The following is a 115,343-nucleotide window of genomic DNA, read 5'->3' on the forward strand; positions in this document are numbered from 1 at the left end:
AACTATGGCTCACCATCTAATCAGCTGAAAACCTTGAGAAAATGGTGTGATATTTAATCCTTATCTACTACAGCCCCTTAATATATTATTAATTTATAGCAATAACTCAACCAATGCTAGTTTTTTATTCTAAAAAATATCTAAGTTAATCAATAGTTAACCAATGCTAAATAGTTTATGAAAATTTGGTTTCTCTGTATAAATAGAATGACGATACTGTCAATTTGAATAGAGTTAATAATGACATGGTGACTATGAGGTAATGACAAAAATCTGTAGTCTGTATTTATTTAATTAGAGTCTGTTGAACATTCATGGCTATTTTCTATTTTTGTTTTATTTATGAGATGTTCGAGAAGTTCATAGTTGAAAAGTATAGTATTGAGTTTAGAAAGAAGTTTTTTTAAAAAAGCTCGTAATCCATTATTTTATGTCAAAAAAACCTCGCCATAGCGAGGTTTCACGACCTTATCGAGTATGATTGGTTATATCTGCACCAGCATTGATAACTTGTCTATGATTATTTAGCCGACTTGTAATAGTCAACGAGCATCGTGCCTAAAGTACCGTTGTCATCGATAGTGACTATTCTGACCGTACCTGACTGTGACGCGGTACTAGACTGCACTTGACCAGCGCTACCTAAGACGACTTGGTTGTTTTTAGCCGCCATTGCTTCGTTACCGATAGCGATACTGTTCATACCGCCTGCCATAGATTTATTGCCTACGGCGACCGAATTTGCCCCTTGTGCTGCTGCTGCCTCACCCACTGCAGTAGAGCGTACGCCGCTCGCATTGGCTATGTGCCCAAAAGCTTGCGCACGTTCGGCGGTAGCTTTTGATTGCCAACCGATAGACGTTGAGCCGAGACCAGCAGCGTTGGCTTCACCGCCGACGGCCGTTGCTGAGTTGAGACCTGCATTGGCTTTATTACCGATGGCAACGGTATCATTAGTACCGCCAGCGGATGCCGCTTCACCCACCGCGGTAGAACGTACGCCACTCGCATTGGCTAGATGACCAAAAGCTTGCGCACGTTCAGCAGTGGCTTTAGACTGCCAGCCAATAGACGTTGAGCCGAGACCAGCGGCATTGGCTTGACCGCCGACGGCCGTTGCTGAATTCAGACCTGCTTTGGCTTGACTACCGATAGCGACGGTATCGTTAGTGCCACCAGCCATAGCAGTATTGCCAAGAGCGAGGGCAGTACTGCTAGTTGCATTTGTATTCATTGATTGAGACTCAGCGCTTGACGCCATAGTTGTGCATGAAGCGACGCCTGCGACCGCTAAAGTAAGCATGCTTATTTTGAATGCTAAGTTTGGTAGAAAGTCCATTTTCATTATAAATTATCCTATTTTAAAAAAGCCGTCTTGGCTAAGTATTGGTTTGAGTAGGTAGTAATAGAATTTATATTGCTTGCAGTGTTGGATCCCTCCCATGATAAAAATATGAACATATATTTATAAATGCAAACATACTATTAACTTATATTAATAACTCAACTAATGCTAGTATTTTATTTCAAATGTTATTTAGGTTGATAAACTGCCAATCAACGCCTAATAGTTTTAGTCTGCGTATCGTCATCTCATTGCATATCTATGTAATTTGTATAAAGCGATTGGCGATGAGGCCATTCCTGTTGTACCCTAAACCTTTGTTTTTTTAATGAAGGAAAATGCCTGTGCTATATAACTTTGATGAGATAATTGACAGACGCGGTACAGGGTCCCTTAAATGGCATTATAACGATGACACTATTGCGCTTTGGGTAGCAGATATGGATTTTAAAGCTGCGCCGCCTATCCTAAACACGATTGAACGCGTACTGCAGCATGGCGTATTGGGCTATACCAAACCCACTGATGCGCTATATCAAGCGATTATTGACTGGCATGGTAGCCGTTATGGTTTAGCATTGAACAAAAAACACATCCTCTTTTCTCACGGTGTCATACCAAGTTTGGCATTGATGCTGAGAATGTTTACTGAGGCAGAAGATGCGGTCATGGTTAATGATCCCATTTATGCCCCTTTTATGACTAAGGTTGAGCAAAATAGTCGTACGCTCGTGACTTCTGCTTTAAAAGAGGTTGAGGGTAAATATCAGCTAGATTTGGCCGATATAGAAGCTAAGATAGTCGAGCATGAGGTCAAGCTGTATTTGTTATGCAATCCGCATAATCCAGGCGGGCGCGTGTGGACGAGGGATGAGCTTCAAGCGTTGCTGTCGATTTGCAAAAAGCATGATGTAGCGATTGTCAGCGATGAGATTCATCAAGATTTAACTTTGAACGGTCATACGTTTACCCCTTTTTTAACGCTAGCAGAAGGTTATGAGCATAAAGTAGTGAGCCTAACTTCGATGACCAAAACCTTTAACGTCGCTGGTATTAAAAGCTCAATCATCTTTGCTAAAGATGAGGCGTTAATCAATAAAATTAACTGGCAGCAGCGCTTAAGTGATGAGCACGATCTTAATTTGTTTGCTTATGAAGTGACTTATAGTGCTTATAAAGAAGGTAGGGAGTGGTTGGCGCAGGCGTTAACGTATATCGAAACCAATATAGAGTTCGCTGTGCAGTTTTTGAATCAGCATTTGCCTGATATTAAGGTCATGCGCCCAGAGGCGTCGTATTTGATATGGCTTGATTGTTCAGCATATGGTCAAGACGATAAGACACTTTATGACGCGCTTAGAGACGCTAAAGTTGAGCTCAGTGCCGGTATTCAATACGGTGACGCTGGTCATCTTAAAATGCGCCTGAACGTAGCATGTCCTAAAGCGCTGCTAATAGAAGGGTTAAATCGTATACATACGGCTTTTAATAGTGTGAATGATCATAAATAAAAAAATAAAAAGGCTGGGAGACCAATATCACCCAGCCTGTTGACTTGTTATTTTAATCAAAGCATAAGTATGTTACTTCCCGTTTGTATCGTTCTCAGATTGTCCAAGATTGATACGCATCTGCTTCCATTCATCTTGCTGAGCCAATATCGAGCCTTCGAGTGCCTCTGATGTCAACCCCTCTTGCCACGGTGAATTATCAGGCAGCTCTTCAATATGAATGGTTTTTACCCCGTAATCAGGCTGATAAGCCAGATCATAGCGCGCCGCTTTAATCACCGAGATGATCATCATTGATAGGATAATAATGAGCGGCGCACCCGCGATGATAGACGCAGTCTGTAAGGTTTGCAGGTCTCCCAAAAACATCAAAATAGCAGGCAACAAGCACAATGTGAATGCCCAAAATAGACGGTTCCAACGATGCGGTTCGTCATCGACTTCTTTTTGTACCACGGACGCCAAGATATAAGAGATAGAATCAAAAGTCGTGGCAGTAAAGATAGTGGCCAAAAAGGTAAAGATAGCGATGACGACATAAGACATCGGCAAGCTATTTAAGATGGCAAAGATGGCCGCAGTGGGCGACTCATTATTTAGGACAGCAACCACATCTACTGTGCCAGTCAATTGTAGATAGAGACCATAATTACCCAAGATAATCATAAACATCGCACAGCCCATCGAGCCATAGAACATCGAGCCTAAGACCATATTACGTATCGTACGTCCTCTCGAGATTTTGGCGATGAATAAGCCAATAGTCGGTGCAAATACCAACCACCATGCCCAATAGAAAACGGTCCAATCTTGCGGGAAGGTGGTGTGCTCAAAGCCGAACTGTTGGAAGTCTTTAAAGGGTTCAACATAGGTCATCATGCGCGGCATTTCGGTGATAGAACGCCCGATGGCTTCTAAGCCCGTATTTAAGATAAAGACGGTTGGCCCAACGACTAAGATGAACAGCAGAAATATCACAGCCAAATAAAAATTGATGTTAGAGAGTTTTTGAATGCCGCCTTTTAACCCCTGATACGCACTATAGGCAAAAATCATGGTAGTCACTAATAACACCACAATTTGCATAGTTATGTTACGCGGTAAACCAAATAAATTGTATAAACCTTCGTTGATAAGCGGAGAGGCAAGACCCAGTGTCGTCGCACCGCCCCCCACCATACCAAAGACAAACAGCACGTCGAGCATCTTAGCCCAATTGCTACCAGCCAGCTTTTCGCCTAGTAATGGCATAAGCGTTTGGCTGACCTTAAGTACTGGGGTCTGACGCACATAATAAAAATAAGCAATCGGAACCGCTGGTACTAAATAGATGGCCCAAGCGACAGGTCCCCAATGAAAGATGCCATAGGTGGTGGCCCAGCGAATGGCGTCTGGTGAGCCGCTTGCTAAGTTAAAAGGCGGGCCTTGATAATAATACGCCCACTCAATCAAACCCCAGTAAAGAATACTGGCGCCAATACCCCCGCAGAACAGCATCGATGCCCAAGAGACATCGGAGAATTCAGCGGTTTCTTCTGGTCGGCCCAGTTTGATCTTGCCAATATCCGAAAGTACAATGTAAATGACGAACAATAAAGCAATGACACCAAAGGCCAGATAAGCAAAGCCAAAGTTAGCACTGACAAAGCTGCGAGCGATCCCAACCCATTCTTTGCCTTGCTCAGGAAACAGTATCAAAGGCACAGCAATACTAAAAAGTATGACAAGCACCATAAAAAAAGTAAATTTGTCAATACGGGTATCGGGTACATGATCAGGTCGCCACTGCGGAATAGACATACCCACATCGAAGGTACCTAGATGCGGCGGTTTATGATGTTTGGATCGTGCTTTTACATAGTCTGGAAGATATTCTTTTGATAGCCCGAGACCTGACGTAGATTTATCAGGTTTTTTAATGCCCTTACTGTTATCAGTGTTGCCCATGTTGTTTTCTCTTTGTATTGGATGTTAAATTTTATACCTCGCCTAAATTTTCTAAGTCTACAAATTCCTTTTTTCCGTGAATAGTATACATTTTTCGATTGATCCCTGGGTAATGGCAAATATCAAACGGTGGTCTGTTGCCGCCCATCAGATAGACTGCGTCCGTATCGCTATCATTAATCATAGAATGCGCAGCACCATGCGCGGGGAAACCTACAAAATCACCAGCAGCTAACTGATAGCACTCTTCTCCATAATGCAATAAAAGCTGTCCTGATAATACATAGACAAATTCGTCTGACTCTTCATGATAATGATGCTGTGTGGTCTCATCACCCGGCTCAACGCGCACAAGATGCAAACCAAATTTGGTCAGACCAGTGATATCACTCAACGAAACTGTATGCCGAATAGCGCGCTCATTAAACTGATGAACATGCTTGGTCTCAGGCGTATCTTCGATATCAGACTTAGTTAGGATGTAATCTTGGGTACTTTTGAGCGTCTCTTGCGGTAGCTCTAGGGATAACCCTTCCAATGGCTTAGTCATGGTTTGTCTCCGTTACTTTTATTTTGTGCATAATCTTATAGTAGCTATAAATGCGTGGTTTTGTTTGCTTAATTACGTATAAAATGCGGTTAGTAAGCGTCCAGCTTTCTTATTATCGATATTGCTGCCTGTTCTTTTCTCACATTCAATACTGTCAAATTCAAATAACTGCGAATAATTGGCAAAACGGCTAATAATCGTCAATAACTGCGAATAATTCATCATCTAATAGCCATTAATGGGCGCAAACTTGTTAAAATAGGGCACTAATTTTTTCTTGATGGACATCGATTTATGACCACTGCCGCTGCCACTACTGCATTACCTACTATCAAGCAAGACCGCATTCTTATTCTCGATTTTGGCTCGCAGTACAGCCAGCTCATCGCTCGCCGTGTGCGCGACTCTGGCGTTTTTTGTGAGATGTTTCCTTATGATATCGACACTCAGCGCATCCATGACTTTGGTGCCAAAGGTGTCATCCTATCGGGCGGCCCTGAGAGTGTGCATGCGGAAAACAGCCCACGTATCAATGACGCTGTGTTTGAGCTTGGTGTACCAGTACTTGGCATTTGCTACGGTATGCAGGCGATGGCAGATCGTTTCGGCGGTAAGGTACATGCCAGTGATATCCATGAGTTTGGCGCAGCGACCATCAATGTCAATGGCCATTCAAAGCTTACTGATGGCATCGAAGACAGCGTCAATGAAGACAAATCGACCACGCTAAACGTCTGGATGAGCCATGGCGACAAGGTCATCGAAGCGCCGCAAGGCTTTGATATTATCGCTAGTACGCCTAGCTGTCCGATTGCCATTATGGCCAATGATGATAAGCAATACTATGGTCTCCAGTTTCATCCCGAAGTCACTCATACCCTACAAGGTCAGGCGCTGCTAGGCCGCTTTGTCCATCAAATCTGCGACTGTGCTGGTGAGTGGACACCGGACAATATCGTCGATATGCGGGTGGCACAGCTCAAAGAGCAAATCGGTGACAAGCAAGTATTGCTCGGCCTGTCAGGCGGCGTCGACAGCTCAGTGGTTGCCGCGCTATTGCACAAGGCGATCGGCGATCAGCTCACCTGTGTATTCGTCGATAATGGCCTGCTGCGTCTGCACGAAGGCGATCAAGTGATGCAAGTGTTTGCCGAAAACATGGGCGTCAAGGTCATCCGTGTCGATGCCGAAGATTTGTTCCTAGACGCTCTAGCAGGCGAGTCTGACCCTGAAGCCAAACGTAAAATCATCGGTAAAACCTTTATCGACGTGTTTGCCAATAGTGCCCGCGAAATCAGCGCGCAAAGCGATGGCAAAACCATTGAGTTCTTAGCACAGGGGACGATTTATCCTGACGTCATCGAATCAGCGAAATCACATCAAGGTAAAGCGCATGTGATTAAGAGCCACCATAACGTTGGTGGTCTACCAGATGACTTGGCGTTTGAATTGGTCGAGCCGTTACGCGATCTATTTAAAGATGAAGTGCGTAAACTTGGTATCACCCTTGGCTTACCAGAGAAGATGATTTACCGTCATCCGTTCCCAGGCCCAGGTCTAGGCGTGCGAATCCTTGGCGAAGTCAAAAAAGAATATGCTGATATCCTGCGTCTTGCCGATGCGATCTTTATGCAAGAGCTGGAGCGTTCAGGTTGGTACGACAAGACCGCGCAAGCGTTTGCGGTATTCCAACCGATCAAGTCAGTTGGCGTGGTCGGTGATGGTCGCCGCTATGCGTGGGTGATTGCGCTACGTGCGGTCGAGACGGTGGACTTTATGACCGCGCGCTTTGCCCATCTGCCGTATGATTTGATTGAGACAGTATCGAATCGCATCATGAATGAAATCGCTGATGTCTCACGCGTGACTTATGATGTGTCGAGCAAGCCGCCGGCGACGATTGAGTGGGAATAACTTTCTAGTCTTAAGCGCATAAAAAAAGCCCATCGTTGTATGGGCTTTTTTGTGGGTGGCATTCCTATACTTCGCTCTACTGATTGCTGTAATAAAAATATAAAAACGGCCACCGTTACCCAACCGATTAATAATACTTATCAAGGTTATCAGCTATTAAAATCGGTCATCACGTTCATAAGGCGTATCATAGTGGCACGTAATAAGGCGGTATGGATTGCCCAACAGCGAATGATAAACAGGCAATGACCAACGCTATCGCCGCCATAACACAAAACAAGCATAAGGATTTTATAATGAACGTACTTGCCTTTGGCACCAGCAACAGCAGAAATTCTATCAACCAAAAACTGGCACGCTATAGCGCCACACAGATTGATGATGCCAATGTGACCTTGCTCGATATTCATGATCTTGAGATGCCGATCTATAGTGAAGAGCGCGAAAAAGAGAGCGGTATCCCGCAATTTGCCCATGATTTTTATCAAGCGATTGGCGAGGCGGATGCTATCGTCATCTCGTTTGCGGAATACAACGGCTCGTACACTTCTGCTTATAAAAATCTGTTTGACTGGGCATCGCGTATCGATATGAAGGTCTATCAAGACAAGCCAATGATTATGTTGGCCACTTCACCAGGGCCGAGCGGCGCGCAAAGCGTCCTTGCTGCGGCCGAAGGCTCAGCGCCATTCTTTGCCGCTGATGTTAAAGGCGCGCTGTCATTGCCTAACTTCTTTGATAACTTTGATGTCGAGAAAGGCGAAGTGACGGATGAATCGTTTAATCAGCAATTGAATGAGATTATCAGTAAGCTGTAAGCTTTGGACGATTGATAGGCAATAGAAAAACACTCAACTTGGTTGGGTGTTTTTTTTTGAGCGCGGAGTACTCCATAGAGTTCCAGATAAGCTAAAATAACAAAATATAATCTGAAGGAAGGTTGAAGATGGATTTTCGCAGTGAGACAAAAGAACAGCACTTTTTATCTCAAGTAGAGCAAAGATTTAACAGTATAAATCGGAACGCTAACAAGGAAAATCAAAGGATATATTCATTTAGCTTAAAAAATCGTGACTCATACATAGTTAGCATGGATTCTAAAAAAGGGATAAATATATCAAATAATCTGCAAATTTTGCATTTATTTAGCTTTGATGTTTTAGAAGAATGTGCTTATAGATATAATTTTGAAAATTTATTTGAAAGTTATGAAAGTAGGATAAGGGATAATACTAATAGTCTAATAGTTAAGTTGAAAAATAACGAAGATGATATTAAATCAGAAGTAATTAATATCTTTAGATCTAAAATTCTAAACTCTATTAGAAATCCTTATTCTATAGAGAAAAATCTGAATACCTTTTCTGATATTAAAGGTTTGCATCCAACTGATGACGTGCATTTTAAAAATTTTAACCGTGTGTTAAAAGGTAAAAATCCTCAGCAAAATTATATATGTAAAATACTAGGCATAACAGAAAAGAATTATAGAGACTGGTTAGCGACTCTTTTTATGTTGTTGAATCTTATGGAGGAAGAAAAAGTTAGCTTTTTAGATCAAGTTATCACAAGAATTTTTGAGAATAAAATTTTGGATACTAGAGTATATATATATACCTATGATGAAAAATCATGTCTGCTTTCTGATAGAGGGTTTAATTTATACGAAGAAGGTAATAAAATGATATGGGATTTTAATTTATGCTCCAATATATTTGTAACTTATTGTTTTATAGATATAGAGAGTTCAGATTTAAATATCGAGGAAGATATATTGAATTACTTAAAAACAAAGCCTAAAGAAATAATTATAGATATCCGAAATAATGACCTAAGGGCGTTAGAACAATATAATAAACGCACAGTAAGCTTTTGCCATAAACAAGTATTTGGCGCAAGCAAAGAGTACCAAGGTGTGAAAGTCTCTTCGTAAGCCGCCTATGCTTGATAAAAAAGCAGCCCTCCAAACGAGCGCTGCTTTTTTTATAGCAAATGTTAAAACCTAACCCTTCACATTCACCACATAACGTCCCACAGCCTTACCATCAATAAAGCGCTCTAGGTATTCAGGGGTTTGCTCTAAGGTGATTTCTTCAGCATAACTTTCAAGATTTGGCAGTTTCATATCGGTTGAAACACGCTCCCAAATGGCCTTTTTATCATCCAGTGGAATATAGACCGAATCAATACCGAGTAGAGACACCGCGCGGGTGATAAACGGCAATACCGTCATCGAGAACTCAGCACCGCCCGCTAGACCACAAGAAGTGACTGCGCCGCCCGCTTTGGTTTGTTTAAGTAAGTTGGCTAGATAATCACCGCCAATCGTATCGATGGCGTTGGCCCATAGCTCGCGCCCGACAGGTTTATTGCCGATCTCATTGATAGTATCGCGATGACGGACTTCACTCGCGCCAAGCTCTTTTAGATAATCGCTTTGTTCAGGCTTACCTGAGAAGGCGATAGTCTCGTAGCCCAATTGACTTAATATCGCAATGCTAATACTACCGACACCGCCTGTTGCGCCCGTGACGGCGACGGCACCATCTTCAGGCTTTGCGCCCATTTTCTCAAGCTTTTGCACACTTAAGGCTGCGGTGAGGCCGCCAGTACCATAAATCATGGCTTCTTTTAGCGATAAAGACTCTGGACAAGCTACCGCCCAATCGGCAGGGATAGAAATCATTTGGGCGAGGCCACCATCCGTATCCATGCCCAAATCATAGCCAAAGACTACGACTTCTTGACCTTCTTTAAAAGAGCCAGACTTGTCACTGACTACGACGCCTGCCGCGTCAATACCAGGGGTGTGCGGATAGTTTCTAGTGATTCTTTTATTGCCTGATGCTGACATGGCGTCTTTGAAGTTTAATGATGAATAGTGTACTTCGATTAATAAATCGTTCTCAGGTAAATCGCTGACATTACGCTGTTGAATGCTTTTTTCAAACTTACCGTCGCTGGTTTCTTCGACCACTAAGGCTTTAAAGGTTTTATTATCAGAGTTTGTTTGATTGGACATAATATTGTTCCTTTTTTATTACTTTTGGATTAAATAGGTTTTAAACACATATATTAAGGCTTAATCAATATCTTACCTTTTTTGTCTGACTGTACCTCATCAGAGACTGCTTTTTGGATATCATCTAAAGAATAAATGCCGCCAGTAGGGAGTTTTAATACACCGCTTGCCGCGCTCTCGATCAGCTCACGAGTCAAGCGCTGCATATCATCGTGGCTCATCTCTTGCATCATATCGCTCGCCCAAAAGCCTTTTACCTGCGCCAAATTAAAAATCAAATTGCTAGGATTAAGTGTGAGCGGTTTGCCAGACATGGCACCTAAAGATGCTAGCGCACCGTGTTTACCCAGCAGTGTTACTAGCTCGCCACCAGACTTGCCGCCGACCGCATCGACCGCGCCGCTAATTTTGGCGTCACCAACGATATTTTTTACTTGCTCTTTCCAGTCATCATTATCAGTCACGACATTGTTATCAACGATACCCAAATCGATAAGCTCTTGTTCCGATTCTGTACTACGCACCAAATTAATCGTATTGATATGACGCTCGGGAGCGAGCATTGCCATAGATTCACCAACCGCGCCATTGGCAGCGTTTTGGATGATCCATTGACCCGGCTTGATGTTTAAAAACTCAATGAGCAGCAGCGCACTCATCGGCATGGCGATTAATTGAGCGGCCATCTCATCATCGATAGCGTCTGGTATAGGGATGATGCTTTGAGCTGGCGCGATAAAATACTCCGCCCACGTGCCTTGTACGCCTGATACGACGACGCGCTGACCTTTTTCAGAGCCTTTTACGTCTTCTCCCAAAGCATCGATTTTTCCTACCGCCTCACTACCGCCTGTCGCAGGCAGTTTAGGTTTATTACCGTACTCGCCTTTGATGGTAACAAGGTCGTGATTATGAATGGAAGATAAGATAGTCTTGATACGGACTTCGTTGTTATTAGGTTCTGGAGTAGGGCTTTCGGTTACGCTAAGCACGTCCGATGGTTTGCCAAATTCATTGTAAGTTGCAGTGCGCATCGTCATTTCCTTTATTTATTTTTTAGGTGGATTTTAGAGTATGAAACTATTTAATTAACAGTAACAGTGTTTATTAATAATAGTGTTTATCAGTCATTATGAATAACAACATTCACCTTAACAATATGGCTTAAGCTCTCACAATATTACTTTGGTTACCTAACGTTGTTACTTGCTTATCATTGTAAAGTCGATGAATGGGTTGGTATTGTTAAAAAAAATCACAAAAAAATGGCAGAATTCTAAGAAGAACACTGCCATCACTGATAGTTTTAGTATTGCCTAAAAGCTAAGGCTTTAATAACACCTTACCGTTTTTGCTGGCCTGCAATTTACCGTCGACCGCTTTGGTAATATCGGCTAAATCAAAAGTCGCTTCAACAGGTAGTTTTAACTTGCCATCAACCGCGCGCTCAATCAGCTCATCAACCAAACGCTGCTTGTTTTCGACACTCATTTCTTGACTGATCTTACTACCCCAAAAGCCTTTAATAGTGGCTTGTTTAAAGATAATATGTGTGGGGTTAAGCGTCATTGGCTGACCTGACATAATACCAAAAGATGCTAAGGTGCCATAATGACCTAGCAACGACAATAAATCACCACTGGCCTCACCGCCGACAGAGTCAACTGCCGCGCTGATGCTGTCATCGCCTACGATGTTACGGACTTGATCTTTCCAGTCTTCGTCTGAATTATTGATATTATTTTTTATACCAAGGGCTTCTAACTCTTCTAACGCATCGCTACTGCGTACGACGTTGATTGTATTGACACCGCGCGCCGCAGCAAGCATCGCAAGCGATTTACCAACCGCGCCATTAGCAGCGTTATGAATAATCCATTGACCGCTCTCTACTTCTAAGAACTCAAGCAGCATCAAGGCACTAAGCGGCATGGCGATTAATTGTGCAGCCAACTCATCATCTAAGCTATCAGGTATAGCGAATACCATGTCCTCAGATGCTGTAAAGTATTCAGCCCACGTCGCTTGGACGCTGGCTGCCGCAACACGCTGACCGACTTTTAGGTCTTTAACGTCGCTACCTACGGCATCGATGATACCTAAGGCTTCAGAACCACCGATCGCTGGCAGTTCAGGTTTAAAGCCGTATTTACCGCGAATGGTCAATAAGTCATGGTTGTGAATAGAGGCGAGTATGGTTTTGACTCGCACTTCATCGGCTTTTGGCTCCGGAATAGGTCTATCACCAAGGCTAAGTACCTCAGTCGGTTTTCCAAAAGTGTCATAGGTTGCGCTACGCATAATAAATCCTTTTTTGTTTTTTGATTAATTCGGGGGAGTGGTAGATAACGAACGCTTGTAAGAGGGGCGTTTAATCAGTCATCAACAGTAACAAGTCTGGCCCATCAATCGCAATATTACTTTCGTTACCTAACGTTGTCGTGGTCTCTTCATTGTGAAGTCTTAGCTGTCTAGTTTGAGGGTTTCAATAATATTCAAACTTTATACAGTTTTTCAAATTCTTCAGACTTCGTATTTAGCGCAAAAATAGTAGCACTATGGTGTTATTGTTTAAGTTGAATCAGGCAAATCATTACTTATGAACACCATAATAATATTAAATAGAAATAAGCTACAATTCGTAACAATAAAACAAGGTTTTGACCAATGGTGTGGTTTACGAGACAAAAGGCGATGAATTAATGCAAAAAGTTAAGAATTAGCAGAATTTTTATCTATTTTTAACTATTAATATTATCAAAGCTAAAAACCGATCTTATCTAATATTCTTTTTAAAGGATTGAGAGCTGTTGACATTATAAAAATTTTCTACTATTAATATTACTAATAGTTTTCTACATTGTGTCAGTAATAGCAGTTGCTGATTTAAGTGACAGACGGTCCAATCATAGCAATTGCAAGATTAGTAGTCGGACTCTGACCTCTAACGACATAAATATGGATATTGAAATAATAGATATTAAACTTAAATGGATTTACTAAACGTTAGTCGATCTTTCTGCTAGGATATTATATGACGCGCAATTCTGTTACCTTCCGTACTACTGTGTTTTTACCCACTTCTCTTGTACTTGCTATGTTTATGACAGGCTGTAGCGACAATACTGCCAACACCAGCAATGCCAATGCTGCAGCTGACATCGACCCTAATGTCTTGGCTGAAACGCAAGAGCTGACCATCAATAACGGCACCGAGCCTGAGTCGCTAGATCCGCATAAAGTATCGGGCGTACCCGAATCTAATATTGGTCGTCAAATATTTGAGGGCCTGACCAATACCGATGCTAATGGCAAAACTATCCCAGCAATGGCAACCAGTTGGGAGAGCGACGATAACAAGGTATGGACGTTTAAACTGCGTGATGCCAAATGGTCAAATGGTGATCCAGTTACCGCAGAGGATTTCGCTTATAGTATGCGTCGTTTGGTCGATCCAAACACAGCGTCCCCTTATTCAAGCTATTTGGTCGATGCCAAAGTAAAAGGCGCTGATCAAATCGTCGCGGGCGCTGCTGGTACTGAGACGCTAGGCGTAGAAGCCATCGACGATAAGACGCTACAAGTGACACTAACAGAACCAGTACCGTACTTCCCCGATATGCTGATTCATAACTCAGTCAAACCAGTACATCAAAAGACCGTCGAAGAATTTGGCGATAAGTGGACAGACCCTACGAATATTGTAGTCAATGGTCCCTATACAGTCAGTAAGTGGCAGATCAATGACGAGCTGGTGCTGTCGCGTAATTCTAAGTATTACGATGACGCCAATACTACGCTTGATACGATCACCATGTTACCGATTCCCTCTAGCGTGACTGATGTATCGCGCTATCAGGCAGGTGAGGTTGATGTAACCTATAACGAGATTCCAACCGAGCAGTTTAACTCTTTGCAGGCAGATTATGGAAAAGAGCTGAGAGTATCGCCTTACCTTTGTACTTACTATTATGAATTTAATACCGTAAAACCGCCTTTTGATGATCCTAAAGTACGCCGCGCTTTGGCGTTAGCCTTAGATCGTGACACTATCGTTGATAAGGTAATCGGTCAAGGCCAAACGGCCGCTTATCAGCTGACGCCTACTGTGACCAATGGTGATGTGGCAAACACGCCAGAGTGGTCCAGTTGGGATCAGGACAAACGTATCGCTGAGGCCAAAAAACTACTCAACGAAGCAGGGTATGATGAGAATAATCCGCTTCGCTTTGAGCTACTCTACAATACCAATGACAATCATAAAAAGGTCGCGGTTGCTGCCACTTCACTGTGGAAACAAGCAATTGGGTTTGTCGATGTCAATTTAGTCAATAAAGAATGGAAAACCTACCTTGATACGCGCCGTAACGGTAATTATGAAATTGCGCGTGCTGGCTGGTGTGCGGATTACAATGAGCCTTCAGCCTTTTTAAATATCACAAAATCCGACAATAGCGGCAACTACGGTAAATACAATAGTCCCAAATTTGACAGTCTGATGGCGCAAACCCTAAAACCTGGGGTCACCGATGCGCAGCGTGCAGATTTGTATCAGCAAGCAGAGGCTCAGTTGGATGACGATATGGGGCTGTTAAACATCTATCACTACGTCAGTCCGCGAATGGTTAAGCCTTATGTTATCGGATTTTCGGAGAATGATCCTTTGGGCAATTGGCAGGGCAAAAATATCTCTATTGCCAAACACTAGTCATTAAATCACCTTTATAAGTGAGCGCTATAAAAAAGATTTGTTCTGATTTATAGCGCTTGTCTGTTTGGACTTATAAATCTTGAAGGTCATTGTTTCAAGAAAAATTTTAGAGATAGGAGCCTTTATACAAAGGTTCTATAAAGAGGTTCTATGCTAAAGCTCATCTTTCGGCGTATCTTAGAAGCCATTCCGACTATGTTTGTTTTGATTACCGTGTCCTTTTTTATGATGCGCCTAGCGCCTGGTAGTCCTTTTACAACAGAGCGCAACTTATCACCTGCGGTATTGGCAAATATTGAAGCCAAATATAATCTTAACGACCCAATGTGGCTACAATATGTCAACTACTTAAAGCAGTTGGCAGTAGGCGACTTTGGGCCGTCTTTTAAGTACAAAGACTATACGGTCAATGAGCTGTTGTCCCAGTCTCTACCCGTCTCGTTAGAGCTTGGATTTTATGCCTTTGTAGTAGCAGTGGTACTGGGTTTGGCACTTGGTATTATCGCTGCACTCAAGCAAAACTCATGGCTTGATTACGTGCTCATGGCTTTTGCGATGACCGGCGTTGTGATTCCAAGCTTTGTCAAAGCGCCGTTACTCGTGCTTATTTTTGCCATCATTTTGCAGTGGTTACCGGCAGGCGGCTGGAATGATGGGGCCGTGCAAAACCTCATTTTACCTGTTACCGCTTTAGCGCTGGCTTATGTGGCAAGTATCGCGCGGATCATGCGTGGCTCGATGATCGAGGTGATGAATAGCCAATATATACGCACCGCCAAATCTAAAGGGTTACCGATGCGTCAAATTGTGTTAAAGCATGCTTTGCGTCCAGCGTCACTACCTGTTATTTCTTATCTAGGCCCTGCTTTTGTGGGTATTATCACAGGCTCTATTGTTATTGAAACCATCTTTGGTCTACCGGGTATCGGTCAGTTATTTGTCAATGGAGCGCTTAATCGCGATTATGGTGTGGTGCTGAGTCTGACCATTTTGGTTGGCGTATTGACCATTGCCTTTAACGCTATTGTCGATATTTTATACGCCGTTATTGATCCCAAAGTTCAGTATTGATTGTGATCAAAAACGAGCCGTTATCTAGAGCGCACTGCCGCTTAACACTTTAAATGACAGATTATTAAAAGGACGACTATGAGCCTTATCGCAGACCAACCTACTGGCATGGCTGATTTGCCTACCAAAGAGATTAAAGGCCGTAGCCTTTGGCAAGATGCGTGGCGACGCTTTTATCAAAACAAAGCCGCAGTGGCCAGCTTTTTTATTTTATTGCTGGTCGGTGCTTTTGTGATATTTGTACCGATGCTAGCGCCTTATGGATATGCTGAGACCGATTGGAGCTTTATGCAAGCAGCGCCATCGATTGAAAACCAGCATTATTTTGGTACCGACTCGCTCGGTCGCGACTTGCTCGTACGTACCGCAATGGGCGGACGAATATCTTTACTAGTCGGTATCGCAGGCGCAACGGTGGCGGTATTGGTTGGTACCGTGTATGGCGCAACATCGGGCTATCTTGGTGGTAAAGTCGATATGATCATGATGCGCTTTTTGGAGATTTTGAGCGCCTTTCCATTTATGTTCTTTGTGATTTTGCTAGTGACAATATTTGGTCGTAATCTTATTTTAATTTTCGTCGCTATAGGTTTGGTTTCTTGGCTTGATGTAGCGCGTATTGTGCGTGGTCAGACATTGAGCCTAAAGAGTAAAGAGTTCATTGAGGCAGCACACGTCGGTGGGGTGTCAGGTTTTAACATTATCCTTCGTCATATCGTGCCAAACGTACTTGGCGTGGTGGTGGTTTACGCCTCCTTACTAGTGCCGACGATGATTTTATTTGAGTCGTTTTTGAGTTTCTTAGGACTGGGTGTGCAAGAGCCGATGACCAGTTGGGGTGCACTGCTACAAGAAGGCTCACAAACCATGCAGGTGGCACCATGGCAGATTTTGATTCCGTCTGCATTTTTGGTCATTACTCTATTTTGCTTTAACTTTATCGGCGATGGTCTGCGTGATGCGTTTGATCCCAAAGACCGTTAGGTCAAATATCGCTAGGAGAATAACATCATGACAACTCAAGACATCAATAACGTCCCTATGAAAATAGACTCTACTGTCCATAAAGTAGGCGCTGACTCAACTATTAATAAACAAACTAATAAAGAGAAGAGTTTACTAGCAGTCAAAGATTTATCCGTACAATTCACTACCGAAGATGGTCTGGTAACTGCAGTTAATGGTTTAAACTTCGACCTTCATAAGGGCGAGACTTTAGGCATCGTCGGTGAGTCCGGCTCCGGCAAGTCACAGACTGCATTTGCTATCATGGGTCTGCTTGCAAAAAACGGTCGTACCCAAGGTTCAGTACGTTTCGAAGATCAGGAGCTATTGGGCTTACCGCAAAAAACTCTGAATAAAATTCGCGCTGAGCAAATCGCTATGATCTTTCAAGATCCGATGACCTCGCTCAATCCCTATATGAAAATAGGCGATCAGCTCGCCGAGGTATTGATTCTCCATAAAGGTATGAGTAAAAAAGAAGCTTGGAATGAGTCGGTAAAGATGCTCGATGCGGTAAAAATACCGGAGGCCAAAAAACGTATCGGTATGTATCCGCATGAGTTCTCAGGTGGTATGCGCCAGCGCGTGATGATTGCGATGGCGCTATTGTGTCGCCCCAAGCTGTTGATCGCTGATGAACCTACCACAGCGCTTGATGTCACTGTACAGGCACAGATTATGGTGCTACTTAACGAGCTCAAACGCGACTTTGGTACCACTATTGTTATGATTACTCATGATTTGGGTGTGGTCGCGGGCATTTGTGATCGGGTGCTAGTGATGTATGCAGGTCGTACTATGGCGTACGGAGAGACGGAAGAGATTTTTTATACGCCAACGCATCCTTATACTATCGGTCTGCTCAAAGCCATTCCACGTCTCGATGATGACGGTGGTCAGCTTGCCACTATTCCAGGTAGTCCGCCCAACCTGCTTAACTTACCGACTGGTTGTCCGTTTCATGAGCGCTGTCCTCACGCGATGGATATTTGCCGCGATGTACCACCGCCTCTTGAATTTTTGCCGCATGATCGTCAACGTGCCTGCCATTGGCAGCCTGAGATACAAGTAGATGAAATATCAGGTTTAACAGAGATGGAGGGCTAGGATATGTCAACATTAAATGTAGAAATGATTAAATCCGATAGCCAAACACCGCTATTACAAGTACAAGATGTGCATACAAGCTTCGATATTAAGCGTAAAGGCTCATACTTTTGGCAAAAGCCTGACACCCTAAAAGCGGTCGATGGGGTATCGTTTGAGCTGTTTGCAGGTGAAACCTTGGGGGTGGTTGGTGAGTCTGGCTGCGGCAAATCAACGCTGGCTCGAACCATCGTTGGTTTGGTACGTGCCAAATCTGGCAGTATTAAGTTTAATAATGCTGAGATGGTTGGTGCTTCCAAAAAGACTATGCGCCTAAAACGTAAAGATATTCAAATGATCTTCCAAGATCCACTGGCCTCGCTCAACCCGCGTATGACCGTAGGTGATATCATTGCCGAGCCGCTACGTACTTATTATCCAAAAATAAAAAAACCGGAAGTACAAGACGAGGTGCGCGCTATTATGAAAAAGGTTGGGTTATTGCCCAACCAAATCAACCGCTATCCGCATGAGTTCTCCGGTGGTCAGTGTCAGCGTATTGGCATTGCTCGTGCCCTGATATTAAAACCTAAAATCATTATCTGTGATGAGCCAGTCTCCGCACTTGACGTCTCAATTCAAGCCCAGGTCATTAATTTGTTGCAAGATATCCAACAAGAAATGGGTTTGGCACTTATTTTTATCGCTCATGATTTATCGGTAGTAAAACACATTGCCGATCGGGTGCTGGTGATGTATTTGGGTCACGCAGTTGAGCTTGGGGTGGATAAAGCCGTGTATAGCAATCCAACACATCCTTATACGCAAGCGCTGATGTCTGCTGTGCCGTTACCTGATCCTATCGCTGAGCGTAACAAAACCATTCAACTATTAGAAGGTGACTTGCCTAGTCCAATCAACCCACCGTCAGGCTGTGTGTTTCGAACCCGCTGTCCGTTGGCTGATGAAGAGTGTGCTCGGATTGAGCCAATACTGGAAGGAACGTTAAATCATAGGGTGGCTTGTTTAAAAAATAAGGTGGACACAGCTCAATAAAACTCAATCCGGCTAAGTACATGCTCCTGCACAAAATACGCGCAGACATACGCGCTTGGCCACGCAAATACAAACGCCAGCCCCCACGACCCTAACAAATCGGCAAAAAAATGATCGCTGTACCCAGCTTTGACCAATATCAACGCAGTGGAGATAATGAGTGACATCATCAGCGCCATAAGACCTGTAAAGATAAGCCGATAGTATTTGCGGCGAGTACGTATTTTAATAGTAGGTAGTTTTGCCATAATATTATCTAGTCCTACATAAAAGAGTCACGCTCGCATAATAATATCAGCATGACTTTATAATTCGGTAAACAGTTGAGTAAAGCACTATTCTTAATTTTTTGGCGTCTATGATATAGCGTGTAGAGCTATTGATAAAACAACTATTATCAATGATAAGCTTTGCTATATCTTAATGACAATAGTTAACTTTTTGAAATTGTCTTACTTGAGACAGTCAGTTTTGCTACGATGGACAAGCTCACAACAAATTAATAAGGCCATAACATAGCAAATCAGCAGCAGCAAGATTCTCTACAAAAAACTCAAGTATCGTAGTAATAGGTAAGTATCATGAAAAATTGCCCGCCATACTAATGAGCAAAAGCCGCAAAGCCAAGTTAAGTCAAGATTGTATATATAAACCAAGCTATGAGCGTTTATTCTTTCTTATCATACGATGCCTATGAAGTCGTCTCTGTAGTCGTCGATGCAATCTTGTGATACGGCGTAGAGGCGATAGTTTCCATACAGTGGTCGGTAAAATATCACGAAACGACGCACTGGTGCCTGTATGCGCGCGAAACTCCTCAGACCTCTGTGCAGCCTCTTCTACGTTTAGGTGTTTGCCTTTACGCCACCCACCATGTAGATATAGTCCTGCCCCCATCACAGCGGTTGCTATCATGCCTGCTGGAAACGACAGCCAAAGCGCATCGGTTCCAAGTAATGGATAAAGCCCAAAAGCAAAGCCAAGACGCACTGGGTACATCGAAATCACCATGACGATCAGCGGCCAAATCACATAGCCGTTCGCACGCATAGTGCCGAACAGCACTTGCGCTATCCCAAAAAACACAAAGCCCCATGTCGCCATCAACTGAATATGTCGCCCAATCGGCACCGCTTCGCTGTCACTACCAAGGAACAGGCCCAAAATAGTTTCATCAAAAATGGTCAGCACCCCAATCATAGCCCCTGTCAACATCACATTAAAGATAAGTCCCCAGCGTGTAATTCCTGCAACTCGGCTCCATTGATTGGCACCAATATTCTGTGCGACCATCGCACTGGCAGCGGCACTTAACGCCATTGCAGGCATTTGCACGTAGGTCCAAAGCTGCTGTGTGGCACTATAAGCGGCTGTCGTCTGTACCCCCTCACGATTGATAAGCGACAGCATGGTTAATGCAGCTGAAGAGATAACGATCATCTGAGTGCCCATCGGCAACCCCTTTGAGAACATCGACTTTAGTATTTCACGGTCTGCACGCAAAAAGCGCAGCTCTGGTAACCTAAGGGTCAACACAGAACCACGCCAGTACAAGGTGACAACCATGCCAATAAGCGCTAGCGTGTTTGCGACGGCGGTTGCAAAGGCTGAGCCAAATATACCCCATTCGGGAAATGGTCCTAGCCCCAAAATCAGCGTCGGCGTCAAAATCAGATCAATAACCACCGATATAATGATAAACCAAAGCGGCGTCGTAGAATCGCCCGTTCCGCGCAGTGCCATCATTAGCAGTGTAAAGGTCAGTGTGATGGGCATCGCAACGAAAATCATCCGCAGATAAGTCAGGGCAAGGTTTAACGCACCTGCCGGTGTGCCAAGCAAATCAAGTAACGTCGGGGCAAATATCCACCCTATTGCTGATACCAATACACTTATCGGAATAATGCTACCCAGCGCTGTGCCCATGGTTTTCTTAACCATAGCGTCGTCACGGCGGCCCATTGATTGACCAATCAAAATAGTAGCAGCCATACCAAAACCAAAAACGAAGGATATCAGGATAAACATCAAGATGTTGCCGTTCGCCGTCGCTGCCAACGCCTCTTCACCTAAAAACCGACCCACCCAGATAGCATTGATTGAGCCGTTTAACGACTGTAGGGCAGATGATCCAAGGGTTGGTAATGCAAACAGGAGCATCGTTTTGGCAATTGATCCTTGGGTGAGGTCACGCTGTTTACCAGTGGCGGTATTTGTTTTACTCAATGTTTGTCCTTTTGCGCTAGACCTTTAATGTGAGGCTGATTAAACGAAAACGCTCATCATAAACCAGAAAGCTTGTACCGTCTTTATTAGAGCTGTAAACCCTCGGCATGCTTTATGATCGTTTGACTGTTATCTTTTATGTGATTGTCATACAGTTTGGAGAGGAAGATAATGACTATGTTCGACACAAATTTAACTCGCTTTTATCATCATTATCAGAATATGGCTGGTCGATAAGCCTGAAACTGCCGAACTAATGCTTGATATCATGCCGCAAGCGCAGGTTATCATGATGCCAGCAGTCGGTCATGTGCCAATGATCGAAGCGGTAAAAGAAACGGCGAAGGATTATAAGGCGTTTAGGGAAAGGTTGAAGAAATAATTATTTAAGTTAAAAGGTTTGTTTAAAACTAAAAAAAGAAACATCAGCTGGTCTGGTGTTTCTTTTTTTTGGCTATAGCAATTACAAATCCTTTACCAGTCGCTCTAGTAACTCAGTCGTGCTTTCTTGTCTGGCCAAAGCGACTCCTTGTCCTGCCCATAAAGACTGGTGTTCTGCATCAAGGTTCTTTTTCGCATGCGCACGCAGGTCTTTGGTCATGGCATTTAATTGTGGGTAAGGTGGTAGCTCATGTGCGCTCTCAAATTGGCCAAAATTACGCAGATAATCATTTAATAAGCCGCGTGCCTGCTTACCTGAAAACAGTCTTGTTAAGCGGGTCTCAGAACTGCGTTTATCTTGACTGACATCGAGTAGCGCCTGTTTATAAATATCATTAATGCCGCATTTATCTGTGGTCAAAAATGCCGTTCCTATTTGCGCCAGCTCAGCACCTGCCGTTTGAATCGCCTTGATAGCTTGCCCGGTCATAATACCGCCGGCCGCGATTAACGGAATATCGGTACAAGCATGTGTTTGACTAATCAATGTCAACAGTCCCATGGGATCTTTTGCACTTTCTTGCAACCAACCACCGCGATGGCCACCAGCTTCTACCCCCTGCACGCATACTGCATCTGCGCTAATATCCGCCCAAGCTTTTGCTTCCAATGGATGATTGGCGGTACCGATGACGCGTGTGCCTAGACTTTGCAGGCGCTGCACTTGTTCGGCGCTAATAATACCAAAGGTAAAACTAGCGACAGGAACAGGATTGTCATAGAGCACTTGTAGCTGGTCTGCGAACCTAAGCGCTGGGCGTGCAGGTAACTCTATTTCAATATTTTGCTGTTTATAATACTGGCTTAGCCAAGCAGGAATCTCGCTGTCCAACGTACTAGAATCATGCTCAGACAACACCATCAGATTGATCATAAAAGGGCGATCGGTGAGCGATTTAATAGTGTCAATTTGCTTATCCAAAACATCTGGCGCCGTCGTGCCGGACCCTAATGACCCCAATCCACCAAAGTTACTGACTGTCGCCGCCAGCTCAGGCGTGGTTGCTCCTGCCATAGGTGCTTGCACGATAGGGTAGGTTAAATCAAAGGTGTTAAGTAAGGTCATGACGGGCTTCCTGTTTATTTTATTAGGCGTTTTACATGACTTACTTTAGCAAAGCTGGACGGCTTGCATGTTAGATAATGTGTATTTAGTTTCTAAATAGAAAAGGTGAGTTTTTACTACAAGATTGTAGTTAAGACATTTGACTACGGTTTTGTAGTTAAATAATAGCATCAAAAAAAGGTCAGCCTCCAAACCATCAAAAAGATGACTAAGAAAACTGACCTATTTTTATAAACTACTTACTTAGCTTAAACGCTTAGTTCAACTGCAAAGATCCCTTCGCATTCATCAACAGCTCAACCACATCATCACCACTAATTTTTGTAAAGCGTTTATCAATGGCGGATTCTTCTACACCGTTATGTTCCATGCAGGCGCCGCAGACTAAAACTTGTCCGCCTTTTTCGATAAAGTTTTCTAGCAAATCCTTAGCAGGATCAAACGGTGCGCCGATATCGACGTTATCCAAAGCATTAGGCAATGCTAGGTGTACCGCATCTACCATCAATATCACTGATGCAGAGTGACCTTTTTTAAGCGCGACACCTGCCATCGTAAAGACTAAAGTAATTTTGCTCGGGTTTGATTCACTATTATCAAACAGCGTACCTACATAATCCGTATTATTAACCATTTTATTTTCCTTATTAGACTGTGTTTACTTAGACATTAATTAATATCCAATTGGATATTCTACTCACTAATATCCTAACATTTATTATATTTATTTATATAATGTAATGTTATAGAACAGTAGTCTTAAGGTTAACTGGCTGTGACAGATTATCAAAAATAAATTTACAGTTAGCCTAACCTAAAGGCGGCCACGGACGGTCATCATCACTCTCAATCCACTCGGCTACATAGCCAGTCGGCGGCATATCCCAATCAGATTTGCCCATCGCATCCAGTACTTCTTGAGTTTCAATCACACGACCTTTACTAGTGACACCCGTTCGTAGAAGGGCAGATGAGCAGGGCTGGCCTTTGACCCACATTGATTGTTCCACGTAGATCCAGCGCTCATCGATAGCAGCGACGTGCGTCTTAATAGTGACCTTATCAAAAGCGCGAATACGTTTGCGATATTGTACGGTGCTGCCAGCTACGACCAGCCCCCAACGCTTATGCAATAATTGTTTGCCAAGACCAGTACGAATGGCAAAGTCAGTACGTCCCAAATCAAACAAGGTCAGCACGCGACCATTATTCATCTCTAAAAAATTATCAATATCTGTCAAGCTACAACGAATCTCAATCTCGCTGGTATCTGCTAAGTCTAGTTGAGCGCCTTTTTGGTGAGCGATGACAGCCTTAGTGATAGATTTAGCATAACGAAAAAATGGATACATGACAGATTCTCAGTAGTTTAAGGATTAGGATTATGACTTATTAAATTATTATTCATTAGAAGCATTGTTAGGTGAAGTATTTTTATTTGAAGTGTTATCAAGTGAAATATCGTTAGACGAAATGCCAATCGAGTGAAAAAAGGCGCTAACGGTCTCAGGGATCCAATTGATATCGAATTTTGAAGTCTTGGTTTTTTTACCATTCTTTTTTGATTGTTTAGCGTTTAATCTTACCGTATCACTCTGCTTGCTTGTTGAGCGATAACGCAAATAACCAATATGTCCACCGTGCTCAGTCTCCAAAATAGTGACGCTATCAGACACATCGTTTGGTGTGGCGGTAAAGCCAAGGAACGGATCGTCTTTGGCGCTAATCAGCAGTAGCGGATGAGTAACGTTGATAAGGTGCGGCAGTGCGGAGGCAGTATAATAATAGTGATTGTTGGAACGGTAGCCATGACGCGGCGCGGTAAAGATATCATCAAAATCGCTGATACGATTGACGGCCTTAATAGAGGCGATTTCCTCTTCGCTTATGTCATTCGATAAGGCTTTTTTGATAATTGGATTGAGCAGATACGGCGTATAAATACGATGACTCAAAAAGCTATGCATACTGAGTGCAGCCGACGACATATCGACAGGAGCTGAGACTACCACAGCACCCTCACATAGCGCATCATCGCCATATTCGCCCATGTATTTTGCCAGTGCATTTCCGCCTAGTGAGACGCCTACCGCATAGATATGTGCATACTGCTCACGTAAATTCTGGAGCATATGATGCACCTCTTCGGTGTCGCCAGCATTATAAAAGACGCGACCATTAGCCGGAATACCGCCACAACTGCGAAAGTGTGCTACTACAAAGTGCCAGCCCTCGCTATGCATCTGATACGCCAAGGCGCGTGCATAATGACTGTCACTGCTGCCTTCCATGCCGTGGAATAGCACCACTAAAGGGGTTTGCTCAAGCGTACCGTCGTCAGTTGCCTCTATGGGATGCGCATCGTAGAAGTCATAAGCAATGTCTGTCTCACATAACGAGTCTTGCTTGACTGCGCGCCGATACTTTGGCACCTCTGGCGCTAAAAACTTAGGTAAGATACTTTGCAGATGTGGATTGGTCAGCCAAAATGGCGGCTTAAAAGGAGTGGGTGCAAACGGTTTTGCGGTATTTGAAGACTTTGCAGTGTTTGAAAGTTTTGAAGTTGGCATAAGTTAATCTTATCAAGTCGTTATTAAACAGTGTTTTATCATAACGTTCGGCCATGTTAAATCCAATGATTTATCGTGAACGCATGATTACTAAAAATTGTTCTTATTTTATGGTTTTTAATCTGTCGTCTCTATTGTGCAATGTATTAAATTTAAATAAAACACAGTACTGCCGAGATGGATTTTATGAAGCCTTTGGAGTGCAAAGCGCACAGCACGCGAGGAAAATTTATACCAGCAGAACGCTTTTATGAACGAACCTTTTTCGTTGAGAATTGATTATGTTGTCCATTTTCTATGTTTTATCCAGTACTCGTCCATCCATTGCCAGCCGCTCTTTTAACGTCTCAATATCTTGTTCAGCGATAGTCACGGTTAACGTAACCTGCTTGCTATAAGAGACATCATCAATACTACCGTTTAGGCTTTCTACTACATAACGGCATTGCGCCTCAGTAGCGAACTCTGCCAGTATTTGTACTTGAGCCATTGGTACATAAGGGCGCAGTAACATTTCATCAACGGCCGCTTGCGCAGAGCCTGCATAAGCGCGAGTCAGGCCGCCAGCACCGAGCTTGATACCACCAAAATAACGCACTACGATAATAATAACGTTACCGATAGACTTGTGCTGTAGGACGTTTAATATTGGTCGTCCAGCAGTACCGTTTGGCTCGCCATCATCATCAAAGCCGGCACTGGTGGTGTTCTCGGGATCACCAATAATATAAGCCCAGCACCAATGACGCGCATCAGGATATTTTACGCGTAGTTGTTCCACGTGAAACATTGCTTGTTCTCGCGTGGTGGCAGGATAAGCATAAGTGATGAATTCAGACTTTTTAATTTCAAGCCTGGCAGTGACAGCACGTTGTAAGGTTTGATAACTCATATTATTTTAATGTACGCCTTTTTATGAACAGACTTAGTTTAGATAGGATATGTTAAACTTGCTTCACTATAACAAAACTAATGGTAGCAAATAGCATGCGTTTAGATAAATTTATTAGTAAAGCCACTGAGCTGTCGCGTAAAGAGTCCAAAAAGATTTTGCACGCAGGCGAAGTCACCGTCAATGACGAAGTTATCAAAGATCCTGGTGTACATGTCGATATCATTAATGATGATGTCATGTGGGTAGGCGAACCGCTGTCAGTGGCGACAGGCAATCGTTATATTTTATTGTATAAGCCAGAAGGCTTTGAATGTACGTTAAAAGCCAAAGAATACCCTATCGTCACCGAGTTGATCGCAGTGCCAGAACTGGGTAGTTTACGTATCGCCGGACGCCTAGATGTGGATACCACTGGCGCGTTACTGATGAGTGATGATGGCGGCTGGCTACATCGGGTGACCAGTCCTAAACACGAGCACGCAAAAGTCTACGAGCTGACCTTAGCGGATCCAATGGACAGCGATGCACAAGAAAAAGCCATCAAAAAGGTCGCTGAAGGTATTTTGCTAGAAGGGGATTACGAGCCGACCAAACCTGCGACGCTTGAGTTTAGCGACGAGACTCATGCCCGTCTGACACTAGAGCAGGGTAAGTACCATCAGGTTAAACGCATGATGGGTTATTTTGGTAATAAGGTCGTTGAGCTACACCGCGCCAGTATCGGTCATATCACGCTAGAAGGTTTGGATAAAGGGGATAGCCGCTTTTTGACAGCAGAAGAAGTCGCAAAATTCTAGACTTTATGCAGTAGAAAAGTTGCGTCATACTCTTTCCAACATCCACTCGTAAAAAGCCAGTTACCCAAAACAACTATCAGCAGCAGACACCATATCGGTAGTCTGCCTGCTGATGTTGCCTGTCTCTTAAAGCTGGGTAGCAATTTTGCAAAATAAAACGCTAAGCGCTTATCAAGCTCTTATAAAAATCTACCAATGTGCTACAGTCTCAACTTCATTAATCTACTTTTTTACATAGTGTCGCTGTTTTCAATATAGTCTTCTAAATTTTCTTTAATTAAGGCCCTTTAATTAAAGAAAATTTAGAAGTTTTGATTCAGTAATCTACTACGAATTTGATAGGACAACGCTTGTGAAACGACCTGTATTAAAATTTGCTAGTCTTATTAGTGCCATGTTATTAGTAACGACTGCCTGTGCTGATCCAACCATTACGAACCCTACAAGCAAAAGTGCTAGCCAAAACATGAGCCAAAACGTACAAAATACGCCCGTAGATGGAGAGGTTGGTGCTGCTATTGATAGTCAGCTACGTCAAGTATTGACCCAAGCTGGTATTAAAACGAAAATTACTTCTATTTCGCCATCCAACCTGCCCAACATGTATCAAGTTGATCTTGCTGGTCAACCGCCACTACATATTACTGCTGATGGCAAATACGTCATCCAAGGCGAGCTACAAAAGAACCCAAGCAAGCGTGTCGTGTCCAAAACCCCAGCGCGTAGCAATAGTGCGCAAGTAGGCATGCCTGTGAGCGCTGCGGTTAAATCAGCTGTGCTTGCTAATATGAGCGAGCTTAAAAACATGAGCGCCAAAACACCGTTCTTTTATACAGCGGTGCCGGGCGTGCTTTGGGGCGCGACGTTAGAGGGCGTGCCGTTTTTACTATCCGATGACGCGCAATATATTACAGATGGCGAGATATCAGTCATTGAGAATGGACAGTTTACAGGACTCGATGAGGAGTTTGAAAAACGTAAAAACCAATCCGTATTTAAAACCTTAGATGACAAACAACTAATAACCTATCCGGCAACTAGCGCTGAGAGAGCCGTTATCTATGTTGCTGACGATGTCAACTGTCCTTATTGCCGCAGACTGCATCAACAACTACCAACGCTCAATGCAAAAGGCGTGACCGTAAAAGTCATCGGCTATCCGATATATGAGCAGTCACCGGTGCAGATGCGCGGTATCTGGTGTCAGGCAGATGATAACAGCCGTCGCAAGGCGTTTGATAAAGCGATGTTAGCGGGTGAGATGACGCCTGCGCCAGCCAGTTGCAGTACAGATTATGTGACACCGAATCGTGAAAAGGCAGCTGGCTTGGCGGTTATGGCTACGCCTGCTATTTACCGTGAAGATGGGGTACTCTATCAGGCCAGCTTTGAGAGTCCTGAATTTTTAGAGTTCTTAGGCGTCAAATAGATAGTTCAGACATTTTTCTTAAAGACAATCAGCCATATAAAGTTGATTGGTATAGATTTATTAGCAATAAAAACCGCCCTATAAACAGAGTCTATAGGGCGGTTTTATATGGTTTGTATCAGCGTTTATGATAGAACTGAATTACTTACGGGAGCACGATATCTACGATCTTCCAGTCAATAAAGCCTTCACGCTGCATGTTTACAGTAATCGGGTAACCTTTGATTTGACCACTAATGTTAAAGCAATTAAGACCGCAATAGCTTAATGTTGGCTTGTCACTGTCTGTCCCTTGAGCCGCTTGCTGCTCTAACTGCGCGGCTTGCTGACTCATCATTTGCTGCACTTGTTGTTTGACTACGATATCGACATCACCGCGATGAATAATCAAATCTTGGATAAGGTTTTTAAGATCGATTTGATTGCTAGAGATTGCCCAAGCAGCGGCAAGCTCTTTGGTCGCCGTATTGGCTTGGCCTTGAGTATTGATAAGTCTCTCAACGTTTTGCGGTGTGATTGCGCTATCTACTGCCTGCACAATAAAACTATTGGCAGCTTTTGCCAGAGGCTCACCGCCAAGCTCTGCAACCAATGGATACTGATTCATTGTATTGGCAAACCTATTAGTCAGTTGCGTCTTTATACTGGGCCGTACTTGTTCATAATTGATGGCAGCAGCAATAGTCGCTCCGTCTTTGTCGTCATAGGCATTTTTGAGCTGATAGGCGCTGTAATAAGGCGAACCTGCATAAATGGCTACTACAATGACTACTAATAATAACAGCAGTGTCATGAGCTTTTTCATAAAGTGGGCTACCTTTTCGCGGACTTAATACAATCATCAATATGGCGATAAATACTAGCATGACTTAGGCCAATAAAAGTATGAAAATGTTACGTAGGTTTGCTGCCTGAGTAATGATTAGATAAACGTCGATACAGCAATCAAGAATTTAATAGTTCGCAACTTGATAAATCCACTTAGGGTCTCCATTAATAGCGCAAACTTATATTAATTGATTTGGTTAAAGCAGCATATCGCCGTTTTGACTCGCAATTTCCATATACTTCCTACACTTTTATTATACAGCTTATGTTTCATGTGAAACATTTGCAGATGCCTAGTTGTAAAAATTAATATGTTGGTTGATGAATTTGCCAGTTGGCGTGACTGTAATGACGAGAGGAGAGCCCATGAGTAAGCGTGATTTTTATGAAGTATTAGGCGTTAGTAAGACTGCAGACAGTAAAGAGATCAAACGTGCATATCGTAAGCTGGCGATGAAGTATCATCCCGACCGTAATTCTGATGATCCTAAAGCAGAAGAAAAGTTCAAAGAAGCGTCGATGGCTTATGAAGTCCTAAGCGATGCAGACAAACGCTCTGCCTACGATCGTATGGGTCATGCAGCCTTTGAAAATGGTATGGGCGGTGGCGGCTTTGGCGGTGCAGGGGCAGGTAACTTCCAAGATATCTTCGGTGATATCTTTGGGAACTTTGGTGATATCTTTGGTCAGTCGCGCGGTGGCGGCGGTGGTCGTTCGCGTCGTGGCTCTGATCTGCGTTATGTCATTGAGCTGACGTTAGAAGAAGCGGTACGCGGCTGCAAAAAAGAGATCAGCTTTACTGCCCCAGCACCTTGCGATACTTGTGATGGTAAAGGCGCAAAAGATGCTTCTGATGTCGTGACTTGTCAGACTTGCCATGGTCAAGGTCAGATTCGTATGCAGCAAGGTTTCTTTGCTGTGCAACAAACTTGTCCGCATTGTGGTGGTACGGGTAAACAGATCAAAAATTCATGCCCTGATTGTCATGGTGATGGTGTCAAAGAAAAGTCACGTACGCTAGAAGTTTCTATTCCAGCAGGGGTCGATGACGGTGATCGCGTACGTCTGGCTGGTGAAGGTGAAGCGGGCGGCGCAGGTGTGCAAAATGGCGACTTGTATGTTGAAGTACGCGTCAAACCGCACAATGTCTTTACTCGTCAGGGGGCAGATCTGTATATGGATGTGCCTGTTAGCATCACCGATGCAGCACTTGGTAAAGAAGTCGAAATTCCAACTTTAGACGGTAAGGTAAAAATTAAAGTTGCTGAAGGTACGCAAAGTGGTAAGTTGTTACGTGTACGCGGTAAAGGTGTCACACCTGTACGCACCACAATGCAAGGAGATTTGATCTGCCGTGTCGTTATTGAGACGCCAGTGAACTTAACTCATGAGCAAAAAGACTTACTACGTCAGTTCCAAGATACACTTGATGGTGATAGCAAACATCAACAGTCACCGCATAAAAAGTCGTTTTTTAAAAAAATCGGTGAATTGTTCGACTGATAAATTGTTCGACCGGTAGGTTGATCTGCGCAGCTGACTTCATTACTTTGAGCCTGATAGTTTCACGTGAAACTATCAGGTTTTTTTATGTAGGTAGAAAGAACCACGCAGGTAAGGATATTTGCTAAACTTACGATAAATATCATCTAAAAACTTCTTTACTAAAAACAAAGCATTCAGGATAAAGGTATGAGTCAACAAGTAAAAGAGCAAATTATTAAAGTCGGCGTGATTGGCGCTGGCGGCCGTATGGGGCGTATGCTTATAGAAGCTGTGCAGGACAATCCACAAACGACATTAAGCGCAGCTATTGAACGTCAAGGCTCAAGCTTAGTTGGTGCCGATGCAGGAGAAGTGGCTGCTATAGGTCGTTTAGAGATACAGATCGTCGATGACCTAACGGCTGTGATCAATGACATAGACGTCTTAATCGATTTTAGCTTGCCAGATGCCACCGAACAAAACATGCAAATTTGTGCTGAGCATCAGGTAGCGATGGTCATTGGTACGACTGGATTTAATACACAGCAAGAGCAAGTATTGACTGAAGCCAGCAAACATACAGCTATTGTCTATGCTGGCAATTATTCTACTGGTGTCAACTTATCATTGAAGCTATTGAACATGGCAGCAAAAGCATTCGGTACAGATGCTGATGTCGAAATCATTGAAGCGCACCATAAGCATAAAATTGATGCACCTTCAGGTACCGCTTATATGATGGCAGAGGCCGTCGCAGAAGCACGTGGACAGAACCTAAAAGACGTCGCTATCTATGGCCGCGAAGGTCAGACGGGTGCGCGTGAAACAGGCACAATTGGCATTCACGCTATTCGTGGTGGTGAGATAGTCGGCGATCATACGGTAATGTTTATCGCGGATGGTGAGGTCGTTGAGATTACGCATCGAGCTCGCGCACGCATGACCTTTGCTGCAGGCGCCGTACGCGCAGCGACTTGGGTCATTCAGCAAAACGCTGGTCAATATAATATGCAGAATGTGTTGGGTTTAAGTGAGTAGCTGTCATCTATGATCTAAACATGACTTAAAGCAGTAGCTAGCCATAAGCCTTACAAATAGCCACTGCACATTAATAGTCTCTGCGTAGATCATGATGCTAAAACTTTTAGGGCTGATAGACAAGCATATAAAAAGCGCGGTACTGCTCATCACAGTACCGCGCTTTTTTATCGATAATACCGACGAAATCTTAATCGATATAGACCACCTCTAATGGTGGAAAGCCATTAAACTCAACAGATGAGTAAGAGTTAGTATAAGCACCAGTCGTTAGCCAATAGATTTTATCACCGACTTCTAGCTCCTCTGGCAATTGATAACCTGCTTCTTCATACATGATATCAGTCGAATCACATGTTGGGCCTGCCAGTACAACTGTCCCTTCGTTAGTCGACGTTTCCATTTTTGGCGTATATACTGGATATTTAATCGCCTCACCCAAGGTTTCGATCAAACCTTGAAACAAGCCCACATCGGTATATACCCAGCGGGTCAAATCAGTATGTGACTTACGTGAAATGAGTACCACGTCACTCACTAAGACACCTGAACCACCAACCAATGAGCGTCCAGGCTCAAGAATAATCTCAGGCATGTCCTCAGCACTATAATCATCACTTAAGTAGCGTGTAATCTCTTCAGCATAGACTTTTACAGGATTGACTTCGCTAATGTAATTGGCTGGGAAACCGCCACCCAAATTGATCATTTTTAGCTTAATATCTTCTTCGTTTTTCATCCAGTCAAACATATATTTGACCTTGGCAAGTGCATCATCCCAAGCTGCTACATCTTTTTGCTGGCTACCTACATGGAATGAGATACCATAAGGTACCAAGCCCAAATCACGTGCCTGTACCAGTAGCTCGAGCGCCATATTAGGGTGGCAACCGAACTTACGCGATAATGGCCATTCAGCGGTATCTGAACCTTGCACCAAAATGCGCACAAACACTTTGGACCCAGGTGCATATTTAGCAATGTTTTTTAAGTCAGCTTCTGAGTCGGTTGCATATAAATCAATACCTTTTTCAAAAGCATATTTAACATGAGCCGCTTTTTTAATCGTATTACCATAAGAGATACGAGAAGCATCGACTCCGCAATCAAGAACGCGATCAAGCTCATAGATAGAAGCACAGTCAAAGTTTGAGCCAAGATCCGCTAACAAGTTGATAACTTCCACAGCAGGACTGGCTTTCATTGCATAATGAATCTTAGCAGTCGGGAACAAATCTGCCATCTCAGCGTATTTAGTTTTAATACGACTCAAATCAACTACCAGTAAAGGCGTCTCACGACCTTCAGCAGCTTTAGTAAATTTTTCCCAGCCGGTAGGGTCAAAATATTGGTCAATTTTAATCATGGTCATGATAAGAAGCCTTTAAAAAAGTCACATAAAAAAGAAAGAATCAATTAAGCGTTAGTCGTCTGCGCCTCTTTACTTACTTGTTTTTCACCTTGCTTCTCACGTATCTTGAGTACTTTACGGACTTTGTCACGGGCGCGAGTCTGCTTTAATCTTGATAAATAATCCACAAAAATGACACCATTTAAATGATCCATCTCGTGTTGAATACAAACAGCTAGTAGTCCTTCTACTTCTTTATCAATGACTTGACCGTTTTCATCTATCGCCTCGATACGTACTTTAGTAGGGCGTTCAACTTTATCATAGACATCGGGGACAGAAAGGCACCCCTCTTCATAAGGCTGTTTTTCTTCTACTAGTGGCGTTACCTTTGGATTGATAAAAACCATGGGTGAGTCTTTATTTTCAGACAAATCCATGACGATCAACTGAACATGCTGATCAACTTGAGACGCGGCCAAACCAATGCCTTCTGCATCATACATAGTCTCGATCATATCAGCGATTAGGGTCTTGATCTTATCATCAACTTCTTTAACTGGCTTGGCGACAGTGCGCAAGCGCGGATCAGGATAGCTTAAGATAGGGAGTAATGCCATGACGGAGCACCTCAATAATAGCGGATTGAATAGGCGATGTATTATAAGTTAAATAAGGGCAAAAGTGATAATAATCAACGGCTGAGCATATAAAAGGATGTACTACAGTGTCACATAACGCAAGTTAACGACATTTATGAAAGAACAGTAATACCAACCATAAAAAAAGACCTTACATAATGTAAAGTCTTTTTATGCCAATCAATAAGCTACGTTGTCTAAACTCATTATGTGCGGCGCTTGTTTACGATCATCTCATATAAGAACAATAATATAATAGCACCAATGACTGAGAATACTAGACCAGTAAAGCCACCATCAGCGTCAATACCGATAAGACCGGCAATAAAACCACCTAACATCGCACCGACGATACCTAATACAATGGTCATAATCCAACCCATAGGATCGCTCCCAGGTTTGATAGCACGGGCCAATAAACCTGCAACAAGACCTACAATAATCATCCAAATAAAGCTCATTATTCTTCTCCTAATGTATTACAAATGGTAAAAATTTTATATTAATTTTTTCTTAAGTCTTTTCTAATGTTGATAGCAGCATTGTAAACATTTAACGTCAAAATAAATAAGCGTAAAGTGTTACCAGTGTAAGCACTATGTGAGAAAAAACCACCATTTGCTATTTTGCAGATGAAATAAGTAAATGAAAGGTTACAAAAGTAATTACAGTAATACGGCAGTTACTAATATAGATTGCACTTTTGTCTATAAATTATAGAATAAAAGTCGAGTATATGGTGAGATAAAAAAAGCGCTATTCTTATGGTTAAGAATAACGCTTTTAAATTTAGCTAAACCACTTATGTAATGCTGTTTAATTACAATGAGTTAAAAATAAAATAGGAAGCTCTAAGTTTGAACATTTAGCTCAGATAACGATGTTAATAGGCGCTGATGAATACCTTCAAAGCCCCCATTTGACATAATAACAATCGCATCACCTGTTTGTGCATGCGTCGTAATATGCTCGATAATATCTTCTATACTATTTATAACCTGCTGATTATCATTATGTGCAGCACGCTCAATGACTTCTTGTAGCCCCCATTCAAGACCAGCAGGCTCATACCAAATTGTGTGATCCGCTAACGCTGCTGATTGTGCCAGACTGTCCTTATGAATACCCATCTTCATGGTATTGCTACGTGGTTCGATAATCGCCCATAGCCGTCTGTTAGTGAGTTTCTTTTTGGCACCATCTAAGGTCGTCGTAATCGCTGTCGGATGATGAGCAAAGTCATCAAATACTAAAATATCGTTAACATCTCCGATTAACTCCATGCGACGTTTAATACCTGCGAACGCTGATAGAGCGGCACATGCTGTCGTCACATCTACCCCGACGTCATAAGCTGCAGCTACTGCAACTAGCGCATTATTAACGTTATGCATACCGCTCATCGACCAATCAACAGTAGCACTCGCTGATAGATCAGCGTTAAAGCTTACTTTGAACTGACTACCATCTTCTGCTAACAGAGCTGCTTGCCAGTCACTTGCCCTAACTTCGTTCGTAGTGCTTTTTTTGTCGACTGCTGCAATATTTGTAAGCCTCTCGTCCGTCACTGCGGTGCGCCAGACTGGTGTCCATACACCTTTAGCCAATGTATCTTCTAAACTGGTGGTCGCTGCTGGCATGATAATCTTGCCAGAACTTGGGATCATACGTACCATGTGATGGAATTGAGTCTGGATAGCATTTAAATCAGCAAAAATATCGGCATGGTCGAATTCTAGGTTATTTAAAATAGCAGTCCGAGGTCGATAATGGACGAATTTTGAGCGTTTATCAAAAAACGCAGAATCATATTCATCTGCTTCTATGACAAAATAGCCCGATGTTGCAGAAGTTGTACTATTACTTTCGATAGAGTTTGCAGCTTCATTGGATTTGCTATCTGCACCTAAGTAACTGCTATGCGCAAATACGTTTTGCAGGCGCGCATCTGTCGTATCTACTAATGGCACACCGCCAATCAAAAACCCAGTGTCGATGCCAGCATAGTGTAGTATCCATGCCAGCATAGTAGTCGTGGTCGTCTTACCATGCGTACCCGCCACTGCCAATACATGCCGTGATTGCAATACTTGCTCAGAGAGGAACTGCGGGCCTGAAGTATATCTCATGCCTTGATCAAGCACATACTCAACGACATCCATACCGCGCTTCATCGCATTACCAATGACCACCAAATCAGGCGTTGGTTGCAAATGCTCTATAAGATAGCCTTCTTGGATAGTCACGCCAGCGTTTTGAAGCTGAGTCGACATAGGAGGATAGACACTAGCATCTGAACCTGTGACCTTGTGTCCAAGCTCTCGCGCCAATAAGGCCAATGAACCCATAAAAGTGCCACAAATACCAAGAATATGAATATGCATAGATGGTCCACGCTATGATGAAAAATTAAATGAAGTCATACTGACAAGAATAAACAGTCAATAAATTAATTAAAAAAGATTCAGTATTTAACGGCTACTAACTTGTGCAAGAATGTTAGCAGCGCTTATTGTAAAGTAAACACCAATAGATAACCAATGAAAAACGCCCAACAAGTAGGCGTAAATAGTCGTTGAGACAGTTTTAATAAAGTTGCGTCTATATTGATACATATAGAGTTATATCCAACCCTATAAACGTCTGCTTATTTGAGTGACAAGGTGTAATCGGTGTTCAAAGTGTCATCATCATTTAACATAACAAGATGATTGTTTTCAATACGATAGCTCTCGATTTGATCGTTTTCATAAACGATAGTAATAGTGTCATTGTCTTGACGATAGATACCATATTCAGTAAGGGGTACTTTGGGGGTAGTTGGGTTTTCATAGATGCTTGTCTTGGTGATTGAACCATCAGCGAACAAATTTAGGGTTACTGTAATACCAGAACAAAAAGAACATGGCAAAATACCTACATAATCACCAATCAAAGTCGCCTGTAACTCACTATCCATACTAGCATTTGAAATCATCGGAGTACGATGACTTTGTACATCGTTATCAAGGCTATTAGGTTCGGCTACTGCTAGTAAAGAGTCACCTTCATCAACGCTTACTATATCATCTGCTACAGCAACACTTTCACTATCACCATCTACCTGCACAGAATTATGCTTATTATCATGGCGGACTTTACTATCAGTTAAAGACTGTTTTATCGATGCATTGTGAGCAGCTGCGGTCGTAGATGACTGACTATCACAGCCAATCAAAATCATACAAAGCGGCAGTGGCAATAAAAGGCTACCAAAGCGTTTGATTGAGGAGACCACCACAAGCGGGGTAGGGATAAATTGTTTCATCATATAAAAAAGAAAATAAAAGTTTATTTTATAATAAAAAAGCAAATTAGATATCTATCAATGTTTATCTCAATAGTAGCGTCAATAAGTCACGGCAACGTTGTAAAAACGTCACTGGTTTCAATTAGTTAAATGTATCTCTTTTTGTATTTTAATACTTATTAAACGACCGCTTATCTGCCTTAAATACCACTTCTAAGATAAGTTAGGTTGAAAGTAGTCAAATTTGACCGATAGACGACTATATAAGAGGAATAAACGCTAGGTACCTTAACAAACCGATATTACTCTTATGTAGATGTTTTGTTAGGAGTAAGTAAAGTTAAACGAGATGAATTCTTGGTTGAACGCCTAAGGTGTTTTACCATGATTACGTTACGAGAAAGGATAAAAAACAAGACACGAAAAAAGCACAACAATATTCAGGTTGCTATTATTAAGCTAGTGTCTTCACTGGGCGAAAAATACGCCACAATATCAATATATGTACCAACAACAAGATACTAAAAAATATTAATGATTGTTCAGGAATACTAAGTCCCATAAATGTCCAGTCGATAGTTGCGCACTCGCCTGAACCTGCGAACACTTCTTTTAGTACCTGCTGCATAGGCAAGGTATCGAGCCAGTAATCTAAACCTGGCCCACATGAAGGGACTTGGTCAGCGGGTAAGTGCTGTAGCCAAACATGACGCGCTGCTACGGTTGTAGCCCAGCCGATACCAGCTAAGCTACCAAGCCATAATATCAATCGTAGTCCTAGCGTTTTAGGGTTAAATAAAGCAGCTATTAACGCAAAAGCACCCATTACCATTAGACCAATACGCTGGAAAATACAGAGTGGACAAGGAGATAACCCCATATAACGCTGTAAAAAAAACAACGCATAACTCATACCAATCACGGTCATAAAAACCAAAAATACTTGTAAACTGCGATAATTGGTCAGTTTTTGCATTAGCGAGGTACTCTTATAGAATGATGTATTAATCAATATTATATATCAGTAGTAGTTAGTCATTTATTAACGATACTGCTGTAAAAAATCCATAAAACTTTCAGTCTCAGCTGTTTCAAGTTCCGCTTGCTGCAAGATAGACTTTTCAGCCAGTACTTCATATTTAGCTTGGGTATTTGGATTAAGCGTCTGCTGTAACAACGAATCACGATGTTGCTGCGCTAAGGTAAAACCAAGCTGCCATAGGCTCCCTAGACGTTTACTATCAGAATTTACTTGTGCAGAAATGGTTGACTCAGGATGTCCAGCCTTGCCTTGCATCAAAGCCACAGCCGTACGGTAGTCGTTGCCGCCATAATGTGAGTCGAGCAAAGCTGCAAGTGGCTGCATACGATCCAAATGTACAAGCATCCAGCTCTCAAGTAACTGCTCTTCACCATTATTTATAATATGTAAGCCTTCACGACGACCTTCGTTGACCACGCGCTCAAGATTGATGGCTAGCGCTTCTTCTTCATCAGGGAGCAGATCAGGTGAGTCGCTTAGTAGACAGTACAGGGCCATGACTTCTAAGAAACAGGCGCTAGAAAGACGAATACCAACATCGCTATAAGGATCGAGATCGATGGCGCGAAACTCAACGTAAGCTATACCGCGACGCTCAAGCGCTTCTGTTGGCGTCTCACCGCTCATCGCGATTTGTTTTGGACGAATAGGGCTGTAGTATTCGTTTTCTATTTGCAGTATGTGATTATTAATCTGGATAGGGTTGCCATCAGCATCGTCTAAGCCAAGCTTTTCAAAGCTCTCGTGCGGTGTCTGAATTGCACGGCGTAATCCTTTTATATACTCAGGCAAGTTGTTATAACGGATATCTAGCTGCTCTTGCACACTGTTGGTATAGCCAAGCTTGCCCATACGTAGGCTAGTGGCGGCAGGTCTATAGTAAGTTGAGTCATTTAGTAGCTCTAAATCATGCTCACGTCCCGCCACAAAGCAAGGACAAACGCTTGGACTGGCTCCTAATAAATACAGCACCAAGCTGGTCAAGCGCTTAAAGTTACGGATAAGGCCCAGATACTTTTCGTTCTTAAACTCTGTTAGCGTCTGGCTTTGTGCAGTGGGCGTCTTAGCCTGCCAAGCTTCAAATAAGTTATCGCCAAAAGATAAGTTATAATGTAAGCCTGCAATAGCCTGCATACGGCGACCATAACGAATACCAAGTCCACTACGATATAGTGTTTTAAGCTTACCAGTATTAGAGCTGCCATAATCGGCTAGTGGGATGTCCTCATCTTTAGAAGACAGCATGCATGGCATTGATAATGGCCACATCAGCTCACCTTCAGGCATGCCTTGATAGACCAACAAGTGCAGTTGGCGTAGCATATTTAAGGTTTCTTTGGGGGAGGTTTTGGGATCGGTGATGAGCTCAAGCAGGCTTTCTGAATAATCCGTGGTGATAAACGGATGGGTAAGCTTTGACCCAAGTTTGGTTGGGTGCGGTGTTTGTGCCAAAAAGCCATCTGGCTTAACGCGCAAACCTTCTTTTTCGATACCGCGGAGCATACCCGCTAAATGCTGACTGTCGAACCAATTTGGGATTTTAAAGCTCTCAAAGCTACTCGCAAAATTACTCATAATAGTCATCTATTGTTATTTATTATGGCGGATCAAAGCGCAACTGATGTTTGACCATAAAAGAGGTAGATATTAGGGTGAAGAATTCCGTCAGTTTAGCTCAAAGCTACTCTGAAAACCACGAACAATTACAAATACAATAAGCTTTATCCAAGGTTAACTTGACCAATTCTGACGAAAAAATTGGTTAGGAAATAATAGCAAAAAACTAAACTAATGGGTGCTAATTATATTCATTTATCTGCATTTATCTACATTTTTTCATTAAATGTGCAGTACTATATCAGTTGCTTATTCGATTCAATCATACTAAAACACATAAGTTAAAACTTTAGACTAAAAAGCACCTAACAATAAGATAGGTGCCTAAGCAAAAAAATTTAAATAATAGCTACACTAAATCTTTAACATCAAAGCAATCATTTATATAGAGAACGATGAACCGCAGCCACAAGTAGTGGTCGCGTTTGGATTCGTCACGATAAAACGCGCGCCCTCTAAGCCCTCGGTGTAGTCAACTGTAGAGCCTTGCAGGTATTGATAGCTCATTGAGTCGACAACCAACGTCACATCACCATTATCAAAGTTGGCATCGTCTTCGTTTAGTTCATTGGCAAAGTTAAAACCATAGGAAAACCCTGAGCAGCCGCCACCAGTTACATAGACACGTAACATCAGATTGCTGTCACCTTCTTCTTCACGCAGGCGACGTACTTTTTGAGCGGCGCTATCTGTTAAGTTCAAAACAGTAGGATCTACGGGCTGGCTTGAGCTTGGACTAAATTGGGTGGCTGATTCGTTCATATCTACCTCAGTTGCTAGGATCAAATGCTATCGTCGTCCTGTTTGGGTTTGCAATCAAAAGTTTGCAAAAAAAGATACGCACGGCGTTTGATTCGATTGGGTGCTGTCATTATGGCAAAACTATTAAAGCATCATAAATATTATATTTGTACCATCACAACACTTTGGTTGCTGCTGGCATTTATCTTATTGCAGTATATCATAATGGGGGTGACGTTGGATTTGTCAAGCGTAACGTTGGTTACCTTACTCTAACTTCTTAAGAATAATGATTCATCGTTCAAACGAGCCTCTATATTTAAGCCGATCGTTATAAATAAGCTTGTCTCTATAAATCCGCTTAAATTTGAAATAGTTATTTAATCGTTTGCCTATCGGCTAGGCGTTTGAAATAATAGCCGCCAGTAAACATGCTAGTCGTGTATTTTTTATTGCCTTATGTTTTATATTATTATTGAGATGAAGAAACTATATGATCGAATTTAAAGACGTGAGCGTGCGCCGCGATGGGCGCGAGTTGTTTGCAGGGGCAAGCTTTCAGCTCCATCCGGGCCAAAAAGTAGGTCTAACGGGCAACAACGGCACAGGCAAATCTACTTTGTTTGCCTTGTTACTCACGCAGATGGGCGCTGGTGATACCGAAGTCACGCTTGATAAGGGCGAGGTGAGTATTCCTGACAGCTGGCAAGTTGCCCACATGGCGCAAGAGGTCGGTGCCAGTAGCCAGACAGCGATTGATTACGTCTTGAGCGGCGATGAGCAATGGTATGAGATTAACGCGGCTTTGAATGATTTAAGCGCTGTCAGTTATGAACAAATTGGGGTATTGCATCAGCAGTTCGATGAAATCGATGGCTATCGTACACCGACCAAAGCGGCACAAATCATGGCAGGTCTTGGCTTTAAGACAAGCCAGCATGAGCTGCCAGTTGAAGGGTTTTCGGGCGGTTGGCGTATGCGCTTAAACCTTGCCAAAACTTTGATGAGCCGCGCCGATTTAATGCTGCTCGATGAGCCGACCAACCATTTGGACTTAGACGCTATTTTATGGCTCGAAACTTGGATCAATGCCTTTACAGGTTTGGTTATAGTCATCTCACATGACCAAGCGTTTTTAGATGCGACAGTCGGTCATATCTTGCATGTCGAACAACAAAAAATCACCCTTTATACAGGGAACTATCAGCAGTTTATTCGTACCCGTCATGAGCGGATGGCGCAGCAGCAGCAAGCGTTTGAAAAACAGCAAGCCACCCGCGCCCATCTGGATGACTTTATACGCCGCTTTCGTGCCAAAGCCAGCAAGGCTAAGCAAGCACAAAGCCGTATCAAGCAGCTTGAGCGTATGGCAGAGCTGTCACCGATGATGGCGGACAATCCTTTCTCTTTTCGCTTCTATGAGCCAGCCAATATGAGCTCGCCGCTAATTGAGATGACGCAAGCGGACATCGGCTATAGCGATACGCCACTTTTGTATAACGCAAGCGTACAAGTAACGCCTGATACCCGCCTTGGTCTGCTGGGGATGAATGGCGCTGGTAAATCAACGCTAATCAAAGCCTTGGTCGGCGAGCTGAAAATCTTGTCAGGTACTTACCGCGTGTCTGATACCTTAAAGCTTGGCTATTTTAATCAGCATCAAATGGACGCTTTAGATGCGACGGCCACCCCGCTACAGATGCTGCGCCGCCTAGCAGGCAAGACCTCTGACGCTGATTTGCGCTCGTTCCTTGGCAGCTTTGATTTTCGCGGGGATCGTATTGATACGCCAAGTAAGCTTTTTTCGGGCGGAGAACGCGCACGTTTGACGCTGGCTTTGATTGTCTGGCAACGTCCAAACGTGCTGGTCCTTGATGAACCAACCAACCATCTAGACTTACAAATGCGTCAAGCCTTAACTATCGCGCTACAAGGGTTTCAAGGAGCAGTGGTGCTGGTCTCGCATGATCGTGAGCTAATCGCAAATGTCTGTGATGAGCTATATCTGGTCCACGATGGTCGAATCGATGAGTTCAAGGGTGATATCAGCGATTATGGCAAATGGCTAAGCGATAAACGCAAACAAGAAAATTCTGCAGACAGAAATACTAATAAAAAGAAAAACAAAAAAGAGAATAAAAATATAGTTTCACGTGAAACAGATGACAGTCTAATAAATAACGAAGCATCTACTGCTCCAATAAAAAACAAAACCACTCAGCCTGCACTTAGCAAAGATGAACAGCGCAAACTGGCTGCTGAACAACGTAAACTGACAGCACCAATTCGCCGTGAGATTGAAAATACAGAAAAGGCTTTAGCTAAGATTGATAAGCAGTTAATAATGTTAGAAGAAAAGTTGGCTGACACTGATCTTTATGAAGAGAGCCGCAAAGCTGACTTACTAAAATTGTTAGATGAGCAAAGTGCGCTACAGCAGCAGCATAGCGATAATGAAGAGAAGTTATTGTCATCGATGACAACATTAGAAGAGATGGAAGCAGGATTTGACTAGATGACTTTGACAAGCTGGCAAGCGATTATTCGCTTATAATAGTCGTTATAGTGGCTACAAAACAGTAGTAGTGAAGTAGTAGTAGCCATAAAAAAGGGAGAGCGTCGGCTCTCCCTTTTCACTACATCATTGTTTACGGTATTTACCATCACCATAAGATAAGATCTTCATAGTAGTGGTACAAAGTTGACAGTTTATTTTACTAGCAGCGCCCTTAGACAAATCAAGGATTCGTCCCGGAGTAAACGGTCCTCTATCCGTAATTTTCACTATTACGCTTTGCTTCGTCTTTTTATTAGTCACTTCTACTTCTGTACCAAATGGCAACGTTTTATGAGCCGCAGTCATCGCATTCATATTAAAAATACTACCACTAGCGGTACGTTTGCCATGGAACTTACTACCATAATAACTGGTATTACCAGCAAATGCGGTGGTAGTCAGTAGTAGTGATAACGTGACTATCAAAGACTTGATCAAATAAGACATTTAATACCTATATGCAGTTTATAAAATAGACAGATACTTTTGCCTATGTTATTCATAGTCCCTATGAGTATGAATAATATAGGTATTTTACTATAAAAAGCTTTCTTTGTCCTTACCGCACTGTAAAAAACGCTTGAGTTCACATTTTGTCCAGTTCATATATGTTTATTTTTATAGTTATACTATTAATAGCAATATTATTCGTAATATTTATATAACGGTCTTTATTTCTTTTATTGTTATCATCATTAAGTTACCTAAAAATTTCATACCATATTGTTTAAAATTGGCATATCAATATCAATATCATAAACATGCTTTTGTTTTAAGGAAATACCACATGGCAGAAAAAAATTACTATGACATTTTAGGGGTCAAAAAAGACGCCTCAGACGCTGATATCAAAAAAAAATACCGTAAGCTTGTGCGTCAATATCATCCTGATGTGAGTGACGACCCAAACGCGGATAATAAAATCGCTGAGATTAACAACGCTTATGAAACCTTAAGAGACAAAGACAAGCGCGCGCAATATGACGCCATGCTAGACAATCCATTCGCTGGTCAAGGCGGTGCTGGAGGCTTTGGCGGGTTTGGTAGTCAGTCGGCGGGCGGACAGGGTGGTTTTCGCTGGGAAGACATCAAAGATCAGTTTGGTGATGGTGAAGCCTTTGGCGGTGGCGGCTTTCGCTTCGACGATATATTCTCAGCTTTTGGTCGCGGAGCACGTGGACAGACAGGGGGCCGCACGCAAAGTAGCGGCTTTGACCAGTTTGGCAGTGGTTTTGGCGCACAAGATAATAAAGGTCAAGACCAACATGCAGAGATTACGGTGGATTTGGCCTCGGTATATAGCGGTGATGACTATAGTATTAAACTAAATGTGCCGGTTCGTCAGCCTAATGGCAGCGTGGATTATGAAAATAAAACCCTTAAAATCAAAATTCCTAAAGGCATCACAGATGGCAAGCAAATCCGCCTAGCAGGACAAGGCGCTGCTGGCATGGGTGGCGGTAAAAATGGTGATTTGTTTTTAAAGGTTAAAATCAGTCACGCATCTAATATTCGTATCGAAGGCGCAGATGTTTATCAGACGGTAAATATCGCACCATGGGAAGCGGCATTGGGAGACAAAATCAATGTTAGTACGCCAGCAGGTACACTTGGTGTCACGATTCCTAAAAACAGCAAATCAGGTAGTAACTTGCGTCTAAAAGGTAAAGGTATCCCTGCTAAACAAGCGGGCGACTTATACTTGACCTTAAACATCGTTAATCCTGATATCAGTAGCGAGACTGCCACTAAGGCTTATGAGCAGCTAAAGCAAGCTTTTGCCGATACCAGTATTAATCGTTAACGACGAAATAAAGAGCAAACGAGGATAATAATTATGAAACACTCGCCTGAATTTACCGACATTATTATGAGTTTAGATGAGCTAGTGACTGCCTGTGGTCAAGAGCGTCAATGGGTCATCGAGCTGATAGAAGAAAACATTATTGAGTATGACGTACCAGAGCGCGAGCAGTTCACAGGTTATCAGCTAACGACTGTGCGCCGTGCTTCACGTCTAAGCCGTGACTTTGACGCCAGTGTGCCGGCGATCGGTTTGATAATCGAGCTGTTAGATGAAGTCGAGCAATTACGTCAGCTCAAACGCCAGCTAGATAGGCAAGCACCAATCATCGAAGTAGATATTGAGCAGCTAGATTAGCTATACAAATAAGTCGTAAATGATAGACCATAAAAAAGGGCTTTTAGAAGCCCTTTTGCTATATTAGTGTTATCGCTAATAATTAACGTGCGTACCTAGGATCAGCGGCAGCAGTAAATAGAACATCTGTGGAAGAGTTCAGCGCAGTTTCTGCTGAGTCTTGGATGACACCAATGATAAAGCCAATCGCAACCACTTGCATGGCTATGTCATTTGGAATACTAAACAAACTGGCAGCTAATGGAATCAGCAGTAGCGAACCACCAGCGACCCCAGAAGCACCGCAAGCACTAACTGTAGCAACCAAGCTTAATAAAAGCGCTGAAGCAAAGCTGACTTCGATACCTAGTGTATGAGCCGCCGCAAGCGTTAAGACATTAATCGTAATTGCTGCACCTGCCATATTAATGGTCGCACCCAGTGGAATGGTGACAGAATACGTATCTTCGTGTAGACCCAGTTTGCCTGCAAGGTTCATGTTGACTGGAATGTTGGCCGCCGAACTACGCGTAAAGAATGCCGTAATTCCTGATTCGCGCAGGCAAGTAAATACGAGGGGGTAAGGGTTTTTGCCAGTCTTAACCAGCACAATAAGTGGATTAGCAACTAACGCAATAAACAGCATACAACCAACCAGTACCATCAAGATACGGGCATAACCTGCTAAAGAGGCAAAGCCGGTTTCAGCGACTGTATTGGCGACCAAGCCTAAGATACCAAATGGCGCCAGGGCAATGACCCATTTTACAACCTGCGAGATGGCTTCGGCAAAATCACCAACGATGGTACGAGCAGTGTCACTGGCTTGACGCAGCGCAAAACCAATAATGATTGCCCATGCCAAAATACCGATATAGTTGGCTTCAGCGATCGCATTGATAGGGTTTGCGACTAGATTCATGAGTAGGTTAGTCAATACCTCTTTGAGATTAGCCGGCGGTACTTGCTCAATATCAGCATTTATGAGAACTAAATCAGTCGGAAATAAAAAGCTCGCTCCTACGGCGGTTAGTGCTGCCAAAAAAGTGCCAAACATATACATGATAAGTACAGGTTTGACATAGACTTCATTACCGCTGCGATGCTGGCTGATCGCTGCCATTACCAAGACAAATACCAATATTGGAGCCACTGCTTTTAGTGCACCGACGAATAGCGTACCCAATAATCCCAAAGCAATACCGACACTTGGTGCCAGCCAGCCGATTAACACTCCCAATATTAAACCAATAACAATAAGCGGCACCAGCCCTATACGCTGGTACATCGCAATCAATGAACGCATTTGTACACCCTCGAGTAGTCAGTCAAAAGTAAATTAATTATAAAAATAGAAAAACAATCGGAGGATGGTAGCATTTTTTCAGATATTCGCCTACCAGTCATAATGAAGGTAAATGATAGTTGACTATAGAAGCGGTAGCAGCGGCGATAAAAAAGCAAAGACAGAACGATCAAAATAGAATAAGCAGGCAAGTCCAGCACATAAGTATAAACAAACCAGTTTTATTGATTGGCTTGTCTATAAAGTTTGTTAAATAAAAAAGAATACGATAAAAGAGGAGGCTTTAGAACTTTAAGGTAGGCAAGTTATACAACAATAGGCATGTTATACCTTGAAGTGCGTCAACTCATAGCCTAACTGTTTATAGCGCTTATATTTGTGACGACCTTCTTGTACGCTAGTCGCATCAGGTTTGATAAGCTCAAGAACACGAGTAGGCTTAGCGTTATTGGTCGCTGCCATAAAGTCATTAACTGGATGTAGCGTGGTATTGAGCACGATACCGTTGAAATCGGCAGGCATATAGCTGCCTAGTAAGACAGGGACTAACATCTCACTATTTATTTTTGTTTTATTCGGATTATCATCAGCTGTGTCATTGGTTGAAGTCGCAAGGCATTGATGTGGAATAAAGCTTGTCGCCTCTTGTGCCCACAATGCCTCATCAAGTGTCGACAGTAACGTCTCATCTTGAGTAAGAATCAATAGCGACTGAGTACTCTTATTGAGCGCTGTTTGAGTCAACTGACAAATAAAGCCCAAGAAATCTTGGGCTTTACTCTCACTTAAAACATAAAAACTGATTTTCATAAATCGATTAGGCCATGTTTGCGCTGTTTTTTAAGTATTGCATAAATAATGGCACAGGGCGACCCGTTGCCGCTTTATCTTTGCCTGAGCTCCATGCAGTGCCAGCAATATCTAAATGCGCCCATGCTTGCCCTTCTTCGACAAAGCGTGACAAAAAGCAAGCAGCAGTCACAGCGCCTGCACCTTTACCACCGATGTTTTGCATATCAGCGATAGGCGAGTCAAGCTGTGCTTGATAAGCATCATCCATTGGCATATGCCAGATAAGATCACCTGTTTGGTTACTGGCGTTCTCTAATTCAAATAACACATCTTCATCATTACTAAAGACCGCTGAACGTACATGACCTAATGCGACTACGCAGGCACCAGTCAATGTCGCGACATCGATGATGGCTTTTGGCTGATAACGTTGTACGTAGCATAAGGTATCTGCCAATACTAAACGGCCTTCGGCATCGGTATTTAAGATTTCAACCGATTTGCCGTTCATGGCTTTGACGATATCACCTGGGCGAGTTGCATCACCTGATGGCATGTTTTCAGCGCAGGCGAGAGCGCCCACGACGTTGATCGGTAGGCGTGCTTCACATAAGGCTTTAATTGTACCAAGTACAGACGCTGAGCCGCCCATATCAAATTTCATCTCATCCATGGCTGCCCCAGGCTTGATTGAGATACCACCTGAGTCAAAGGTTATGCCTTTACCGACCAACACAATAGGCGCATCAGCGTTTACAGCTTGCGTATTATCATCGCTATTTTTAACTGAATTTTTAGCAGTTTTCTTATTAGAAGTTTTGGTCGGTAATTTATCAGCCAATGCTTTTAGACCACCAGAAACTTTAGCGCTGCTAGTCGCTTCTTTGCTAGCGTCAGCATTGGCACTAAAATTGGATTTGCCGCGATACTCCATAAGTACCAGCTTACCTTCTTTAGTAGAGCCTTTAGCCACTGCTAAGAAGCACTCCATACCTAGCGCTGACATCTCATCTTCACCAAGTACGCTCACTTTCAATAGGTCAGGATAGGTCTTGGCAAGCGCTTCAGCTTGTTCTGCCATATACGCTGGGAAGCAAATATTGCCTGGCTCATTGGCCACATCACGAGTCAAACTTTGACCTACAAATACCGATTGGGCAAAATCTAGCGCAGACTGTAGTGACTCATCAGCAACCAAATAAACGTCCGTTAGTACTGGTGTGGTTTGCTCTGACTTATATTTATCAAAACGATAGCTCGCTGCTAATAGATTAAGAGCAAATTGACCGAAGTGGTTTTCTTCTAGAGTATTGCCCAACGCGACAGTAATCGATGCCACACGTTTTTGAGTGCTGCTATAGATGGTCTTAGCAATCTTCTGCAGTACGGTTTCATTGAGTTTATCAACATTGCCCACACCGACTAATAATAATTGTACTGGGTTTTGCTTGGTGGTTTTTTTGTCACCTGCCAAGGCGTAATCTGCAACTGTCTCGCAAGCTTTACCGTTGAAGTGTGAAACTTCAATCAATTGCTCAATACGTGCTGTATAGTCGGTTAAAGCCGACTCGGCAAGGATGTTCTTTTCGTCGTCAACCAAGACCACAAGGCAAGCTTCATCTTTACTCTTTGCTTCTTTTTTAAGTATTTTTTGCGTATGAGTTTTTGGCAGATGCTGAGATAATTTGATATTCATATAGTTATCCTTATTAGAGTAGTAACATAAATTAGAGTAGTAGCATAAAAAGTGTCGATACATGATGCAGTTATTTACATCGGAATTCTAAAATAAAAAGTAAAGCAGGACTGGATATTACTCAGTCATTAATCGATGAATTCTGTACCGAGGATGGTTGAAACATGAGTCCTATATTTTATAGTGACTGCTTTAACAGCGATCGATTTTTGGTACATTTGACTACTGCTGTAGTGTAGCATATCGAATAATTTGTGCGCAGAGTGCAAGGGTTAGTGAATGTTTCCGTATGGTCATCTATATTATTTCACTCAGCTTATCATCTGCAAGTGATTAATCATTAACCAACTTGTCAGTCGTTACTAATGCGGCAAACCTATCTTGTAGAGCTGCCATAGCTGTGTCGTGCATGAGATCAGATCTTTAAGGACAGTGATACGAATGACAAACAAACTTTTCCAGCTTTCCAAACCAAATAAACCAAATAAACCAAATAAACCAAAGACTTTATATGATTAAACCTATCTACCTATCGCTTTATTAAGCTATATTGTTTTTTATCGTCTCGAACTATTCTTTGTTATAAACACAAACAAATAGGCCATTAGCAAGGGTTAGGTAATGTTTTCAAACACATTTCACCGCTATTTTTTACCAAAACATGCTAGCATTAGCGGTTATCTTGACCGCTAATAGTTGCTAATTTTTATATGACGTGGCTAATCAGTGGCTCAGCTATGTTTATATTTATTTAAGTATTTTTCTGAGTAAGACTGTCTTTATAATACCCAATCGACACATGAAAAACCGTCATTAAGTTTGCGATGAATCGCGCCAATACCAACTGTTTAAGAGTACCTATTGTGATATTACGCCGCTACATGACCCGTCAGGTTGCCTCAACCACTGCTTTGGTATTGGGTTTTTTGGTGGTAATGATGCTCGGTGGCCGCTTGATACGTTATTTCGGAATTGCTGCTGAAGGGAATCTCGATATTGGCTTGTTATTTGTCATTATCGGTTACAATTTGCCGTATTTTTTAGAGCTTATTCTACCGTTGGCGTTTTTTATTGCTTTGATGCTGGTGTTTGGGCGTCTGTATGTCGATCAAGAAATGGCGGTTATCAATGCCAGCGGGGTCTCTCGCGGTAAGCTTGCACGATTAATGACGCCATTAATCTTGGCGTTATTTGTCGGAGAGGCAGCACTATCGGTTGTCGGAAAACCTTGGGGTGTGCGCTCATCAGAGGCAGTTTGGCAGCAGCAAGCACTGTCTAGTGCTTTTGACTTGATTCGTCCCAATGAGTTTATTAGTAGCGGTAATTATCATTTGTATGTAGGCAGTCTTAGCGATGACAAAAAACAGCTGCAAGATGTGGTACTTATCCAATCTGAACCATCCAAAAAGACAGCGGACAATACAGATCAGCCTATTAATAAAGACACGATTACCTTAGCTAAACGTGCTGTGCAAGTAGACAATGCTGGTAGCGGTGTGACGCAGTTAGATCTGTTTCAAGGTCGTCGTTATGAAGTAGGTGCAGGCAGCTTAAAGTACAACCAAGTAGGTTTTGATCGTTACCGTATTACGTTGACCGAATCCTCAAAAGAGGTAGTGACTGAAAACAATATCGAAACCCAAGAAATCGGACCTTTATGGCAAGCAGCTACCGGCAGCGTGCAAGTTAGTAGTGTCGATGCCCTACGTGCAGCACAAGGCGAGCTTGGTTACCGCTTTGCGCTGCCTTGGCTGATGATTATCGCGCCGATGCTCGCTGTACCACTTGCACAAGTACGTCCGCGTCAAGGTCGCTGGCTGCGTCTGTTCCCATCCATTTTATTGTTTGTCAGCTGTGCGCTTGGCATCATATCTTTGAAAAATGCCGTTGGTAAAGGTAGCGTGAGCGTCTGGGCTTATGCATGGTTGATACTAGGATTTATGGCATTGGCGCTTTATATGAACTGGGGCAGCCGATTCCAGCATCGATTACGCGTGCGCTTAGAAGGTAAGTCGCTGGGCGTCGATCATCTAAAAAAAGACTCTAATGGAGGGCAACTATAATGCGCTCCTTGTTATCTAAGTTATCTAAGTTATCTAAAGCTCAGATTCCTCAAAGCCGTTCATCCAACTTGAAAGTGCTAGGACGTTATGTCAAAACCAATGCACTTCTCGCGATTATCGCCGCAGTAGTTGGACTGTGGGCATTACAAGTCCTATTTACCTACTTGTCTGAGCTTGAGGATTTGTCTGATAGCTATACTATGTCTGATGCGCTTAGATATATTTTTTACCGTTCGCCTTATTTTTTAGAACAATTTATGCCGACAGGCGCGCTGCTTGGCGCAGTGGTAGGCTTGGGATTGCTAGCTAGTAAAAGTGAGCTTGTAGTCATGCGCGCCGCTGGTGTCAGTATTTATCGCATCGTTGGCTGGGTGCTGCAACCAGCGTTGTTGTTTGTACTATTAGCATTGATGCTAAATCAGTTTGTATTGCCCAACTCTAACCAACTGGCTCGTGAAATAAATAACGAAGACAGCAGCTCACTGGTCACCTCAGTACGTGGCTACTGGACGATGCAACCGCGCTTTCAAAGTACAACTGAAGGCAGCACGAATGGTAGCGCACAGCCTGATGGCAGTGATATTTTATACATTGATTATGCGGATGTGCAAGGCAACATCGGTGAGGTCAAGCGCTGGCATTTAGATAACGATGGTAACTTGCAAACGGCCACTCATGCGATGGGTGGGCAGTATATTGGTCGTGAATCTCTAGGCACTACTGGTAAGCTAAGCGAGCAGTATCGTTACGAGTGGCAGCTAAATGATATGACTGAGCTGACCATCAATCAAGGCTTTGAGAGCAGTCAGTCTAAAACCTCATTGGATACTCTAAGTCTGCCCTTTGCACCCGAGTCCGTCTATTTATTGACTCGCAAAGCGGAGGATTTGTCTTTGACGCAGCTTTATGAGCATCGGCAATTTATGCAACAGCAAGGTAAGCGCTCGTTGCCACATGAGCTTGCATTTTGGCAAAAGCTGCTATCACCGCTATCCATTTTATCGCTGGTGATTGTCGCCTGTTCTTTTGTCTTTGGCTCATTGCGCACGCACAGCTTAGGCCTGCGTATCGTCGTCGCGTTACTCTTTGGTCTGCTATTTAGCTATGTGCAAGACTTGGTTGGCTTTGTGTCATTAGCGACGGGCTTTTCGCCCATGCTCATGGTGTTACTGCCCATTATCGGTAGTGCTGCGCTAGGCTTTTATTTGATAAAACGGCAGATGTAGCCTAGACCGTGTCCTCAATTCAATCGTTAGTCATCTAAATGGGTCAAAAACGGCTAAATCTTGCCAAACACAAACAGCGTCAAATAACTGACTGATATCTCGATATTATCTGCGCTATCTTCCTTGTTTGACGGCCATTTATCTTATTTTTATCACCATTTTTCAAATGAGAACACGTCCTAAAGCATGCATAAAAAAACACGCTACTGTTAGCGTGTTTTTTATGGCAGATATAAACTGTTCTATTCTTTAACCGCCATTGTAATGGTATAGGTCTTGCCTTGTTTGACCTTCTCGCTGTTGCCAAATACTTCGGTAAACGAGCGCTTCATAAACTGACGCAAGCCATTAATTGTCACCACATAAAAACGTCCACCTTGGCGCATACGCTCATAAGCATCAAGGAAGTATAAATAATGCTGCTCTTTGCCAACCTTCGCTGGCAAGTTTGACATCACGAGGCTAAAGTCTTTGTCCGCTGCCACGTGATTAAAACCGTTTGATAAATGCACATCGACATTTTTTAGACCATTTTTCTCGCAGTTACGGCGTGCATACTCTACCGCCATAAAGTCTTTATCAATCAAAGTATGCTGACCGTTTGGACATTCGCGCGCTGCCGTCATGCCGAGCACGCCATAACCGCAGCCCAAATCTATCGAATCATCATCCGCTTGAAAATCCACATAATCAAGCAGCATGAGACTACCATCATCGAGCTTTTGCGGTGAAAAAATGCCCCACGTGGTGGTAAATTCAAACGGTTTACCCAGCACATCCTCTTTAAAATGAAGGTCTTTGCGCCAGTGTTCGGCGTTTTTTAGCAAATCAGCAGGGGGTCTATGGCTCATAGAATTCTCGGATAATCAATAAGTAAAAAGGGGCGCGCGGTCAATGACAGTTTACACATCATGAAGCACTTTATTGAGGGTATTGTAGCGACAAAAGGGCAGGTTTGCAGCAATCGATTAATAATTGATTGCTCGTAACAAAAAGAACGCCTATACTCAAGCAACAAGGAAAGATTGTTAACAATGTAATAGACATTATAGGGAAATTTTCTATGGCACTTTCAACCGTATTTGCACGTCCTCTGCTCACAGTACTTATGACCACTGCTGTACTTGCTACTAGCCCAGCTTGGGCTGATGACATCAAAATAAAGCGGGATAAATATGGAACCCCGCATGTTTATGCAGACAATACGTATGATCTGTTTTATGGCTATGGTTACTCTATCGCCCAAGATCGACTGTTCTCACTTGATATGGCGCGCCGTACAGGTACAGGCGAAGTTTCAGAAGTATTGGGGGCAGGATTCGTTGATTTTGATAAGCAAATACGCGGCAATTACTGGCCTTGGCGGATACAAGAGCAGGTTGATAATGCCAGTAAACAGCAGCGCGATGTCTTAAATGGCTATGCTGCAGGTATCAATGCTTGGATCGCTCGCGTTAATGCACAACCTGATACTCTAATGCCAAAGGAGTATTTGACTCATGGCGTCAAACCAAAAGCTTGGACAGGCTATGATGTAGCGATGGTATTTATTGGCTCCATGATTTACCGCTTTGGTGATTACAATACCGAACTCGACAATGCAGCTCTGCTTGAGTCACTGGTTGAAAAACATGGCGAAACCAAGGGTCGTGAAATTTTTAATACCTTATTGTCCTTAGATGTGCCTGAGGCACCAACCACTATTCCACCAGGGGACTGGGATCCAGCAAAACGTGAAAACCCCAATCTAAACTTGCGCCCTGTAGTGAAAGGGGCAGTGTCTCCTGAAATATTACGTCAAGCCGCTAGAGCGCCGACTGATTTTGTTGGTGCTGACGGAGCCGCTCTACCACGCGAGAAGTGGAGAGAGGCCAATCTAAAAGCCCTACAAGCCCAAGGTCCTTCAGCTTTAAGATATGAGGGCGCCTCAAATATGGCCATTCTTGGGCCGCAAAAGCTAGATGGTGCAAAATCTGTACTCTTAAATGGACCACAGTTCGGCTGGTATCAGCCTGCGTATACCTATTCGATTGGCTTACATGGTGCAGGCTTTAATGTCGCTGGCAATACTGTTTACGGCTATCCAGGCATTATGTTTGCTCATAATGGGCAGATTGCTTGGGGAAGTACATGGGCGGCAGGTGATCTGGTGGATTTGTTTCGTGAAACGCTCAACCCAAAGAATCCTGCGCAGTATAAGTACAAAGGCACATGGAAAGACATGGAAATCAGTGAGCAAACTATCAATGTAAATGGTGGCGACTCGGTACCGTTTACCGCCTACCGTACCGTACACGGTCCAGTCGTGGCACGAGATGAAGATACCAATATTGCCTACGCGCAAAAGCGCGCTTGGAGCGGTAAGGAACTCAGCACCCTTGAATCTTGGGTCGATATCATGAAAGCCCAAAATTTTGATGAGTTCAAAACGGCTGCTGCAAGGTCAGCGGTAAACGTCAATCTTTACTATGCCGATGCGAAGGGCGATATTGGTTATATCTTTGGTGGTCATTATCCCAAACGCGCTGAAGGTCATGATGGACGCACGCCTGCATCTGGAGAAGGCGATATGGACTGGCAAGGTATCATGCCGTTTGAAACCAACCCACAAGTATTCAACCCTTCAAACCATATGGTGCTAAACTGGAATAACCGTCCTGCCGAAGGTTTCCCAAATCCTGACCAATATTGGTACTCGTGGATGCTTGCAGATCGTGTCAAAGTTTTGTTTGATGAGTTTGAGGGCAAAGACAATTTTACCGCTGATGAGGTGTGGGACGCTGTCGTCAAACATGCGTCGTTTGAAGATGTTAATGCAGGCGAGATGATTCCATTTGTACTAGACGCTGTAAAAGGGCTGCCTGCAGATGATCCACGTCATCAGTTGGCGATGCAGCTACAAGATTGGAATCAGATGCTTGAGGATAAAGACAATGATGGCAAATACGATCATCCTGGCGCTGCCATTATGCAAACGTGGCTGACACAGTTTCTAACGCAAACCTTTAAAGAAACCCTACCTGAACCTTACGACGGTATTTTTGCCAATGCGGGTTATCCAGGGCCTAAAGTCACTACTGCATCTGGGCAAAACATTCAAGTTGGCACTAAAGTTCTACACTATAATTTATCAGGTAAGGGCTATGATTTCTTTAATAGTAAACCAGATGAGGCTATCTTGTCGGCACTCGATGCTACTAACAAAGCGCTTAGCGAAGAGTATGGAGACGACATGACGAATTGGTTAGCCCCCGTCGGTATCATTCGCTACAATCATAAAAACTTCCGCGAGATTCCGCAAACCCTGCCCGCTCAGGAGCAAGACACTGCTATTGCCATGAACCGCGGTACTGAAAACAACATGACGGTCTTTACCGAAGATGGCGTAAAAGCGTGGGAAACTGTACCACCTGGTCAAAGCGGCTTCATCGCGCCCGATGGCACAACGACAGCTCACTACAATGATCAAACTGGTGAATATGCTGAACTTGGTCGTAAGCGCGTTTGGTTTACGGATGAAGAAGTGGATGCTAATACGGTTTATACGCAGACAATCTCTATTAAAAAATCAGAGTAGATAGGCTAAAGAAAATAGCGCCCACGCTGTTAAATTAATAATAGCGTGGGCGTTTTTATTTATAGATTTATTTTATAGATAGAGTGAGAATAAAAACCTAGCCTGCGCATTTTACCCTAAAAAGTCTAAAATTTCTGAGCGCTACCGCTACCGTAAACCTTTCAGTCTTACTCTCTCAAACTCTTCTTTAATAAATGATCAAATATAAACGGACCAAAAGGTAAAAACGAGCCGAGAACACCAGCAGGCAGTGCCCAAAGCGGCATCTTTATTTTACTTGCAGCGAACACAAGCACCAGAATATAGCCGATAAATAGTACCCCGTGAGCCATACCAACATATTTTACCGCCTCAGGAATACCAAACATATATTTGAGCGGCATGGCAATGCCAAGCAATAACAGAAAAGAAGCTCCTTCAAAATAACCCATAACAGTCAGCGTTTTAAGTACAGAGTTTTGACTTTTGGTTAGCGTAGGCAGGGCAGAGGGCTGAGCTTGCGGCACGATACATTCCTTCACTTATTAATAATTATGCAATAGGTTAATTGGTTTGGCTAAGTTAGCTCAAGCGTAATCCATCATTATCTTAATATCATACAGAAAATCCCCTTTAAGGGATTTTCTCTTGCGAGCCGAACGAAGCAGTGCTTCGTTTTAACGGCTCTCACCCACGTGGATGGTGCTCTGCATGCAACTTCTGCAATCTCGCCGTTGCCACATGGGTATAAATCTGCGTGGTCGATAAATCACTATGGCCTAATAACAACTGCACGCTGCGAAGGTCCGCGCCATGATTGAGCAAGTGAGTCGCGAAGGCGTGACGTAAGGTATGCGGCGATAGCTCTTTATCGATACTGGCGACTTTGGCGTATTTCTTTAATAAGTACCAAAAGTTCTGCCGCGTCATATAACCGCCTTGCGCAGTCAAAAATACCGCTTGGCAATTGCCAGACTTTAAATGCGCTATCAAATCGCCGCGTCCATGAGACAGATAATCGTCCAGCGCGTCCGCTGCATATTCGCCTAGCGGTACCAGCCGCGTTTTATTACCTTTCCCAGTAATCTGTAACCAGCCAGCATTGAGATTGACTTGTTCAAGCGCAAGATTAATCAGCTCACTAACCCGTAGGCCGCAAGCATATAACACTTCTAACATGGCTTTATCACGTAGACCCAGCGCGGTGCTGGTATCAGGTGCAGCGAGTAGGTTATCGACATCTGCTTCGGCTAAATCTTTTGGTAATGGACGCCCAAGCTTAGGGCTTTTGATACGCTCGCATGGGTTGTCTTCGCGCAAGTTGCTGGCGATCATCCACAAGTAGAATTGGCGCAGGCTTGAGAGCATTCGCGCTTGGGTACGCGGGGTTTTGCTCTCGGTGGCGAGGCAAGAGAGACACTGCAATACATCCTCGGCTTGCCACTTTGTCAATGCTGTAGGGCTGGTCAGCTCACAAGTACGCAAGTCACGAACATAAGCATTACGCGTACGAGTTGCCAGACCGCGGGCCAGCATCGCTTGACGAAACTCAGTTAAGTAGGTTGGTTCATCATCTACTGCCAGTGCTTTGGGCTGACGTTGCTGTACGGCGCGATCACGACTCATAAAATAGTGCTCAAATAAGAATAAAGACAGCGATGAAAAATGTTTACAAAGACACGCTTACAGATACTATGCCGTTTTTTTCTTAACCAAATATCGATAGAGCGTCACGCTTGTAGGCATAGTATCATCGCTATCAATGGTGATTTCATCAGGATCGGCATTTAAGTGTACGTTTTCAGCCAGAGTTTCTTGTTGCACAAGCTCATGACCGAGATGACGACAAAAATTAGGGATGTCACGCGTCGTGGCAGGATCGGTTGCGAGGATTTCGATGATATCGCCGCCATCGGCTTTACGAATGGTTCGATGCAGCATCATGACCGGCTCCGGACATATAAGCCCTTGGGTATCCAAATGATGATTGATTGCGGTGTTAGGTGTCGAGGTAGTCATAATCGTCATATTACACATGAGTTGTGAGTTTAAAAATTGCTCTTAATTATTATTGGCTATTGTTTAGAAATGTCTTGCAGTTTTTCAGCATCTGAATCTTCAAGATCTTCCTCAGTTTCTTCTTGCGCTTCTAAAAAATTAAAAAAGCGTTTAAAGTTTGCTTTAAATAAAAACGCCACTCCAAGCCACGATGCCAGCCCTAACCATGCAGTATCAGCGAATAACAGTCCACCGACCAATACGATTGTCGATACACCAATGCTTAAAGCAATCATCGAAGGTTGACTCAAGCGATAACGATAAATGACAAAACCATCATAAAGAGTGATAGGTATGGTTAACGCTATCAGCGCATAGGGCAGATTAAAAAACAGTCGATACAGTAGCTGATTGTCATGGAATGCTTTAATACTAGCAATGGTGCCAAAGACCATAAACGCGATAATAGCGGCATAAATAAGATAAATCGCTATTTGGTTGGCGCGCTGTGCACCTTTAATACGTGCGATGGCAAGCGGAGCAAAACCGTATTGCGTTGATTGGTCTAAAACATTGGTCATAACGATCAGTCATTTATCCGTAAAGGTTTATGTTACTTTGTTTAATGGTTTAACTAATCAGGTTTGATAGCACTAATCGCCATGCTACTATTTGGATCGGCAAAGTAAGTCGATAATAAAATACAGGCTGATATATCATCAATTGGGTCACGCTCATTTTGGATCCAGCCATTCTCCCAAGCTATTTCTCTTGCAGCCATGGAGGTTAGGCGCTCATCACATAGTGTCACTTTTGCAGGTAGGCGCTGCTCCATTAGTCTATGGGCTAGGCGACGCGCAAATTTGTGCGCCCTCTTTGAGAGCATAGAACTACTGCCATCCATATTTAAAGGGAGTCCGACGAGCACTTGGGTAATTCCCCAAACCTTGATAATGCCTAACAGATTGTCCCAGTCTGGCTGTCCATTGTTCATGGCCAGAATATCAAACGCGCGTGCAGTCTCGGTCACAGTATTACCCAGTGCCATTCCCATTTTTTTGACACCATAATCTAGTGCCAATATAAGATGCGGCTTAATCTCAGGTTCCGTCACAGCCGTGTCGACAGCTTCAAGAGAAGGGTCAGAATCTACCATCATTCTATGCATCTCCTATTTTTATGAGGTCCAATTTAATAGGACGAGACTCTACCATGGCAAGTACCTTATGCATGACCAATATCACTACTAAGATAATCAAAATTGACCCCGATTTTCTCAGCAGCAAGCTGCCAGCGCTCTTCAAAGGGCGTATCAAACAACAATGTTAAATCGGCAGGGGATACCAACCAGTCGCCACTTTCAAGCTCACGCTCGAGCTGTTTTTTGTTCCAGCTAGCATGTCCCAAGCATAGCTGGTAGTGTCCAATGCCTTGTCCTGCAGCGATACGCTGTAAGATATCTTGACTGGTGGTGATACAGACGTTCTCTGAGATAGCAAACGACGATGCCCACTCAGGCTGCCCCGTATGCAGTACAAATCCCACCTCAGGATACATCGGACCGCCTTCTAATGCTAAATCTTCCATAATTTGAGGGTTGGTCACATCGATGCTTAAGTCTTCTAACAGCTTACCCACACGTGCCTGCTCAAGTGGACGGTTTACCATCAGCCCTAGCGCACCTTGTTTATCGTGGCGACAAATATAAATAAGCGCCCGCTCAAACCTTGGGTCTGACAAGTCAGGAGCGGCAATTAAGAAGTGATGGGTCAAATTAGCTTTGGACATAGAGACAAATGCAATATAAAAAAGGTGAGACACTACTATATGGTGATACTAAACAAAAAAGCAATATAGAAATGACACAGTGATTATAATCAGTGCACGTAAAACGTAAGCTGATGCTTTATCAGTATTTTTAAAATGAGGTCACGCTTTAGCGGCAGGCTTTTACTTAACACCAGTCAATAAACTACGAGCATGGTCACGAGTGACATCAGTAATGGTAACACCGCCTGACATACGTGCCAGCTCATTTACCTGCGCATCTTTGGTCAAAATTATAAGCTCACTTTGCGTCTGTTCATTGTGATGTTTTTGCACCAAAATATGCTGATGCGCTTGGGCGGCGACTTGAGCTTGATGGGTAATCGCTAATAGTTGCTGCGTCTGTCCAAGGCTGCGCAGTAATTCACCCACTACTTGGGCAGTACCGCCACTGATACCGACATCCACCTCATCAAAGACTAGCATCGGTTTGGCAGCATTGTTGTCAGAACTTGTTGCTTGCAATACTTGCATGACCAGCGCCATGCGCGATAGCTCACCACCTGAGGCAATTTTGTGTAGCGGCTGCATCGGCATACCGACGTTAGCGCTAAATAATAGATCAATATCATAACAGCCTTGCGCATTATAAAGACTGGAGCTTGTCCTTTTAGTAAAGACAAATTCGTAGCGAGCGTTAGGCAAAGCTAAGGGCTGTAGTTGCTGAACAAGCTGTTCACTAATGACAGGCGCCGCTTTTGAACGGCTGTCATTTAACTTGGTCGCAAGCTGCAGGTACGCTTGCCAAGCATCTTCGATTTGTGCAGCTAGCACATCACTACTAGGCTCGTTTTCTAACTGTTCTAACTGCTGCTGCCAAACATTGGCTTCAGAGATCAAATCATTTGCCGGTAAATTGTGTTTGCGCGATAGACGATGACCAAGGCTTATAAGGCTGTCCAAGGTTTGCAAGCGTTCAGGATCAGGGAGTTGTTGTTCGGCATAGTCTGTGAGTAGGGCAGTCACTTCAGTGATCTGCTGCTGCGCGAGATGTAGTTGCTCTGAGGCTTGCCCAAAGGTTTGGCTGACACCTATTTGATTGTCACACAGTTTGATCGCCTGACCAAGCAAAGTCATGACATCAGGCTCGTCACTATCGTTATCGAGTAAGTGCAAACCATGACTGGCCTCTGTCATTAAGGCCTCAATGTTAGACAGCTCTTCATGCTCAGCTTCGACATCATGATAGTCGACAGCTAATAACGGTGCAATATCAGCCAACTGGTTTTGGAGCAATTGAATACGGTCTTGGCGCTGAGCTTCACGGCTAGCAATCTCATCCGCTTGACGTTTTAGTTGTTGATAGTGCTGGTAACTGCTCGCTGTTTGCGCTGCTAAAGGAGTTAATTTTGCCATCTCATCAAGCCATTGCACCACAAATTGCGGCTTTAGTAGTGCTTGCTGAGCATGCTGACTATGAATGTTGACGAGCAGTGCACCCAAGCTTTTCAATTCTGCTAGGCTCACAGGTGTCCCATTCAGCCATGCTTTTGAGCGTCCATTATTACTAAGCTGCCGACGAATCAGTACTTCAGGCTCATCTAAAGAGCGCTCATGCTCAGTAAACCAATCAGCCACAAGGGTATTATCAGTCACATCAAACTGCGCATAGATATCGGCATGAGCCGCACCATGTCTGACCATGGCACTGTCTGCTCTTTCACCAATACAAAGTGATAATGCATCTAGTAGCAATGACTTTCCCGCTCCTGTCTCACCGGTAATGACATTAAAGCCCTCAGCCATGCTCAGCTCATGTTCAGCAATCAGCGCAAACTGATGTAAGGTTAACGATAGAAGCATTGAAGTCTCTCATGGTCGGCAATTGACATTGATAATCTTAATTAGACTAGCGATAAGGCTTGTGAAAAGCAACTGCGTTTGGTGTCTTATTTTAAACTAATGAACGGCTTAGCTGTCGGTAATAAATCTACCAAATTATACCAATATTAGTATACACAGCAATTGCTCAAGAATTCTAATATAGGGTCAGGTTGATTAATAGATAATATTTTCAGCAGTGCTGTAACAAACTTTTTAGATATAATGTGGTAGCATAAACTCACTTAATCACAAACTTGAGCCACAGTCTCTACACATACTTGTTTGATGAGTATCAAATTTGCATGGCAGAAAACTTGGTTCATAAGTGGTTGAGCTATTAAACCGATAACATAATATACTTATCTAAGAACAACTATTTTAAGAATAACTATGTTAAAAGCAGTTGTTTTAAAATAAGCTATGTTGAGTGTAAAGGTTTAACCTGTAATGTCATAAGACACTTATTTTTTAGTTTAGTAATAATTATTTGATAAGGAAGCCACTATGTCAGCGGCACAATATACTAACGTAACGGTCAATGCTCAGGCTACAGTAACATATGATGGGCGCTGCTCCAGTCATACCATTATGTTTGAAGATGGTCGTCATAAAACATTGGGTGTCATTTTGCCTTGTGACAATACTGTTGAACGATACCATTTTAGTACCAATACTTCAGAGCGTATCGAGATTATTAGCGGTGAATGTGAAGTTAAAATAGAGGGTGACGAGGAGTTTAGCTATTACCGTGCTGGCCAATCGTTTGTGGTTGAAGGCAATAGCAGCTTCACTCTACGTACTGAAGAAATTGTACAGTATGTCTGCCATTTAGAAGGGTAGTGTTAATGTTAAATAGGCAGGTATAAATCTCTTATAATCACGATTGTTAAGTTTTTTCACAGACATCGTGATATCCCAATTCATATCATATTAGCGATATTCAATTCTTATTAGTAGGCCTATTATGGCAAAACCCAGTTACTTCTATGGTATTCATGCCATCGATGCTTTACTTGAACATCGTCCGCTTGATGCATTGAGCTTATTTGTGCAACAAGGACGCGAAAACGACAGTCATGTCAAAGACATCATTACGCAAGCCCAGGCAAATGGCGTTAGTATGCAGCCAACGCAAAAAGATAAGCTCACGCAACTATGTGGTAGTCCGCAGCATCAAGGAGTTGTACTGCATGCTCGTCCATTGGGATTTGCAGATGAAAGCATATTAGATAATATCATCGGACGCGATCAATGTTTATTGCTGGTACTTGATCAAATTACTGATGCACATAATTTTGGTGCATGTTTACGCACAGCAGTCGCAATGGGCGTGGATGCAGTGGTCTGTCCAAAGCACCATGCAGCAAGTTTGACTCCGACGGTAGCTAAAGTGTCGGTAGGCGCAGCTGAGATGATGCCTATCATTAGTGTGACCAATTTAGCACGTACGCTCACGCATATTAAGGATGCTGGTGTTTTTGTATTCGGTACGGCCCTAAACGAAAACGCCAAGCCTCTACATGCGGCTGATTTAACAGGAAAGACGGCTTTAATTATGGGGTCAGAGGGCGAGGGCATGCGCCGGTTGACTACAGAGAGCTGTGATGAGCTGGTATACATTCCAATGTCAGGAAACGAGCATGGCAATTTACAAAGTCTTAATGTAAGTGTGGCCACTGGTATGGCGCTCTATGAAGTTAATCGACAGCGTACTTTAGCTGCTGGGCAAGTTTGAGGTATTTTTGATGTAGCGGCTCTAGCTGTTGATGTAAGCTTGCTAAATCTTTTTCATTTACCACCAAATCATCAGCATGCTGATTGCGCTCAGTACGGTGAAGTTGGTTTGCCATGATGGCTTTTATCTTCACCATACTTTGTTCATCACGCAGACTTGCACGCGCAAGTTGCGTCTCCTCATCTACATCAATCACTAAAATACGTTGGCATAAGTTAGCAAGTCCGGCTTCGGCAGCTTCAATGAGGAGTGGTGCTGATAATATGATATAGGGTGAAGTGCTTGCTGCTAGCTGTTGTTTTGCGGCTTCGCGAATAGCAGGGTGGGTGATTGCTTCAAGATCAATGAGTGCGGCAGGATTAGCAAATACATGGGTACGTACAGCTGCTCGGTCCATATGACCTTCTGCATCAATCACCCATTCACCAAGCTTTTTTTGAATCTTACGTAGAGTAGGACTGCCTTTTTTTACTACTTCATGAGCAATCACGTCGGCATCAATGATGTCAATTCCTTGTGCTGCAAACCAATCACTAGCCGCAGACTTACCACTACCAATCCCGCCTGTTAACCCAACCACTAAGGTTTTGTTTTTTACGTTAGCCTGCTGGCGTTCATGTATAGGCGTTTTAGAATATATTGACATAACAGTGACTTATTGGCTCGTAAGTTGGTAGAAAAGACAAGTAAATACCTTAGTATTCATAACTTAGTTGTTATTATTAAGCAATTGTCTCGAACTTACTAGCTTAACGCGTACCACTAATAAAGATATAAGCATTAGTTTGTTATATTGTAATTCTGTATTAAACGTACATATTCAAATACCAATTAACGATGTCAGAGCCATAAAGGAGGGCAACGATACCAGCGATCGCGATATAAGGTCCAAAAGCAAAAGGCTGACTCTCCCCATGCCTTTTCATCAAAATGATACCGACAATTGAGCCTAGTAAAGAAGATAGAAGAATGATAAATGGCAGCATCATAGGTCCAAGCCAAGCCCCTAATACCGCTAGTAGCTTAAAATCACCTTGTCCCATACCGTGTTTTTTGGTGATGAGATAAAACACTTTTACGACGATCCATAACGATAAAAATCCTAGCAGCAATCCCCAAATCGATTGGGTAGGGGAGACAAACCAGCTTTGAGAGTTTACTGCTAATCCCAATCCTGCTAATGGAAAAGTCAGTCGATCAGGTAGCAGCTGCGTATCAAAATCGATACCGGTTAAGGCAATCAATGTCCATACTAAGATAAGAGCAGACAATCCAGCAGCTGTGACGCCAAATTGATAAATAACCAATGCTGATAGTAACGCAGTGACTAGCTCTACGATAGGATAGCGTATACCAATCGCTGCGCTACAATCAGAGCAACGACCACGTAGTACAAGCCAACTTATTAAGGGTATATTCTCATACCATTTTATTTGATGCGCGCAATGAGGGCAGCGTGATGCCGGTCTACTCAAAGTAATTGGCGTATCTCTCGACGTAATATCCGTTATCGCTTTAGTGTGCTCATGTGGCATATCTACTTGCTGAGACATAAACTGACTGCATTCTTGTCGCCAGCTATAAATCATCATAAGCGGTATACGATGAATCACTACATTCAAAAAACTGCCTATACATAGCCCTAATACTGCAAATACAATGAGCGCCAAGGTCATATTACTTTGTAATAACTCTAACAATTGCATCAATTTGCTACCCTACTACTGAACCCATCTGGAAGATTGGTAAGTACATGGCAATGACCAAACCACCTACTAAAACCCCTAGCACCGCCATGATTAATGGCTCCATCAAGCTGGTCAAACCATCAACAGCGTTATCAACTTCGTTTTCATAATACACTGCTACCTTGTCAAGCATCTCTTCTAAGCTGCCTGATTCTTCACCAATACCGACCATTTGAATCGCTAAGCTTGGGAACAGGTTAGTCGTACGTATCGAAAACTGCAATTGTTGACCAGTTGAAACATCATTTTTAATCTGTTGAATGGCATCATAAAAAACCACATTATTAGCGGCGCCTGCGGTAGAGTCTAAAGCATCGATTAAAGGTACACCAGCAGCAAAGGTAGTAGACAGCGTGCGCGCGAATCGGGCGATAACAGCTTGATAAGCAATATTGCCAAATATAGGTGCCTTTAAAGTCGCACGGTCAAGAAAATCGCGGAACTTTTTAGAGCGTTTTTTAGCTTCGGTGAAGCTAACGATACTACCGCCAATGGCAATAATAAGAATAAACCACCAAGCTTGCATCCAGTCTGACATACCGACAACCATTTGCGTGAAAGCAGGTAGCTCTGCACCAAAAGATTCAAATAGCCCCGAGAAAACAGGAACCACTTTAATCAGTAGGATGATAGTGACGATTATAGCAACCACGATTACAGCGATAGGATACTTCATGGCTTTTTTGATTTTAGCCTTAAGTAGCTCGCTTTTTTCTTTGTAAGTGGCGACACGTTCAAGCATAGTCTCAAGTGCGCCTGATTGCTCACCAGAGTCTACAAGAGAGCAAAATAGATCGTCAAAATAGCGTGGATGCCTGCGTAGCGCAGAGGCAAAAGTACCGCCAGCTTCAATGTCCGTTTTGATTTGTAGGACCAGCTCTTTCATGCTCGGATTGTCTAACGAGTCAGCGACAATCTCAAACGATTGAGTCAAGGGGACGCCAGCTTTCATCATAGTAGCTAATTGACGCGCAAAAATAGCAATATCAATAGGCTTAATGGCTTTTTTCACCGTGAACAGGGGCTTAGGTTTTTTCTTGATTGTTTTGACTGTGATACCTTGTTTACGCAGCGTCGCCTTTGCAATCTCTAAACTGCGACCTGTGGTTTCACCTTTGATTTTTTGTCCACGCCGATTGACTCCATCATAGACAAAGTCTAATAGCATGTCGGTCTTAGCTTTTGCCATGTCTTTACCCTCAAGTTTTTCGTAATCTATATGTTTTAATCAGCGTTATTCAATAAAAGTTTTTAGATGGTTATTTAATCGTTTTTAAGTCCTACACCTTGGTCAGCGCTGACTTACTATTATTCAGAAGTGACTCGCATCATCTCTTGTATGCTAGTGACACCTTGAAGTACTTTTATAATGCCTGAACGACGCAAATCACGAAAACCGTTTTTGAGTGCAGCGTCTTTAATATCAATTGCATTACCATCCTCCATAATGATACGTGAGATATTTGAGTCGACTTTCATGACTTCATAAATACCAACACGGCCTTTGTAGCCTTCGCGGCACTCATTACAACCAACAGGCTCATAAATATTGTTGTTTGGATCATCTAAGTCAGCATCAGTAAAGCCAAGCTCAAGTAAACTTTGTCTTGGTACGTTAAGAGCGGTCTTACAGTTTTTGCATAAACGTCGTGCCAGGCGCTGAGCAATAACTAAGTTGACAGAGGTGGCAATGTTAAAAGACGCAACACCCATATTCCGTAATCGAGTCAAGGTTTCAGGCGCTGAATTTGTATGGAGCGTTGAGAGCACCATATGGCCAGTCTGCGCCGCTTTAATGGCAATTTCAGCCGTCTCAAGATCACGAATCTCACCAACCATGACGATGTCTGGATCTTGACGCAAAAACGACTTTAGAGCATTAGAGAATGTCAGACCTACTTTTGAATTGACATTAACCTGATTAATACCCTCAAGATTAATTTCAACAGGATCTTCTGCTGTAGAAATGTTGGTTGCTCCAGTATTTAAAATATTGAGACCCGTATATAACGATACCGTTTTACCAGAGCCTGTAGGACCAGTAATCAGTAGCATACCTTGCGGTTTGTGAAGCGCTTCTAAAAACATCTCTTTTTGATCAGGCTCATAGCCTAAAGCATCGATGCCAAGCTTTGCTGCTGAAGGATCTAAAATACGTAGCACGACCTTTTCACCAAATAGGGTAGGCAACGAGTTCACTCGAAAATCAATTGCCTTATTTTTTGACAGTTTAAGCTTAATACGGCCATCTTGTGGTATGCGCCGCTCAGATATATCCATTTGTGACATGACTTTGAGACGAGCTGCAATCTTTCCTGCTAGTTGTATGGGCGGATTTGCTATTTTTTCCATCACACCATCGACGCGAAAGCGCACGCGATAAGACTTCTCATAAGGCTCAAAATGCAAATCAGATGCTCCCATACGAATTGCATCTACCAGCATTTTATTCACAAACTTCACAACAGGGGCTTCATCCACACCGTCGGCAAGCGTGGTTTCACCGCTGTCACCTTCCTCAGTATCTTCAAAGTCGACGCTTAAGTCGCTATCAGCAAAGCTGTCAAAACTTTGCATGGTGTCTGCATATACACTATCGATACGTTTTTTGAGCTTGTCTTCTTCGACTACCACTGTCTCAACTGATAGACGGGAGTTAAAGGCGATAGCATCTATAGCATCAATACGAGTAGGATCGCTTAAAGCCACAAATAGACGCTGACCGCGATTAAAGATGGGTAGCGCATTAAACTTACGTACAATCTTTTCGTCTACCAAATCTTTTGGGATAACATCGTCACTAAGTACATTAAGATCAAACAGCGGATCGCCAAAAGAATGCGACATCAGTTGAGCAAGCTGATAGGCATTGGCCATATTATGCTCTACTAAATACGATACAAGACTGAGTTGCTGCTGCTTTGATTCAGTCTGTGCAGTTTGCATGTTTGCTTCGCTCACGATACCTGCATGAGTTAGCTGCTGTGCTAAACCGCCAAATGTAGTAGACATTAACCTCTCTCCTTAATACTGCATATATGGCAAATATATAAGTTTTAGTCTTAAAGTTATTTGATTTTCTGATTCGATATTAATAAGCAAAGCAAGCTTATAGGTCGTGACTTATACTTTGGTTTAATAGACTGTTAATGTATGTATGCAAGAAACATGACAGTTTGCAATTTAGTCCATAAAGAATAAAAGAGCTTATATGAGGATTAGAAGTTGTAGGTTGTGGCACGATAACGACACTTATAACAGCATCAAAGAAATTTTTGCTATACTTACGCGCATATCAGCCATATTGACAACGACAAATGATAGAAGGTAGATAAGCCATGCAAGCTTGGGTAATTGGAAACTGGAAACAAAATCCAGCAACGACTAAAGACGTTGATGCACTATTAGACACATTATTGACGGCTGTTGCTGATGACAATACCAGTAATGTTTGTCAGTTGATGGTAGCGCCTAGCTGTATACATCTAGCAAGTGTGAGCGCGCGCTTGCAAAATACCTCTATACTGACTGCTGCCCAAGATATCAGTGCGCTTAGTGATAGTAGTGGAGCATATACTGGTGATTGCTCAGCACAGCAAGTCGTTGATGCAGGCGCGACATGGACGATACTAGGACACTCTGAGCGCCGTCAATATCATCAAGAGTCTCATGAGACGCTGTTAGACAAATTAAGTCATGCGTTTACGCAAGGCTTGGGTGTGGTGTACTGCATTGGCGAAACTCAAACTCAGTACGATAATAAGCAAACTTTTAGTGTATTAGATGATCAGCTAACTGTAATAAAAGACTTACTTATCAAAAGTAAAGAGCGAGCACCTGAGCTTGTGCAAAGATTAGCAGAGCGTTTGATTATCGCTTATGAACCTGTTTGGGCGATTGGCACAGGCAAAGTTCCTACAGTGATGGAAGTAGAAGCTACTCATCAGCATATTAAAGAAACAGTCGCCAGTTTTGATACGATGCTACCTGCGATTAAGGTTTTATACGGCGGTAGTGTTAACGCAGATAACGCTGATAGCTTTGCAGCCAGTCCTATGATAGACGGTGCACTGGTTGGCGGTGCATCATTAAAAGCAGATAGCTTTTTGGCGATTGCTCATGCTTTTGAGCAAGCTAAAAATGAAGAGACTTTATAATAATTAACCCTTGAGTTTATTTATTAACAATATGTATTAGGCACAAAGCTTTTATCAGTCATTAAAAGTGGGTTTAACAGTACCCTTGCAATCGTGTACAATGCGCCTTATTTATTCTTATTACAGTTGCATCTTATTATAGTTCTATGATTATAGTACTAAATAGTAAGAGTTGACTTTCGTTATTCGTCGGCAAAAGAGGCCACCATGTTTACGTTTATATTAGCCCTGCATATCATTGTGGCGATTGCCATGATTGGCTTGATTTTGATACAGCATGGCAAAGGGGCAGACGCTGGAGCCTCTTTTGGTGCTGGCTCTTCTGGCACGGTGTTTGGTGCAGCAGGCACGGCAAACTTTTTGACGCGTGCGACTGCAGTACTGACTGTTATTTTCTTCATAACCAGTATGATTCTTGCGGTAAATGCGCGTGAGCAGGCTGAAGATCAATTTCGTCTAGATGCTCCGGTTTCGGCACCGCAAACGCCGCGTCCCTTGACACAAAACCCTGAGGAATAAGTTGATCTATGGAAACTTGGCTTGCAATGAGTAGTCGCAGGCAAGTTTTTTATAGTCGGCCTTGCTATTTCTTTAGGTTAGTTTTACAATGCTCGTCTGTTTTTACACAGCGACACTTACTCGTGATTGTTATCCTCATGGCATTGAGAGTAAGCTGGCTAAAAATAGAGTAGTAAAAGAAGTTGTCGTGACAAACAACGATAAGCGATTGTGGTGGAATTGGTAGACACGCCATCTTGAGGGGGTGGTAGCGCAAGCTGTGGGGGTTCAAGTCCCCCCAATCGCACCAACTTTTTTACAGCACGTGGTATGTAAGTTGACTATTATAGAGATGAGATTTTTATTTTATAATTATTTTAAATAAAGATTGACAGGTCTATAAAACTTACCTATAATGTGCATTCTAAATTGATGCGGGGTGGAGCAGTCTGGTAGCTCGTCGGGCTCATAACCCGAAGGTCGTTGGTTCAAATCCAGCCCCCGCTACCACTTTCAATACTGATTTTTGTAGACTAAATTGTCAGTTGCAATAAGCCCACCATTATGTTTGTGGGTTTTTTTGTATCTGAGAGTCTGTGTTATCTCGGTATTTATCCTACTTATGCTAAGCTCTATCCTTATAGAGTAAGGTAATATCGGTTAATTGTGCCGCGATTTATAAGCGCCAATACCTTTTATTTCATACTCTCTCAGTGATAATTTGGCTGTATGTATTCTATTAGAATGCATAGTCTTAAACTAACGTCTATAATTTGTATTGCTCTATAAATATAAGACAATATAGTGTTGAGATTCACTGTACAAAGCTATGCATTTTAGATAATAAAAGATACAACGATTATAGTGTAATTCTTAGACGTTCTTCATAAAATATATAAAAAGACGCTTAAGCTCTGTACACAAGCAAATAGGAAACTATAAACGAATTATGAAACTTTCTACCAAAGTTGAAGAATTGACCAATATTATCGCTCCTGCAGTAGCAGCATGTGACGTGGCTTTGTGGGGCGTAGAGTTTGTACCACAAGGACGTCGCTCATTATTACGTATTTATATTGAGTCATTACCAGAAGAGCAAGCACAAGATAAACAGGTAACTATTGAGGACTGTGCAGCAGTTAATCATCAAGTGAGTGGTATTCTTGAAGTACATGATCCTATTGCTGGTGAGTATATTTTAGAAGTGTCATCGCCTGGGTTTGATCGTGCGTTCTTCTCAGAAGAGCAAATGCGAGACTATATTGGTCAAACAGTTAGCTTACGTTTGATCCAAGCGATAGGACAAGGTGACAAAAAACGACGAAAAGTAACAGGTAACTTAGATAATATGGGTACGACCTCATTGAATCTTACTGCTACTGATAACGAACAGTTTGAAATTGCTTTTAGTAATATTGATAAAGCGAATCTTGTTTTTGAAGATATTTAGTGTTGCAGCAAAATTCAAATATCACTGTTGATAACTGCGCCTAATAATCATAGATTGTTCAAAACGTTAAATAACGTATGGTTTACTTTAGCAACATAACGCCAATACACAAATTATAAAATTTAAGTAAGTATAGGACTGGTATAGCATGAGTCGTGAAATCTTAACGGTAGTCGAAACCGTCAGTAATGAAAAAGGCCTAAACCCTGAAGATATATTTGAAGCTATAGAAGACGCTTTAGTAGTATCGACTAAGAAAAAAGTATATACCGAACAGCCTGAAGTGGCAGTACGAGTGGCTATTGATCGTACTACTGGTGATTATGATACTTATCGTTATTGGACTGTAGTTGCAGACGAAGATCATGAAATGCCAGCTTGCCAGCTTGCTATTACTGACCTCGATCAAGAAGAGTGGTCAATCGGAGATATAAAAGAAGAGCAGATTGAGTCGATCGAATTTGGACGTATTGCAGCTACTCAAGCAAAGCAGGTTATTATCCAAAAGATTCGTGAAGCTGAGCGTGCGTTAGTAGCAGATGCTTTTGAGCCACGTATCGGTGAGATGATGTACGGTGAAGTCAAAAAGCAGACGCGTGACGGCTATATTATCGATTTGGGCGACAATGCAGAAGGGTATTTAGCGCGTGATCATATGTTGCCACGTGAGCAATTACGTGTTAAATCTCGCATCAATGCCATTTTGTATCACGTAAATCGTGAAAATCGTGGTGCACAGTTATTATTGTCGCGTACGCATCCTGAGATGCTCTCAGCGTTGATGCAAAAAGAAGTACCTGAGATTGCTGAGCAAATTATCGAAATTCGTAATGTCGCTCGTCTGCCGGGTACTCGTGCTAAAATATCTGTCAAAACCAATGATCATCGTATTGATCCAGTGGGTGCTTGTATTGGTATGCGTGGCACACGTATTCAGGCAGTACAGCAAGAGCTTGATGGAGAACGTATCGATGTCGTGGTATGGTCCGATGATCCTGCCCAATACATTATTAGTGCGCTTGAGCCCGCTGACGTCAGTAGTATCATCCTAGATGAAGACACTCAAACAGCAGATATTATCTTTAGTACCAATGATCAGCTTGCACGTGCCATCGGTTCACAAGGACAAAACGTACGTTTAGCTTCAGAGTTGACTGGTTATAAGTTGAACATGATGCTAGAAGCAGAGTATCAACAACGTCAGGAAAACGAGAGTAAAGCATTTATTGAATTGTTCTATGATCGTTTAGAAGTAGATCAAGATCTTGCCCAAGCTTTGGTTGATATAGGCTTTACTAGTATTGAAGAAGTAGCGTATGTACCAGTCGAGACTTTTTATGATATCGAAGGGTTAGACGATGAAGCAATTGACATGATTCAAGAACGTGCTAAAGAAGTAGTCATTGCAGATGAATTATTTAAACAACAAAACATGAAAGAGCCAAGTCAAGAGCTGCAAGATCTTGAAGGTATGACGGTCAGCTGGGCTTACAAAATGGCCCAAAAAGACATTATTACCGTTGACGATCTGGCTGAACAAGCAGTTTTTGATTTAGAAGATATTGAAGGTTTAGATGCTGAAACAGCAGGTAAGCTTATCATGAAGGCTCGGGAATCTTGGTTCGATGAATAGGTGTTAACTGCATATCGCTGTCTTTTGGTGGTATGCTATTAATAATGAAAGGCTGATAAAAGATTAGTATTTAGTATGCTTATACAATAATTAGTCATATTAAATGACATCTGTATTGGTCAAAACGCAATCATTTGTAGCCAACAACTGAATTGAACAAATAGCAAATAATAGACAGTAGGTGATAATAAATGGCAGATAAGACCGTCAAAGAACTGGCAGAAATGGTAGGCAAAACCGTTGGTGCTGTACAACAGCAACTACAGGATGCTGGGCTACCTGCTCGCGGGGAGGATGACTCAGTCACCGAACTTGAGCAAGAAAAATTGGTGACGTATTTAAAACAAAGTCATGGACAGCAGGAGAAGCGTCGTATTAGCCTTAAATCTAAGACGACCAGTACTGCGCGTGTGACTGGTTCTTCGGGTAAATCTAAGAGCATCAACGTTGAAGTACGTAAAAAGAAAGTGTTTGATAAGCCAAATCCAGAAAAAATGGCGGAAGAGTTGGCTGCACGTGAACAAGCGATGATTGAAGCACAAGCCCGCGCTGCTAAAGAAGCAGAAGAACGCGAAGCGACTAAGAAAAAAGCAGAAGAGCGTCAAGCAGCTACCCTTGCTGCTATGCGAGCAAGTCTTGGTTCGAGTAAAAGCTCTGACGGCAAAAACGAAGAGGTTTCTACCTCAGTCGTAGTCAAAAAAGGTGGTAAAGCCGCTGTTGAAGTCAAACCTAAAGAAAAAGAGAAAGAGAAGAAAAAGGCCGCTACTACCAAGCCAAAAACTGAAACAGCTGCTGAACGTAAAGCTCGCGAAGCACGTGAGAAAGAAGAAGAACGTCTGCGTCAGATCGAGAGCGAAACTCGTCGCGCCCAAGCAGAAGAAGCTCAAAAACGTACACTTGAGCAAATGCGTAAGATGGCTGGTAAGTACACTGATCGTGATCCTGTTACCGAAGTTCGTAAGGACGAGCCACTGGCTGAAGGTTTGGTTGGTGACGCATTAGAAGAGTCTTTTGAAAAAGAGCGTCGTGAGATCAAACGAGGAGCGAACAGTACAGGTGCTCGTGGTCGCCGCCGCAAAAATCAAAGCGAACGTGAAATCAAAAATACCAAAAACGGTTTACGTTCGTCTCAAGCTGCGCAGCATAAGTTTGAAAAGCCTGTCGAAAAGATTGTCTACGATGTAGAGATTAGCGAACATATTACTGTTGCAGACTTGGCTCAACGTATGGCAGTTAAAGCTCGCGAAGTCACGAAGCTCCTTATGAAAATGGGTGAGATGGCTCGAGAGTCAGATACGATTGATCAAGCAACAGCCAGTCTAATCGTTGAAGAGATGGGACACAACCCAGTACCTGTTAGTGATACCAAAGTTGAAGATGATCTTCACGATGCTGTTGACGAGCGTAGTAGTAACGTACAAGCGCGTCCACCAGTAGTCACTATTATGGGTCACGTTGACCACGGTAAGACATCATTACTTGATAAGATTCGCGAAACGAAAGTTGCCACAGGTGAAGCTGGCGGTATTACTCAGCATATCGGTGCCTATCACGTAGAAACTGATCGCGGGGTTATTACCTTCCTTGATACTCCAGGCCACGCAGCATTTAGTGCAATGCGTTCTCGCGGGGCTCAAGCTACTGATATCGTAGTCTTGGTCGTAGCAGCTGATGATGGCATGATGCCGCAAACGGAAGAGGCAATTGACCACGCACGCGCTGCTGGTACACCTTTGATCGTAGCCATCAACAAAATGGATAAGCCAGGTGCAGATCCTGATCGCGTCCTTAATGAGTTAACTACAAAAGAAGTTGTCTCAGAAGATTGGGGCGGTGATACGCCAATGGCTCGTATTTCAGCCAAAACAGGTGAAGGCATCGATGATCTTCTAGAATACATTAGCTTACAAGCTGAACTCATGGAGCTAGAAGCACCGTTAGATGGTGCTGCCCAAGGTGTGGTCATTGAGTCAAAACTTGAAAAAGGTCGTGGTCCTGTTGTTAGTGTATTGGTCAAAAAGGGCACACTTAAGCAAGGTGATTTAGTGTTAGCCGGCGAGCACTATGGCAAAGTTCGCGCGATAACTGATGAACAAGGAAAACGCGTTCAATCAGCTGGTCCTTCTATACCGGTTGAAATCTTAGGCTTACCTGAAACACCAGCAGCTGGTAGCGAGTTCTTAGTCGTGACCGACGAGAAAAAAGCACGTGAAGTAGCAGACTTTAGAACCAATCGTGAGCGTGAGCGTCAACTTGAACGTCAAAATGCCATGCGTTTAGAAAGCATGTTCGATCAGATGGAACAAGGCGATGTGTCATTCTTGAATATTGTACTAAAGACTGATGTTCGTGGTTCACTCGAAGCCTTACTTGCTGCTTTGAATGAGCTTTCAACTGATGAAGTCAAAGTCAGAGTGATTAGTTCAGGGGTGGGTCCAATCTCTGAGTCTGATGTCACACTTGCAGAGTCAAGTGAAGCCGTATTATTAGGCTTCAACGTTCGTGCCGACGCAACAGCTCGTCGTAAAGCAGATACGGCTAATATGGATATTCGTTACTACAGCGTTATCTATGGTTTGATTGATGATGTAAAAGCTGCAATGAGTGGATTGCTTGCTCCTGAACATCGCGAGAAGATTCTTGGTATTGCTGAAGTTCGTGAAGTATTCCGTTCTAGCAAATTCGGTGCTGCTGCTGGTTGTATGGTGGTTGAAGGGACTATTTATCGTAATAAGCCAATTCGCGTATTACGTGATGACAAAGTCATCTTCACTGGACAATTACAGTCACTACGTCGTTACAAAGAAGACGTTAATGAAGTACGTACTGGTATGGAATGTGGCCTTGCCGTTCGTGGTTACGATGTCGAAGCGGGTGATAAGATTGAAGTCTTTGAAATTCAACAGTTCGAACGTACAATTTAACCATATTGTATTTTCATTCAGTAAATTTTAGAGTATTGATATAATGATGTATTTAGGTCTAACAGGGTTATCCTGGTAGGCCTTTTTTATCGTATATTTCTGCTCCTAAAAGCCATTACTAAATTAGTTTTAAAATAGGATAATAAAATGAATCAACGTCTACAACGCTTATCAGATCAGATACAGCGTGAGCTTGCAGTGCTTATTCGGGATGAGGTTAATGATCCACGTCTGACAGGTTTTGTAACTATTTCTAGTGTCAAAGTAAGTCCAGACTTGGGTTATGCTGATGTCTACGTCACTATTATGGAGCCTGAGCTCAACGACGCCATGACTAAAACCAATCATGAGCAAAGCATAGAAGTTCTTAACAAAGCGGCAGGATTTTTACGTACTGAGCTTAGCCATAGTTTAAAAACACGTACTACGCCACGTTTGCGTTTTCATTATGATGAAGTAACTGCGCGTGGCAATTACATGATGGACTTGATTAATCAAGCCGTCAGTAAAACTGAACAAAACGAGAATGACGAGTAAGCCAATATTATGTCTATTCCGCCTAAGCAAACTGATAAGGTAAAAGTCTCAGGGGTTATCTTAATCGATAAGCCTTATGGTATGACATCACAGCAAGTGGTATCAAAAGTAAAATATCTTTTTAAATCACCAAACCATAATAGTAAAAAAGCGGGACATACTGGTACGCTTGATCCCATGGCAACTGGTTTGTTACCTGTCTGTCTGGGTGAAGCTACAAAATTTAGCCACTATCAATTGGATGCGGATAAAACTTATCAAGCGACTATTTTACTTGGCAGTCAGACTGATACCGGTGATGCAGAGGGCCAAGTTGTTAAGACGATGTCTGTCCCAAAGTTTGATGAGGCAAAGTTAGAAAAAATCGCACAGCAATTTTTGGGCGCTCAGCAGCAAATACCACCGATGTATTCTGCGCTAAAAAAAGATGGCAAAAAACTTTATGAATATGCACGGGCTGGTATCGAAGTAGAGCGTTCACCAAGAGATATTGTAATCAAGGCTATTGACTTAAAAGCACTTGATAATGAAAAAATACAGTTGATAGTTACTTGTACTAAAGGCACTTACGTACGCGTGCTTGGTGAAGATATTGCTAATGCAATGGGGACATTAGGGCATCTGTCAGCACTGCGGCGATTAAAAGTCGGCAAGTTTGATATTGATAATGCAGTTACCCTGCCGGCACTAGAAGCACAAGCGTTGGATAGTCGCCAAGCACAGTTGATGCCAGTGGATGCATGCATCGATATAAATATGACGCTGATGCTGACAGCTGAGCAATGTAAACGCATCCATATGGGACAACGCTTAAACGTATCTGCACAATTGACAGATGAGCTTAGGGGCTATATTTCAGACAAAGTTAGTAACGAGCTGTCATTTAATATCGATAAAGTTACTCACAAGGAATCTGATGACTCTGTCAATACGCAACTATCAGAGCATGAGATACCGATAGATATTCGTTTAATAAATGAGCAAGGTCAATTCTTGGGTTTAGGCGCTGTTAGCCTTAATGGGCGCTTGCAGCCAAAGAAGTTAATTCAACGTTAATGTTACTTTTCTAAAGTACTTCATAGATAATCATTGAATGACTTACTAACAGTTTACACTAATCACATATCGTCACATTTTATTGCAGGTTTCGCCTATGGTGAAACCTGTTTTTTTTGTACATTGATTAAGTCAGCTAGGGAAGGTGAGACGGCTTAATAATTAAAATTATAAACTGAAGGATAACAATAAAAATTCAAACCAATAATAAAAAAGGACGATAGAAGACGCTTTTTACAAGGAACATAATAAAAAATATTTTCAACAAGAAACGTTTTACCAGTAAAGCGTCAGAGCTGATTAAAATTATCAGATACTCAATAACAACAAGTATTTAATAATAAATAGTTAGGAAATTATGGTTAATAGCCAATTCGCTTGTATAAACTCACAATTATTAAGATAAGGAATAGTATGAAAACCATCGCTTTTTTACTACATAACAATTTTGAGCAAGCTGAGTATGAAGACGTCAATAACCAATTAAAAGAGAAAGGTTATAAAACGATCTTGATTACAACTAACAAAGATAAAGAAGTTCAAGCCATGAATCAGGACGTCAATAAAGGCGATACTTTTACTGCTGATATTTTCGTCAATGAGGCAAAAGCTGATGAATACGATGCTTTAGTGCTGCCAGGTGGGACTGTAAACGCGGATACTATCCGCGGCAATAAAGAAGCTCACAGTATTATCAATGCTGTGTATGAGGCAGGAAAGCCATTAGCAGTCATTTGCCATGCGCCTTGGGTACTTATTAATACTGGCATCGCAAAGGGAAAAAACCTAACCGCTTATCATTCATTGCAAACAGATTTAGAAAATGCTGGTGCAAATTTTATCGATGAAACGGTACAAGTAGATGGTAATTTAATTACTTCTCGTAATCCAGATGACATTGATAACTTCGTTGAAGCTATTGATAAAGCATTATCTTAATCGATTAACTACTTTAGAAAATAGACAGTAAGCATTTTTGTTTAAAACTAAAATTACATTAACTAAGGAGACTATTATGGCCAATCCTAATCCAAACGATACCAAAATTGAACAACAACGTTCTGAGTCAGCAACTGCAGCACTTAAGAGCCAAACTGAAGACAATCATACTGAGGATACTGAAGCTGCAGCAGATCGTATTGCAGATAACTTAGAAAATGCTAAAGATGATAACTAGAGCTTTTTGTAGCTCAATATAGCGTTGTTAAATGAATTCTGCACCATGAGTATTAACCAAGCGATGGTTAGTACTCATTATTATTAAATGGTTTAAGGGAGATATCATGAATAAATCAAAGCAAAATATGGACAAACAAGAACAGAAAATTGAGAAACTTGCAGAAGACATCAAGCCTAGCGAAGATAATATTCCAGATAGCTTAGCAGAAGCAACGACTGCTCCTTTAGACGACAATGAGCTTGGTGGTAACGCAACTCAAGACGACACCAAAAATAAATAGCTAAGAGTAGGTATTTATCTCATTATCCCTAACATCTAGTATGTTTAATAAGCATTAATTCAATGAAAAACTAATATGAAAAACTGCTGCGAGTTCAGCAGTTTTTTGTTATAATTGCTGCCACATTTATTTAGGATTTTAGATAAGCCAACATACTTTGCCTTCATTCTAATTACGGAATTGATTTGTACAGTATATTGTCACTCTAACCTATCTCTAAATAGTTGTTACTATCTACTGAGCTTATCGTACGCTAGGTCTACTCTAGTAATGCAGGGTTGTCCTGAATGACGATAAAGCTATTTTAGTTATTATTCTAATGCTTTAAAGGTGGCTTAATTCCAAGTACATCTTTGAGCTTTTAGCATTGCCGGAGATATTTATGCTAACCAATACTGATCGCGAACAAATCATTGCTCAATACCAGCGTAGCGAAAACGATACGGGTTCACCAGAAGTACAAATTGCTTTATTGAGTGCTCGTATTAACGATTTACAAAACCATTTTAAAGAGCACAAAGCGGATCATCATAGCCGTCGTGGTCTTATTCGTATGGTTAATACTCGCCGTAAACTACTTGATTATTTAAAAGGCAAAGACCTTGGTCGTTATACAACTGTCATCAAACAGTTGGGTCTACGTCGTTAATTTAACGTCCATTATATGAATAGCAATTAGGTGAAAAGGTGTGGTTAATTTGCAATATGATTTTAAAACTGCCTTTTAAGTTTTGAGAAAAACAATTGATTGTTATTGACATGATATGTAAGTAATAAAAAAGCGGTGTGGAATAGTTTCACGCCGCTTTTTTATGGAAATTTAGTAAAGACCAGACATCATCAGTATTTGATAGTCCATCTTTTAACCAGAAAAACGTTCAGTTTTGTATTTAATTGGTCAATGCTCATAAATCACTGTAAAATAGTGCATTGTGCAATTTTACAATGCGTCAAATCACAGTATTTATTCTATAGCCTTTCTCTGAATATTAGTAGGTTGTGTGGCATAATCTACGTAGAGCTGGAAATGTGAAATTGGTGTAAGTCTCTATCAGAGATTATCATGACCAATGGCTATAAAACCAAATTTGAATAATAAAGAAAATATAGTAGTACCGTTGATAAGTATATGATCCGCAATAGGATGGCAAATATAATTTATCAGTACATCAAATTACGAAAGAACACTTAATGACCGATATTAGAATGCATATGCAGTTAATATTGTTTTCGTCATTCAACATTAGGAAAAATATATGACAAATTCGACAATGTTTAATACTATTAAACGTGAATTTCAATATGGCGACCAAAAAGTCGTCCTTGAAACTGGCCGTGTTGCCCGCCAAGCTAACTCAATTATGGTCCATATGGGCGGAGTTTCAGTATTGGTGGCAGCGGTAGTAAAGTCTGAAGCCAAAGAAGGCCAAAACTTCTTTCCATTAACTGTAAACTATCAAGAAAAAATGTATGCAGCGGGTAAGATCCCAGGCGCTTACGGTAAACGTGAAGGCCGTGCTAGTGAGTTTGAAACTCTAACTTCGCGTCTGATTGATCGCCCAATTCGTCCATTATTTCCTGAAGGCTATGTCAACGAAATTCAAATCACAGCGACAGTCGTATCATCAGATAAAACTCAATCTGCAGATATCGCTGCCCTAATCGGTGCCTCGGCGGCGCTAGCTATCTCTGATGCGCCATTTAACGGCCCCGTCGCCGCTGCCCGTGTTGGCTTTATAGGTGGTGAATACGTACTAAACCCGACGCTTGAGCAGCTTACAGAAAGTGATCTCGACCTAGTCGTAGCTGGCACAAAGACTGCCGTATTGATGGTAGAGTCTGAAGCGGCAGAGCTGTCGGAAGATCAGATGCTTGGGGCTGTATTGTACGGTCATGAACAGCAGCAAATCGTCATAGATAACATTGCTTCGATGGCAGAGGAAGTCGGTACTGCCAAGCAACAGTTTGTAGCGCCTAAGCATGATGAAACGCTAGAAACTAGCATGAAAGAGCAGTTTGGCGAGCAAGTGGCTGATGCTTATACCATTACTAATAAGCAAGATCGCTACACAAAGCTTGATGAAATCAAAAACGCTGCTATTGATGCGCTAGCAGGTGATAGTGAAGCTGAAGACTACGACAGCAAGGTCTCTGAGCTCAAAGATATCTATAATGATCTTAAGTACCGTACAGTGCGTGACAATATCTTATCTGGTAAGCCGCGTATTGACGGTCGTGATCTTGAGACGGTTCGTGCGTTAGATGTACAAGTAGGTGTATTGCCATATACTCATGGTTCAGCGTTATTTACTCGCGGTGAGACCCAAGCATTGGTAACGACTACTTTGGGCAACAGCCGTGACGTCAATATGATTGATTCGTTAAGTGGCACTATTCGCGATCATTTCATGTTGCACTATAACTTCCCGCATTTTTCAGTGGGCGAAACAGGCCGTGAAGGTATCCCAAAACGCCGTGAAATCGGTCATGGTCGCTTAGCACGTCGCGGTGTACAGGCGATGCTACCAGACAGCGAGCGCTTCCCGTATGTCATCCGCGTAGTATCAGAAATCACTGAATCAAATGGCTCCTCTTCTATGGCGTCTGTTTGCGGTGCAAGTTTGGCATTGATGGATGCCGGTGTACCGCTAAAAGCACCTGTGGCTGGTATCGCAATGGGTCTGGTTAAAGAAGGCGAGCGTTTTGCTGTACTATCAGACATTTTAGGTGATGAAGATCATCTTGGCGATATGGACTTTAAAGTCGCTGGTTCTAAAGACGGTATCACAGCGCTGCAGATGGATATCAAAATCGAAGGTATTACGCCTGATATCATGGAGCAAGCATTAAAGCAAGCTCATGCTGGTCGCATCCATATCTTAGATGCGATGAACCAAGTATTGCCAGAGAGCCGTACTGAAATCAACGCTCATGCACCGAACTACGCGGTTATCGAAATCAATCCTGATAAGATTCGTGATGTCATCGGTAAAGGCGGTGCGATGATTCGTCAGCTCACAGAAGAGACGGGCGCGGTTATCGATATCGATGATGCTGGTACAATTCGTATCTTTGGCGAGAACAAAGCCGCTACTAAAGCCGCTATCGGTAGAATCGAAGCGTTAACGGCCGAAGTTGAAGTCGGCAAAACTTACGAGGGTACAGTCGCTCGTATCGTTGATTTTGGCGCATTCGTTAACATCTTGCCAAACACGGATGGCCTAGTACATATCTCACAAATCGCAGAAGAGCGCGTAGAGAACGTATCAGACTATCTAAAAGAAGGTCAGACTGTTAGTGTATTCGTTCAAGACGTCGATAACCGTGGTCGCATTAAGTTGACTATGAAAGGTATCGAGCAGGATGCAACTGCTGAATAGATAGTTTTACTTGATATAACTTAGCACAAACGCGAAAACCGCTTTGAATTATTCAAGGCGGTTTTTTTGTGTGTACTTTATACAATCTCGGCTTTTACAGATGACATAGCTAATTGATATTCTTTCTGTTTAGCATCATTAATCAAACTATCAATAGCTTGATTAATATATGTGTACATCTAATATTATAATGACCCTTACCAGTTTGAATGGCTTTGTTTAAAGTCATTTATTGTAATGCTTTAAAAAGAAGAAGGTGGCTAGTGAAATAGCAATCAAAATATAATCTCCCTGCCTTATCTTACCGAATTCAGTTAGAATTACTGTTACTTAATAACCCAATAAAAATACGACTACCCTTTATGATGCAACAAATTCTAGATGACATTGCCACCCAAATGGCTCTTGAGACCGACCGCGGAAAAGTAGCAGATTATATCCCGCAGCTGGCGCATGTCGACCCCAACCAGTTTGGTATCGCCGTCGCAACCCCTGATGGGCAAGTATACACAGCAGGAGATGCCAATACACTATTCTCCATACAAAGTATCTCCAAAGTATTTACGCTAACTATTGGTCTTAGTAAGCTTGGCAGTACGCTTTGGAAACATGTCGGCCGCGAGCCTTCGGGTGACCCCTTTAACTCCATTACCATATTGGAATACGAGTCGGGCCGACCGCGTAACCCTTTTATCAATGCAGGGGCGATTGCGGTAGTGGATGCTATTACGATGGGACGCGAGCCAAAAGAGATACTGGATGAGATTATAGAGTTTGTGCACTTTATAGCAGACGATGATTCGATCGGTTTTGATTATAAAGTGGCAAGATCTGAGATCGACCACGAAGATCGAAATGCCGCACTCGCTCACTTTATGAAGTCTTTTGGACATCTACAGCATGATGTCGATAAGATACTTAACACGTACTTTCATCAATGCTCGATTGCGATGAGCTGTGTGCAGTTAGCTCGTGCTGGCCTGTTTTTGGTCTCTAATGGTATCAATCAACCCACAGGGGTAGAGGTGATTAGCCCGCAGCAATCCAAGCGGATCAATTCACTAATGATGATGTGTGGTCACTACGATGGCTCTGGAGAGTTTGCCTATCAGGTGGGTCTGCCAGGCAAAAGCGGTGTCGGTGGCGGTATTCTAGCGATAGCGCCAGGTAAGGGTGCAATCGCAGTATGGTCTCCTGGCTTAAATTCGGTCGGCAACTCAAAACTTGGGACTAAAGCGTTAGAGCTACTAGGAGAGAGGACAGGCTGGTCAGTGTTTTCAAAATAAAGAAGCTGGTAGTAAGATTAAAAGTGCAAATATGCCTGTATAAGCATTTGTCAAAGCGTTTAATCAGCCAAAAAAATCCAATGCCAAACGCTTAAATGAACGTCTAACATTGGATTACTTAAACTTTAGACTAACGATTTAAAGTGCTTACTCTTGATTTAAATCATCAATCATATCTTGATATTTTTCTTTTCTGCTTGCGATTTTGTTGCGCTCTTCTTCTACATTTGCGATGAGTTTTTTGGCAACTTCTACGCTTTTATCAAAGGCGGCAAGCTCCATATCTACTACAGCGATTAGTCGCTCTAGCGTCATAGCAGTAGCCTTTCCGGTAACGCCATTAGTCATGCCCATCGCTTCAGACATAAAGTCTTCTCTGAGCTTGTTTGCCCACTGGAATAGACCTGCCATCGACATATTAGAGTTGCTATCCTCATCGGACTGCTCTTTTGCATCAGCGTCGTTTTGTTCGGTGTCGTCTTGCTGGTTGGCATTATTTTCTTCAGCGTCGTCAGACTTGTCACTTTTGCTAGTCTTCTCTTCTTGGCTAGATTTACTTTCTTTGTTAGTATCGCCAGCTTTGTCAGACTGATCGTCTTGTTCAGCCTTAGTGTCTTTTTTAGACGCTTCTTTTTTATCAGACTTCTGATTTTTGTCAGCCTCTGCATCTTTGCTAGCGCTTTCAGATTTGCCTTTGTTGTCTGACTTAGTATCAGTGTCAGTATCTTTAGCTTTACTAGAGCTTTCAGGTTTGTCTTGGCTTTTAGACTTGTTAGCTGCTGATTTATCATCTTTAGCAGCACTGCCAACTTTCTTTTCTTGGGTTTGCTTGTCTTTGGTCTTATCGTCTTGAGTTTTCTTGTCCTGCTCCTTATCCTCTTGGTAGTCATGCTCAGCGTTATATTCTTCGAAATTACCATCTTCAAATACCACGGTATCGTCTTTGACAACCTCTACAGCTGTTACCGCATCGTTGTTTTCGTTCTTAGTGTTATTTTTGCTAGAATTATTATTTGGCATAATTAATTCTCCTGTTTAGGTCGTTAATTAAAAAATATTTATGCTTAAGGGCACTCACATTCGATACTAGGCTGGAGTGACCTTTTAATCAATATCACGACATAAATATACTTATTAAGACCTACAGGAAAAAACATTTTACTAGGAAATTTAACAAGTTCAGACAGTTATACTTTTAGGAAGATGAATATCAATACGAACTTTTGGTATATCTTGCAGATATTGAGTGAGAAGGGGTAAGGTCTCTGTATCCCAGTCTAGAATAGTCATATTTGAAGTAGGAGGTTCGTTGTCTGTATGACGCTGTGAATGAGTAAAGAGAAGCGGTCGTGCTAATAAGGCAATCCTGCGTATACCTTGGTAACGTATTAACGGTATTAGCTGCTGTCGTAAATCAATGAGTGCAGCAGTGAGCCACTGTGACCGGACCGGATGGTAGGGGTGATCTGATATGATTAAATTAGCCACATAACTTGGCTGATTACCATTGCTACTAATACCAAGACCTGCCGACTCGCGCAACCTTTTATGCAGTAGGCAACTACCCACTTTTAGGCTGCTATCGCGACAAGCGCGAAGATAGCGTTGATAGTTGTCAGGATACAAGGTCTTCGTCCGCATAAGTATAGGATCTAGCAATACACCAGCATTATTAACCGGCAAAATCAATACCTGCGCGCTGCTATTTAGAATCGGGGCATGGGTCAAACGCAAAGTGGTCACAACAGATACCCCAAAAATAAATGGTTGAATATAAATAGTTTGATAAGTGATATGCATTCAAGCTGGCATTTAGTAGCAGTCTATATAGGCTGACATACGGTTAGCCACTTACCTTTTTAGTAGACTATTTTATACTATTGAGCCGTTTGTGCAGCTTCTAGCTGGGCGATTTGTTGTTCAAGCAATTTAATTTGCTCAGCTTTCATGTCGGTTAATTTTTTATTCATTTGTACTTGTTCAACTGCCAGTTTTTCTTGTTCTATTAAGCGTTGACGTTCATCTTCTAAGCGATCAACCTCTTCTTTGGCTAAAGTATCAGTTTCTGGTAACTTGGCATTCAATATAACTTCAGAATCAGTTACTTGCGTCTCAATTGACTCAGTATTTTCAGTGGGTGAAGATGGATTATTAGTTTTAACAACACCTGCTGCTTCTGATGAATTGCTATCTACGTTTTTTGATAACGTATCAACTTGAGAAGGCACAGTTTTTGTTGTTGTCTCTTTTATGGGAGTCGGCGTTGTTGATAGGGGGCGTGCCCATACAAAATAAGCGATAACAACAGCTAGCGATAATAAGGCCATCATTATGAGTTTTTTTGAACGAGTGCTAGTTGCTGTTTTAGATAAAGTAGGTGAAGGTTGTTTAGAAGTCATACCAGGGCCAGTTTGTATCGAGGGCAGTTTTTTATACTATAGCAAACTAAAAAACAAAAGCCTATCAATAGATAGGCTAATGGTAAGTACAACTGTCATGTATAGGTCTAAATCTTTAGCGAATTTACGAGCGTAAATAAGTCTTAAGACGCTAAGTTTAATTTTTAAACTTAACTGTACCGCTAGTCCCCGTGATTGTTGCATCACGGATCAGCTGATCCTCAAGATGGTTTTTTGCGCTGATTTCATCGGAGTCAGGACGATGCTCACTATGACCGCATTGAGTACATTCGATATACTCATCAGGCACAGGTGTCACAATGTTGACTTGTACAATCGCGTCTAATGCCTGACACTTGGGGCAACGTACTCCTGCTAAAAATTGTCTTTTGGGCCGGTTTGATTGATAGCGCATCAGCTCACCTCGCGCGTAGTTTGGGCATTTGCCGCCGTATTAGCAACGGTGTCATCAAAACCGCTATGACGTAGTAAAGCATCAATACTGGCACTACGACCACGGAAATTCTCGAAGTTAGTTTTTGCTGGTAAGCTGCCACCAACGGACAAAATGGTCTCACGAAATGCCTTTCCGGTGATTGGATTAAAGATGCCATCTTCTTCAAACTTACTAAACGCATCGGCAGACAACAACTCAGCCCATTTATAAGAGTAATAACCTGCCGCATAACCGCCAGCAAAGATATGACTAAAACCATTTGCAAAGCGGTTGTAGTCAGGAGTTTCCATAATAGCAACATCATTGCGAACGTCATTAAGAGTTGCAAGGATACCTGTATAATCAAGCGCTGGTGTATGCGCATGAATCAATAAATCAAACAATGCAAACTCAATTTGACGCAGGGTCTGCATACCACTTTGGAAGTTTTTGGCGGCCAACAATGCATCAAGCTTAACTTTTGGTAGTGGCTCACCTGTCTCAACATGACTACTAATAAGCGCAATACCTTCAGCATCCCAAGCCCAATTTTCCATAAACTGGCTAGGCAGCTCGACTGCATCCCACTCAACTCCGTTTACGCCTGCAACATCACCGACCGTTACTTGCGTCAATAAATGATGTAGACCATGACCAAACTCATGGAATAAGGTTAATACTTCATCATGAGTAAGCAAACTTGGTTGACCATCTAGCGCTGGGGTAAAGTTACCGACCATAAAGCAGACTGGTAACTGCTGATATGCTTGCTCCTCATTGCTGTAACGTGATTGAAAACCACTCATCCACGCTCCACCGCGCTTACCACTACGGGCAAACAAATCAAAGTAAAAACCGCCAAGTAAGTTGTCATCAGCATCAAATAATTGATAAAAGCGCACATCTTCATGCCAGCGCGATACCGACTCGCTGTGTTCTTGCACGGTAATACCGTATAAACGCTCTACGATGACAAATAGTCCATCAATGACTTTTGGTAATGGAAAGTAAGGACGAATCTCTTCTTGCGACAAGCTAAATTTATTTTGTTTTACTTTTTCAGCAATATAAGCGCTGTCCCATGGTTGTAGCTCAGTGATGTCATAATCACGGGCACATTCTTGTAGCTGGGCTAAATCTTGTTTAGCCGTGGGGGTGGCTTTGGTCGCTAGATTCCGTAAGAATGCTTCAACTTCGGTGACACTGTCGGCCATCTTAGTCGAAAGCGAGACTTCAGCGTAGTTCTCAAAGCCTAATAGCTGAGCTTTTTGTTCACGCAGTTGTAGAATTTGACTCATGATGTCAGCGTTATTTAGCGATTCGCCTTTGGCATTGGTATGCTGATCAAACTCCGAAGCACGGGTGACATAGGCATGGTATAACGTCTCACGCAGTTTGCGGTCGTCGGCATGAGTCATAACAGCCAAATACACAGGTATGTTCAAAGTTGCTACATAGTACGGAGTCGGTAGCGCATCAATCTCAGCCTGCGTACGCGTACCATTAGCAAGTTCGCGAGATTTGTATTGCTCGCCAGCATCTGCCAATAGCGCCAAGCCACTTGTCGTTAAGCCTGCTAATTGCTCTTGTTGTAATGGCAACACAAAGGCTTGGGTGGCATCCAAAATATGATCAGAAAAAGTCGCAGACAGTGTTGAGAGTGTACTTTGAATATCAGCAAACTTCTCTTGCTTATCTTTTGGCAATGCCACACCTGATAACTCAAAGCTTTGCAGGGCAAGTTCAATAGCGCGCGCACGAGCAGGCTCAAGCGTTGCAAAGAATTCTTTATCGTCAGCGATCGCCTGATAACGATTAAATAATGGTTGATGCTGACCGACGCGAGTACCATAAGCTGAGAGTTTAGGTAATAACTCATGATGAACGTGACGAATCTCGTCGTTGCTCATTACACTATTGAGATGTGACAAAACACCCCAGCTGCGATCCAACGCTAAATTGATATGATCAAACATGATGATATCGCTCAATGCTTGCTTAGCATTTATAGTGTTAGATTCTTTATCTGCTGATGCTGCAATTTTATCTAAAAAGTCATTACCTTGTTTAATCGCATCCGTTACTTTTGTCTGTAAGTCAGTAGGGTCGGTTGCATCAAAGTCAATAAGATGAAGGTTTGGGTCAATCGTAGTCATAGAAGTATCCAAAAACAATAAGGGTCAAGTCAGTAAAAAACACGAGTTATTATTTAATAGCTTGGGTTTTTACTCGCATATTTAATGGAGTAAATAAAAGAATAAAAGGTTACTTCAATGATGGGTCTGTTTTATACAGAATACAAGCTTACCGTGATGGACGATAAGTAAATAGTCTATATTGATTATTCTATATTGGGTTTATAGTAAGTATTGACAGTTGTAATAATAAATCTTTCTTACTTATGCTTACAAAGCGCTATCATTTGCTTGCAAACTAACCCTATAGCTCGCTAGGTTAACTTGATAGCATCATAGTTGTTCCAACATAAAACTGGGCTTCATCTGATGGTTATTATATATGTCATGTGCAGAACAACATGCTAAACCAGGTTTCGTATACTAATAACTATAAAAAAGACAATCGATGCCAGATGAACCTAAGAAGATGACTATCTAAACTAGACTACATACATTTAAGTAAAGCAATTAAGTCTGTATGAGTATTTTATGAGTTGGAATCCATAACAACAACAGAAGGAGAAGTATTTATGAAAGCGACCCTTAAGAGTTTACGTGAAACAAAAGCTGATCCTGCAGTAAGTATATTTGTAAAAACACACCGTGAGCATCCAGAAAATGGACAAGATCCTATTGCGCTAAAGAACCAATTAAAAGTAGTAGAAGAGCGCTTAACCAATGAGTATGATAAGCAGACAGCATCTACTATTTTAGAAAATATCCATGCTAAAACAGATGATCTCAATCATAACTATAACCTTGATACGTTAGCAATTTTTGCTAGTACTGACGATGTACAAATCATCCGTATGCCACTTGATACCAAAGAGCGCGTTGTAATATCTGATCGCTTTGCAACTCGTGATCTTGTCCGTGATATGGCAAGTGCAGTACATTATTATACGGTGGTCCTCACTCGTGACGTGGCGCGTTTGATCGAAGCGTCTAATGATCGCGTTATCAGAGAGTTTGATAATGATTCTGATAGCCAGAACAATATGGAAAACATCCCATTCCCTATAGAAAATAATGGTTTGTATACCACCGGTGATGCAGGATCTGATCGTTCAGCAAACAAAGAAGATAACTATTTAAAAGAGTTTTTTAACCAAGTTGATAAAAGTGTACAAGAGCTATGGGGCGAACATAAAATGCCACTGGTTGTGGTTGGTGATGCACGCAATATCAGCTACTATAATGACGTCTGCGATCGTCCAGACAATATCATTGCCAGAGTCTCGAACATCGCCAATTTAGAAGATGGCAGCGCTCAACATATTATCGATGGTGTCCAAGAGGCAGTAGAGAGCTATCGTACGTCCTTACACGAAGCCGCACTTGGTGAGATTGATAAAGCGCGCGGTGCAGAGATGTTACGTACCGATTTGCAAGAAGTTTATCGTAGTGCTTTCCAAGGAGCAGGCGAGACGCTTTATGTACGCCGTGGCTATATGCAGTCAGCTAAGATTGATGAAAAAGCTCAAACACTTATGCTGGCAGACGACGCTACTGCAAATGATGTAACGGATGATGCTGTTGGTGAGATTATAGAACATGTCATGCATAATGGTGGTGAAGTGGTGTTTATGCCGCAAGACATCATGAGCGAAGACCAGCCAATTGCTTTGGTTACGCGCTACTGATTATCCAATCAGTTAACTGAATCATGATAATTTATCACTAACAAGAGCATTGGTTCGATAAGGGCCAATGCTCTTTTATTTGCAAACATGAAGGTGTAGTGGACATTCACAAATAACCTCTAGCAGTTAAATGCTCAATACGATTTAATGCAATAACGATAAAGCTAAAATTACCATTAATGTTGTTATAGTATGGATAACGCCTATAATTGCTTATGACACTTATGCTATGAATACGAAATCTATGATGAATAAAAACTCTTTTGTTGTGACCAGCTATAACATCCATAAAGGTATGTCACCACTTAATCGCCGAGTAAAAATGCAAGGTATTGCTCAAGCTCTTGAAGAGGTAGGGTCTGATGTCCTATGTTTACAAGAGGTGCAAGGTCAACACTTGAGGCGCAACGTGCACTATAACGAATACCCTGATCAATCTCAGCACGAATGGTTTGGTGAGTATTTGCAGCTGCAAAATAGCTATGGCAAAAACTCAGAATACGAAAACGGACATCATGGAAATGCAGTATTGAGCCGGTTCCCATTAGATCCCAAACACAATGTCAATATCACTGTGAATAAGCTTGAGCAACGCGGTGTGTTGCACTGTGAAGTGCAGCCAGCTGGTTGGAAGAAGCCAGTAGTGGTGCTATGCGCCCATCTTAATTTGTTTGAGCGCGACCGTATCAAACAATATCAAGCAATTAGCGATTACGTACGTAATGAGATAGCCTCAGATCAACCGCTGATTTTGGCAGGCGACTTTAATGACTGGAAAAAACTGTCTTGTGACACATTAGCCAGTGACCTTGGAATGACTGAGACCTTTAGGCACTGTCATGGTAAGCTGTTACCGACCTTCCCAGCAAAGCTGCCGGTACTCAGCTTAGATCGTATTTATGTTCGCAACCTTTCTATAAAAAGTGCTTGGGTACATAATGGAAAGCCGTGGTCTAAGCTCTCAGATCATTTGCCTATTAGTGCTGAGCTGGCTCTGTTATAGTGTGGGTTCGAGCTCTATATATTAATAAAACAGACAACCATAACTACATAAAATATAAGGATATATAATTATGTCTACCGTTTCTAATAACCAGTTACCAACGACTCAACATGCTGCTCTTATTCGTGAGTTTGGCGAGCCTGAGGTCATGCACTATCAAGATGGTGTCGCTATCCCTGACTTGAGTGATGATCAAGTTTTGGTAAAAGTAGCGTATGCAGGTATCAATCCTGTCGATTATAAAACTCGCCAAGGTAAGGGTTGGGGTGCAGAAAACATTCGTAACAATAAATTTGAGCACGATAAACCTGCTATTTTGGGTTTTGACGTAGCTGGCGTTGTGGCCAAAAGTAATAACGATCAGTTCACAGTCGGTGAACAAGTGGCAGCTCTGACCTTTGATGGTGGCTGTTATGCTGAGTACGTTGCAGTCGATGCCAATCTGCTTGCCAAAGTACCAGAGTCGGTAACGCTAGAGCAGGCAGGGGCGCTACCTTGTATAGGACAAACAGCGCTACAATTCGTCGAGTTTGCTGATATCAAAAAAGGCGAGCATGTCGTCATCAACGCGCCAGCAGGCGGTGTTGGTCATTTGGCCATACAGATGCTGATGGATAAAGTGGACAATGACAACGTAAAAGTTACGGTCATCTGCTCATCTGAAAAATATGACAAACTTGATGAGTTAATAGATAAGAGTAAGCTTGCAGGCTGGATTGATTATACTAAAGATGAAGCTTTTCCAGATCTGCAAGCCGATGTGCTACTGGACTTAGTCGGCGATGATGCTGGCGTACGCGCGCTTAAAGTATTGAAGTCTGGCGGACGCGTCAATGTACTACCTACTATCTGGGTTGATAAACTTCAAGAAGCAGGCGACCAAAACAACCTAAACGTGGCAGGCTTTAAGGTTCAGCGTAGTGGAGAAGATATGGCTCGCGTGTTACAGCAAGTAGGAGATGGGAAGTTAAAACTACAGATTCAGCAGACATATCCGCTATCTGAAGTCGTTGCTGCGCATCGTGAGCTACAAAAAGGCGATACCTTTGGCAAACTTGTCTTAAAAGTTAGCTAAGCTTGATTTGATTCACTAAATGCTATTTTTCGAAAGGTCAGGCTAATTCGTCCATCAGTGACGGTCTTAGTCTTAGTAATGGTATGCTTCCAAAACGTTTGGGTATCACCATGCATGACGATAAGCTGACCTGACTCAAGATAAAGCTCGACTTTATCTTGAGTTTTTTTATGCTTTAAGACAAATTTGCGCGTGGCACCCAGTGATAAAGACGCGATAATTGGCTGCACGCCCAGCTCCCTTTCATCGTCTGCATGATAGCCCATACCGTCAGCGCCTGTTGGGTAGTAATTTAGCAAGCAGGAATTAAAATTAGCTTTGATTCCTATATCTGCTAGCTGTTTTTCGATACTTCGTTTCACGTGAAACACAGACTTTGTCCATGGGACACTTTGGCGCGTATGTCCTGAATAGTGATAGCTGGTATCGTCATTACCCATCCAAACAATCTGTCGCGTAGTGACGTGCGTTTTACCAAATAAAGTCACGACGTCCGAGTGCCAAGGAAGTTCGGTTAAAAGTGTTTCGTAGAGGTCATTAGGATTATTAATAATAACCCCCAAATCATTCACCTTACCATCGTAAGGCAATAGGTTATCAGAGGGTAATGGTGCAAAAAGATCAGTCATCGTTTGGTTTATCTTTCGTCTTTATAGTGCTCACTTATGATTTGCGCGCATAATTCAGGCGCTTCCATCGGTAACAAATGTCCATATTCAGACAGTGATACCAAGCTGTTGTCAGGTACAAATTTCTGCCATTGCTTGCGAACTTTATGGTTAATAAATAAAGTCGGCTTGCCTGTGACCAGTGTATAAGGACAGCGTAGTTTTTTCAGAGCGCTATCAATGTGCGGCGTACCAAAATAGTTGGCAAGCTCTTGTTCTGGATCGAAGATTAAAGAGTAGCTGCCGTCAGTATTAGCAGCGAGGCTTTGCTCAGCGAATACTAGCAAATGTTCATCACTGATACGTCTGTACGCGCGTTGCTTGCGCAGATGCTCGTAGTAATCATTGATACTTGACCATTTGGTTTGTTTGGTCAGGGTGCTCTTAAACGGTTCACGGCTAAGCATAAAAGCACGTGGGAGTAGGTTATATAATGCGGTTTGTTTTTTGGTAAAGGTGACCGGCTCAATAAGATACAGCTGTGAGAATAGATCAGGACGCTTAGCTGCTGCCATCGCCGTTGCAGTCGCTCCTTGGGAGTGTCCAATACCGATAATAGGCTTGTCTTGAGTCTTATCCAAAAACTCGATAAGCATATCAGCATCTTGCTCACGAGTTAGGCACCGAGCTTTAGGCTTATCATACCAATAGCCACGCAGCGCCAGCGAGATGATATCGAAGTTATCTGCAAGTTCGGTTAGTAGCGGGGAGTAAGTACCAACCGTAAAGCTGTTGCCACCATAAAAATGGGCAGGTGGACGTTTTTGCGTCATGGTTTTCTCTGAGCTATTGAGCTGATGGAGGTCGTAATAACGTGCTTGTTTGCCGCTTATATCGATACTATTTGTAAATGTTTCCATGATAAGGCTTCCCTTTTTATTATTTTTGGATAAAGATCAATTGTCTTCACCCAAAAAACCTCCGCTTTGACGCTGCCATAATCCAGCATAGACACCTTTTAGTGCTAACAATTCGTCATGGCTACCTTGTTCGATAATCTGTCCTTTATCCATAACGACCAATCTATCTAGTGCAGCAATCGTTGATAGACGATGCGCGATAGCAATAACGGTTTTACCAGTCATAATGTCATTTAAGCTTTCGGTAATGGCGAATTCAATCTCAGAATCAAGCGCACTGGTTGCTTCATCTAAGAGCAGAATAGGAGCGTTTTTTAACATGACACGAGAAATGGCAATACGCTGTCGCTGTCCGCCAGAGAGTTTGACGCCACGTTCACCAACTTGGGTGTCAAGACCGGTATTGCCTTTATCATCATATAAGTCTTTGATAAAGTCCCAAGCTTGGGCTTGCTTGGTCGCAAAAATAATCTCTTCATCAGTGGCATCAGGGCGACCGTAAGCGATATTTTCACGTACAGTACGGTGAAGCAGGGAGGTATCCTGAGTGACCATGCCAATCTGCTGACGCAATGAATCTTGCGTGACCTCGTCAATCGCTTGACCATCGATGTAGATCTTGCCGCTATCGACATCAAAAAAGCGTAAGAGTAAATTAACTAAGGTTGATTTGCCAGCACCTGATCGCCCCACCAACCCAATCTTCTCGCCAGGTTTGATATCTAAATAAAAGCTATCAAGTAGTTTTATTGGCGCAGATGCAAGAGTAGAGCTGCTAGCATCAGACTCACTAGCCGCTGCATTTTCAGTATTCTCGTCTTCGTAACTAAAGTCAACGTTGTCAAATACGATATGTCCATCAGTAACCTGTAGAGCAGGAGCATTAGGTACATCTATGATGGTCTGTGGCGCCGATAAAGTCCGCATGCCATCTTGCACAGTACCAATACTCTCAAACAAGCTGGCCGTTTGCCACATAATCCAGCGAGTAAGACCATTAAGGCGTAGTGCCATTGCGGTCGCTGCAGCAATAGCACCAACGCCCACAGCACCCTGCTGCCATAAATATAACCCTATCCCAGCAGTACTACTTACCAAGATGACACTAATCAGATGCGTTGACACTTCAAGATAGCTGACCCAGCGCATTTGAGCGTGCACCGTCCCCAAAAACTGCCCCATGGCGTTTTTGGCATAACCCAACTCACGGCGTGAGTGACTAAACAGCTTGACTGTCATAATATTGGCATAGGCATCAGTAATACGTCCAACCATTAAAGCGCGGGCATCCGCTTGTACAATAGCAGTGCGCTTTAATCGTGGAATAAAAAACCAAATGGTGAGGCCCACTAAGACAAACCAGATAACAAAAGGGGTTAGTAATAAACTATCAAGATTGAATAAAATAATACCAGAAGTAATAAAATACACTGTCACGTAGGTAAACATGTCAGTGACAGTCATAACAGTATCGCGTACAGCCAATGCCGTTTGCATCACTTTTGCTGAGACTCGACCAGAGAACTCGTCTTGATAAAACTGCATGGACTGACCTAGCATGCGCTGATGAAAACGCCAGCGCATTTGCATGGGAAATACACCCTGCAAAGTCTGAAAATGTATAAAAGATGACAAGGCAATCCATAACGGACTTAATATCAACACTGCAAGCATGAGGAGTAATAGGTCGCCTTTTTCTGCCCATAGATTTTGTGGGGTATAGATACCAAGCCAATCGACTATGTTGCCAATCCATGCAAATAGCATAGCCTCATAAACACCGATACCAGCGGACAAAATCATAAAAAGCAGCAACCATCCGCGCAGCCCTTTAGTACATGCCCACAAAAACTTTAATAGCCCATCAGTAGGTGAGGGCAGTGGCATAGGCGTATCAGGAAAGGCAGAAAGACGGTTTTCAAAAAAACGAAATAGAGCATTCATAGGCAATGACGATACGCCCAAGATAAGTGGTATTAGACACTATCTTGGACAATTACTTGTGTTGTTAGGATTGTGTGCTATTTTAGCAAAACTTCGCGCTTACCCCTGCATGCTAATTGTAATTTGAACACGATAGGACACATTTGGTGCCAGTTGATAAAAACTACTACAAATAAATTGCTGCACAAGAAATATTTTGTTACCTTTTACTGCTTTGTAGTATTCGACAACCTAACTGAGTCGAGAATGAAGCATTGAAAACAACTGTGCCAAGATTTCCACACTGGTCAAAGAATGAAAAATACGCAAAATTGCGACTCAATAAGGTAGAAGTTGATGATGTATTTAACGATTGCGGTGCTTTGTAGTGTCGCTGTTTCTGTTCTACTCAAAGTACTACGACAAAAAAACATAGATATCCGTCAAACGATCGTCGCCGGTTATCCAGTCGCTTTTTTGCTTACTTGGCTATTACTAAAGCCAGAAGTGAGTAGTATTAATACGCTTGGCAGTGCATGGGGTATCATTATTGCGCTTGGCATACTGCTACCTACAGTATTTGTGATTCTAGGACGTGCCATTGAAGCCGTCGGAATGGTAGCAACCGATGCCGCTCAACGTTTATCGTTGATTATTCCTATTGTTGCCGCTTTTTTATTATTTGGCGAAGTGTTGACTGGCACCCGTATATTTGGGCTAGCGTTAGGGTTCTTGGCACTTGGCGCGCTGGTTTATCGTCCAAAACAAACAGTCAGCTTTAGTGCTAATAGCAGTAACAAAACGCATCAGATGACTCGTAAACACTCTGCACTACGAACACCTTTGTGGCTTTTTGGCGTGTGGGCAGGTTATGGCATTATTGATATTTTATTCAAGCAAGTTGCTAAACAAGGCACCGCATTTCCTCTGACTTTATTTGTCAGTTTTGGCCTTGCAGGGTTATTGTTATTTATATATTTGCTCGTTACTCGCGTGCGCTGGCAAGGTAATGCACTTGTCGCAGGATTATTGCTTGGTGCGCTGAATATGGGTAATATCTATGCTTATGTGCGTGCCCATCAAATGTTGTCTGACTCGCCAAGTATTGTATTTACTGGTATGAATGTTGGAGTCATTGCAGTAGCGACTATTATTGGGGTAGGCGTGTTCAAAGAGTCACTCAATCGTATCAATATGCTAGGATTGTTGTTAGCGGTGAGCTGCGTTGCCGTCCTATTCTTAGCTTAAATACATTACATTTGGGAAGTCGGTTATATAACAAATAAAGCAAAATTTATTAGTCATTTCTATGATGACGAAATTTTGTAGGTGAACAGTAGTTAGGTTTGTATATTCTTAATTCAATATATATAATAAAACATAATATTATCATACACAAGACCAACAACTGTTCTTAAAATGCGTTAATTCTTAACGTATTAAACATAGGCACATCTTATGTCCTATGCTAAGGTGGCTCATAGCTAAACCATAGGCAATCTATTATATAGCGTCTCATTTATTATAGTAACAATTGACCCTTATCAACGATTAGAGGATATATATTTAATGGAATATCAAAAGCAACTTCAACGAATAAAAGATGGCGCAGGTTTCATTGCAGCCCTTGATCAGAGTGGTGGTAGCACTCCTAAAGCCCTTGAAAACTATGGTGTCACTGGTGATGCGTATGACAATGATGAGGCTATGTTTGATCTTGTGCATGAGATGCGTGCTCGGATCATGACCTGCGACTGCTTTGATAATGAGCGTGTTCTTGGAGCAATTTTGTTTGAAGATACGATGGATCGCGAAGTTAATGGCAAGCCAACAGCCAACTATCTATGGGAAGACAAAAATATTGTACCGTTTTTAAAGGTCGATAAAGGCTTGGCAGAACAAATGAGTGGTGTACAAGTGATGCGTCCAATTCCTAACTTGGAAGCGTTGTTAGATAAAGCAAAAAACTACCCAGTGTTTGGTACTAAGATGCGTTCAGTTATTTATGAGCCAAACGCTGATGGTATTGAACTGGTTGTCCAGCAGCAGTTTGACGTTGCAAAACAAATTATCTCTAAAGGCTTTATGCCAATCGTTGAGCCGGAAGTAAATATTGATAGTCCTAAAAAGCACGATTGCGAGTTACTTCTAAAAGCTGATATTTTGCGCAATCTTGAGCGTTTAAACGATGACCATCAAGTTATGCTCAAACTAACCTTGCCAGAAGAAGAGGGTTTTTACCAAGAGCTGATTGACCATCCAAAAGTGTTAAGAGTCGTTGCATTATCTGGCGGTTATAGTCGTAGCGATGCTTGCGAAAAGCTTAAGCAAAATCCAGGTATGATTGCCAGTTTCTCGCGTGCGTTTACCGAAGGCTTGAGCAAACAACAAAGCGATAAAGAGTTTGCCGATACCATCAATGCCTCTATTGACGAGATTTATAAAGCGTCGAAAGTGTAAGCGAGTCTCTTATTAAGAAACTAGTTAACAAAAAAAGCGCTACTGATTAGTAGCGCTTTTTTGTGGGACAAAAGTTAACTCTGATTATCATACTTCTTTATACAGCTGGCGTCCCTCGCTATGATATTTCTCGGTCATCTCTTTCATACCTTGCTCAATCTCTGCGGCGCTCATAGCGTCTGCGCCTAAGTTTTCTGTCAAATCCAAACCCTTGGCGTACTCGCGCACGTTTTGGGTAATTTTCATCGAGCAAAATTTGGGGCCACACATTGAACAAAAATGCGCCGACTTGTGCGCGTCTTTTGGCAGCGTTTCGTCATGATATTCTCGTGCGGTATCAGGGTCGAGCGCTAGATTGAACTGATCATCCCAGCGGAACTCAAAACGCGCCTTAGATAAGGCATTGTCACGAGCCTGCGCGCCTGGATGGCCTTTGGCGAGATCAGCGGCATGTGCGGCGATTTTATACGTGATGATACCGTCTTTGACGTCCTTTTTATTTGGCAGTCCTAAGTGTTCTTTTGGTGTCACATAACACAGCATGGCAGTGCCAAACCAGCCAATCATCGCCGCGCCGATGGCACTAGTAATATGGTCATAGCCGGGAGCGATATCAGTGGTCAGCGGCCCTAAGGTGTAAAATGGCGCGTCGCTGCAGAGCTCAAGCTGCAAGTCCATATTTTCTTTAATACGGTTCATCGCCACATGTCCCGGGCCTTCGATCATTACCTGTACATCGTGCTTCCAAGCGATCTGCGTTAGCTCGCCAAGGGTACGTAGCTCACCAAACTGCGCTTCATCATTAGCATCTTGCAAGCAGCCGGGACGCAGTCCATCGCCTAAGCTAAATGCGACATCATACTGCTTCATAATCTCGCAAATCTCTTCAAAATGCGTGTATAAAAAGCTCTCTGTATGATGGGCTAGGCACCACTGCGCCATGATCGAGCCGCCGCGTGAGACAATGCCCGTCAAGCGATTAGCAGTCAGTGGCACATAACGCAGCAGCACGCCTGCGTGAATGGTAAAGTAATCAACGCCTTGTTCGGCTTGCTCAATCAGCGTATCGCGGAATATCTCCCATGTCAGATCTTCTGCCACGCCATCGACTTTCTCTAACGCTTGATAAATAGGCACCGTACCGATGGGTACCGGCGAGTTGCGAATTAACCATTCACGAGTTTCATGAATATGGTTACCTGTCGACAAATCCATGATGGTATCCGCGCCCCATCGTGTTGCCCATGTCATCTTCGACACTTCTTCATCGATAGACGAGCCAAGCGCTGAGTTGCCAATATTGGCGTTAATTTTTACTAAGAAATTGCGCCCGATAATCATCGGCTCAGACTCAGGATGATTAATATTATTTGGGATGATCGCGCGACCGGCCGCAACCTCGCTACGTACAAACTCAGGGGTAATGATTTTTGGGATGTTGGCACCAAAGCTCTCGCCGTCATGTTGGCGCATATCAGTCAGCTCATGCTGCTTTTGCGTCTCGCGAATGGCGATATATTCCATTTCTGGGGTGATGATACCGCGGCGTGCATAATGCATTTGCGTGACATTACCGGCTTTACCTTCAATACTTTTTGCGCGGCGCGGCTTATCGATATGCGCAAAACGTAGATTGGCTGTGGTGATATCACGCGCACGCGCTTGACCGTATGAACTAGACAAACCGCTTAATTGTTCGGTATCAACGCGCTCGGCTATCCAGCCCTCGCGCAGCTTGGGCAAGCCGCGGGTCAGGTCTATATCGACATTGGGGTCGGTATAGACGCCTGAGGTGTCATAAACATAAAACGGTGGGTTTTGCTCCCAGTCGGACTCATCAACGTCCTGAATAGGCGTGGGATCTAACGTGATCTTGCGCATCGGTACTTGAATATCAGGCCTTGAGCCTTCGATATAGACTTTCTTAGAAGCAGGGAGAATGCGGTGCAGGTCGCGCGCGTCTTCTTCAAAGCGCGTATCTTTGGCGCTACGATGGGCAGGGGTTTTTAGGGCGTCGGCTTTTTTGTCAGCGGCGTTTTGCTGGGTCTTTGGAGGTAGGGTTGAGGTTATCATATGCTGTCCTAGCGTGTTGGTTTTTGAATAAAAGCAACACCGCCAGTAGCTGCGGGGTAAGCATTATGTATCCCTATAATTTAGATTTTATAAAAACCATCTCCTATTAAACCTAGTCAAAGATAGTTCTAAAAATCAGTGAACGCCACTTAATATTGACCGTCATTCTAAAATTTAATGAGTAAAAATAATGACAGTAATAAAAAGGCATTTCTGCGCGCCCTTTAGTTAGGTATAACTAAAGCTTAAGACTTCCCTGCGTCGGTACTAACCGCATCAGGTTCGGCGGGTGATCTCTCAGCGAATGTACAAAGGCAGTCAACCATTCGTACACCGCACCCCGAGTCTGTCAGTGTTGTAAATCAGCTTTATACTAGCAAACTTCTATAACAAATTATAGTTATTTACCAAGCGTGCCAATATTAGCTTTATCGGTTTAGGTTTTAAGTCTCTGGTGTCCAGCCTTGTGCACGCTCATAATCTTCGTTATCTAAAAACTTCTCACGTTGCTCAGTTAAGAATTTCTTAGCTTGAGGGTCCATCATACTTAGATGATTTTCATTGATCAGCATCGTCTGCTGTTCAAGCCACTCTTTCCATGCTTTATCAGAGACCGTTTCTTGTAGCTCTTGACCTTTTTTATTAGGAAAAGGCGGATGCGGCATCTTTGGCAGTTCTTGCTGGTATTTGCGACAAAAAACGGTATTGGCTTGCGGGTTAAAACTCTCAGTCACAGGGCGCTCCTTATTAAGTAAATTATTGATTTATTAAGTCGAATATTGATATCTATCTATGATAGCGGTCTTAGACCGTTTAGCCAAGGGTATCAGGTGTATAGAAGGTAACAGTAAACCGGCTTCATATAAATTTTGGCAATGGTATGACAAATAAAAACACTCGCCCTAACTCATGCATATTAGGAGCGAGTGTTAAATATACAATCTAAACCGGTTTTTTAGATCAGGCGTTTAAGCAAACGCTTTTAAGCGTGCACGACCATTAATGACCGCTTGCTTGACTTGATTGGGTGCAGTGCCACCTAGATGATCACGAGCAGCCAATGAACCCTCAAGCGTCAAGTAGTCAAAGACGTCATCACCGATTGCATCGCTAAACTGTTGCAGTTGCGCTAGTGATAAGTCGCTTAGATCAACGCCTTCTTTAATACCTAGCGCAACGGCATTGCCAACGACTTCGTGCGCGTCGCGAAATGCTACACCGCGGCGCACCAGATAGTCTGCTAGGTCGGTCGCAGTGGCATAACCCTTCATGGTCGCTTCACGCATGGCCTCGATATTAGGGGTGATATTGGGCAGCATATCAGCAAAAGCGAGTAGCGAACCAGTTAAGGTATCGACGCAATCAAACAAAGGCTCTTTGTCTTCTTGATTGTCTTTATTATAGGCAAGCGGTTGATTTTTCATCAGACTAAGTAGCGTCATTAATTGCCCATAAACACGCGCTGTTTTACCGCGCACCAATTCTGGCACATCAGGATTTTTCTTTTGCGGCATAATAGATGAACCGGTACAGAAACGATCCGGTATCTGTACAAAGTTAAACTGAGCTGACATCCATAAGATAATCTCTTCGCTCATACGTGACAGATGCATCATTAAAATAGAAGCGTTTGAGGTAAACTCAATCGCAAAATCACGGTCTGACACCGCATCTAACGAGTTTTGACAAATACCTTCAAAACCTAATAGTTCAGCGGTAATAGTACGATCAATAGGAAACGTTGTGCCGGCGAGGGCAGCACTACCAAGTGGCATCTGATTGATACGGCGGCGCGTATCAACAAGACGCTGCGTATCGCGATATAACATCTCAAACCATGCCATCACATGGTGACCAAAGCTTACCGGCTGCGCCGTTTGTAAATGGGTAAAGCCTGGCATAATCGTATCGGTATGTTGTTCAGCTAGGCTAAGTAGGCCACTTTGCAGACGTATCAACAGCGCAATAATATTGTCAGTCTCTTCGCGCAACCATAAGCGTATATCGGTTGCAACCTGATCATTACGGCTACGCCCCGTATGTAGTTTTTTACCGACCGCTCCGACAATACTAGTCAAGCGCGACTCAACATTCATGTGCACGTCTTCGAGCGTAATTGACCAATTAAACGTTCCAGCTTCAATTTCGCGTAAGACTTGTTGTAAGCCGTCAATAATGGTTGCGACTTCGTCAGCTGTTAAGATATCGCACTCTTTGAGCATGGTTGCATGGGCAATTGAGCCTTCGATATCGTGACGTGCAAAGCGCTGGTCAAAGCCGACCGAAGCTGTGAATGCTGCAACGAAGCTATCAGTCGCTTCACTAAAGCGTCCACCCCACATCTGTTGTCCTGGTGCGCTGTTTTCAGGTTGGCTACTTGGCATATGGTTGTCCGGATAAGAGGCATCTATGTTAGAATCAACAGAGACACGTGAATTATTATCTTGCTTGGGATTACTAGAATTTGAAGAATTGGCGTTCATATTGGTCAAAGACAAGTCAGGAAAATAAGAACTCAAGTATAGCAAAGGATGAGGTTGCCTTACTAGCTGAGCGCTTAGAGTTTTTCATGCCCAAGCTTATGGAGATGATGAAGCCGTGGCAATGGATGCTCTATATCTTTTTTTGGGCATTGTTTGTGACGTCGATTGATCGGCACGACCTAGCCACTTGGCCTCAGTTTTTCGTTAAATTTTTGAGCAGAATTGTTCAATATACTTTGAGTATCATCCCATCTTTATATCTTATAGATTACCTACGGCCTATCTTTAAACGCGAAAATCCTATCAATGTCAGTATGAAAATACTGCTTTTGTTTGCGATTACGTCGGCTGTGTCTGCAACTTTAGTTATGCTGGTTATGATCAATACTGGCTGGCTGGTTTATGAGCGTAAAGCGTTTATTTTAAACGTATTATTCAATATTGTGATTACGGTTGGTTTCACTTTAGTGTTTATGATGTACTTTATCAGACGTTATCGGGAGCTGATTGCCCTAAAACAGTCCTTTGAGCATAAATTAACTGCTCAAAACGATTTGATAAAATCTCGTATTGCTCCGCACTTTTTTTTCAATACAGTAAATAGTCTGGTGTCTCTTATTGAGTCCAATCCACCAAAAGCCGCTGAACTTTTGCATCATGTATCAGCCCTGTTTCGTGCCGCTTTTGATGGTACGCGCGAGATTAGCTTTGAAGAAGAAGTGGCACTTTGCGAGCATTATTTAGCCATTGAATCGAGTCGTTTGGGCGATAAGCTGGTCGTCAATTGGAATCTTCCTGACGATGACGTTATGTACGATATGGTGATCACGGCCTTAACTCTGCAAAGCGTCCTTGAAAAAATGCTACTCAATGTCGTTGAGATGACGACTGAAACTATTTTTATTGATATTACAATAAAGTGGCAACAGCACCGAGTTACTATTACTGTTACTGTCCAGTTGCCGAGCAAGACCTTGATGGTCGTCCACGACCTACGTCGACATGTAAATTTTCATATTCAAGCTGAGCGTCTCCGAGCTTATTTTGATCAGAGTGCGGACATACAAAGTGATGTAACCAATGAGCGAATAGTGACTATCATCCACTATCCTTTATATGATGTGGGCATTTAGTGGCCGATATGCTATGCAAGGTAAATTGTCTAAGCCAATTTCTAACATCTGACTTAAATCGACCTATTTTTCTACCTTTTATTCAAATATTACTACCGCCAATTTAAACATGGCATATTTATTGCTCTTTATCTTGTATAACCTTATTTTAAAAAATAAATCAGTAAAATACATTTTGACTCATTAACTAACTTATAATGAAAGGTTTTAAGTCCAAAACTGCGTAAGTGCTACGTCGCCTTGTCTGTCCTAATAAAATATAAAGGACAAACACTCTTTAAAAATTATGCAAGCTTTATTGTTTGATGAGAGTAATATAGAGGCTAGTTCTCGGTGTCTGACTAATTAATTATAGAGTCACTAAATAATCGTTTTATGTATGCTGAGCTACTACGTGTTTGTACAAATATAATCTTAAAAGTAGTTAATAGTATAATTATTATGCTGTAAGAGAGGAGTCTACATGCGGATTGTAGTTTGTGATGATGAGCCACTTGCTCGTGAGCGCTTGGTCAGAATCGTGCAAGAATCAGGGTACGAAGTTGTTGCCCAAGCAACTACTGGCGCCGAGGCTATAACGGCAGTAAAAGTACAGCAGCCTGATATAATATTGCTCGATATACGTATGCCAGAAATGGATGGGGTGCGCTGTGCCCAAGCGCTAAATGAGCTTGAACACCCGCCCGCTATTATTTTTGTTACTGCCTACGATCATTATGCCATTGCTGCATTTAAAGCAAATGCCATTGGCTATTTACTAAAACCGGCCAATAAAGACGAATTGATAGAAGCCTTAAGTCAAGCAAAAAACCTAAATGCCGCTCAGTTAAATGAGATTCGTAAGCTTGAAGATCCCACTGCTCGACCTGTTCGTGAACATATCGCAGCGCGTACGCATCGCGGTGTGGAGCTGATTAAACTTAAAGATATCTATTACTTCACAGCAGATCAAAAGTATGTCAAAGTCCGTCATAAAGAAGGCACAGTACTTATTGATGAGACGCTAAAAGAGCTTGAGCAAGAGTTTGAAAGTCGACTTTTTCGAGTCCATCGTAATGCGATCATTAACCTAGGGTTTTTGGATTACTTAGAGACAGTAGATTCAGGTCAGTATCAAGTACGCTTTAAAGGACTGGATGAAACGTTATCGGTTAGCCGGCGACATCTGCCAGCGCTACGAGAGAAAATCCAAAGTATGTAATCGTTGCTGCTGACTCCGGAAACGCTCAGGATGTATGTGTCTTCAATGTTATGCGCTAATAATCAGTCACTTATAAATAGTTAGTAACAACCAAAATCTCTCAGTCATATCTTCATGCCCTTATTTATGCTTAAATAGGGGTATTTTTTTGCGTCAGTTAAAAACTCTTAACTAATAAAGGCATACAAGCAGCAGGTTTACTGGCGCATCAGACTTAGTATTAACAAATTTAAGGGCTATCATGAGTAATACACAGCTATCTGATTTACATACCTTGAATATTGCTACCCGTCAAAGTCCACTTGCGCTCTGGCAAGCAGAGCATATTCGCGATCGATTGTTAAAGCTATATCCAGAGCTGACAATTAATCTACTAAAAATCGTCACTAAAGGTGACAAGATATTAGACACGCCATTGGCAAAAATAGGCGGTAAAGGCTTATTCGTCAAAGAGTTAGAGCAAGCCCTATATGATGGGCAGGCAGATATTGCGGTACATTCACTAAAAGATGTCCCCATGCAGCTACCTGAAGGACTGACACTAGGGGTTTATTGCAAGCGCGAAGCTCCGACCGACGCCTTTGTCTCTAATACTTACAATAATATTGATGAGTTGCCACAAGGTGCGATCGTCGGCACCGCAAGTTTGCGCCGTCAATGTCAAATCAAAGCCTATCGTCCAGACCTACAAATTAAGACCTTGCGCGGCAACGTTGGCACCCGCCTAGGTAAACTTGATGCAGGCGATTATGATGCCATTATTTTGGCAACCAGCGGTTTACAACGTATTGAGCTTGATGAACGTATCCGCGGTGAGCTGGCTATCGATACTTGTTTGCCAGCCGTTGGTCAAGGAGCGTTAGCCATTGAGTGCCGCCAAGACGATACCAACGTATTGGAGCTACTCGCTCCCTTAAACGATGACAAAGCTCGCATTCGCCTCATCGCTGAGCGCGCTTTAAATCGTCATCTAGAAGGTGGTTGCCAAGTTCCGATTGCAGCGTATGCCGTATTGCAGACGGATGAAACAACAGAAGCTACTACCGTTTATGACAACGATGATAACGGCAATCATTTATGGTTACGTGGCCGTGTTGGGCAAGCAGATGGTAGTGAATTGCTCAAAGCTGAAAAGCGCATCGTATTGACTGGCACGCAAGCGGAAAAAGAAGAACAAGCCAATCAGTTGGGTATTGATGTCGCCAAAATGTTACTGGTTGACGGTGCAGGGGCTATCCTGTCAGCGATCTATCACCCTGAAACTTAAATACTGTTAAATACTGTTAAATACTGCTGATATAAGCAGCAATGCGCTGTGCTATATACTGCTAATGTAGATAGCACGCTGTTGTACCGATTTTAACATTTACATTTTGATATCTACTTTTTAATATCTATGATAGCCGTATGCAACTATACGGTACTTTAAGCAGTGGTAGGCCTATGTCACGCGCATTTTTGTCTCAGTCAACGAATGATTTATCATCACCAGTCGTCATCAATACTCGTCCAATAGAACGTGCAGCGCCATTGACAACGCATTTGCAAGATGCTGGCTTTAGCGTTGTCGATATGCCAATGCTGACGCTTGCGCCGCGAGTAGTAAGCGACGCGGATATCGATTTGATGCAAGACTGGCTAGCAGGTAGTTATGACGCGCTTGTCATTGTCAGTCCTACTGCAGCCGCATCAGGATTGGCCGTATGGCAAGCCCTTAAGCAGACAACAGCATCATCTGTTGATGGTGCGTGGTCAGAGTCAGGGACGACTTATCCTGAACAGCCACCAAGTCATCTAATTGCAGTGGGTGAAGCGACAGCGGCTGTACTACAAGATTCCAAGTTGCCGTTTAATTATCAGGTATTACAGCCGATGGTCGCCAATAACGAAGGCATGCTAGCAATGCCTGAGATTGAGCGTTTGCAAGCTGGTGATAAACTACTAATCTGGCGCGGCTTGGGAGGACGGCGATTATTGGTCGATACGTTAAAAGCGCGCGGTGTACATATTGACAGTATTGCATGGTATGAGCGTACCCAGCCTACCGATGCAAAGGCAAACTACCAGCAATGGGTTAAGCAGTTTGTTGACCAAATGAGTGGTCAAAGTACTAATCAAAGCACCAGTCAATCGCAGCAGACTGCACAAGCATCTAAGCCTATCGTCATCATCAGTAGTGGTACAGCGTTTGAGCATTGGACAGCCATCGTTAAGCAAACGCAGTCAGACTTAGATGCCGCCTCAAAAAGTACGTTATTACCGACCTTGATGGATTTTAACTACGTGGTATTAGGTGAGCGCCTAGCCAACATGGTGGCAGCAGAGCAATTACACTATTGGCAAGTAGAAGATTTGTCTCCTACAACTATCTCGGCTGCTATTAAGCAGGGCAGGTTGATAGCCATAAAATAGTAAGCCTGTCTTGTTCGTTCATTTTTATATGTCATTAAAACTATCGATAACGGTACCGCTTTATGTCAACCAAGTCTAAAGATTCTACAGCGAATGACTTGTCGGTAAATCAGCAACAGCGACAGGCACGTATGTTGTTATTACGCTTACAATGGCTGTTTATTTTGTTATTGGTTATCGCTTTGGCTTGGTTATATATTACTCAGCAACGTTTTCAAAACCAAATCAATGAACGTCTACAAAGTAATGAGCATATGGTCAGTCGTCTAAATGAGATGGATGACCGTCTATTTGCCATCAGCCAACGAACGCTACCAGAGCCAAGTAAAACGACAAATAGCCAAGCACAAAATCAACTAGATTTATTGCGTATTCAAATACAAGCAGTCGATAGACTCATAGCAGACAACAATTATCAAGGAGCAATTGATTTATTACGGGGTCTATTATGGCAGTTGTCGCAAGATAGTAACGAGATATCGCCAGCATTGACTATCATGATTAAACAAAGCTTAACCAAGGATATCGAGCGTTTACAAGCACAAAGCTCACAGCCTAGCCCTTGGCAGCTACAAACCTTAGCTATTCAGAATGTTCAAGAGTTTTTGCACCGTTATGTGCGTACCAGCAGTCAGAAAAACAGCGCGATGTTAACTCGTCAGCAATTAGCTGGTCATGAAGTCATTATGATTTTAAATTTAGCCATTCAAGCCAGCAACATGCGCGAGCAAGATCAGCTGATTGAATACTTAAACCAAGCACAGGCGCAGTTACAGACTTTGGTCAAAGATACCTCTTCTAGCTCGCAAACGAAACCTAGTACATCATCACAATTATCATTTATGGATAACAAGCCAACGACTAAGCAGCAAAAGACTCCGATGACGATGGAGTCACCAGAGGATATTGTAGAGGCAATTACTTGGCTTGATAAGCTAATCGCTAACACACCCAAGCCCACGCCTTTATTGACTACTCAAATGTTGGATAAGCCTGAGCACAAATAGACTTTTAGTATGAGACTGTCAGTATACTCAAGCATTTTGAGCGCTGATACTCTCATACATTTATATGTGGGAACCAAAAATTAAGGCAAATTATGGATAACATTAATCACTCTACACGCTTAACAGCAGACATGCCAACCGATAGCTATCCTGCAGATCTGGCCCATTATCCAGTCATGCATACCCAGCCGATACATTGGGGAGAGATGGATGCTTTTAATCATTTAAACAACGTCGTGTTTTATCGTTATGCTGAGTCGGCGCGTATTGCTTATTTGCAGACCTTGGGGATGTTTGATGGCAATATGGTGACGGTATTGGCCCAGTCAAGTTGTCAGTATCTACGTCCAGTTTTTTATCCAGATACCTTGCTATTAGGGGTACGCTGTCAACGTTTGGGCACAACCAGCATCGTGATGGAATACAGCTATTATAGCTGTGCGCAGCAAACCATAGTCGCGACTGCTGAAGCAGTGATAGTCCGGTTGGACAGTGATGGCAAGACCAAACTGCCATGGACGAAAGAGGAGCGTATGCATTTATTAGCGCTCGAACAAAAGGTTGGTCATACCCCTCAATTATAGTGCTCATCTTTTTTAGTTTATAAGCTGATAGTGAGATAAATAGTAAAAAGGCACACTAATCATCATTAGTGTGCCTTTTTTTAGGGCATTATTTATAAAGGTTCGATACGGCCTAATCTTAATTAAGCTCTATAATCCAAATAGACTTACTGTTGACCCTCTTGTTGCAAGTCTTGTTTGGGTGCTTGAACAAAGTCAATAACATTCAATTCAAACCCTGATAGCGCATAGAATTTCATCGGTGAAGACAAAAGACGCATATCGCGCACACCTAAATGACGCAAAATCTGTGCGCCAACACCGATACTGCGATAAGGCTGCTGAGCGATGGTTGAGAGCGATTGGTTTTCAGATGCTTTATCTAGTGCCTCACCTAAATCCACAGGTTGATGGCTACCAATCCAAACTAAGACACCACGATCTGAAGCACTGATTTCTTCTAAAGCGGATTGGACGCTCCATCCGCCGCGACCTGTGGTATCGTTTTTGGCTGCAAATAAATCGCGTAGCGGGTGAAAGCCATGTACACGTACCGTACTGACACCTTCGCTAACATCACCTTTGACTAAAGCCAGATGGGTCTCATCAGCACCGAATTCACGGAAACGATGCAAAGTAAACGTACCGTATTCAGTCTCAAATGGATGCGACTCAATCTCTTCTACCGTTTGCTCATTAGCGATACGATAGTTGATAAGATCGGCGATGGTGCCGATTTTGAGATCGTGTTCTTTGGCAAATACCTCAAGATCATCACGGCGTGCCATCGTACCATCATCATTGATAATCTCTACAATGACGGCTGCAGGTTCAAGTCCTGCTAAGCGCGCCAAATCACAGCCAGCTTCGGTATGGCCAGCACGGTGCAATACGCCGCCGTTTTGTGCCATGATTGGGAAAATATGCCCAGGTTGGACGATGTCTTCTGGCTTTGCCGCTGACGACACCGCTGCTTGAATAGTACGGGCCCGATCCGCTGCAGAAATACCAGTAGTCACACCCTCAGCCGCTTCAATAGAAACGGTAAAGTTGGTACTAAATTTTGCTTCGTTACGATCTGACATAAGCGGTAATGCAAGCTGCTGACAGCGCATTTGTGACAAGGTTAGACATACGAGGCCACGAGCGTGGGTGATCATAAAGTTAATATCTTCAGGACGGACATGAGTGGCTGCCATGATGATATCACCTTCGTTTTCGCGGTCTTCATCATCCATCAAAATGACCATTTTACCAGCGCGAATATCTTCAATAATTTCAGGAATCGTATTTAAACTCATAAGGGATCTCAATGTTTTAATATTTATCAATATGTGGAGGGATAAAGATTATCTGCCTATTGTAGCAGATAGGCTAAAAAGCTGTGACTATCGTTACTTACTCGTTGGTGCTTGGCTCTTAAGCCAATCCATAAACTGCTTACTATGCTGTTCGCGCTGATTGTCTGCATACTCATAAAAACGTGTGCCCACTAGATTGTCAGGCAAATAAGTCTGCGGATAATAATGATTGGAGTAGTTATGTGGATAAACATAGCCTTTACCATACCCCTGCTCTTGCATAAGTTTGGTCACCCCATTACGCAAATGCAGCGGTACAGGTGAGGCGTCTTTTTCTACCAGCGACATTGCCGCATTGATCGCATTATAGGTGCTATTACTTTTGGCACTGGTCGCAAGATAGACCACGACTTGCCCTAGAATAATGCGCGCTTCTGGCATACCAATCGACTGCACACTACGCAGCGCAGCATCAGCAAGCAACAGCGCATTAGGATTGGCATTGCCGATATCTTCACTGGCCAAAATGACCAAGCGCCGAGCAATAAAGTCGGCAGGCTCGCCGCCGACAAGCATTCGTGCCATCCAGTATAAAGCGGCATCAGGATCAGAACCACGTACAGATTTTATCATCGCTGAGACGATATCATAATGCTGCTCGCCATCCTTGTCGTAGCGCACTAGCGCAGTTTGCGCCACTCGGCCCACTAGCTTATCATCAATGATAATAGGCGACTGCTTTGGGTCGGCGGTTTGTACCGCAAGCTCCAACAGGTTTAATGCTTTACGTGCGTCGCCATGTGCTAATTGACTAATAAAATCTTGCGCTTGCAAATCAATAGATAGCGTTTTTAATACCGTATCTTCTGTGATAGCGCGCGTTAGTACGGCCGCGATTTGCTCTGTATCGAGTGGCTCTAAGCGATATACTTGGCAGCGTGAGAGCAGGGCATTGTTGACACTAAATGATGGATTTTCTGTCGTTGCGCCAATCAAAGTAATATCACCAAACTCGACAGCGCCTAATAACGCGTCTTGTTGAGCTTTATTAAAACGATGAATCTCATCAATAAATACTACTGGTGACTCAAAAGCTAATGAATCTTTACTATCTAACACTTCACGTAATTGCTTCACGCCAGTATTAAGTGCAGAGAGTGCGTGAAAAGGACGCCCAACTGCATCAGCCAAGAGCATGGCAATCGTCGTCTTACCAATACCTGCCTCTCCATGCAAAATTATCGAAGGCAGATGATTTTGCTCGACCAAGCGCCGTAGTGGTGCACCTTTTGCCAATAAGTGCGCTTGACCGATAATTGCATCAAGAGCGGCGGGGCGCATGCGCTGGGCAAGTGGCGTATCAGCATGAAAATTAAGGGCCATAAGACTCTCTATATTTTTATAAGTAACTGCCTATAAATTCGCTACAGTGACAAGCATTTGCTATCTCATATTTACTGTCTGTGTAATACTCGTTTTACACCATATAAGTAGCAGCCAAATTGTAATACTGTCATTATTTAAAGTTAGCTAAACAACAGTTTGCGATAGGTTTTTGATAATTTTTGTGTCATAAAAGCATATAGATTATGTTGTGTATGCTTTTATTTTATAGTCATAGACTCTATGTATGACTTATACATGCATCTATTGGTTAATTGGCCAAAGACGCTAGATTTTAATCATGGAGATAATCATGACCTACTCCATAAAGCAGTTATTGAGTCACAGGCGATGTTTATCAAGTCGTTTTGTCAAGCGATCACGCAAGCTTAGTAATGGGGAAACTAAGCTTGCGCGTTCAGTCTTTGGCGATAGTATCGATCTTGATGCAGTCCAATTGAAAACGGCATGGTGGGTACTCAAAAATTATGCAGTCAGTCCTAACGGAAATATATACTTTCACCCTGAAGACTGGGTGGCTGATTTTAGCAATGCTAGCCTCAGCAAGCAAAGCTGGCTTATTCATGAGCTCACTCACGTTTGGCAGTTGCAGCAAGGTCTAAAAGTAGTGCGCGGCGCTATTATAAATCGTCGTTATGAGTATGACTTAAAGCTTGGCAAGCCCTTTTTTAAGTATGGTATCGAACAACAAGCACGTATGGTTCAGGACTATTTTATCCGCTATCAGCTGGGCAAGGACTGTCAAGATTTACAAGCTTGTATTCCTTTTTTGACGCCAGAGCCAGACATTAAGGATGATAAATCGTTCACAGTTTAATCCACAACTCAGACCTTATAATGGTTATTATAAAATATAATTGTCTTGGTAATGAGGGTTGGCAAAATAAAGATAAACCATAAATTGTATTTGCCATATTTGTTTTTAACAAAGGAGCTATACCTTGATATTTAAGTTTTGGAATTCAAAGCCTGAAGCGGTTGATAAAATTGGTCAAACAATTACCAGACATAAGAGTGCTAGATTCTATTCATTGCAACCAACCAATTTAGTAGCAGCGATGCTGGCAGGTGCGCTATTACTGACTGGCTGTCAGCAGCAAACAGACTCTACGGTAGTAGATGACGATAGTCAAACAAACGCTCAAACTGATAGCGAAAACACCAAGCCTGCGCCGTTAAGTGCTTCGGCTAAAGCACGTATAGCACAGTTTCAGCCACTATACGTCACTCAAATGCAAGGGTTGCAGCGACGTTTGCAAGCAGAGTATGAGGCGCTACAAGCAGCTGATGCTTCTGATAGTGCCACCCCGTCATTACTCGATGGCGCGTCTGAACCCGTAGAAAATATAACGGACCAAAACGACACCAACGCTAGTGCTGATATTAGTGCCAATACTAGTGCTGATGATGCTTCCAACGCGGTAGTTAATGAAGCTAGCAGCGATGCTGAAGCTGAAATAAACGTCAGTACGGAAGTAGGAGAGCGAGATCTAGAAGTATTAAAGCGTATCAGTCTTGAGCCGCGCAAACCTGAAGTACTGACAGAAGAACAAATCATCGACCTTTATCAGCAAGCCATGCAAGCAATATATCAACCAGCAGCTACTACACTTAGTGCGCAAAATGCGGATACCTTGCTCAATATTGTCACTTTAGTACCGCAGTTATTTGAACATGCAGAGATTGCTGAGCGAGTAAACGTAAAGAGTCCTGCATTGGCGCGCCTGATTATCCAGCATCAAGTATGGCGACAGATAGAAGCGCAACAAGCTCAAGATATGCAACAAATGAAACTCGCGCAGCAGCAAGAGTTTGAAAGTTTGATGACAAAATTTAATGAGACCATCAAAGACTACGATAAGCAGATTGCTAAATATGAGCAAACCTTGCAAGAGTTTCAGTAACTGTTTTCATCATTCTACATCATTTAGACAATCATAAAAAATCCCGCACAGTGGCGGGATTTTTTATAGCTTTATTGGCTACTAGCTATAACAGCTATTAGGTGTTACTTACGATCTTCAACTTTAACAAAATCGCGCTTAGTCTCACCAGTATATAACTGACGTGGGCGACCGATTTTGAACGGTGCGCTATGCATCTCTAACCAATGGCTGATCCAGCCAGAAGTACGAGCCAATGAGAAAATCACGGTAAACATTGACGTTGGAATACCAATGGCTTTTAGGATAATGCCAGAGTAAAAGTCAACGTTTGGATACAAGTTACGCTCGATGAAGAACGGATCTTCTAGAGCGATTTTCTCTAGTTCCATTGCAAGCTCAAGCTTAGGATCGTTGATGCCTAATGCGCCCAATACTTCATCACAAGTCTCTTTCATTACTTGTGCGCGTGGATCAAAGTTTTTGTAGACACGGTGACCAAAGCCCATTAGCTTCACTTCACGGCTCTTCACTTTTTCCATGAACTCAGGCACATTTTCGACAGTACCGATTTCGTCTAACATCTCAAGTACCGCTTCGTTGGCACCGCCATGTGATGGACCCCATAACGCAGCAATACCAGCAGCGATACAAGCATATGGGTTTGCACCAGTAGAACCTGCTAGGCGTACCGTAGAGGTTGAAGCGTTTTGCTCATGATCAGCATGTAGAGTAAAGATTTTGTCCATTGCTTTAGCAATCACAGGGTTTACTTTGTAATCAACATCAGCAGGCGTGGCAAACATCATGTAGACGAAGTTTTCAGCATAATTAAAGTCATTACGCGGATACATGAATGGTTCGCCTTGCGAGTATTTATAACTCATCGCTGCAAGCGCTGGCATTTTGGCAATCAGACGAATAGCGGTGATCTCACGATGCTCTTCGTTGCTGACATCTAAGCTTTCATGATAAAACGCTGATAGCGCACCCACGACCCCAACCATAATGGCCATTGGGTGAGCATCACGGCGAAAGCCTTCAAAGAATTTACGCAGTTGATCATGAACGCCTGAATGCTTGCGGATTTTTTCAAAAAAATCTGCTTTTTGTTCTTTGTTAGGTAGGTCGCCATGAATAAGAGCATAGGCAACTTCTAAATACTCAGCGTTGTTTGCCAACTCGTCAATAGGATAGCCGCGATGTAGTAACTCACCTTTACCGCCATCAATGAAAGTGATCTTTGATTCGACAGGAGCTGTGACCTTAAACCCTGGATCATAAGACCAGTAACCGGCTTCTTGCAAAGCAGCAACATCGATAACTGGGCGACCTAGTGTACCGTTAATAATAGGAAGTTGGTATTCCTTACCATCTACTGTTAATGTGGCTTCATTGTTTGACTTGATGTTGTCAGCCATAATTTCCTCTCCATTGGTTTTAGCTTGTTAGAATAAAATACTAACGACATCTATCTTCGTGTCGTTATATGAACAAATATGGATTTAACTAATTTAAGATTGAGGCTATGTTACCAGTAATTTAATGCAATTAGAAAAGAGTTTTAGCAGCTATACCGCTAATTCACGTGGTTTCAGGGTATTTCTATTAGGTAATTTTTGTATCAAAATATGTCTGTTGGCTTATTTAGCGCAAATTCGACGTTTTTATGAAAGAAGTAGGAAAGCTAGTAATTTGATAGAATTTGACTCTTTT

General features: G+C 42.7%; 100 protein-coding genes, 2 tRNA genes, 1 pseudogene and 1 riboswitch. Of the genes and pseudogenes, 50 read left to right on the forward strand and 53 right to left on the reverse strand.

Annotation, left to right across the window (positions count from 1 at the left end; all coding sequences use genetic code 11):
- Positions 1-520 precede the first annotated feature (520 nt).
- Positions 521-1,345 (reverse strand): hypothetical protein, encoded by an 825-nt coding sequence (locus Q0895_RS04270; protein WP_299185791.1) that lies wholly within the window; start codon positions 1,343-1,345, stop codon positions 521-523.
- Between the two features lie 338 nt (positions 1,346-1,683).
- Between Q0895_RS04270 and Q0895_RS04275 the strand changes: the two genes are divergently transcribed.
- Entirely contained in the window at positions 1,684-2,856 is a 1,173-nt protein-coding gene (locus tag Q0895_RS04275) for a MalY/PatB family protein (RefSeq protein WP_299185793.1), read from the forward strand.
- A 72-nt stretch (positions 2,857-2,928) separates the two neighbouring features.
- On the opposite strand, the gene Q0895_RS04280 is transcribed toward Q0895_RS04275, so the two are convergent.
- From Q0895_RS04280 to Q0895_RS04290, 3 genes are all read right to left on the reverse strand, one after another.
- Positions 2,929-4,803, reverse strand: coding sequence for a BCCT family transporter (locus Q0895_RS04280; RefSeq protein ID WP_299185795.1), 1,875 nt, complete (start codon positions 4,801-4,803; stop codon positions 2,929-2,931).
- A 31-nt stretch (positions 4,804-4,834) separates the two neighbouring features.
- Positions 4,835-5,353 (reverse strand): cupin domain-containing protein, encoded by a 519-nt coding sequence (locus tag Q0895_RS04285; protein WP_083606139.1) that lies wholly within the window; start codon positions 5,351-5,353, stop codon positions 4,835-4,837.
- A 72-nt stretch (positions 5,354-5,425) separates the two neighbouring features.
- Positions 5,426-5,578 (reverse strand): hypothetical protein, encoded by a 153-nt coding sequence (locus Q0895_RS04290; RefSeq protein WP_178379367.1) that lies wholly within the window; start codon positions 5,576-5,578, stop codon positions 5,426-5,428.
- Between the two features lie 69 nt (positions 5,579-5,647).
- On the opposite strand from Q0895_RS04290, the gene guaA reads away from it, so the two are divergent.
- The 3 genes from guaA (at position 5,648) to Q0895_RS04305 (ending at position 9,200) form a co-directional block, all read left to right on the forward strand.
- Complete coding sequence (gene guaA, locus Q0895_RS04295; protein WP_299185797.1) at positions 5,648-7,267, forward strand: glutamine-hydrolyzing GMP synthase; 1,620 nt, start codon at positions 5,648-5,650, stop codon at positions 7,265-7,267.
- A gap of 212 nt (positions 7,268-7,479) precedes the next feature.
- Positions 7,480-8,085 carry an NAD(P)H-dependent oxidoreductase gene (locus Q0895_RS04300; protein ID WP_299185798.1) on the forward strand — a complete coding sequence of 202 codons (606 nt, stop codon included), beginning with the start codon at positions 7,480-7,482 and terminating at the stop codon, positions 8,083-8,085.
- A gap of 128 nt (positions 8,086-8,213) precedes the next feature.
- Positions 8,214-9,200 carry a hypothetical protein gene (locus tag Q0895_RS04305; RefSeq protein ID WP_299185800.1) on the forward strand — a complete coding sequence of 329 codons (987 nt, stop codon included), beginning with the start codon at positions 8,214-8,216 and terminating at the stop codon, positions 9,198-9,200.
- A 69-nt stretch (positions 9,201-9,269) separates the two neighbouring features.
- Here the strand turns inward: Q0895_RS04305 and Q0895_RS04310 are convergent, their stop codons facing one another.
- From Q0895_RS04310 to Q0895_RS04320, 3 genes are all read right to left on the reverse strand, one after another.
- The gene (locus Q0895_RS04310; RefSeq protein WP_299185801.1) at positions 9,270-10,289 is read right to left on the reverse strand and encodes an oxidoreductase; all 1,020 of its coding nucleotides are present in this window, start codon (positions 10,287-10,289) and stop codon (positions 9,270-9,272) included.
- 53 nt (positions 10,290-10,342) lie between these two features.
- Positions 10,343-11,323: a zinc-binding dehydrogenase gene (locus Q0895_RS04315; RefSeq protein ID WP_299185803.1), complete on the reverse strand. Its 981-nt coding sequence runs from the start codon at positions 11,321-11,323 to the stop codon at positions 10,343-10,345.
- Between the two features lie 289 nt (positions 11,324-11,612).
- Complete coding sequence (locus tag Q0895_RS04320; protein WP_299185804.1) at positions 11,613-12,590, reverse strand: zinc-binding dehydrogenase; 978 nt, start codon at positions 12,588-12,590, stop codon at positions 11,613-11,615.
- A gap of 733 nt (positions 12,591-13,323) precedes the next feature.
- Here Q0895_RS04320 and Q0895_RS04325 point away from each other — a divergent pair.
- The 5 genes from Q0895_RS04325 (at position 13,324) to oppF (ending at position 19,218) form a co-directional block, all read left to right on the forward strand.
- The gene (locus Q0895_RS04325; protein WP_299185806.1) at positions 13,324-14,997 is read left to right on the forward strand and encodes an ABC transporter substrate-binding protein; all 1,674 of its coding nucleotides are present in this window, start codon (positions 13,324-13,326) and stop codon (positions 14,995-14,997) included.
- A gap of 153 nt (positions 14,998-15,150) precedes the next feature.
- Complete coding sequence (gene oppB, locus Q0895_RS04330; protein WP_299185808.1) at positions 15,151-16,071, forward strand: oligopeptide ABC transporter permease OppB; 921 nt, start codon at positions 15,151-15,153, stop codon at positions 16,069-16,071.
- A 78-nt stretch (positions 16,072-16,149) separates the two neighbouring features.
- Positions 16,150-17,055 (forward strand): oligopeptide ABC transporter permease OppC, encoded by a 906-nt coding sequence (oppC, locus tag Q0895_RS04335; RefSeq protein ID WP_299185809.1) that lies wholly within the window; start codon positions 16,150-16,152, stop codon positions 17,053-17,055.
- 27 nt (positions 17,056-17,082) lie between these two features.
- Entirely contained in the window at positions 17,083-18,183 is a 1,101-nt protein-coding gene (gene oppD, locus Q0895_RS04340; protein ID WP_256713866.1) for an oligopeptide ABC transporter ATP-binding protein OppD, read from the forward strand.
- Positions 18,184-18,186: 3 nt separating this feature from the next.
- Positions 18,187-19,218, forward strand: a complete 1,032-nt coding sequence (gene oppF / locus Q0895_RS04345; RefSeq protein ID WP_299185812.1) for a murein tripeptide/oligopeptide ABC transporter ATP binding protein OppF — start codon at positions 18,187-18,189, stop codon at positions 19,216-19,218.
- Here the strand turns inward: oppF and Q0895_RS04350 are convergent.
- The 7 genes from Q0895_RS04350 to Q0895_RS04380 all read right to left on the reverse strand — a co-directional run bounded on the left by Q0895_RS04350 (position 19,212) and on the right by Q0895_RS04380 (position 26,413).
- Positions 19,212-19,466, reverse strand: coding sequence for a DUF2798 domain-containing protein (locus tag Q0895_RS04350; protein WP_075103302.1), 255 nt, complete (start codon positions 19,464-19,466; stop codon positions 19,212-19,214). The genes oppF and Q0895_RS04350 overlap by 7 nt on opposite strands.
- A gap of 409 nt (positions 19,467-19,875) precedes the next feature.
- Positions 19,876-21,444, reverse strand: a complete 1,569-nt coding sequence (locus Q0895_RS04355) for an MATE family efflux transporter (RefSeq protein ID WP_299185815.1) — start codon at positions 21,442-21,444, stop codon at positions 19,876-19,878.
- 463 nt (positions 21,445-21,907) lie between these two features.
- Positions 21,908-22,951 (reverse strand): nitronate monooxygenase, encoded by a 1,044-nt coding sequence (locus Q0895_RS04360; protein ID WP_075103304.1) that lies wholly within the window; start codon positions 22,949-22,951, stop codon positions 21,908-21,910.
- Between the two features lie 256 nt (positions 22,952-23,207).
- Positions 23,208-23,585: a DsrE family protein gene (locus Q0895_RS04365; RefSeq protein ID WP_299185817.1), complete on the reverse strand. Its 378-nt coding sequence runs from the start codon at positions 23,583-23,585 to the stop codon at positions 23,208-23,210.
- Positions 23,586-23,760: 175 nt separating this feature from the next.
- Positions 23,761-24,303, reverse strand: coding sequence for an acyl-CoA thioesterase (locus tag Q0895_RS04370; protein WP_058367817.1), 543 nt, complete (start codon positions 24,301-24,303; stop codon positions 23,761-23,763).
- 48 nt (positions 24,304-24,351) lie between these two features.
- Complete coding sequence (locus Q0895_RS04375) at positions 24,352-25,521, reverse strand: alpha/beta fold hydrolase (protein ID WP_299185818.1); 1,170 nt, start codon at positions 25,519-25,521, stop codon at positions 24,352-24,354.
- 295 nt (positions 25,522-25,816) lie between these two features.
- On the reverse strand, positions 25,817-26,413 hold the full coding sequence (locus Q0895_RS04380) for a YigZ family protein (protein ID WP_299185819.1): 597 nt from the start codon (positions 26,411-26,413) through the stop codon (positions 25,817-25,819).
- Positions 26,414-26,508: 95 nt separating this feature from the next.
- Between Q0895_RS04380 and Q0895_RS04385 the strand changes: the two genes are divergently transcribed.
- Both Q0895_RS04385 and Q0895_RS04390 read left to right on the forward strand, forming a co-directional pair.
- Positions 26,509-27,213, forward strand: a complete 705-nt coding sequence (locus Q0895_RS04385; RefSeq protein ID WP_299185820.1) for a pseudouridine synthase — start codon at positions 26,509-26,511, stop codon at positions 27,211-27,213.
- Positions 27,214-27,565: 352 nt separating this feature from the next.
- Positions 27,566-28,642 carry a thioredoxin fold domain-containing protein gene (locus tag Q0895_RS04390; protein WP_299185821.1) on the forward strand — a complete coding sequence of 359 codons (1,077 nt, stop codon included), beginning with the start codon at positions 27,566-27,568 and terminating at the stop codon, positions 28,640-28,642.
- A 145-nt stretch (positions 28,643-28,787) separates the two neighbouring features.
- Here the strand turns inward: Q0895_RS04390 and Q0895_RS04395 are convergent, their stop codons facing one another.
- Positions 28,788-29,447, reverse strand: coding sequence for a DUF2939 domain-containing protein (locus Q0895_RS04395; RefSeq protein ID WP_299185822.1), 660 nt, complete (start codon positions 29,445-29,447; stop codon positions 28,788-28,790).
- A 389-nt stretch (positions 29,448-29,836) separates the two neighbouring features.
- Between Q0895_RS04395 and dnaJ the strand changes: the two genes are divergently transcribed.
- Both dnaJ and dapB read left to right on the forward strand, forming a co-directional pair.
- Positions 29,837-30,973, forward strand: a complete 1,137-nt coding sequence (gene dnaJ / locus Q0895_RS04400; RefSeq protein ID WP_299185823.1) for a molecular chaperone DnaJ — start codon at positions 29,837-29,839, stop codon at positions 30,971-30,973.
- A gap of 189 nt (positions 30,974-31,162) precedes the next feature.
- A complete protein-coding gene (gene dapB / locus Q0895_RS04405) occupies positions 31,163-31,993 on the forward strand; it encodes a 4-hydroxy-tetrahydrodipicolinate reductase (protein ID WP_299185824.1) in 831 nt (276 codons plus the stop codon).
- 190 nt (positions 31,994-32,183) lie between these two features.
- Here the strand turns inward: dapB and Q0895_RS04410 are convergent, their stop codons facing one another.
- The 8 genes from Q0895_RS04410 to erpA all read right to left on the reverse strand — a co-directional run bounded on the left by Q0895_RS04410 (position 32,184) and on the right by erpA (position 40,695).
- Positions 32,184-33,359 carry a type III PLP-dependent enzyme gene (locus Q0895_RS04410; RefSeq protein WP_299186214.1) on the reverse strand — a complete coding sequence of 392 codons (1,176 nt, stop codon included), beginning with the start codon at positions 33,357-33,359 and terminating at the stop codon, positions 32,184-32,186.
- Positions 33,360-33,409: 50 nt separating this feature from the next.
- Complete coding sequence (gene def / locus Q0895_RS04415; RefSeq protein ID WP_299185825.1) at positions 33,410-33,964, reverse strand: peptide deformylase; 555 nt, start codon at positions 33,962-33,964, stop codon at positions 33,410-33,412.
- A 227-nt stretch (positions 33,965-34,191) separates the two neighbouring features.
- Positions 34,192-34,446, reverse strand: a complete 255-nt coding sequence (locus Q0895_RS04420; protein WP_075103307.1) for a GlsB/YeaQ/YmgE family stress response membrane protein — start codon at positions 34,444-34,446, stop codon at positions 34,192-34,194.
- Positions 34,447-34,836: 390 nt separating this feature from the next.
- A complete protein-coding gene (gene mpl, locus Q0895_RS04425; RefSeq protein ID WP_299185828.1) occupies positions 34,837-36,369 on the reverse strand; it encodes a UDP-N-acetylmuramate:L-alanyl-gamma-D-glutamyl-meso-diaminopimelate ligase in 1,533 nt (510 codons plus the stop codon).
- A 263-nt stretch (positions 36,370-36,632) separates the two neighbouring features.
- Entirely contained in the window at positions 36,633-37,295 is a 663-nt protein-coding gene (locus Q0895_RS04430; protein ID WP_299185830.1) for a copper resistance protein NlpE, read from the reverse strand.
- A gap of 433 nt (positions 37,296-37,728) precedes the next feature.
- Complete coding sequence (locus Q0895_RS04435) at positions 37,729-38,250, reverse strand: disulfide bond formation protein B (protein ID WP_058367826.1); 522 nt, start codon at positions 38,248-38,250, stop codon at positions 37,729-37,731.
- A gap of 66 nt (positions 38,251-38,316) precedes the next feature.
- Positions 38,317-39,891, reverse strand: coding sequence for a glutamate--cysteine ligase (gene gshA / locus Q0895_RS04440; RefSeq protein WP_058367827.1), 1,575 nt, complete (start codon positions 39,889-39,891; stop codon positions 38,317-38,319).
- 423 nt (positions 39,892-40,314) lie between these two features.
- A complete protein-coding gene (gene erpA, locus Q0895_RS04445; protein ID WP_299185831.1) occupies positions 40,315-40,695 on the reverse strand; it encodes an iron-sulfur cluster insertion protein ErpA in 381 nt (126 codons plus the stop codon).
- Between the two features lie 472 nt (positions 40,696-41,167).
- Between erpA and Q0895_RS04450 the strand changes: the two genes are divergently transcribed.
- Positions 41,168-43,189, forward strand: a complete 2,022-nt coding sequence (locus Q0895_RS04450; RefSeq protein WP_299185832.1) for an ATP-binding cassette domain-containing protein — start codon at positions 41,168-41,170, stop codon at positions 43,187-43,189.
- Between the two features lie 126 nt (positions 43,190-43,315).
- On the opposite strand, the gene Q0895_RS04455 is transcribed toward Q0895_RS04450, so the two are convergent.
- Positions 43,316-43,678, reverse strand: coding sequence for a septal ring lytic transglycosylase RlpA family protein (locus tag Q0895_RS04455; protein ID WP_299185833.1), 363 nt, complete (start codon positions 43,676-43,678; stop codon positions 43,316-43,318).
- 340 nt (positions 43,679-44,018) lie between these two features.
- Between Q0895_RS04455 and Q0895_RS04460 the strand changes: the two genes are divergently transcribed.
- Together Q0895_RS04460 and Q0895_RS04465 are read left to right on the forward strand one after the other, a co-directional pair.
- Positions 44,019-45,035 carry a DnaJ C-terminal domain-containing protein gene (locus Q0895_RS04460; protein ID WP_299185835.1) on the forward strand — a complete coding sequence of 339 codons (1,017 nt, stop codon included), beginning with the start codon at positions 44,019-44,021 and terminating at the stop codon, positions 45,033-45,035.
- Between the two features lie 33 nt (positions 45,036-45,068).
- On the forward strand, positions 45,069-45,392 hold the full coding sequence (locus Q0895_RS04465; RefSeq protein ID WP_299185837.1) for a chaperone modulator CbpM: 324 nt from the start codon (positions 45,069-45,071) through the stop codon (positions 45,390-45,392).
- An 82-nt stretch (positions 45,393-45,474) separates the two neighbouring features.
- On the opposite strand, the gene sstT is transcribed toward Q0895_RS04465, so the two are convergent.
- The 3 genes from sstT to Q0895_RS04480 all read right to left on the reverse strand — a co-directional run bounded on the left by sstT (position 45,475) and on the right by Q0895_RS04480 (position 49,165).
- Positions 45,475-46,677 carry a serine/threonine transporter SstT gene (gene sstT / locus Q0895_RS04470; RefSeq protein WP_299185838.1) on the reverse strand — a complete coding sequence of 401 codons (1,203 nt, stop codon included), beginning with the start codon at positions 46,675-46,677 and terminating at the stop codon, positions 45,475-45,477.
- Between the two features lie 324 nt (positions 46,678-47,001).
- Positions 47,002-47,487 (reverse strand): DNA polymerase III subunit chi, encoded by a 486-nt coding sequence (locus tag Q0895_RS04475; RefSeq protein ID WP_299185839.1) that lies wholly within the window; start codon positions 47,485-47,487, stop codon positions 47,002-47,004.
- Between the two features lie 7 nt (positions 47,488-47,494).
- A complete protein-coding gene (locus Q0895_RS04480) occupies positions 47,495-49,165 on the reverse strand; it encodes a leucyl aminopeptidase (RefSeq protein WP_299185841.1) in 1,671 nt (556 codons plus the stop codon).
- Between the two features lie 824 nt (positions 49,166-49,989).
- Here Q0895_RS04480 and lptF point away from each other — a divergent pair.
- Both lptF and lptG read left to right on the forward strand, forming a co-directional pair.
- A complete protein-coding gene (gene lptF, locus Q0895_RS04485) occupies positions 49,990-51,228 on the forward strand; it encodes an LPS export ABC transporter permease LptF (protein WP_299185842.1) in 1,239 nt (412 codons plus the stop codon).
- A complete protein-coding gene (gene lptG / locus Q0895_RS04490; RefSeq protein ID WP_366139908.1) occupies positions 51,228-52,454 on the forward strand; it encodes an LPS export ABC transporter permease LptG in 1,227 nt (408 codons plus the stop codon). The genes lptF and lptG overlap by 1 nt, the downstream gene beginning before the upstream one ends.
- 242 nt (positions 52,455-52,696) lie before the next feature.
- Here lptG and Q0895_RS04495 read toward each other — a convergent pair whose 3' ends face one another.
- A complete protein-coding gene (locus Q0895_RS04495) occupies positions 52,697-53,305 on the reverse strand; it encodes a methyltransferase (RefSeq protein WP_299185843.1) in 609 nt (202 codons plus the stop codon).
- 212 nt (positions 53,306-53,517) lie between these two features.
- Between Q0895_RS04495 and Q0895_RS04500 the strand changes: the two genes are divergently transcribed.
- Positions 53,518-56,031, forward strand: a complete 2,514-nt coding sequence (locus tag Q0895_RS04500) for a penicillin acylase family protein (RefSeq protein ID WP_299185844.1) — start codon at positions 53,518-53,520, stop codon at positions 56,029-56,031.
- A 167-nt stretch (positions 56,032-56,198) separates the two neighbouring features.
- On the opposite strand, the gene Q0895_RS04505 is transcribed toward Q0895_RS04500, so the two are convergent.
- From Q0895_RS04505 to recN, 7 genes are all read right to left on the reverse strand, one after another.
- A complete protein-coding gene (locus Q0895_RS04505; RefSeq protein ID WP_299185846.1) occupies positions 56,199-56,537 on the reverse strand; it encodes a DUF3817 domain-containing protein in 339 nt (112 codons plus the stop codon).
- Between the two features lie 160 nt (positions 56,538-56,697).
- Positions 56,698-57,636, reverse strand: coding sequence for a site-specific tyrosine recombinase XerD (gene xerD, locus Q0895_RS04510; RefSeq protein WP_299185848.1), 939 nt, complete (start codon positions 57,634-57,636; stop codon positions 56,698-56,700).
- Between the two features lie 66 nt (positions 57,637-57,702).
- On the reverse strand, positions 57,703-58,029 hold the full coding sequence (tusA, locus tag Q0895_RS04515; RefSeq protein ID WP_299185849.1) for a sulfurtransferase TusA: 327 nt from the start codon (positions 58,027-58,029) through the stop codon (positions 57,703-57,705).
- Positions 58,030-58,085: 56 nt separating this feature from the next.
- A complete protein-coding gene (locus tag Q0895_RS04520; RefSeq protein WP_299185851.1) occupies positions 58,086-58,589 on the reverse strand; it encodes a hypothetical protein in 504 nt (167 codons plus the stop codon).
- A gap of 53 nt (positions 58,590-58,642) precedes the next feature.
- Entirely contained in the window at positions 58,643-59,164 is a 522-nt protein-coding gene (gene ruvX, locus Q0895_RS04525; protein WP_299186218.1) for a Holliday junction resolvase RuvX, read from the reverse strand.
- A gap of 68 nt (positions 59,165-59,232) precedes the next feature.
- Complete coding sequence (locus Q0895_RS04530; RefSeq protein WP_299185853.1) at positions 59,233-59,796, reverse strand: YqgE/AlgH family protein; 564 nt, start codon at positions 59,794-59,796, stop codon at positions 59,233-59,235.
- Positions 59,797-59,958: 162 nt separating this feature from the next.
- Positions 59,959-61,638 (reverse strand): DNA repair protein RecN, encoded by a 1,680-nt coding sequence (recN, locus tag Q0895_RS04535; protein WP_299185854.1) that lies wholly within the window; start codon positions 61,636-61,638, stop codon positions 59,959-59,961.
- 525 nt (positions 61,639-62,163) lie between these two features.
- Between recN and Q0895_RS04540 the strand changes: the two genes are divergently transcribed.
- Positions 62,164-62,499 carry a pyrimidine/purine nucleoside phosphorylase gene (locus Q0895_RS04540; RefSeq protein WP_058367843.1) on the forward strand — a complete coding sequence of 112 codons (336 nt, stop codon included), beginning with the start codon at positions 62,164-62,166 and terminating at the stop codon, positions 62,497-62,499.
- A gap of 124 nt (positions 62,500-62,623) precedes the next feature.
- The gene (gene rlmB, locus Q0895_RS04545) at positions 62,624-63,394 is read left to right on the forward strand and encodes a 23S rRNA (guanosine(2251)-2'-O)-methyltransferase RlmB (protein WP_058367844.1); all 771 of its coding nucleotides are present in this window, start codon (positions 62,624-62,626) and stop codon (positions 63,392-63,394) included.
- Here rlmB and coaE read toward each other — a convergent pair.
- The 4 genes from coaE to pilB all read right to left on the reverse strand — a co-directional run bounded on the left by coaE (position 63,357) and on the right by pilB (position 68,154).
- Positions 63,357-64,040: a dephospho-CoA kinase gene (gene coaE / locus Q0895_RS04550; RefSeq protein WP_299185856.1), complete on the reverse strand. Its 684-nt coding sequence runs from the start codon at positions 64,038-64,040 to the stop codon at positions 63,357-63,359. The genes rlmB and coaE overlap by 38 nt on opposite strands.
- 160 nt (positions 64,041-64,200) lie before the next feature.
- On the reverse strand, positions 64,201-65,100 hold the full coding sequence (locus tag Q0895_RS04555) for an A24 family peptidase (protein ID WP_299185857.1): 900 nt from the start codon (positions 65,098-65,100) through the stop codon (positions 64,201-64,203).
- A gap of 7 nt (positions 65,101-65,107) precedes the next feature.
- Positions 65,108-66,331, reverse strand: coding sequence for a type II secretion system F family protein (locus Q0895_RS04560; RefSeq protein WP_299185859.1), 1,224 nt, complete (start codon positions 66,329-66,331; stop codon positions 65,108-65,110).
- A 119-nt stretch (positions 66,332-66,450) separates the two neighbouring features.
- Positions 66,451-68,154, reverse strand: a complete 1,704-nt coding sequence (gene pilB / locus Q0895_RS04565) for a type IV-A pilus assembly ATPase PilB (protein ID WP_299185860.1) — start codon at positions 68,152-68,154, stop codon at positions 66,451-66,453.
- Between the two features lie 326 nt (positions 68,155-68,480).
- Between pilB and tpiA the strand changes: the two genes are divergently transcribed.
- The 15 genes from tpiA (at position 68,481) to Q0895_RS04640 (ending at position 83,523) form a co-directional block, all read left to right on the forward strand.
- On the forward strand, positions 68,481-69,299 hold the full coding sequence (gene tpiA, locus Q0895_RS04570) for a triose-phosphate isomerase (protein WP_299185862.1): 819 nt from the start codon (positions 68,481-68,483) through the stop codon (positions 69,297-69,299).
- Between the two features lie 207 nt (positions 69,300-69,506).
- Entirely contained in the window at positions 69,507-69,818 is a 312-nt protein-coding gene (secG, locus tag Q0895_RS04575) for a preprotein translocase subunit SecG (protein WP_299185864.1), read from the forward strand.
- A 204-nt stretch (positions 69,819-70,022) separates the two neighbouring features.
- Positions 70,023-70,107, forward strand: a tRNA-Leu gene (locus Q0895_RS04580).
- 123 nt (positions 70,108-70,230) lie between these two features.
- Positions 70,231-70,307, forward strand: a tRNA-Met gene (locus Q0895_RS04585).
- Between the two features lie 439 nt (positions 70,308-70,746).
- The gene (gene rimP, locus Q0895_RS04590; RefSeq protein WP_299185866.1) at positions 70,747-71,247 is read left to right on the forward strand and encodes a ribosome maturation factor RimP; all 501 of its coding nucleotides are present in this window, start codon (positions 70,747-70,749) and stop codon (positions 71,245-71,247) included.
- 148 nt (positions 71,248-71,395) lie between these two features.
- Entirely contained in the window at positions 71,396-72,880 is a 1,485-nt protein-coding gene (gene nusA / locus Q0895_RS04595; protein WP_299185867.1) for a transcription termination factor NusA, read from the forward strand.
- A 191-nt stretch (positions 72,881-73,071) separates the two neighbouring features.
- Entirely contained in the window at positions 73,072-75,804 is a 2,733-nt protein-coding gene (gene infB, locus Q0895_RS04600) for a translation initiation factor IF-2 (protein ID WP_299185869.1), read from the forward strand.
- Between the two features lie 147 nt (positions 75,805-75,951).
- Positions 75,952-76,341, forward strand: coding sequence for a ribosome-binding factor A (locus Q0895_RS04605; protein ID WP_058367855.1), 390 nt, complete (start codon positions 75,952-75,954; stop codon positions 76,339-76,341).
- 9 nt (positions 76,342-76,350) lie between these two features.
- On the forward strand, positions 76,351-77,397 hold the full coding sequence (gene truB, locus Q0895_RS04610) for a tRNA pseudouridine(55) synthase TruB (protein ID WP_299185871.1): 1,047 nt from the start codon (positions 76,351-76,353) through the stop codon (positions 77,395-77,397).
- Positions 77,398-77,811: 414 nt separating this feature from the next.
- A complete protein-coding gene (locus Q0895_RS04615) occupies positions 77,812-78,336 on the forward strand; it encodes a type 1 glutamine amidotransferase domain-containing protein (RefSeq protein ID WP_299185872.1) in 525 nt (174 codons plus the stop codon).
- Between the two features lie 76 nt (positions 78,337-78,412).
- A complete protein-coding gene (locus tag Q0895_RS04620; protein ID WP_156410048.1) occupies positions 78,413-78,574 on the forward strand; it encodes a hypothetical protein in 162 nt (53 codons plus the stop codon).
- Positions 78,575-78,680: 106 nt separating this feature from the next.
- Positions 78,681-78,857, forward strand: a complete 177-nt coding sequence (locus Q0895_RS04625) for a hypothetical protein (protein ID WP_299185874.1) — start codon at positions 78,681-78,683, stop codon at positions 78,855-78,857.
- Between the two features lie 382 nt (positions 78,858-79,239).
- On the forward strand, positions 79,240-79,506 hold the full coding sequence (gene rpsO, locus Q0895_RS04630) for a 30S ribosomal protein S15 (protein WP_075103320.1): 267 nt from the start codon (positions 79,240-79,242) through the stop codon (positions 79,504-79,506).
- 622 nt (positions 79,507-80,128) lie between these two features.
- Positions 80,129-82,237 carry a polyribonucleotide nucleotidyltransferase gene (pnp, locus tag Q0895_RS04635; protein WP_299186220.1) on the forward strand — a complete coding sequence of 703 codons (2,109 nt, stop codon included), beginning with the start codon at positions 80,129-80,131 and terminating at the stop codon, positions 82,235-82,237.
- 362 nt (positions 82,238-82,599) lie between these two features.
- Entirely contained in the window at positions 82,600-83,523 is a 924-nt protein-coding gene (locus Q0895_RS04640) for a glutaminase (protein WP_299185877.1), read from the forward strand.
- Positions 83,524-83,670: 147 nt separating this feature from the next.
- Here the strand turns inward: Q0895_RS04640 and Q0895_RS04645 are convergent, their stop codons facing one another.
- From Q0895_RS04645 to Q0895_RS04665, 5 genes are all read right to left on the reverse strand, one after another.
- Positions 83,671-84,543 carry a hypothetical protein gene (locus tag Q0895_RS04645; RefSeq protein ID WP_058367861.1) on the reverse strand — a complete coding sequence of 291 codons (873 nt, stop codon included), beginning with the start codon at positions 84,541-84,543 and terminating at the stop codon, positions 83,671-83,673.
- 159 nt (positions 84,544-84,702) lie between these two features.
- Entirely contained in the window at positions 84,703-85,323 is a 621-nt protein-coding gene (locus Q0895_RS04650) for a hypothetical protein (protein WP_227511670.1), read from the reverse strand.
- Between the two features lie 77 nt (positions 85,324-85,400).
- Positions 85,401-85,922: a hypothetical protein gene (locus tag Q0895_RS04655; protein WP_299185880.1), complete on the reverse strand. Its 522-nt coding sequence runs from the start codon at positions 85,920-85,922 to the stop codon at positions 85,401-85,403.
- A 157-nt stretch (positions 85,923-86,079) separates the two neighbouring features.
- Positions 86,080-86,337 (reverse strand): YheV family putative metal-binding protein, encoded by a 258-nt coding sequence (locus Q0895_RS04660; RefSeq protein WP_058367864.1) that lies wholly within the window; start codon positions 86,335-86,337, stop codon positions 86,080-86,082.
- Positions 86,337-88,514 (reverse strand): M3 family metallopeptidase, encoded by a 2,178-nt coding sequence (locus tag Q0895_RS04665; RefSeq protein WP_299185883.1) that lies wholly within the window; start codon positions 88,512-88,514, stop codon positions 86,337-86,339. Before Q0895_RS04665 ends, Q0895_RS04660 begins: the two co-directional genes overlap by 1 nt.
- Positions 88,515-89,065: 551 nt before the next feature.
- On the opposite strand from Q0895_RS04665, the gene Q0895_RS04670 reads away from it, so the two are divergent.
- From Q0895_RS04670 to Q0895_RS04680, 3 genes are all read left to right on the forward strand, one after another.
- Positions 89,066-90,178 (forward strand): hypothetical protein, encoded by a 1,113-nt coding sequence (locus Q0895_RS04670; RefSeq protein WP_299185884.1) that lies wholly within the window; start codon positions 89,066-89,068, stop codon positions 90,176-90,178.
- 247 nt (positions 90,179-90,425) lie between these two features.
- Positions 90,426-91,181, forward strand: coding sequence for an endonuclease/exonuclease/phosphatase family protein (locus Q0895_RS04675; protein WP_299186222.1), 756 nt, complete (start codon positions 90,426-90,428; stop codon positions 91,179-91,181).
- A 70-nt stretch (positions 91,182-91,251) separates the two neighbouring features.
- Positions 91,252-92,256 (forward strand): NADP-dependent oxidoreductase, encoded by a 1,005-nt coding sequence (locus Q0895_RS04680; RefSeq protein WP_299185885.1) that lies wholly within the window; start codon positions 91,252-91,254, stop codon positions 92,254-92,256.
- Here Q0895_RS04680 and Q0895_RS04685 read toward each other — a convergent pair.
- The 3 genes from Q0895_RS04685 to Q0895_RS04695 are packed head-to-tail and all read right to left on the reverse strand — an operon-like array spanning position 92,253 to position 95,728.
- Positions 92,253-92,885, reverse strand: coding sequence for an alpha-ketoglutarate-dependent dioxygenase AlkB (locus Q0895_RS04685; RefSeq protein WP_299185887.1), 633 nt, complete (start codon positions 92,883-92,885; stop codon positions 92,253-92,255). The genes Q0895_RS04680 and Q0895_RS04685 overlap by 4 nt on opposite strands.
- Before the next feature lie 8 nt (positions 92,886-92,893).
- Positions 92,894-93,784: an alpha/beta fold hydrolase gene (locus tag Q0895_RS04690; RefSeq protein WP_299185888.1), complete on the reverse strand. Its 891-nt coding sequence runs from the start codon at positions 93,782-93,784 to the stop codon at positions 92,894-92,896.
- 36 nt (positions 93,785-93,820) lie between these two features.
- Positions 93,821-95,728, reverse strand: a complete 1,908-nt coding sequence (locus Q0895_RS04695; RefSeq protein ID WP_299185890.1) for an ABC transporter ATP-binding protein — start codon at positions 95,726-95,728, stop codon at positions 93,821-93,823.
- Between the two features lie 336 nt (positions 95,729-96,064).
- Between Q0895_RS04695 and Q0895_RS04700 the strand changes: the two genes are divergently transcribed.
- Complete coding sequence (locus tag Q0895_RS04700; RefSeq protein ID WP_299185891.1) at positions 96,065-96,955, forward strand: EamA/RhaT family transporter; 891 nt, start codon at positions 96,065-96,067, stop codon at positions 96,953-96,955.
- Between the two features lie 321 nt (positions 96,956-97,276).
- Positions 97,277-98,167, forward strand: a complete 891-nt coding sequence (locus Q0895_RS04705) for a fructose bisphosphate aldolase (RefSeq protein WP_299185893.1) — start codon at positions 97,277-97,279, stop codon at positions 98,165-98,167.
- An 87-nt stretch (positions 98,168-98,254) separates the two neighbouring features.
- Here Q0895_RS04705 and thiC read toward each other — a convergent pair whose 3' ends face one another.
- The 3 genes from thiC to argH all read right to left on the reverse strand — a co-directional run bounded on the left by thiC (position 98,255) and on the right by argH (position 102,582).
- Positions 98,255-100,240, reverse strand: coding sequence for a phosphomethylpyrimidine synthase ThiC (gene thiC / locus Q0895_RS04710; RefSeq protein ID WP_299185895.1), 1,986 nt, complete (start codon positions 100,238-100,240; stop codon positions 98,255-98,257).
- A gap of 236 nt (positions 100,241-100,476) precedes the next feature.
- Positions 100,477-100,593: riboswitch (TPP riboswitch) on the reverse strand.
- A 90-nt stretch (positions 100,594-100,683) separates the two neighbouring features.
- Positions 100,684-100,974 carry an oxidative damage protection protein gene (locus Q0895_RS04715; protein ID WP_299185896.1) on the reverse strand — a complete coding sequence of 97 codons (291 nt, stop codon included), beginning with the start codon at positions 100,972-100,974 and terminating at the stop codon, positions 100,684-100,686.
- 234 nt (positions 100,975-101,208) lie between these two features.
- Positions 101,209-102,582 (reverse strand): argininosuccinate lyase, encoded by a 1,374-nt coding sequence (argH, locus tag Q0895_RS04720; RefSeq protein ID WP_299186224.1) that lies wholly within the window; start codon positions 102,580-102,582, stop codon positions 101,209-101,211.
- Between the two features lie 227 nt (positions 102,583-102,809).
- On the opposite strand from argH, the gene Q0895_RS04725 reads away from it, so the two are divergent.
- From Q0895_RS04725 to Q0895_RS04750, 6 genes are all read left to right on the forward strand, one after another.
- Positions 102,810-103,856 (forward strand): sensor histidine kinase, encoded by a 1,047-nt coding sequence (locus Q0895_RS04725; protein WP_299185897.1) that lies wholly within the window; start codon positions 102,810-102,812, stop codon positions 103,854-103,856.
- Between the two features lie 463 nt (positions 103,857-104,319).
- On the forward strand, positions 104,320-105,057 hold the full coding sequence (locus Q0895_RS04730) for a LytTR family DNA-binding domain-containing protein (protein WP_058367765.1): 738 nt from the start codon (positions 104,320-104,322) through the stop codon (positions 105,055-105,057).
- Positions 105,058-105,298: 241 nt separating this feature from the next.
- Complete coding sequence (gene hemC, locus Q0895_RS04735) at positions 105,299-106,324, forward strand: hydroxymethylbilane synthase (RefSeq protein WP_299185900.1); 1,026 nt, start codon at positions 105,299-105,301, stop codon at positions 106,322-106,324.
- Positions 106,325-106,500: 176 nt separating this feature from the next.
- Positions 106,501-107,469 carry a uroporphyrinogen-III synthase gene (locus Q0895_RS04740; protein ID WP_299185902.1) on the forward strand — a complete coding sequence of 323 codons (969 nt, stop codon included), beginning with the start codon at positions 106,501-106,503 and terminating at the stop codon, positions 107,467-107,469.
- Between the two features lie 62 nt (positions 107,470-107,531).
- Complete coding sequence (locus Q0895_RS04745; RefSeq protein WP_299185905.1) at positions 107,532-108,476, forward strand: hypothetical protein; 945 nt, start codon at positions 107,532-107,534, stop codon at positions 108,474-108,476.
- Between the two features lie 131 nt (positions 108,477-108,607).
- Entirely contained in the window at positions 108,608-109,060 is a 453-nt protein-coding gene (locus Q0895_RS04750) for an acyl-CoA thioesterase (protein ID WP_299186226.1), read from the forward strand.
- 146 nt (positions 109,061-109,206) lie between these two features.
- Here the strand turns inward: Q0895_RS04750 and Q0895_RS04755 are convergent, their stop codons facing one another.
- A complete protein-coding gene (locus Q0895_RS04755) occupies positions 109,207-109,776 on the reverse strand; it encodes a hypothetical protein (RefSeq protein WP_366139912.1) in 570 nt (189 codons plus the stop codon).
- Here Q0895_RS04755 and Q0895_RS04760 point away from each other — a divergent pair.
- A pseudogene (locus tag Q0895_RS04760) lies at positions 109,763-109,892 on the forward strand. The gene Q0895_RS04755 and the pseudogene Q0895_RS04760 sit on opposite strands and share 14 nt — an antisense overlap.
- A gap of 541 nt (positions 109,893-110,433) precedes the next feature.
- Here the strand turns inward: Q0895_RS04760 and Q0895_RS04765 are convergent.
- On the reverse strand, positions 110,434-111,723 hold the full coding sequence (locus Q0895_RS04765; protein WP_299185907.1) for a replication-associated recombination protein A: 1,290 nt from the start codon (positions 111,721-111,723) through the stop codon (positions 110,434-110,436).
- Between the two features lie 313 nt (positions 111,724-112,036).
- Between Q0895_RS04765 and Q0895_RS04770 the strand changes: the two genes are divergently transcribed.
- Positions 112,037-112,561, forward strand: coding sequence for a type IV secretion protein Rhs (locus tag Q0895_RS04770; protein WP_299185909.1), 525 nt, complete (start codon positions 112,037-112,039; stop codon positions 112,559-112,561).
- A 124-nt stretch (positions 112,562-112,685) separates the two neighbouring features.
- Positions 112,686-113,648, forward strand: coding sequence for a hypothetical protein (locus Q0895_RS04775; protein ID WP_299185910.1), 963 nt, complete (start codon positions 112,686-112,688; stop codon positions 113,646-113,648).
- A gap of 104 nt (positions 113,649-113,752) precedes the next feature.
- Here Q0895_RS04775 and gltA read toward each other — a convergent pair whose 3' ends face one another.
- Positions 113,753-115,048 (reverse strand): citrate synthase, encoded by a 1,296-nt coding sequence (gene gltA, locus Q0895_RS04780; protein WP_299185912.1) that lies wholly within the window; start codon positions 115,046-115,048, stop codon positions 113,753-113,755.
- Positions 115,049-115,343: the final 295 nt, after the last annotated feature.

Origin of the sequence: uncultured Psychrobacter sp., assembly GCF_947495825.1 — a bacterium.
In the GTDB taxonomy this organism is placed as follows: domain Bacteria; phylum Pseudomonadota; class Gammaproteobacteria; order Pseudomonadales; family Moraxellaceae; genus Psychrobacter.

What these genes read in the sequence shown, in the direction of transcription:
- Q0895_RS04270 (WP_299185791.1), bottom strand. Translation starts at nt 1,345, where the DNA reads ATGAAAATGGACTTTCTACCAAACTTAGCATTCAAAATAAGCATGCTT.
- Q0895_RS04275 (WP_299185793.1), top strand. Translation starts at nt 1,684, where the DNA reads ATGCCTGTGCTATATAACTTTGATGAGATAATTGACAGACGCGGTACA.
- Q0895_RS04280 (WP_299185795.1), bottom strand. Translation starts at nt 4,803, where the DNA reads ATGGGCAACACTGATAACAGTAAGGGCATTAAAAAACCTGATAAATCT.
- Q0895_RS04285 (WP_083606139.1), bottom strand. Translation starts at nt 5,353, where the DNA reads ATGACTAAGCCATTGGAAGGGTTATCCCTAGAGCTACCGCAAGAGACG.
- Q0895_RS04290 (WP_178379367.1), bottom strand. Translation starts at nt 5,578, where the DNA reads ATGATGAATTATTCGCAGTTATTGACGATTATTAGCCGTTTTGCCAAT.
- guaA (WP_299185797.1), top strand. Translation starts at nt 5,648, where the DNA reads ATGACCACTGCCGCTGCCACTACTGCATTACCTACTATCAAGCAAGAC.
- Q0895_RS04300 (WP_299185798.1), top strand. Translation starts at nt 7,480, where the DNA reads ATGGATTGCCCAACAGCGAATGATAAACAGGCAATGACCAACGCTATC.
- Q0895_RS04305 (WP_299185800.1), top strand. Translation starts at nt 8,214, where the DNA reads ATGGATTTTCGCAGTGAGACAAAAGAACAGCACTTTTTATCTCAAGTA.
- Q0895_RS04310 (WP_299185801.1), bottom strand. Translation starts at nt 10,289, where the DNA reads ATGTCCAATCAAACAAACTCTGATAATAAAACCTTTAAAGCCTTAGTG.
- Q0895_RS04315 (WP_299185803.1), bottom strand. Translation starts at nt 11,323, where the DNA reads ATGCGCACTGCAACTTACAATGAATTTGGCAAACCATCGGACGTGCTT.
- Q0895_RS04320 (WP_299185804.1), bottom strand. Translation starts at nt 12,590, where the DNA reads ATGCGTAGCGCAACCTATGACACTTTTGGAAAACCGACTGAGGTACTT.
- Q0895_RS04325 (WP_299185806.1), top strand. Translation starts at nt 13,324, where the DNA reads ATGACGCGCAATTCTGTTACCTTCCGTACTACTGTGTTTTTACCCACT.
- oppB (WP_299185808.1), top strand. Translation starts at nt 15,151, where the DNA reads ATGCTAAAGCTCATCTTTCGGCGTATCTTAGAAGCCATTCCGACTATG.
- oppC (WP_299185809.1), top strand. Translation starts at nt 16,150, where the DNA reads ATGAGCCTTATCGCAGACCAACCTACTGGCATGGCTGATTTGCCTACC.
- oppD (WP_256713866.1), top strand. Translation starts at nt 17,083, where the DNA reads ATGACAACTCAAGACATCAATAACGTCCCTATGAAAATAGACTCTACT.
- oppF (WP_299185812.1), top strand. Translation starts at nt 18,187, where the DNA reads ATGTCAACATTAAATGTAGAAATGATTAAATCCGATAGCCAAACACCG.
- Q0895_RS04350 (WP_075103302.1), bottom strand. Translation starts at nt 19,466, where the DNA reads ATGGCAAAACTACCTACTATTAAAATACGTACTCGCCGCAAATACTAT.
- Q0895_RS04360 (WP_075103304.1), bottom strand. Translation starts at nt 22,951, where the DNA reads ATGACCTTACTTAACACCTTTGATTTAACCTACCCTATCGTGCAAGCA.
- Q0895_RS04365 (WP_299185817.1), bottom strand. Translation starts at nt 23,585, where the DNA reads ATGGTTAATAATACGGATTATGTAGGTACGCTGTTTGATAATAGTGAA.
- Q0895_RS04370 (WP_058367817.1), bottom strand. Translation starts at nt 24,303, where the DNA reads ATGTATCCATTTTTTCGTTATGCTAAATCTATCACTAAGGCTGTCATC.
- Q0895_RS04375 (WP_299185818.1), bottom strand. Translation starts at nt 25,521, where the DNA reads ATGCCAACTTCAAAACTTTCAAACACTGCAAAGTCTTCAAATACCGCA.
- Q0895_RS04380 (WP_299185819.1), bottom strand. Translation starts at nt 26,413, where the DNA reads ATGAGTTATCAAACCTTACAACGTGCTGTCACTGCCAGGCTTGAAATT.
- Q0895_RS04385 (WP_299185820.1), top strand. Translation starts at nt 26,509, where the DNA reads ATGCGTTTAGATAAATTTATTAGTAAAGCCACTGAGCTGTCGCGTAAA.
- Q0895_RS04395 (WP_299185822.1), bottom strand. Translation starts at nt 29,447, where the DNA reads ATGAAAAAGCTCATGACACTGCTGTTATTATTAGTAGTCATTGTAGTA.
- dnaJ (WP_299185823.1), top strand. Translation starts at nt 29,837, where the DNA reads ATGAGTAAGCGTGATTTTTATGAAGTATTAGGCGTTAGTAAGACTGCA.
- dapB (WP_299185824.1), top strand. Translation starts at nt 31,163, where the DNA reads ATGAGTCAACAAGTAAAAGAGCAAATTATTAAAGTCGGCGTGATTGGC.
- Q0895_RS04410 (WP_299186214.1), bottom strand. Translation starts at nt 33,359, where the DNA reads ATGATTAAAATTGACCAATATTTTGACCCTACCGGCTGGGAAAAATTT.
- def (WP_299185825.1), bottom strand. Translation starts at nt 33,964, where the DNA reads ATGGCATTACTCCCTATCTTAAGCTATCCTGATCCGCGCTTGCGCACT.
- Q0895_RS04420 (WP_075103307.1), bottom strand. Translation starts at nt 34,446, where the DNA reads ATGAGCTTTATTTGGATGATTATTGTAGGTCTTGTTGCAGGTTTATTG.
- mpl (WP_299185828.1), bottom strand. Translation starts at nt 36,369, where the DNA reads ATGCATATTCATATTCTTGGTATTTGTGGCACTTTTATGGGTTCATTG.
- Q0895_RS04430 (WP_299185830.1), bottom strand. Translation starts at nt 37,295, where the DNA reads ATGATGAAACAATTTATCCCTACCCCGCTTGTGGTGGTCTCCTCAATC.
- Q0895_RS04435 (WP_058367826.1), bottom strand. Translation starts at nt 38,250, where the DNA reads ATGCAAAAACTGACCAATTATCGCAGTTTACAAGTATTTTTGGTTTTT.
- gshA (WP_058367827.1), bottom strand. Translation starts at nt 39,891, where the DNA reads ATGAGTAATTTTGCGAGTAGCTTTGAGAGCTTTAAAATCCCAAATTGG.
- erpA (WP_299185831.1), bottom strand. Translation starts at nt 40,695, where the DNA reads ATGAACGAATCAGCCACCCAATTTAGTCCAAGCTCAAGCCAGCCCGTA.
- Q0895_RS04450 (WP_299185832.1), top strand. Translation starts at nt 41,168, where the DNA reads ATGATCGAATTTAAAGACGTGAGCGTGCGCCGCGATGGGCGCGAGTTG.
- Q0895_RS04455 (WP_299185833.1), bottom strand. Translation starts at nt 43,678, where the DNA reads ATGTCTTATTTGATCAAGTCTTTGATAGTCACGTTATCACTACTACTG.
- Q0895_RS04460 (WP_299185835.1), top strand. Translation starts at nt 44,019, where the DNA reads ATGGCAGAAAAAAATTACTATGACATTTTAGGGGTCAAAAAAGACGCC.
- Q0895_RS04465 (WP_299185837.1), top strand. Translation starts at nt 45,069, where the DNA reads ATGAAACACTCGCCTGAATTTACCGACATTATTATGAGTTTAGATGAG.
- sstT (WP_299185838.1), bottom strand. Translation starts at nt 46,677, where the DNA reads ATGCGTTCATTGATTGCGATGTACCAGCGTATAGGGCTGGTGCCGCTT.
- Q0895_RS04475 (WP_299185839.1), bottom strand. Translation starts at nt 47,487, where the DNA reads ATGAAAATCAGTTTTTATGTTTTAAGTGAGAGTAAAGCCCAAGATTTC.
- Q0895_RS04480 (WP_299185841.1), bottom strand. Translation starts at nt 49,165, where the DNA reads ATGAATATCAAATTATCTCAGCATCTGCCAAAAACTCATACGCAAAAA.
- lptF (WP_299185842.1), top strand. Translation starts at nt 49,990, where the DNA reads ATGAATCGCGCCAATACCAACTGTTTAAGAGTACCTATTGTGATATTA.
- lptG (WP_366139908.1), top strand. Translation starts at nt 51,228, where the DNA reads ATGCGCTCCTTGTTATCTAAGTTATCTAAGTTATCTAAAGCTCAGATT.
- Q0895_RS04495 (WP_299185843.1), bottom strand. Translation starts at nt 53,305, where the DNA reads ATGAGCCATAGACCCCCTGCTGATTTGCTAAAAAACGCCGAACACTGG.
- Q0895_RS04500 (WP_299185844.1), top strand. Translation starts at nt 53,518, where the DNA reads ATGGCACTTTCAACCGTATTTGCACGTCCTCTGCTCACAGTACTTATG.
- xerD (WP_299185848.1), bottom strand. Translation starts at nt 57,636, where the DNA reads ATGAGTCGTGATCGCGCCGTACAGCAACGTCAGCCCAAAGCACTGGCA.
- tusA (WP_299185849.1), bottom strand. Translation starts at nt 58,029, where the DNA reads ATGACTACCTCGACACCTAACACCGCAATCAATCATCATTTGGATACC.
- Q0895_RS04520 (WP_299185851.1), bottom strand. Translation starts at nt 58,589, where the DNA reads ATGACCAATGTTTTAGACCAATCAACGCAATACGGTTTTGCTCCGCTT.
- ruvX (WP_299186218.1), bottom strand. Translation starts at nt 59,164, where the DNA reads ATGGTAGATTCTGACCCTTCTCTTGAAGCTGTCGACACGGCTGTGACG.
- Q0895_RS04530 (WP_299185853.1), bottom strand. Translation starts at nt 59,796, where the DNA reads ATGTCCAAAGCTAATTTGACCCATCACTTCTTAATTGCCGCTCCTGAC.
- recN (WP_299185854.1), bottom strand. Translation starts at nt 61,638, where the DNA reads ATGCTTCTATCGTTAACCTTACATCAGTTTGCGCTGATTGCTGAACAT.
- Q0895_RS04540 (WP_058367843.1), top strand. Translation starts at nt 62,164, where the DNA reads ATGTCAGCGGCACAATATACTAACGTAACGGTCAATGCTCAGGCTACA.
- rlmB (WP_058367844.1), top strand. Translation starts at nt 62,624, where the DNA reads ATGGCAAAACCCAGTTACTTCTATGGTATTCATGCCATCGATGCTTTA.
- coaE (WP_299185856.1), bottom strand. Translation starts at nt 64,040, where the DNA reads ATGTCAATATATTCTAAAACGCCTATACATGAACGCCAGCAGGCTAAC.
- Q0895_RS04555 (WP_299185857.1), bottom strand. Translation starts at nt 65,100, where the DNA reads ATGCAATTGTTAGAGTTATTACAAAGTAATATGACCTTGGCGCTCATT.
- Q0895_RS04560 (WP_299185859.1), bottom strand. Translation starts at nt 66,331, where the DNA reads ATGGCAAAAGCTAAGACCGACATGCTATTAGACTTTGTCTATGATGGA.
- pilB (WP_299185860.1), bottom strand. Translation starts at nt 68,154, where the DNA reads ATGTCTACTACATTTGGCGGTTTAGCACAGCAGCTAACTCATGCAGGT.
- tpiA (WP_299185862.1), top strand. Translation starts at nt 68,481, where the DNA reads ATGCAAGCTTGGGTAATTGGAAACTGGAAACAAAATCCAGCAACGACT.
- secG (WP_299185864.1), top strand. Translation starts at nt 69,507, where the DNA reads ATGTTTACGTTTATATTAGCCCTGCATATCATTGTGGCGATTGCCATG.
- rimP (WP_299185866.1), top strand. Translation starts at nt 70,747, where the DNA reads ATGAAACTTTCTACCAAAGTTGAAGAATTGACCAATATTATCGCTCCT.
- nusA (WP_299185867.1), top strand. Translation starts at nt 71,396, where the DNA reads ATGAGTCGTGAAATCTTAACGGTAGTCGAAACCGTCAGTAATGAAAAA.
- infB (WP_299185869.1), top strand. Translation starts at nt 73,072, where the DNA reads ATGGCAGATAAGACCGTCAAAGAACTGGCAGAAATGGTAGGCAAAACC.
- Q0895_RS04605 (WP_058367855.1), top strand. Translation starts at nt 75,952, where the DNA reads ATGAATCAACGTCTACAACGCTTATCAGATCAGATACAGCGTGAGCTT.
- truB (WP_299185871.1), top strand. Translation starts at nt 76,351, where the DNA reads ATGTCTATTCCGCCTAAGCAAACTGATAAGGTAAAAGTCTCAGGGGTT.
- Q0895_RS04615 (WP_299185872.1), top strand. Translation starts at nt 77,812, where the DNA reads ATGAAAACCATCGCTTTTTTACTACATAACAATTTTGAGCAAGCTGAG.
- Q0895_RS04620 (WP_156410048.1), top strand. Translation starts at nt 78,413, where the DNA reads ATGGCCAATCCTAATCCAAACGATACCAAAATTGAACAACAACGTTCT.
- Q0895_RS04625 (WP_299185874.1), top strand. Translation starts at nt 78,681, where the DNA reads ATGAATAAATCAAAGCAAAATATGGACAAACAAGAACAGAAAATTGAG.
- rpsO (WP_075103320.1), top strand. Translation starts at nt 79,240, where the DNA reads ATGCTAACCAATACTGATCGCGAACAAATCATTGCTCAATACCAGCGT.
- pnp (WP_299186220.1), top strand. Translation starts at nt 80,129, where the DNA reads ATGTTTAATACTATTAAACGTGAATTTCAATATGGCGACCAAAAAGTC.
- Q0895_RS04640 (WP_299185877.1), top strand. Translation starts at nt 82,600, where the DNA reads ATGATGCAACAAATTCTAGATGACATTGCCACCCAAATGGCTCTTGAG.
- Q0895_RS04645 (WP_058367861.1), bottom strand. Translation starts at nt 84,543, where the DNA reads ATGCCAAATAATAATTCTAGCAAAAATAACACTAAGAACGAAAACAAC.
- Q0895_RS04650 (WP_227511670.1), bottom strand. Translation starts at nt 85,323, where the DNA reads ATGCATATCACTTATCAAACTATTTATATTCAACCATTTATTTTTGGG.
- Q0895_RS04655 (WP_299185880.1), bottom strand. Translation starts at nt 85,922, where the DNA reads ATGACTTCTAAACAACCTTCACCTACTTTATCTAAAACAGCAACTAGC.
- Q0895_RS04660 (WP_058367864.1), bottom strand. Translation starts at nt 86,337, where the DNA reads ATGCGCTATCAATCAAACCGGCCCAAAAGACAATTTTTAGCAGGAGTA.
- Q0895_RS04665 (WP_299185883.1), bottom strand. Translation starts at nt 88,514, where the DNA reads ATGACTACGATTGACCCAAACCTTCATCTTATTGACTTTGATGCAACC.
- Q0895_RS04670 (WP_299185884.1), top strand. Translation starts at nt 89,066, where the DNA reads ATGAAAGCGACCCTTAAGAGTTTACGTGAAACAAAAGCTGATCCTGCA.
- Q0895_RS04675 (WP_299186222.1), top strand. Translation starts at nt 90,426, where the DNA reads ATGAATAAAAACTCTTTTGTTGTGACCAGCTATAACATCCATAAAGGT.
- Q0895_RS04680 (WP_299185885.1), top strand. Translation starts at nt 91,252, where the DNA reads ATGTCTACCGTTTCTAATAACCAGTTACCAACGACTCAACATGCTGCT.
- Q0895_RS04685 (WP_299185887.1), bottom strand. Translation starts at nt 92,885, where the DNA reads ATGACTGATCTTTTTGCACCATTACCCTCTGATAACCTATTGCCTTAC.
- Q0895_RS04690 (WP_299185888.1), bottom strand. Translation starts at nt 93,784, where the DNA reads ATGGAAACATTTACAAATAGTATCGATATAAGCGGCAAACAAGCACGT.
- Q0895_RS04695 (WP_299185890.1), bottom strand. Translation starts at nt 95,728, where the DNA reads ATGAATGCTCTATTTCGTTTTTTTGAAAACCGTCTTTCTGCCTTTCCT.
- Q0895_RS04700 (WP_299185891.1), top strand. Translation starts at nt 96,065, where the DNA reads ATGATGTATTTAACGATTGCGGTGCTTTGTAGTGTCGCTGTTTCTGTT.
- Q0895_RS04705 (WP_299185893.1), top strand. Translation starts at nt 97,277, where the DNA reads ATGGAATATCAAAAGCAACTTCAACGAATAAAAGATGGCGCAGGTTTC.
- thiC (WP_299185895.1), bottom strand. Translation starts at nt 100,240, where the DNA reads ATGATAACCTCAACCCTACCTCCAAAGACCCAGCAAAACGCCGCTGAC.
- argH (WP_299186224.1), bottom strand. Translation starts at nt 102,582, where the DNA reads ATGTGGGGTGGACGCTTTAGTGAAGCGACTGATAGCTTCGTTGCAGCA.
- Q0895_RS04725 (WP_299185897.1), top strand. Translation starts at nt 102,810, where the DNA reads ATGCCCAAGCTTATGGAGATGATGAAGCCGTGGCAATGGATGCTCTAT.
- Q0895_RS04730 (WP_058367765.1), top strand. Translation starts at nt 104,320, where the DNA reads ATGCGGATTGTAGTTTGTGATGATGAGCCACTTGCTCGTGAGCGCTTG.
- hemC (WP_299185900.1), top strand. Translation starts at nt 105,299, where the DNA reads ATGAGTAATACACAGCTATCTGATTTACATACCTTGAATATTGCTACC.
- Q0895_RS04740 (WP_299185902.1), top strand. Translation starts at nt 106,501, where the DNA reads ATGTCACGCGCATTTTTGTCTCAGTCAACGAATGATTTATCATCACCA.
- Q0895_RS04745 (WP_299185905.1), top strand. Translation starts at nt 107,532, where the DNA reads ATGTCAACCAAGTCTAAAGATTCTACAGCGAATGACTTGTCGGTAAAT.
- Q0895_RS04750 (WP_299186226.1), top strand. Translation starts at nt 108,608, where the DNA reads ATGCCAACCGATAGCTATCCTGCAGATCTGGCCCATTATCCAGTCATG.
- Q0895_RS04765 (WP_299185907.1), bottom strand. Translation starts at nt 111,723, where the DNA reads ATGGCCCTTAATTTTCATGCTGATACGCCACTTGCCCAGCGCATGCGC.
- Q0895_RS04770 (WP_299185909.1), top strand. Translation starts at nt 112,037, where the DNA reads ATGACCTACTCCATAAAGCAGTTATTGAGTCACAGGCGATGTTTATCA.
- gltA (WP_299185912.1), bottom strand. Translation starts at nt 115,048, where the DNA reads ATGGCTGACAACATCAAGTCAAACAATGAAGCCACATTAACAGTAGAT.